The following is a 115,343-nucleotide window of genomic DNA, read 5'->3' as shown; positions in this document are numbered from 1 at the left end:
GCATTATAAATTAAATTATCATTATAAGCAGATTGCTTACGATCATTAATAGGTTGTCAAAGTTTACTTTTTTTAACATCTTCAACTGTTATAAATAATAAATTATTTAAATTACTTTCCATATAATACACCCCTTAATTGATTACGATATTTATTTCTTAAATTAGATAGTTTATAACTATTAACTTTTCTTTGTACTTTTTTAATTTTTCAAATAGTTTGATTAGTTTTATAAAACATACTTTTAACTGGTGTTTTATATAAATTCTTAATATTTTTAACATCACTTTTTCGCTCTCGATATCATTTTTTGTTATTAATTTCACCAGCAAAATTAAAATTAAAATGCCCAATCTTTAAATTATTAATAAACGTTTTAATTTGTTGTAATTTTTGAATATGTGGTAATGTTAATTTAATATTTCCTTTTGGGTATTTTTCTTTTAATTCTTTTGGTAATCGTTTTTTAATATAATCTCTTAAATGACTAGGTAATCATTTTCTTAATCAATAACGCCAAAATAAAGTTCCAGCATTAGATACAGCATTACTTAATAATTTTCAAATTTCAAATGGAACACTAGGATAAACATATGGACCATAAAAATTCGGGTGTTTTGCTGTTTTTGTATATATTAAAATAGTTAAATTACCTGTTAAAGTTAACTTATTTGTTATATTAAACATACCACTATTAAGCCAACCACTATTTAAAGGTTGTCAATTAGTGTTTAGATAATTTTCTTTTTTAAATTGCTCTCTATTTTTAATATTGTTATCTTTTTCTAATTTATTTAATATTTGCTGTATTTCTTTTTTATGACCTTTTTTAATTAAATTTAAATAAGTATAAGGATTTAATCACTGATAAATATCTTCAACTTTATTTGTAATCTTTTGAAAAGGATTAGCATAATATGAAGCAAACTTATTAACCTTATTAATTAAATTAACAAACTTATTTATTAAAGGTTTATTTCCTAAATTTTCTGTTAATAAAGTTAAAATTCGTAATATTAATAAATTCATTGTTTATTAAGAATTTTTAATTACTACTTCAATTGACTTTGTTTGACCAGTAGCGTTGTTTTTACCTTCAATTTGTACAAAAACCTTTGTATCATTTGTAATATTTATTGGTCAATCAACACCTTTACTTTCAATAAAGTAATTAAAGTCACTTTCAGTTAAATAAATATTTACGGCTTTAACTGCTTTTAAAATAGCATCTTTAAATTGTGGTTTTAATTGTTCGACTGTTGTTTGTGTTGGGTCCTCTATATGAATAGTAGGTGTATCTAATTTATTAATTTTACTAATATCCATTTTAGCAACATCTGGTGTTGAAATTGCATTAGATTTTGTTGTATTTATTGGTGTATAAATTTCATAATCAACCGGCACTCTAAATGTTTTATTTAAATTACTTTTAGCAGTATCAATTTCTTCTTGTGTTGGTTGTTTTTCTAAAATAATTTTACATGTTTTTGGATATAAAATAGTTGGTGTTGCATATTGTACTTTACCAATTCATTTAGAGTTAGCAGTATCATTATCTAAAACTTGTTGAATAGTATCCATATTAATTGGATATGCTCATACTTGTTTATTAATAAGTAAACCATTTATATTAGTAAAATTATAACCTTTATCTCGGTTAACTTGTCCTTTTGTATATGTTTTTTCTAAATGAAAACTTTTTGATACCGGAATACCCATTGCGGTATTTTCATATAATTCACCGTTAACCATTGCTTTTAATTGAGCTTGTGAACCAATTACTTTTAAATAAGCAGGTGTTAATCCTAAATAGGATCTTCGTCCTAAAACCATAAACATTTTATCGGTTGGTAAATCAAAATATAAATTACTAATTTGATTTGTTAATTCAATCAAAGTTTCATTTAATGTAAAGAATGCTTTATTTGCATCATCAGCATTATCTGCTGTATAACCACGAAATGGAATTACTTCATATTGACCATCTGCTAAACAATAATCATAAATCCCCTGAATTAATTCACATTCTAAATTAACAAATTTATTCTGTACAACACTAGCAATAGCATCAGCAATAATACCATTTTTAATATTTTGTTCTATCATTGCTAAATCAAATGCTTCATTCATTAATTTTAAATTAAATCTTTTATTAATAGGCACCGGAATTCTTGTTAATCCCATAGTTTGAGTTGCCCCACCATTTGGTAATGCATAATCATCTTGTCATACCACACGATGAGTTAAATTATATAACGCTTGTCCTGCATTAGGTAATCAAGCAACTTGTTCTGCTGTTGCAGTTGCATATTGCATAATACTTGCATGCTCATTCATTAATGGTCCTCTTAGCATAGCGTTAACCATATCAACATAGGCTTTTTGACCTGTTGTATTACCTTGTAATGTAAAATGTACTTGCGGCAAATTAATTGTTGCCATAATATTCACTCCCTTATTATCTAAGGTTTTTAAGTGTATAATCAGTTAATTTCTTAATTTCTTCTGGAGTATATGCTCCTTTTTATTTAATAGTTTCAATTTCATCATTTTTATTTTCAACCGAATTTTCAATCATATCTTTAATAAAATTAGTTGGTGAAACTGATGGTTGTTCTTGCACAAACAAATCAGGTTTTAATTCTTTTAAAGTTTGCATTTTTTAAGATAAAGAATTGCCACTAACTTTTTCTAAATTAGTTTTAATATCTTCAATTTTAGTAGATGGAACATCTTTAAAGGCTTTTAATTCATCTAATTCATTAGATAATTTAATAAAGTCTTCTTTTGATATAACATCTTCGCGTTTTTGCACACTTTCTCTAATTTGTTTTTCTTCATTATTAAACTGATTTAAGATATTTTCTGCAATTTCTTCACTTAAACCTTGTTCGATTAATTGTTCTTTTATAAGTGCCATTTTTATAAACTCCTCTTTTTTTATCCTTGTCCGATTAACAAGTCAGCGTAACTCTTTTTTACGGAAAAAGATTAAACCTATGCCTTCATTATATACTATTATTTTACTAATACAACACTTTATGTAAAAATAAATAAATTTAATATATTTCATTGCTAATTTACCCCTTAAAACGTGTATTAATAGCTTTTTAACAAGATAAAAGTTTTTAAAATAATTACTAATTTTGCTTGTATATATATACTGGGAATAGATCTTGATAAAAAGTTTCAAGATTAAGAAGCGGAGAAAAACAAGTATGAAAAAGTTACTTAGTTTATTAAGTATATTAACTATTAGTGGAAGCGCTATGCCAACAATAATTGCTGCCAGTCCTTATAAAGAAGAAGAAATTAAATTAGAAAATAATGGTATTATTTATTCACAAACAAATAATTTAGAAAATTTAAAAAGAGATAAAAGACAATATGAAAATAGTAATTTAAATAATTTTAATTATAATGATGTTTTTTTAACTCCGCTAAGAAATACATGAAGATATTTTGCTGTTTCTATAAGAAATGCCGCAGCTAATATAATCGGAAACATAAGAATGTCTGATAATGCTGCTTTAGCTGCTTCAACACTTTCAGCAGCAATTATTGGTGCAATTGCTGCTGCCCCAGATTATGAAAATATGGGTCGTAATGCTTTAAATAATGCTTTAACAACTATTGCTGGAATTGTTATTGTAAGACTAACGGCCGGTAATGCAACTAACCTTACTCAACGAATAAGAGAGGCGAATGTAAATCAAAATGGTGTCTCAATTGGGGTTCAAGTTGATGGAGAATTTAATTCTGTTGAAATTAGAAGAAATCCAAATAATGTTACGATAGTTGAAATCGGAGATATAAATGATATTCCAAGCAATCAATGATTAAGTTCCATAGAAGCTAGAGAAGTCTAGAAATAATAGACACAGAACACTTGATGAATGTTATCAAGTTGTTGTTAATCCTAATTGTTAATTAATATTGTTATTAAATCTATATAAAAATAATGGAAGTAAAATCAATAATTTATTTCCATTTTTAATTAAATAACAAACTTTATAAAAAATAGAAAGGATATTATATGAAAAAAATACTAAATATTTTATGATCAATCACTTTAATTGGAACAAGTACAACAAGTTTATTTGCTTGTAATACACCACAATATAGCGAAGATGAATTAGCAAAGTTAAAAGAAGAAAATAAAATAGATACAAAAGATGAAAATATTAAAAACAATTTAGAATGAATAACACCAAAAGAAAAACCATTTAATATAGTTGATAATAAATATTATTATGTAGTATGGCGTGGCGATAAAAATGATAGTTGGTATTTAACTAAATTTAATAATAATACATACGATACAATAATTATTAGAGGTTATAAAGATGATTATAGTTTAATGTATAGAGTTAATGGTTATTTTGGAATACATAGTAAAAAAATAATTTTTAAGGAAAAGAGTCTTATTTTCACTATTGAAAAAATAAAAATGATAATTATTTTAAATCAGTTTATCGTTGAAATTTAGATACGACAGAGCCTAATTTAATTTTAAATGAAAATGGTAATGTAAAAGTTAATTAATAACTTTAATTTTGTCGAAAACTCTTGATATTTTAACAAAACCCTGATTTTATTAGGTTTTTTATAAAATGTATTTCTTGCAAATATCTATATTTTATAAGGGTTTTTAACTTTATCAAGATTTTTCGACAAAATTAAAGATTAATAACAAAAAAGAGATATAAATATCTTTTTTCTATTTTTATCTTGGTTTAATTGTAATTTTAACTGGGTTAATACTTTTATTTTTAATTCCCAAGAAATTTGGGTTAGAAATATATATTGTTATATCTTTGATATTTCCCCAATATTTTGGTTTTGCATAAAAATCAACATAAAAACTTTGTAAAATAGGTAATAGTACTTTTGTAAATCTAATTTTTAATTTTACATTATTAGTATAATATGCTTGTAAATATGTTTCTTTAATTTTATCTTTATCAGTAAAAACTAATTTTGTTATTTGTAAAAAAATCTTACACCGAAAATATTATCCAATGTATTATATACATTAAGATAATTTTCACTTGGTGTTCCATTAGCAAGACCAGTAGCATATTTTGTTTCAGTATGATTTATTTTTATATTTTTAGTATATAAAGTTATTGTATTATCAAAATTAACTTTATCTGTTTGTGATAAACCCTCTTGTTGTAAGGTTATATTTGCTAATGAAAATAAATTATTGCTACAATCATTGGCACCACCAAATATATTAACATTTCTATTAGGAATAAAATTTTCGATATCAGGTGACCCACATTCAACTTGTAAATTATTAAGATTAGTTATTTCAATGGTTTTATAAACATCTTGGAATTTACTAATACTTTGAATTGTTGGGTCAATTTGTTTTAAATCAATTTCAGTTTCATAATAACCATAATTAAATTCATCAGAAAATAAATTAACTAAACGACTGCCTGTTTTTTTGCATTGTGGTGGTGCTGTAATTTTAGTTTTTAATGGTTTTGCTGTATTAGCATCTCAGATATCTTTTGTATATTCTGAATAATTATATGGCACTGGTGGTAATACATATTGTGGATAATTAAAGGTTGGTATTTCATAATCATGTGGTAATAAGAAACTGGTTTTATAATTAGTTGTCATATCTCGTAAATAATTATTTAATGTACTTTTTGTTTTTCCACGAAAACTCCATACTGATAATCTTAAATAATCTTCTTCATTATTGGTATATGGGTTATCAGCATAAAAGATAATTTCAAAATTACCTTTATATAATGCTTGTATTGAAAACATATCAATTATATAACTACAATTTGTCCCATCTGGTGTTTGTAAGAATTCACAATCATTATCTTCTTCACCGTCACTAACTGGTGTTTGAGCATCTACTGCTGTTGTAAGTTCATTAATTAAATAAATTCGGTTAGTTTTTTGATTTAATTGTTTTAGATTATATGTTGAATAAACTATATTATTTGTTGGTTTACCATCCTTAGTTAAAACAGTACTTACTAATTTATCAGTTAATAAATTAGTAAACCCGAAACTAGTAGCATTTCCTCCAAAAATAGCACCAACTTTATCATTGCCTTGTTCTCTAAATATTTCAAAAGGTAAATGTTATTTACCTTTTGAGTTTTCAGAACAAAAAGCATCATTATAAAAACTATAAATATTAGCACTCATAAATCCATTTAATCATTGAAAATTAGGTCAAGTTTTTTCATCTTGATTAATAACTCATCCTCAAGGAATACCAAACGAAATAAAGTTTAAGAATTTACCAACTCCGCCTGGTATCGTAAAAGGATTAAAAACTAACTTTTGATTATAGTTTAAAGGTAAGACAGTAATTTGGCGATTAATAAAATTATTCATATTTAAAATATCTCAAACATTACATGAACCCATTTTATTGTATTCAATTTTAACACTACCAACAGTATTACCAAATTCATCTTTTCTTCTAAAATATGATGATGCTTGGGTACTAATAATATTATTAACGTCACCACTATTTACTTTTATTTGACTTGGTGGCGTTATTTTTCAATTTTTAGACCAATAAAATTTAGAGTCATTATTTTCTTCTTTAATTGTTTTTCCAACAGTAGGATTGGTAGCTGTCGAACTTTCTTGGTCAGTTATAACAATACCCTCACTATTTTTTTGCTTTCAAAAATCATATCTACTTTCCATATCTTTTTTTCAGTTTTCATAACCAGTTATCATTGTTGGTTGAATCCCTTGAATGTTATATCAACTTACTTCAGGTGAAGCAAAAGTATTAACTTTGTCAGGCGGACACGGATACATGTTATACATTAATAAATCTCGTGAATTCATTACTTTTGGATTAAATTGACCTTTAATAATTGGCCGGCCAATAACGGGCATATCAAAAAATATCGGATTACCATAAAATTTAACTGCCATTGCTCTAACACTGGGGTCTTTTAATAACATATCATCTAATTCAATAGTTGATGTATTTGTTTTCTCATTATAAGTTATTTTAGGAAAACAATAACCTTCCCCAGGTGCTGATGTTTGAATAAATTGTCGTACTGATAAACCACTATTACTAATTTTGTCATTAATACTTGAAAAGGTAATTTCTTGTCATAAAAAACTACCATCTCATGGTGAATAATAATTAATAACATTTGATGGATATAATTATTGTCTATCTTGGGGAGCAATATTTATATTACCTCCACCAATATTTAATCCATGGTCATTAAAAACCGTATAAAAGTTATAATAATCATTAATATTTAATTTATCTGCATCTTCATCTAAAATTAATAAAGTATATTGTCTTTCAGTTGATTGCTGAGTAAATACTTGTTCAAATTTAGCTTCACCAAATTGAATCGAACTTCTATCATCAATCATATAAGCATCTCAATGTTTACCAACTTTAACTTCTTTTGTATAAAAATTATCAGCTTTATTATCATTATTAATAAAATAACTTATTTTATATTGCTTTAAGTATTCTAACATTCTATTAATATCATAAATATTTTCCCCATCAATTAATTTTCAATAAACATTATTATTTTCATCTTTTAATTTTATCGCGAACGGTGTTTCATTATTGGCTCATATAGTTGAATTAATTGATTGTTTACTAAAATCATCAATTGTTAAGATATTAATTTCTTCATCTTTATGTTTTTGAACTATTTTTAAACTATCTTGTCATTGAGCAATCATACTTTCCATATTATCAAATATTCTTGAATAACTACCATAATCACTAGGCTTTGCGTTATTAGGTTTTCAACCTGTTTCAGTATCAGGAATATATGAACTATAAACATTAAAAGGAAATACCATTCAATGTCTATTATCTTTTATATTTTCTCTTATATCTATTAAAGTATCGTGGGCTTGTCTTCTTAGTTCTTCGATAACTCCTGGGTTAATTCTACTCATTTTTTAATTCTCCTTTATTTCCGTTCTACCTTGTAAGGCATTTTGATTATTACCAGTTTCATCATATTCTAGTAATTTATTATTATGTTCGATTTCTTTGGCTTGCATTTTATCTTGTCATTCTTCTATTTTTTCATAATATTTTGTTGCTTCTAATTCATCAATATTATCATATTCAGTTATAGCTCTTATTGGTTCCATTGTGCTATTATCTAATCTAGCAGTAATTAATTCATTTTGGCGCATTTGGTCAACTAAACTAGCGCTAATAAAATCAAAACCATAAGGTCGTTCACTACTACCATTTCATAAACCATAATATTTTAAAACAGTATCAAACATTTTATTATAATATTGCTTACGATATGCTTGTAAATATGCTTGTTTTTCTAAGTCTTTTGTTTTAGTTAATAATGACTGTGTTTTATTCTGGTCATTATCTGATTTGTCCCCAAATGGGCTAGAAAAATGACAGGCTAAATATACTTGCTCAATAATTGATTTTTGGTCTTCGGTATATGTTTCTAAGGTTGGCGCACCTTGTACTACTTGTAAAGATTGAGATGCTGTCCCATCTGCTGCCGTTTGACCTGATTGAATAAAAATATCATCAAATACATCTTGTAATGCTTTTTTATTTCCCATATTGTAAGCATTCATTAAACCATCATCTAATACCCCATATCAGTGCGTACGATTAGCTCATAGTTCTTTTGATTTAATGCCAAATTGTAAAGTTAAGTGCAACTAAATTATTTTTCTAACCAAATATTCGATTGGCGAAAGATAATTTAGTTGCACTTAACTTTACAATTTGGCAAATATAATTAAAAATAAAAAATATAAATTAGGCGGGTATAAAACTATGAAAAATGATAACTTTAAATTTCTTAATGATAAAGAATTATTGCGATTAACAGGAATAAAACAAAATACTTTTAATAAAATGTTAAATATTAGACTTCTTGCAATGATTATCATAGTATCGCAAGAAGTCTAATTAACTCTTCACGAAAAATTTATGTTTCTGATTTTTTAATATCAATTGGTACTCTATTATGCACATTATATTTTCCTAAATTATTAAATGAAATCGTATTATAACTTTGATCAGAACCATAGTTTTGTGCTTTAAGGGTTGGCTTAATTGGTGTTAAATATAATAAAATATCACCACTATTAATAACTTTATTTTCATAGACAAAAATATTTTGTACTTCACCAGTAATTGGCGCTTTCATTTCATAGACTTTATTTTGGATAATAATATTAGCAATTTTATCCCCTTTTTGTAAAATTTGTTTATTTATAACAAAAATTTTATCAACATTTCCTTTGCGATTATCATCCGCTTCAAATATAATTTTTGCCATACCAAATCCCCCTATTTTCTAAATATATATTAGCATAAGTTTTATACATTTAAATAATTAGTTTCCAACTCTTGGTACATTGCCGTCATCTTTGCCGCTGCTTGTTCACTTGTTTTATCGACACAAACAAAATAAAATTTTATTTTCGGCTCTGTTCCACTGGCACGAACGGCAAATCAACTACCATCTTCAAAATAAAATTTCAGTAAATCTTGTCCTGGCATTTCATATAATCCTGCCAAATAATCTTCTTTCTTTGTACATTTAATTTGAAATAAACTAGTAATTGTTTCTTGACGTAGTTTCTTTAACATATTATTAATGATTTTTTTACCATCAATTCCATCACGAACTAAGTTAACTGTTTTACAATAAAAATAATTAAACTTATTATATTGTTCAACTAAGACATCATATAATGTTTTTCCTTGTTGATGATAATATCAGCAAGCCTCTGCTAATACTAATGATGATTGAATCCCATCTTTATCACGGGTAATGTCTTTTAAAACATAACCATATGCTTCTTCAAAGCCAAATAAAAATTGTAACCCTTTCGCTGGTGCTTTGCTCATTTGGTCACCAATTCATTTAAAACCAGTTAATGTTTTAACTACTTGAACGCCATAACTTTCTGCAACTTTATCTGATAAATTACCAGTAACAAAAGTATTATACATAACACCATTTGGAGCTAATGTTTTTTGCTTTTGATAATGCGAAAACAAATATTCAATTAAAACTGGGGCTGTTTCATTTCCAGTCATTAAATAATATTTATCATCCTTAATCTTAACGCCAATCCCTAAGCGATCAGCATCAGGGTCATTCAAAATAATAACATCAGCCTTTACTTTTTTGGCATATTTTAATGCTAAATCATAGCATTCTGTTAATTCTGGATTTGGATTTGGAGCAAAGGTAAAATTCGGATCATTAGCAAATTGTTCCTTCACAATAATAACTTCATAACCACACTCTTCTAAAATTCGTGGAGTCCACTCTTTACTTGTCCCATGCAAATTAGAAAAAACAATTTTAATATTGCGTTTTTGTTCCGGATAAAACTGCATCGCTTTAACATCAGTAACATAATTTTCCTCAATTGCTTTGTCAACATAAGTAATTAAACTTGCATCAGGATGTAAAACCAAAGTAAAAACTTCTTCCTTAATTTTCAAATAATTTTCGCCAATAACATCTGTTGCCATTGGTAAAAATTGCGACCCATTATGATCATAAATTTTATAACCATTATATTCCCGTGAATTATGGCTTGCTGTAATAATAACTCCTGCGACGGCTTTTATTTTTCGAATTGTATATGAAACAAAAGGAGTTGGCCGAAGTTCATTATTGACAAATAAAATTGCTTTAATATTATTACTTGCAAAAATATCGGCAACTTCTTGGGCAAATTCATTTGAAAAATGCCGATTATCATGACCAATTACAACTCCTTTTGTTTTTAAATCATTTGCAGCATAAATTGTTTTTAAATAAGACATAAAGGCTAATGTTGCTCTTCGAATTGTATATAAATTCATTTTCCCGGTTCCTGGTCCAAGTAATCCCCGTAAACCTGCTGTTCCAAATTCTAAATCATCTGAAAAAGCAGCAAGTAATTCTGATTCTGACATTTGCTGAAATTCAGTTACTAAAATTGGGTCTAAATTTTTAGCATTTTTTCATAAATTTAAATTATCTAAATATGACATTTTTACTCTCCTTTAAAATAACCTTTTAATAATTTTATTTTATAATATTTTACTAATAAATTAATAGTAAATCCTAATTATTTTACATAATCTTGCATTAAAAATGATCTTCTTAATGAAGACCATATTAGATTGGTAATTCAAAATCATAGATTTTTCCTTCAATAATATAAATTAATGTTTCGGCAATATTAATAATATGCGTCCCTGCTCGTTCAATTGAGCGTAACTGCTGCATTGTTAAAGTAATAACTTTAATTTCTTCTTTTGTTTTTGCTTCCCGAATTTTTTCAATTAATGCATCATTCTCAACTCGATAAATTTTATCTAATTCCGCATCATATTTTAAAATATTATAGGCCGACTTAATTCGTTCCTCTTCAAAAATATTTGATACTTCGGTTAACATTTCAATAACTTTGGCAACTAATTTTTTTAAAAAACTAATTAACTTGTTTGAAGGTTTATATTTAATATAATAACGACAAATGCTTTTTGCATAATCTGCAATTCGTTCAACTTCTTTAACAATAAAAATAAAACCAACTATTCGACGTAAGTCCCTTGCTACCATTTGTTGTTTTGCAATTTTTCATAATGAAACTTCAATGAAAGCTTCTTGCATTTTGTTAATTGTTTCATCATCTGAAATAACACTTTTACCAAGTTCAATGTCATTTGTTTCTAAACATTTAACCATATCATCATATTGATTTTTTGTCATTGCAATCATATCAATAATCATTTGCTTTGTTTGTGCTAAATCATTTTCAATTTTAACGCTCATATTTTGTCTCCTTCCGCTCATTATTATTCAAATCGACCAGTAATATAATCTTCTGTTTTTTTATTAGCCGGACGAGAAAAAATAATTTTAGTTTTATTATATTCAATTAACTTTCCTTTTGCAAAAAAAGCAGTATAATCAGCAACCCGTGCTGCTTGTTGCATATGATGGGTCACTAAAATAATCGTAAAATCTTTTTTTAAATGCGTAATTAATTCTTCAATCTTTGATGTTGAAATAGGATCTAAAGCACTGGTTGGCTCATCCATTAATAAAATTTTTGGTTTCATCGCAATTGCTCGGGCAATACATAATCGTTGTTGTTGTCCCCCGGACAAGGCAAACGCTGAATCACGTAAATTATCTTTTACTTCATCTCATAATGCTGCGCGCTTTAAACTTTCTACAACAAGGCTATTAACTAATTTACGGTCACGAATTCCTTGGTTACGAGGACCATAGGCAACATTGTCATAAATTGACATTGGAAATGGCGACGGTTTCTGAAACACCATTCCAATATCAGTTCGTAATTTAACAACATCTGTTTCAGGACTATAAATATTTTTTTCATTAATTAAAATTTCACCTCTAATAACAGACTTTGGTTCAACATCGTTCATTCGATTAAATAATCGTAACACTGTTGATTTCCCTGATCCTGATGAACCAATAAAAGCCGTCACCGTATGTTCTTTAATTTTCATTGAGATATTAAAAAGGGCTTGTTTGTTTCCTTTGTAAAAAAAGTCAACATGTTTTACTTTAATTAAATCAGGATTATTATCTGATGAGTCAAATGTCGGATTTTTAATAATTATTTTTGGATCCATTATTTTTCTCCCTTCTTATCTACTTTGTTTTTCGGATGACGTTGCTTTTTCTTTGGTACAAATTTCTTTCAAAAATTATGTCAATGCTGCTTTTTATGCAAGAAGTTTTCTTTTCAAAAGAAAAATTTTAAATTATTGATTCGAATTTTTCACTTTTGCTTAAATTCTATTGTAACATAATTTGGCGCAAATTTCTTGCCAATAATATAAGCTAACGTATTTGATAATCAAATTAAAACCATAATTGCAAATGCTAATTCAAACATAATTCGCATTGCCCCGGCTGTCGCTCCTTCTTTTGACAACATTAAAATTTGTGTTGTCATACTTGCTCCTGGTGACATAAAGCCAGCAATTGGTAAACGAACCGCTGTTCCTAAGGTTAAATAAACTGGGGCTGACTCACCAATAACCCGACCAATTGCTAAAATAATAGCGGTAATAATGCCTGGCATTGCATTTGGTAACACAACTTTAATTGTTGTTGATGTTTTATTAGCTCCTAGGGCTAATGAAGCATTCCGAAGCGAATCTTCCACGCCGGTTAAAGCATCTTCAATACTACGAATCATAATTGGTAAAATAACAATCGTTAATGTTAAACCAGAACTTAGGATGGATAATGGTAAATGACAAACACCGATAAAGAAGGCTAATCCAAATGTTCCATAAATAATACTTGGTGTTGATGATAAAACATCAATTGCAAAACGTACTATTCTAGCAAAAAAACTACTTGGTCGCGCATATTCATTTAAATAAATTGAAACCATTAAGGATAATGGAATTGCAAAGATCATCGCACAAATTACTAACAATAAAGTAACTATAAAAGCAGCAAGAATTCCAGCCCCGTCATCAAATGTTGAAGTGGAAATTAAATCACTTCATATCATGCCAAATAATCCTTTTCAAATAATTGTGGCCAAAATAACTAATGTAAAGGATACCACAATTATCGTTGAAGAAATTAAAAAAAACATTCCAATTCCATCCTTAAACTTTTTAATTCCTCTTGTTTTTTCAATTCGTTGATAAAATAATTTATTAATTTTATTGGCATTATATGATTTACTTAATCGTAAATCTTTTGTTGTCTTACGAGTATGATAATTTCGTTTTCGATTATGAAATGCTTGCGAAGAAATAATAAAAATATTAATGACACAAACAATAATAAATAATACTAACCCAATTGCATACAAAGCTGATTCATGCATTGGTCCATAATTTTCTAACATTTCTAATCCAATTGTTGATGCTAATGTTGCAATTGAAGAAAAAATAAAATTAATAAAACCATTGCCAAGTTTTAACCCATCTGGCGCATTTCCGGCAATCATCATAACAGCCATTGTTTCCCCTATAATACGCGCGACCCCCATCATAATCGCAGTAATAATTTTAAATCAAGCTGAGCGTAAAACAATTCAATAAGTAGTGTGTGTTTTACTTAATCCTAAGGCTAATGAACCAAATCGATAAGAAGCCGGGACATTTTCTAACGCATTAATTGATAATGAAATCATAATTGGTAACGCCATAAAAACTAACGTAATTGAGGTTACCAATAAGTTTGAGGTCGCTGGTGCTCCCATTCACATAAATAATGGCCCTAAAATTGCTAAGGCAAATAACCCAAAAGCAACCGAAGGAATCCCCGCTAATAATTGAATAATCGCAATAACCTTACGTTTAATGTTTGGTCTTAAATATTCTGAAATATATAATGAAGAAAAAATTGTTAAAGAAATTGCAAATAATAAAGCAATTAACAGCACAAAAAATGTTGCAATAACAATCCGTCAAATCCCAAATTGACTATTATTAGCATTTCAAGTTTGTCCAGATAAAAATCCTCAAAAACCGCCTGGATAGTTTTGGAAAAAATAAACTGATTTATAAATAATAAAGCCAACTAAGGTTAATAAAATTAAGATTGTTAAAATGGCAAAACAATAAATCACAATTTTTGAAATAAAATCAATAATTTGTTTTCGTCCCCCAAAATTATTGGTAAAACGAACTTTACACATTTGTAATTTTTTTGAAAGAGGTTGTTTATCCTTTTTCATGACTTCTTTCTTCTCCATTATTAATTCTCCATTTCATTATATTAATATCCACGATATAACTGATATTTTTCAGAAAATCTTTCGACAATAATATCTCAAAGACTTTTATAATCTGGATTAAAATTTCAAGGCACTTTTTCATCATCATTTTTTTGTCCACTTTTGGCAAAAGTTGTATTATTATTGTACTTTCGGAATAAAATATCATCAAATGTTAATGGTTCTCCCCCTTCTTTTATATATCAATATGCGGCATCATGTTCCGTTAATTTAAATGTTGGAACATAGTATGGATTATCATCACCATTCCGTAATTTTGGTTTTGTTTTTGAATACGGCAATGGATCTAACATTCAAGCAATAAAAGCTAAGACTCTACCAAATTGCTTGCCTTGATAATTAATAATTCCAGTAAAAGGTCTTGTTAACGAATAAGCAGGATTAAATTCATAATTATTATCAATAATTTTATACGGTAGTTCTGGTTTTGTTGTTTTATTACCAATAACACTAGCAAATGCTTTTTTTCCTAAATTTTCATTATTAATGATTTCACGAATATATGAAAAAGAAATATAACCAATTGAACCTGGGACTGTTGCAATTGCTTGGTACATTGAACCGTTTGATGATGCAACTTGGTTTGTCTCGTGGTTTTTGCTTTGAATTACTTTTGATTCAAAGAAATCTCTTGTTCCACTACCAGATTCACGAGTTAAAGTATAGAATTTATTTTCATTACCAGTAGAACAAACTAATTGCTCGCCAAAAGCATCTTGTCAAGTAAAATTGCGGTTAGTATAAATTTGACGAATCAATTTTGTTCCTTCTCCACCATCAAAACTTTTAAACTGTAGTGATTCTTGTTCTGGTTTAATTTCACAATCAACTGGTAAATGATAAATCAAAACAATATAATCACGAGCAATAACGAACCGTTCAATCCGTTCATCTTCTCATAATTGTCGAGCATTACCCCGATTATCGCCTGGTTGTGGGGTTGAAGGAATATCTTTTGATAAAAAACCAAAAGCATAACTACGATTTGTAACACCAACCCGCGCAGCAGCACTCCCTAATGAATTATATAAGACATCTTCTTTATGATCACGTTTATATTGTTCCCTAACATTTGCCATTATTTGGGCTACTGATGTACTTCCACCAGCAACAATTACATTATTCACAGCCGCAATTGATCAAATAATAATTGATATTACTAAGACTAAAACTAAACAAATTAAAGTAATCATTTTATGGTGACTAATCTCTCCTACTAAACGCTTAAAAAAATTATTCTTTTCACCAACAACTTTAGTAGATTCGTTTGGCTTCATTAGTTAATTTTCCTCCTGCTGTAATATATGTTTTTACCCTATTCAACTTTGTTTACATTAATTGTATCAAAAAAAATAAAAAAGCATAAGATAGAATAGGAACTAGACTGCACCCAAAAAAGTAAGTAAAGAAAAAAAGTCTTTGCTAAATAGTAGACTGCACCCTGTTTAGTAAGTATTAATAAAAAGGTTTACAAACTTTCATTTATTATATCTTTTTCTTTTTGGTTTGAATATCATTTATTTCATTTTTTAACATCATTAATATATTCATTATGAGATTTATAATTTTTATTATGGATTGTTCCTTTTTTAAGTAATGAATGAAAACTTTCAATAATAATGTTGTCTGCACAATGATAATTTTTACCCATTGAAATTATAATTTTGTTATCTAAACATTTACTATTATAATCTTTAGATGTATATTGATATCCGTGATCTGAATGAATTATTGTTTTATTTAGATCTTTTTTTATTTTTTTAATTTTATTAATTGCAGCATTTAAATTATCAATTACAAGTTTGTTATTATTAAATTTTGATCATTTTACATCAATAATTTCTTTAGTATATCCATCAATTATTGTTGATTGATAATGTTTTTTACCATTTCAAATTAAATAAGTTACATCAGTAAATAAAATTGAAAATCTTTCTTTAATATCATTAAAATTACGATTTACTAAATAAGGATATTTAATTATATTTTTATTTCTATTTTGTTTTATTAATATTTTTCTACGCATACGCTTTACATATTCAGCTTGAATATTATTTTCTTTCATAATTCGTAATACTTTCTTAGCATTATAAACAATGCCATAATCTTCTTTTAAATATTTGGTAATTCGACGATAACCAAATTGTTTTAAATTTTCTTCATAGACTTTTACAATATTCTTTAATGGTTCACTATCCTTACCAGTACTTGAATAATTTTTATATTTATCTCAATAACTACGCTTTAAATCTGTTATATCAAGTAATAAATTTAGTGGATATTTATTAATGTTTTCTTTGATAAAAAATACAATTTTTCTTTTATTTAATTGTAAAAGTCATGAAGCTTTTTTAGTAATTCATACCTAACTTTGTAATAGTTTAAATCTCTTTTTTCAAATGATTCTTTTGGACCTTTATTGGTGTTTAAAATCCCTTTCTTAAAATTTTCATACCATGAAGCAACTATTTTTTTATTAGCCAAATTGTAAAGTTAAGTGCAACTAAATTATCTTTCGCCAATCGAATATTTGGTTAGAAAAATAATTTAGTTGCACTTAACTTTACAATTTGGCTAATAAAAAAAATTACAAATAAAAAAATTAAATTAAACTTTAAAATAATCATTTTTAAAAATTTTAATTGCTTTTTAAGCATAAATAATAAGGTATTGCAAGAAGTCTATTTTATAGAAATATTCTTAATAAGAAAAACCGGTATCGCAAGAATCCTATTGATATAACAATATTCGAATTCACGGTAGTTTAAATTATTTAACACCTGTTGAATTTAGAAAACAACAGTCCATATAAAAAGTGTCCTAAAAAGGGTTGCCAATCCAAGGTAAAAATAAAAAAACAATCTCACAAGAACTGTTTTTTGTCGGTTCATGGTACACAACGCCTAATGATAAACTTTGGCTCATATTCTTTCTGAAAAAATAATAATATAATTAAGATGAAATAACAAAAAAAGGATGTGATAATAAAAATGACAAATACATTACGAAATTGAAAAATAATAATGATCATTCAAGGGATTTTAATGGGAGCATTATTTTCATTTATTCCATTTCAAATTTTTGACAAATTTGGTGCAACAAAAATTTGATTATTCTTATTAATTCCAATTGCAATGTTCTTTTTTACCCCGTTATGAGCAAAAGTTAAAAAGAAAAAAAGTAATACTTTTATTCTTCAAATTAATAGTTTTTTTCTATTTATTTTTCTATCATTATTAATGACTACTAATTTTTTTGATAATAATTTAATTATTTATTTTTATCCCCTGTTGCTTTTTTGCACAGGAATGTTTGTTGCTGGAATGGTTCCCTTCTCAATGGAAATTATCCGGAGTTATGCTCGTGAACATCATTTAAAAACAAACCCTAGTCTTTATTTTATTATGGGGAGTGTTGTAACAATTATAATTCCATTTTTATTACAATACTTTTTAAAAGACTTAGCAGCTAAAATTACCTTACAAGCATATTTTAGTTTGTTTACATTAATTAATTTTAGTTTAATTTTTTTTAACCATAATTTACAAACAGAAAAAATTACCTTTAAAATTAATCCGGCTAGTTGAAAAATGTTGCGAAAAAATAAACAATTTTGAAGTTATTTATATTCATCAAGTTTTTTATATAGTATTAATGAACTTTTGGGTTATATTTTACCAATTTTAGTTTTTAATAAAAATAATATGCCAATGATAATCATCATAATTGGTAGTTTATATGTTATTCGTAAGTTAAGTTATCTATTTGGATATTTAATTAAAACAAATCAAAATATTAAACAACAAATTATTTGTAACACTACGATTGCTATCATCGCAATTGGCTTACTATTAGGATTAACAATTGCCTATTTTCCGTTCCAAACTCAGTTATCATATACTTTATACTTAACAATTGGAGGGGGTAGTCAATTTTTAATTGGGTGTTGTTTAGGACATTTAAGTCGAATTCAAAAAAATAATATTATTAATTTAGTTGGTTCTGAACATTTAACATTAGGATTAATGATTGAACATGTCTTTAGCCATGCTATCTTTAATTTATTATTAAGTATCATTATTATGCCAATTATGATCAATTTTTATGCAAATATATTAACTTATATTATTATTTACAGTATTATCATTGGAATGTTACTTTTTAATTTTAGTTTTCTTTTCCTGAATTGTAAATATATTTGGATGGATAGGTTACAATAAGTTGGACCATATTTATGTGGACTTTCAAATATTTAGAAACCACATACATTTTGTACTTTTGGTATTTACATTTTTAAAAAATTGATTTTATTAATATTTTAAAAATGTAAATACCAAAAGTACAAAATGTATGTGGTTTCTAAATATATTAGACTTCTTGCGATACTAACAAAAATAAAAAAAATTACAAATAAAAAAAATTAAATTAAACTTAAAAATAAGCATTTTTAAAAATTTTAATTGCTTTTTAAGCATAAATAATCAGGTATCGAAAGAAGTCTATTATTTATCCTCACTTTCTTGGTTTTACGACATTCCAAGTAGGAGAGTTTTATTCGGTTGGTTTTGCTGTTATTTTCTTAAACTAAGCAAGATTAACGACAATTTTAACCTAATTAAAAAAGACAGAATTTTATTTCTGTCTTTTTCTTAGTTTTTGGAAAATTCCCACCAACCGAATATTTTATGCGCTCGGTATTACTTTTACTGTAAAGGTAAATTTACCAGTAATATTTGCTGAACTTTCTTTTGTTTTAACAGTTACATTAATGTTTTTTGCTGCTGTATAGTCGCCTTCGGTACCATCATTAGTAATTGTATATTCGTCATCAGTTACACCGGTAACTTTTTTTTTCAATGCATTTAAAATTGCTTTTACAAGTGTTTCATTAGTATTAACTGCGTCGTCTAATTCTGGTTTTGTAACACTATCAGGTTTTTTAAATTTAATTTTTACTTCTTGCACAGCAACTGTTACATCTTTAATATCTGCTTTTGTTACTTGTACCATCTCTTTTGGTAAAATTACTTTAATATATCCTGATTTACCAATTACAACTGTTTTATCTTTAGCTGAAGTAATTTGAACAAAAACAGGTTGTGCTGTAGTTTTTAAATTAACTGGTTCATATTTTGTCCCTTTGTTATCTTTGTAAACATCAAAAACAAAATTAGTACTTGTTGTAGTTTTAACAACACCTTGAACAGCTTTTAAAACATTGTCCTTTAATGCTGCTTTAACTTCTTCAACTGTAACTTGCTTTTTATTTGATGCTGTTACACTTGCAGGTGCTGCAATTGTTTTAATTCTTGATAAGTTGTTACTTTCAATTTTATTACATGCTACTAAAGGTGTTGTTGCAAATGATGACATTCCAAAAGCTCCTAAGAATGCTAAAAGTTTCTTCATTTCTTATATTTCCTTTCTGGTAAGTAGTGTTTTGATAAAGCAAATGTAATTAAAAATTACATTAATATATAAGAGAAAAGTAACATTAATAATTATTTGCTTCTAATCCTACTTTTATATAATTTATATTTTTAAATTTTCTTTCTCTTATAGAAACAAGTGTACAATATTTTTTTCCAAAAAACAATAATATTTCTCAAAAAAAATATTTTCCAAGCGAAATTCTATAGACTGCACCCAAAAAAGTAAGTAAAGAAAAAAAGTCTTTGCTAAACTTTAAAGGAGGTGCATTTTTATATGGCAAGAAAAGGACAAAAATTTAATAAATATACAGCAGATTTTCGAAAAAGGATAGGACAAGAGGTTAAAAATAATAGTATAAGTTTTATTGCAAAAAAATATGCAATTAATAAAAAAACTGTTGCTTCATGGTATGAAAATTTTAAGAAAGGAATTTTAAACACCAATAAAGGTCCAAAAGAACCATTTAAAAAAAGAGATTTAAACTATTACAAAGTTAGGTATGAATTACTAAAAAAGCTTCATGACTTTTACAATTAAATAAAAGAAAAATTGTATTTTTTATCAAAGAAAACATTAATAAATATCCACTAAATTTATTACTTGATGTAACAAATTTAAAGCGTAGTTATTGAGATAAATATAAAAATTATTCAAGTAATGGTAAGGATAGCGAATCATTAAAGAATATTGTAAAAGTCTATGAAGAAAATTTAAAACAATTTGGTTATCGTCGAATTACCAAATATTTAAAAGAAGATTATGGCATTGTTTATAATGCTAAGAAAGTATTACGAATTATGAAAGAAAATAATATTCAAGCTGAATATGTAAAGCGTATGCGTAGAAAAATATTAATAAAACAAAATAGAAATAAAAATATAATTAAATATCCTGATTTAGTAAATCGTAATTTTAATGATATTAAAGAAAGATTTTCAATTTTATTTACTGATGTAACTTATTTAATTTGAAATGGTAAAAAACATTATCAATCAACAATAATTGATGGATATACTAAAGAAATTATTGATGTAAAATGATCAAAATTTAATAATAACAAACTTGTAATTGATAATTTAAATGCTGCAATTAATAAAATTAAAAAAATAAAAAAAGATCTAAATAAAACAATAATTCATTCAGATCACGGATATCAATATACATCTAAAGATTATAATAGTAAATGTTTAGATAACAAAATTATAATTTCAATGGGTAAAAATTATCATTGTGCAGACAACATTATTATTGAAAGTTTTCATTCATTACTTAAAAAAGGAACAATCCATAATAAAAATTATAAATCTCATAATGAATATATTAATGATGTTAAAAAATGAAATAAATGATATTCAAACCAAAAAGAAAAAGATATAATAAATGAAAGTTTGTAAACCTTTTTATTAATACTTACTAAACAGGGTGCAGTCTATTGAATTTTAGGATTTTTATTTATATATTTATTATTTTTAATGATTTTTTTATTTTATCAAGAGTTTTCTACAAAATTAAAGCAAAATTAAAGAAGAAAACTATTTATTAAAAATAATTAAAATAAATAATAAATTGCCATTAATAATAATTAAAGTAAATAATTTTACAAATTAAAAAACCGATCTTTAAGCGGTTTTAAAAATTAACTAAAAGTTATGTTAACTTCACCAGTATAATAATCTGATTTAGCATATGTCGTAATTCTTCCCCCTTTTTGGTCGGGATTAATATCTAAATATAAATCATTTAACAAAGCACTTAACCGATCTAACTGACTAACAAAGTTAACACTAATGAACATCATCATTACTTGTAAAATTGTCACTTTTGGTAATTTTCCTAAACTTGTTTTTAATTCCATTTTCCCTAAATCTTCTTTTACTGCTGGGGGTGGCGGAGTTACAACTGAAAAATGAACATTAACTGAACCATAATAATCTGTTGCTGGATTATCATCTTTGGACCAAGTATCTTTGCCTGTCTTTAAAGTTACCCCCGTTTGATCAGCATTAACTTCAATGTTAGCGATTGTTTCAATCTGTTCATTTCAAATCTCTGGCACTTGTTCTCCAATAAAAAAATCACCAAACTTATTTAATTCTGAAATAAGTTGCATATTGTTAAAAATAATGGCAATTAAAATTGTTTTGGGACGAGAATCAGTAATTTTCCCTAAATCAGTACTTTTTACTTTATCAGTAAGATGATTTGAACTCATTACTGTTTTATTAATTTTAATAGTATTGGCACTTGTTCCATAATTAAAATTTAATTCATATTGCCCATTACGATATAAATCAATTTGTGCAACTGGTTTTGTTTGATTATTAAATTTATAATTTTTTGTTAATTGTTCAAATTTTCATTGTGTTCCTATAAACAATTGTGCTAACTGATCTAATAGGTCTGGGGTTGTTTGTTTATTATTCTGCGGATTAATTGTTTTAAAATTAATTCCTGCAAAACCAATTACTTCAACAGGTAATATCGGCGGATCAACTGGAATACTATTTCAATTATCATTTTTATTACAACTAACTAATGTCATTGTTAATCCAAATGTTACGAGACCAACTCCCATCACTGCTAATAATTTCTTCATTTTATTCCCTCCTTAATCCGCATTCATAATTGCAATTAATGGATTAATCCGGTTCATATTAAACCAGCTAATTAAATATGCAATAAAGTATAGTAATAACCCACTACCAATTGCAATAATTGGAATAATAATATTGATAAATAGTGGTAAAACAATGCCAATCCGAATTAAAATCATGTTTGAAATAATTAAGAATAACCATCCAAAACCAAATCCGATAATGGTCATTATTACAATAATCGGAATATACATTCCAATAACTAGTTTTGTAATATACCGGTTACGATACCCTAATACTTTCATTGTTGCAATAATTGTCTGATTCTCTGCAATAACAATATTACTTGTTAAAATAATAATCATAAAACTTAGGACAAAAGAAATTCCAATAATAAAGAAGACAATACCATTAATGGCTTTTGAAATATTACCTAAAATTGCTTGAGCCTGTGTAATTGGCATTAAGCTACTAAAAGGACTATTTGCTGCGTATGGTGGATAAGCAATGTCGTTTCTAATACCCCCATTTAATCCATAAAAACTATAGTCACCAAATAATTGACTTGTTCCTAATCCGGTCTCAATATCATCAATTTTAGCACTATTCGAAATTTTATAATTAAAAATTGGATATGTATTTTCAAACACTGCAATTCAATCAACTGCGCTTTGTTGTGTTGTTCAATAAGCAACAAAGTTTTTTCATAAATCATTTTCATCTGGTTTAGTAACAGGATGAGCTCTAATAAAATCCTCTAATAAGGCTAAACTTTTTTTATTTTCCTCAGATAAATTATTCTTGATAAAAGAATCTGTTCATTCATTTAAAAATAAGTGTAATAAATAGTTTCGTGTTTTATCATATTCTAATAATTCTTGCGCGCGATTTTCATTAATTCAAGCCCATGGTGAACCATATTGATTAGTAATTCCAACAATCGTAAATGATTGATTATAATTTTGATTACTTACCCGATAATTACCGTTAACAATTTTATAGTTTAAAATTGTTGGTTGGGTAAAATTAGGATCAAGCGCATCAAGATTACTTTCTAAGACATTTTCACTATCTGCATTTTTTAAAACCTTATTTTTATATTTATTATCACCACTAAACATTAATTTCCCAACACGTCCTTGTGCTTTCGCATCATAGCCATTAACATTACTAGCACCTCAACTTTGTAAAATTTGATCTGTGGTAACTTTCTGGTCCGCCGCAACTAAGACTTTCTGAATCAGATTAGGATAAATTTGATCGCCAACTGTAACATTTAACCGCTTCGCTAAAGTTTCATTTAAAATAATATTGTCACTTGGAGCAAATAATTTTTCGTTTAAAAGTTCTTGATCTTTATTAATTAATGCTTGATTTTTAAAGGTTTGATTAATTCCATAAATTTCAAATTTAATCCCATTTGTTTCGGCATGAATCATTGTTCCCCGATCATCTGTTAAGGGATTAAATGGAACAACGCCAAAGCCTAAATTGAAATTACTGTTCTGTTGATTAAAGGCTTCTTGAATTTTTATGCGAACTGTTTGTGGTGAACGTGAATACACTCCTTGAATAAAACATTGATTAACATTTTCAACAAAATAAGCATAAATTCAATTGTACAAATCATACATTGGTTTTTTTAACCGCGTATTAAACTCTTTTCCAGTTGCTGAATCTAAGACATCATAAAAAGATTTTGACAATGGTTGCTCTAATGCGGGACGAAAATGATTATTTGCTAAGATAATTGATGGTCCTCCTTGACCAAAATCGCGTTGATAATCACTTTGCGTAAAAATATTATCTTTTAACTGCGCGTTTTTATCGTCTAAATTTAAATTACCCCTTGCATCAAAATACGGTTCTCGTTTAATATTTAGACTAACTGTTTCGCGATATTTTCAATAAAATAAACGATATTTTTCTAAATCATTAATATGCTCACGAGCAGTTTCTGTTGTTCGCAAATATTCTTCAATTGTTGATTTTGTTAAAAGATTTAAAACAAAATCATTATAATCACTTCATGTTGTCGTACAAATTGCTTTTGCTAAACCAGGATGACTTGAAGTTAATTTATTACTTTGCAAAAATTCTTTTGAAATATTACGATATAATAACGAACGTATATCTTCTGCTTGATATGTTGGGGCAAAATTTTCTGGGTTAATTTGCCCTGTTAATAAATCAAGCAAATATTGGTTACTATCTTTGGTCATATTTGTATTAGCTAGCAAACTATTATTACTATCTCATGGTTTTTGCGTTGGATCATATGTCTTTAAAAAAGTTGTTGGTAAATTATAAACTGGACTATTGTATTTAACCAATGTTTGATAATTATCACCTTCATATGAATAACGAATATTATTCTGTAAAATAATTGGAATTGATGTCGACATCGTAATCATTATGGTACTAATAATCATTGTTAATGATACTCCAACCATTTTTCCGATTGAATTAGATAATTGAACTGCTTGAAAAAAAGCATCAAATGTTTTTCGAATTGCAAACATTTTATAAACAACTTTTTTAAAACGGCCATTTAACACTGTTTTTTCTTTTTGAATCAATTGTAATGGTGTTCGTGAAACCATCATAATTGTGCCACTAATCATCGTTACACAAGTTAACAAGGCAAAAATAAATAAGACACAAGTTACTAATGCTAACGGAGCAAACACAAAATTACCATATGGTAGATTAAAATAAGAACCAAATAAATATTTAACAGTAAATTGACCACTAATTCCGGTTCCATAGCCAACGATTCCACCAATCAAAGCAATCATTAATGGATAGGAAATATAACTAAGGGTTAAAACACGACGACTATATCCCAATGCTCGTAATAAACCATTTTGGGATCCGGTTGCATCAATTTGCCGACGAACAACTAAAATTAAGACAAAAAATGAAATAATTAATAAAATGATAATTAAAATATACGAAGCACTAATAAAAGCATTTAATGTTGAAGTAAAGTATGTGATTCGTTTCGCAAACTCATAACTATTATCAGTTCGAAAAGTAACAACGGGAATTCCCGTTGATAATGTTTTCACATAATAACCTTGTAAACCAATATACTCACCTTGATCACTATTTAAATAATTATTTATTGTTTTACTATAGACACTGCGAGTTTGATCAACTTTTGTTTGTTGGAATTTACCAACATAATAAACTTCTCGTTCTAATTGACTTTCCAGAATTAAAACTTGTTTTGTTAAATCTAACTTTGTTACCAGATACTGGTTACCATCTGTGTCTTCCACCGTTTCTTCAACTAAACCAAATAACCGTGGATCTAAATAAGCAATCTCTTCGTCTCGCATATTTGGAAATGGATGCGATGCATCAATAATTGGGGTAACATAATCCGCTGATTGGCCAAAACCGACTACGCGAAATCAATTTTCTTTTTTATAAAGGGAATGTGGCAATCATTTATTAATATCTTCTTTTTGATATGAACTTAAATCAACATTTTCCAATTCACTATCGACAACTTTAATGGTAGTTCCATATCGATCCGATTGTAATCGCACAATATCATTAATCTTAATCTTATTTTTTCGCGCAAACTCGGGAGTTAAATAAATTCAATGCATTGTTTCTTGCCTAATTGATGATAAATATTCCATATAAAAATTCAATGGCATTCCATTCGCTACAATAAACTTATCAATTTCTTGAGAAAAATTTAATGTTACTGCTTTAATAATTTTATTATTCCCTAAGGTAAATGTTCGTGCCTCAATACGATTATAGTTAAAGTTTTCTTTTTGATTACTTAATTTTTGTTTAATAAATTCCAACATTGCATTTTGACGTAAGGCATTATCGGTAATTTTTTCAAACTGGTTAGGTTTTACATTTGGATTTTTAACATAAGTAGTTTCATTAAAACTAACAACAAAATCATGTTGATTACTTTGTTGCTCAGAAATAAAACTATTGTAGTTATTATCTACTCGTTGTTTTGAAACTTCAATAATTGTAAAAATAAAACTAGTTAAAAATACTAAGACAACTAAGCCAATAAATTGAATTTTATTTTTAACCGTGTTTTTGAAATTGTTTTTAAATAATAACTTAAAACCTGGCATTTTGCCACCCTCTTTCTTTTTTTTATTATTATTATTTGAATTTAGTTAAAAATAAAATTGGGTGGGGTTGTTTGTTTCTTAAATTGTGTTAACAATTCTATTTTACGAAGATTATCAATAATACTAATTATTTCAATAAATCATTGGTTTAATTTAAAATTTCGACAAATTATGGCTAAAATTGAGATTGTTAACTGATGGTGTTGTCAAAACACAATATTAGTTAAAGTACTTTTACTAAACATATAATAGCTAGAAGGAATGACATCATTAATCTTTTTTAAATAACCAATATATAAACAAAATAATATTAACATGGTGATAAAACCAATTGTAAAAATTGCATAATTAAAAACATAACATAAAATAACTAAAAAATAAGATATTGCTTTATATACAATTATATTTTGCAATTGATAAATTATTGAAGTATTACTAAAAAATAAGATATATGAAATTAAGAGAATATTACAAAGTCATAAAATAATAGTTTGTCAATTAGAAAATAAAATTAATTTTCAGGATAAGATTGTTGTTTTTTTCATTTGCTTAAAATTAACTAAAATTCCCATACAAAAAAGAAAAATAAAACTAGTTCAAACAAGATAAAATAAATTTAATGTAATATTTACAAAACTATAATTATCAGCAATATTAATAATTGAAAAAAATGACTTAAATAAAATATAACCAATAAAAATAATAAAGAAAATATTAATAAATTTTTGATATTTTTTCAAAACAGATATTTTCATTACCATCACCTTAATATCTTTCATTATATTTTGCTCATATCATTATAACATTATTTCTAAATTAATGTAAATGCTTCTTTAATTTTTTAGAAAAATGATTGCGTTGCCAAAGTTGGGGAAAATAAAAAAGAAAGTTTTCAGTATAATTAAGTTTGAAAAAAATTAGAAAGAAAACTATCCTATGAATATTATAACTAGAATCCAAGAGTTTTTAAACGAAAATAATAACTCTTTTATTAATTTAATTAATTAAATTAGCCCCAATATCCCTATTACAGCACTATTATCCTATTTAAACAATGAAATTAGTTCTGTAGACTGCACACCCAAAAAAGTAAGTAAAGAAAAAAAGTCTTTGCTAAACTTTTAAAGGAGGTGCATTTTTATATGGCAAGAAAAGGACAAAAATTTAATAAATATACAGCAGATTTTCGAAAAATGATAGGACAAGAGGTTAAAAATAATAGTATAAGTTTTATTGCAAAAAAATATGCAATTAATAAAAAAACTGTTGCTTCATGGTATGAAAATTTTAAGAAAAGAATTTTAAACATCAATAAAGGTCCAAAAGAATCATTTGAAAAAAGAGATTTAAACTATTACAAAGTTAGGTATGAATTATTAAAAAAGCTTCATGACTTTTACAATTAAATAAGAGAAAAATTGTATTTTTTATCAAAGAAAACATTAATAAATATCCACTAAATTTATTACTTGATGTAACAAATTTAAAGCGTAGTTATTGAGATAAATATAAAAATTATTCAAGTAATGGTAAGGATAGTGAACCATTAAAGAATATTGTAAAAGTCTATGAAGAAAATTTAAAACAATTTGGTTATCGTCGAATTACCAAATATTTAAAAGAAGATTATGGCATTGTTTATAATGCTAAGAAAGTATTACGAATTATGAAAGAAAATAATATTCAAGCTGAATATGTAAAGCGTATGCGTAGAAAAATATTAATAAAACAAAATAGAAATAAAAATATAATTAAATATCCTGATTTAGTAAATCGTAATTTTAATGATATTAAAGAAAGATTTTCAATTTTATTTACTGATGTAACTTATTTAATTTGAAATGGTAAAAAACATTATCAATCAACAATAATTGATGGATATACTAAAGAAATTATTGATGTAAAATGATCAAAATTTAATAATAACAAACTTGTAATTGATAATTTAAATGCTGCAATTAAAAAAATAAAAAAAGATCTAAATAAAACAATAATTCATTAAGATCACGGATATCAATATACATCTAAAGATTATAATAGTAAATGTTTAGATAACAAAATTATAATTTCAATGGGTAAAAATTATCATTGTGCAGACAACATTATTATTGAAAGTTTTCATTCATTACTTAAAAAAGGAACAATCCATAATAAAAATTATAAATCTCATAATGAATATATTAATGATGTTAAAAAATGAAATAAATGATATTCAAACCAAAAAGAAAAAGATATAATAAATGAAAGTTTGTAAACCTTTTTATTAATAATTACTAAACAGGGAGCAGTCTACTGAAGCTTGAATACTATTTAAAAATATTTTTGAATATATTGATAACTATATTTTTAATAAGGACTGACGCAAAGCACGTTATATTCCAAAAGGATTTTATCAACGAACTTTGGTTTTTCGTAATGATGAAGTTACTTTTAAACGACGAAAATATATCTTAAAACAATAATTTCAAGTGGCAAAAAAACCAAAAACGGTCTTTTTACTTGATATTCAATTAGGGATTGAAAGTTATCAGCGACTTGATTATGATTTTTCGTTAGAAATAATCAGCAAATTAGGCATAAATTTTAGTTATCAAGATATTTGTAATATGTATCGGAATGCTAACATAACAAAAAAAACAATTTTTAACCTTATTAAACGGTTTGATATTAAACATTTGTTAGAACTAATGCTAGATAAACCAGATACAAAACTAAAACATGATGGGGTTATTTATATTGAAACCGATGAAGCATATCGCAATGCCATTAGTTATCAAATCAAAAAACGATTAAAAATTAAGAAAAGAATCCGTTTAACCGTCTTTCATACTGGTTATAAAGATCCTAAAACAATACGAAAAACAATGCATAATGTCAAATTTCTAGTAACAATGACTAATGAAGTTAAAAAAATTAACTCTAAAAAATACTGACAAGGAATTAAAGAATTTATTAACTTAAATTATTAATCACCCGAGACAGCTAAAATTATTGTGCTTGGTGATGGTGCACAATATATTTCAACGGTTGAAAAACACATCAATGTTGAATTTATCATTGATCGTTTCCATGTTATTAAAAAAATTAAAAATTGTCTCCGTGGTCCACGATATTATAAACGTTATTTATTTAATAAAATTAGAAAAGCAATTCTAAAATTAAACTGAAACAAGGTTACAAAATACCTTGAATGAGCTTATCAGCTTGTTAAAACCGAAGAAGCGAAAGGAAAGTTACAAGAAATATCTAATTATTTAAGAACATACTATGGAGCAATTCAAAAATGAGAATATCAAGAAAATATTGGTTGTCGCATTGAAAGTTATATTGCTCGAATTATTAAAGTAATGTTTCGTTCAAAACCAAAAATATTTAATGAAAAAACGATTTACAAAGTAATGTTATTAAAACAATTGACAGCTAATGGGATTAATCCCTTTCAAGAACTAACAGAAATTAAAAATCTTCAAGTAAAAAATGAACAAATTACTTGAAGATGAATATTTAAAAAGATGAATAATCCAGAAGTTAAACAATATAACTTACCAATATTCACCGCTTCTACATTATCAAATACTAAAACTCTTTTAAAGAAAATAGTTTATAATTATTATTAGAACTTAATGCTGAAAACTTTTCCCCAACATTTTACACGCTACCGACAAAATTAAAAGTAAACTGTAATATTAAATTCCTTAAATTTTGATATAATATAGTATGTCCAAATATAAGAATTATTTGAAAATTAATAAAAAAAACTATTCTTAATGTTGTTCATTCTAGATTTAATTGTGATGAACAAGGCAATGTTTGCTTAAAATTAATTCTTGAATAGGAATTTTAATTGTAAAGGTTAATAATTATAACATAGTTAGAAAAGGATATATGATGAAATTTATTGATGTTGCAACAATTAAGTTATTTGCGGGAAAAGGTGGCGATGGGGCCGTCGCTTTTCATCGTGAATTGTATGTCCCAAAAGGTGGTCCTTCTGGTGGTGATGGCGGTGATGGAGGCAGCATTATTTTCGTTGGTGATGAAGGAATGAATACCTTATTAGATTTAAAATATCAACGTGAAATTAAAGCTGCTGATGGTGAAAATGGAACAATTAAAAATATGCATGGTAAAAATGCTTCTAATAAATATATTAGAGTCCCATTGGGTACTTTAATATATAATAATCAAACAAATGAAATTATTGCTGATACTACAACTAATCAACAAGAACATGTCTTAGCGAAAGGTGGTCAAGGAGGGCGGGGAAATGCTCGATTTGCAAATGCAAAAAATAAAGCGTCAACAATCTTTGAAGCAGGTGATTTAGGTGAAACAGTGGAGATTCGTTGTGAATTAAAAGTTTTAGCTGATGTTGGTTTAGTTGGTTTACCAAATGTAGGGAAATCAACTTTATTAGCAAAAATTTCCAAAGCAAAACCACAAATTGATGATTATCCATTTACAACATTAACCCCACAGTTAGGAGCTGTTCGGGACCAAAACCAAAATACTTTTGTTGTGGCTGATTTACCAGGTTTAATTGCTGGAGCTGCCGCGGGGAAGGGGTTAGGGCATGATTTTTTACGCCATATTGAACGTTGTAAATTAATTGTCCATGTGTTAGATATGTCCGGAAATTATGGAATCGAAGATGTTTATCAAAATTATTTAAGTGTTAAAACTGAATTAAAAAATTATAATTATAAATTAGAATTACGACCAGAGATTATTGTGGCAAATAAAATGGATCTTGAAATAGCAACCGAAAATTTAGTTAAGTTTAAAGCTCAAATGCCAGATGCCAAAATTATTGGAGTTAGTGGTTTAATGCAACAAAATTTATCGTTGTTAGTAAACGAAATTGGCACAATGCTGACAAAAATTAAAGATAATAAAGCATTATGACAATTAGATGAACTATTAGTTGAAGCAGAGGATTATAAAGTATATACTTATAACAATCTACTTGAAACAGAAGTTGAAGTTGTTAATCTTGGAAATGAGATTTGAAAAGTATCAGGGGATGCTGTTTATAAGGCCTATCATAAAACGCCAATTACAACTTATGATAACTTATTATTATTTAATAAAAAATTACAAGATTTAAAAGTTTTTGAAATATTACGGGCAAAAGGGGCCAAAGCAGGAGATACTGTTCGGATTTTTGATTACGAATTAGAGTGGGATGGATAATGATGCAAGATTTAAAGCAATATTTAAGTTATTTAGTAAAATGAATTAAAACAGAAGTAACAATAACCCAATGTGAGGGGGTTATTGTTGGCTTATCAGGAGGGATTGATTCTGCTGTTGTTAGTTTATTAGCGCAGCAAGCTTTTCCTGACCATCATTTAACAGTTATGATTCCTTGTCATTCTGACCAATTTGATCAAGAATGTGCCCAACTATTAATTAATCATCACCAATTAAATAGTCATATTGTTGATTTAACATCGACTTATGATAATTTAGTGGCATCTTTAGGTTTTAAAAGCCATCAGTTGGCATTAAGCAATATTAAACCACGATTGCGAATGACAACATTATATGCATTAGCGCAAAGTCATAATTATATGGTGTTGGGAACCGATAATGCCGATGAATGATTTGTAGGATATTTTACGAAATATGGGGATGGTGCGGCTGACTTAGTTCCGATTATTCATTTGTTAAAATCAGAAGTGCAACAAGCAGCGCAATTATTGGGAGTGCCATCTCAAATTATTACCCGTCCACCAACAGCCGGATTGTGAGATAATCAAATCGATGAAAAAGAAATGGGAGTTACATACCAACAATTAGACCATTTTTTACAAGGAAAAGCCGTTCCGGGACCTATTGGTCAAAGAATTAAACAATTACATCAAAGATCTGAACACAAACGCCATTTGCCAAAAGCACCGCCATCTGTTTTTAGTTCGTTAATATCTGGTATCAAAGATTAAAATGGTTTTACAATATTAATTGTAAGAGGGAATAAATTATTCGGTTGGTGATATCTTATTCTAATAAATATTTATCTATTAAAACAAAAATAATCAAGAAAAAAACAAATTTATCTTTTCTAATTAATTAGATCATATCATAAAATTAAAAAATTACAAACCAACTTTAATTTTGTAGAAAAATCTTGATATTTATAAAATATATCTAAAATTAGGTATATTTTTAATATAAAGAGAAGTAAATAATTGATGGAAAAAATACTTGCAGAATTAATAAATAGTTTAACAGATGATCAATTTTTAGAATTTTATGAAAAAGTTAAAAAAGAAGCATAATTAATCAAAAAACAAAAACGCTTAAATGAAATTGATCAAAAATTTAGAGATAAAGGTATTAAATGTCCTAATTGCAAATCTTATCATTGTGTTAAAAATGGCCATAATCCCGAAGGAAAACAAAAATATTTATGCAAAAAATGTCGGGATAGTTTTGATGCTTTTCGTCATCATTTTACTTATTGAAGTCATTTAAATTATGAACAATGAAATTTATTAATTCAAATTTCATTGTTAGGACAATCTAGTAAAGTAATTTCCCGTTTTATTAAAACAACACCCAAAACAGCTTGATATAATCGTCAAAAATTAATGCAATCAAAACAATTAGAAAATACTCAATTAAAATTTAAAAAATTAAATGGCCAAATACAAATCGATGAAACATTTATTAAAGAAATCAATAAAGGTAATTTTAAAAATAAATTTGATAAACGAAAAACTCATCTTGATCCATTTTCCACTAACACTAAATGTTGTATTCAAATGGCGGTTGATACTAATAATAATATTTTTGTTCAATCCACTAACACCAAACGATTACAAAAACAGTGAATTATTAAAAATATGAATACAAAATTAATTAACAAAAATTCCATTATTATTTCTGATATGCAACCATTATATTTATTAGTAGCAAAACAAAAAAGTTCTACTTTATATGCCACTAAAACTAGGACAAATCCTGATGCCAGTTATCGAAAATTAAATAAAATTAGTAAATTACAAGCAAGTCTTAAAGAATCTTTAATTCATTATCATGATTTAGGGTTCACTAACATTCAAAATTATTTAAATCTCTGAAAATGAAAATACCAACACAAAGGTTTAACACCAAACCAACAAGCAACGGTATTATATTTTAACATCTAAAAAAGTTAAAGAACAATAATAATCTTCCACCAAATTCGTTTTCAAATTGTCATATTGATGATTTTTTTTACTTTATCAAGAGTTTTCGACAAAATTAAAGAAATATTTTAAAAAAGGAGGAAAAACGATATAATAATCTTAATTTTGTAAAAGAAAATAATGGGGGCCTTTATATGAATAATATTAGTTTCAAAAAAGTTGATTCCAAAATTATTGAAGCAATTAATACTGCTTATCAAGCTTATACTATCAACAATACCGATCTTAATAAAGTTAATGTTTTTAACAAAAACGGTATTACAATTACAATTTATAAAACCAATAGTGTTTTATTCCAGGGTTATCATGCCGAAAAAGAAGCCCAGCGGTTTTTTCCAACATTAACAAGTTCTTTGCCAAAGAAAAAGAAAGAAAATGTTATCTCAATAAATTATTTTCAAAAAGATGTGATTGGTAATGATGAAGTTGGTGTTGGCGACATTTTTGGTCCGTTTGTTGTCACCGCTTCTTATCTACCTTTGGCCACTTTTGACCAGTTAGCAACCTTGCCAATTAAGGATAGTAAAAAAATGACAAATCAACAAATTTTAACCTTAGCACCAACAATTAAAAAATTAGTTAAAAGCGCTACGATTATTATTAATAATGAACTTTATAATAAATGATATGATAAATACCAAAATGCCCATGTTATTAAAGCTTTAGGTCATAATCAAGCTTTGGTACAATTATTAGCAAAATATAACCTAACTAATAAAACAATATTTATTGATCAATTTGTTAATCAAACAAAATACTTTGAATATTTGCAACACACAAAGCCAGTGATTAAAGATAATCTTGTTTTCATTACCAAAGGAGAGGAAAAATCATTAGTCATTGCTTGTAGTGCCATTTTAAGTCGTGCAACCTTTCTAATCAAAATACAAGAACTAGAATCGAAACACCACCTTTCCTTCCCATTAGGAGCTAGTGAAACAGTTAAGACGGTGGCCCGAAACTACAAAGCAACAATGCCTGCCATTACGTATAATCAGTTTTTAAAAGAGCATTTTAATTTAACAAAAAAATAATCCTTGGAAAGGATTATTTTTCATTTTCATCAAAAGTAATGCTGTCATTAGAGATTATTTTAGCTTTGTATTTAAGGGGCTGTTTATGTTTCGCTAAATAAGCGGCTAAGTCGGTTTTGGAATATTTATGATTATTTAAACATAATGTTGCGGTGGCAATATCAAACACCGGCACAAGAATTAAAATTAAATTAAAGCACACTAAGGCAATTGAACAAAAACCGACGACAATTCGTGATCAATAAAAGTATTTTAATCCTAAAATTACAAAAACTAAGTTAATAATATTAAAAATAGTAATAATAATGTTAAAAGACAAAAAAATTCTTTTTGATAAGGATAATTTAAGATTTTTGATCAAACATCGCGATAAAGATAATATAACGCTTAAAAAATAATATTAAAAATCGCGATTACAATTGTTAAAATCATCGCGATCTTCCCTTTACGATCTAACTGACGATGCTGTTTAATATTTGCCAAATTGTAAAGTTAAGTGCAACTAAATTATCTTTCGCCAATCGAATATTTGGTTAGAAAGATAATTTAGTTGCACTTAACTTTACAATTTGGCAAATAAATAAAAAACAAAGTAAACAAAAACTAAATAATTTGTTTACGTTGTAAAATAAGAATAATAATGACTTAACCGTTGCCCATAAGTTGGCAACTGGCCATAAATGCCACTTTTGGTCTTTAATGCTAAAATAAAATCAGACACTAAAAAAGCAAAAATTAAAATAATCCCAATAATCCGATAAATTAATAATTTCCGATCTGTAAATAAATGTTTAATTAGGCTTCTTGATTTTCCACTTCTAATTGTTTATAAATTTCTTTAATTTTGTCGAAAACTCTTGATATTTTAATAAAACCTTGATTTTATTTGGTTTTTGATAAAATAATCATAAAAAACCACTAAATATAATTAATAAACTAAGGAAAAAACCAATTATAATAGACTGCACCATTTTTAATTTTAAATGGTTGCGAAATTTTTGCTAGATAACTATTACGAAATTATCACAAGATAAGGACATTCCATATTATAATAACTATACTAACTATTCCTTTTTATGATAGAATAAATGTGAATGCTGATAATAATTATGTAGAATAGAGGAGAAAGTTTAATGGCAGTTAGTGATCGTAAAATTGTAAAAAAACATGGAAAAATAGCAGATAAAATTATGGTCTTAGATGCAACAATGCAAGCGTTGTCAGATGATGCATTACAATCAAAGACGGACGAATTTAAAGCTAAATTAGTCGATGGGGCAACATTGGATTATATTTTAATTGAAGCATTTGCAGTGGTTCGTGAAGCAGCGCGCCGAATTATTGGTTTATATGCTTATCGTGTCCAACTAATTGGGGGAATTGTGCTTCATCAAGGTGATGTTGCGGAAATGAAAACCGGAGAAGGAAAAACTTTAACTGCATTAATGCCAACATATTTGAATGCTTTAACTGGCGATGGGGTTCATGTTGTTACAGTTAACGAATATTTATCAAGACGGGACTCAGAAATTAATGGGCAAGTTTTTAATTTTTTAGGTTTAACTGTTGGTTTAAACGCCCGTGATATTACAAAAGATGCCAAAAGAGCAGCTTATAGTTGTGATATTACTTATACCACTAATGCTGAATTAGGATTTGATTATTTACGTGATAATATGGTAAAAATTTATAGCGAGAAAGTCCAACGAGGATTAAAATATGCAATTATTGATGAGGCCGACTCAATTTTAATTGATGAATCAAGAACCCCCTTAATTATTTCGGGAGGACAACAAAATCGGACACCGCAATATCAAGCAACTGATCATTTTGCAAAATCATTATCACGTAACACTGACTTAGAAATTGATTTAGAGACAAAACAAGTTTATTTAACACCAGAAGGAATTGCCAAGGCAGAAAATATTTTTTCAATTAAGTCTTTATTTGATATTAAAAACACAGAATTATATCATTTAATCTTGAATGCTTTAAAAGCTAATTTTGTTTTTAAAAATGGTGTTGAATATGTTGTTCAAAACCATGAAATTGTTTTAGTTGACCAGTTTACGGGTCGTTTAATTCCCGGGCGTGCTTATAGTGATGGTTTGCAACAATCATTACAAGCTAAAGAACGTGTTGATATTGAACAAGAAACAGTGACAATGGCGACAATTACTTACCAAAATTTTTTTAGATTATATAATAAACTAAGTGGGATGACCGGAACGGCAAAAACAGAAGAAGAGGAATTTATTAAGATTTATAATATGCGAGTAATTCAAGTTCCAACTAATCGTCCGTTAATTCGCCGAGACGAAGCGGACTATATGTTTGCCAATCGTGATGCAAAAATGCAGGCAATGATGAAGGAAATTATTACTTTGCATGAAAAAGGTCAACCAATCTTAATTGGGACAACTTCAGTTGATTCATCAGAAATTGTTTCGCATTATTTACAAAAGGCTAATTTAAAATTTGAAATGTTAAATGCCAAAAACCACGAACGTGAAGCGGATATTATTGCGAAGGCTGGTGAACAGGGAGCTATTACTTTAGCAACAAATATGGCTGGACGGGGAACCGATATTAAATTAGGTGAGGGTGTCCAAGAAATTGGTGGTTTAGCAGTTTTTGGTGTTGAACGAAATGAAGCTCGTCGGATTGATAATCAGTTACGCGGACGGGCAGGACGCCAAGGTGATCCTGGATTTTCGCGTTTCTATATCGCAATGGATGATGAACTAATGATGCGCTTTGGTGGTGATCGTTTACGTCGTATGTTTGGTCGCTTAGGGTCAGATTTTATTCAATCACGAATGTTGACAAGAGCAATTTCTAATGCTCAGAAAAAAGTGGAAGGAATGAACTTTGACCAACGAAAAAATATTTTAGATTATGATAATGTTTTAGCGCAACACCGGGAAGCGATGTATGTGCGCCGTGATCAAATTTTAACAGCGAATGATTTAAAACCAATCATTAGAAAAATGCAATATTCAGCTGCTTATGATTTAACAAAAATGTTTGGAAACCAATCACATGGGGAATGATTTATTCATTATGATGAATTAATCAAAGGGGTTAGTGATAAAGTTGTGGCGGCAAATGTATTAAATAAAGCCGCAATGGAAAAAATGACCCGCGACGAAGTGGCGAAGTATGTGTCAACAAAGATGAATGATTTTTATTTAGCTCGAACAGAAGATGTGCCACCGAATGTGATGAACCAAATTGAACGAAATGCCATTATTAGTTCGTTTGATAAATATTGAACAAAACACATTGATCAAGCAAGTAAGTTACGAAGTGGGATTTATTTACGAAGTTATGCCCAAACAAATCCACTACATGCTTATGTTGAAGAAGCAGCCAAATTATTTGAACATATGCAATTATCAATTGCACACGAAGTTGTTATTAAGTTAGCAAATGTTGTTATTCGAAAAGTTGATGGGGATGTGCAAGTTGATCCGATGCATGATACCGAACAAGAAGTTCATGAGTTTAAACAAAAAGGTTAATTATTAAATATAGACTACGCACAAAAAAGTAAGTAAAGAAAAAAAGTCTTTGCTAAACTTAGACTGCACCCCGTTTAGTAAGTATTAATAAAAAGGTTTACAAACTTTCATTTATTATATATTTTTCTTTTTGGTTTGAATATCATTTATTTCATTTTTTAACATCATTAATATATTCATTATGAGATTTATAATTTTTATTATGGATTGTTCCTTTTTTAAGTAATGAATGAAAAATTTCAATAATAATGTTGTCTGCACAATGATAATTTTTACCCATTGAAATTATAATTTTGTTATCTAAACTAGACTGCACCCAAAAAAGTAAGTAAAGAAAAAAAGTCTTTGCTAAAATTTTAAAGGAGGTGCATTTTTATATGGCAAGAAAAGGACAAAAATTTAATAAATATACAGCAGATTTTCGAAAAATGATAGGACAAGAGGTTAAAAATAATAGTATAAGTTTTATTGCAAAAAAATATGCAATTAATAAAAAAACTGTTGCTTCATGGTATGAAAATTTTAAGAAAGGAATTTTAAACACCAATAAAGGTCCAAAAGAATCATTTGAAAAAAGAGATTTAAACTATTACAAAGTTAGGTATGAATTACTAAAAAAGCTTCATGACTTTTACAATTAAATAAAAGAAAAATTGTATTTTTTATCAAAGAAAACCTTAATAAATATCCACTAAATTTATTACTTGATATAACAGATTTAAAGCGTAGTTATTGAGATAAATATAAAAATTATTCAAGTAATGGTAAGGATAGTGAACCATTAAAGAATATTGTAAAAGTCTATGAAGAAAATTTGAAACAATTTGGTTATCGTCGAATTACCAAATATTTAAAAGAAGATTATGGCATTGTTTATAATGCTAAGAAAGTATTACGAATTATGAAAGAAAATAATATTCAAGCTGAATATGTAAAGCGTATGCGTAGAAAAATATTAATAAAACAAAATAGAAATAAAAATATAATTAAATATCCTGATTTAGTAAATCGTAATTTTAATGATATTAAAGAAAGATTTTCAATTTTATTTACTGATGTAACTTATTTAATTTGAAATGGTAAAAAACATTATCAATCAACAATAATTGATGGATAATGTTTTTTACCATTTCAAATTAAATAAGTTACATCAGTAAATAAAATTGAAAATCTTTCTTTAATATTGTATTATGTAAATTCAAGCAGCAAATTCTGTCTCTTGTTAGTATGATAATAACATCATTTAAAATAAATGCAACTATTTTTTTAAAAAAAATAAAATATTTGTAATTTTAGTCTATTTTAAGCATATTTAAGCACACTGAAAAATAATTTATTAAATTTTTAAAATAAAATTATCTAAAATTATTTAAAAATACTTCTTTAGATGTTCTTCAATTCAAACAAGGCCTTAATTTTTCATTCATAACATTAACTACTCAATCTATTTCTTGTTGAGTAACATTATTAAAATCCGTTCCCTTAATATACCGTTTTCTAAATTCACGGTTCATTCTTTCAATTAATGGTTTTTGTTTTGGTGAACCCGGATCACAAAAATAAATATTAGAACCAGTAATATTTTCTATTTCTTCAAACTTACTAAATTCTTTTCCTCTATCAGTTATTATTCCTTTAATTTTTCCAACCAAACCATTAATTTTAACTAATTCTTCAAGTTTTTCTAAAACCTCATTAGCAGTATGTTCTCCTAATTTAATTGCAAAATAATTTTTACTATTTTGTTCAACTAATACCAAACAACTAGATTGATGGTCTTTTCCAACTACGGTATCCATTTCAAAAAAACCAACATTAGATTTTTTATTTTCAATATCTCATATTGATTTGAATTTATCATCTAATTTTCCGCGATTATCAGGTCTTTTCTTTGTTATATTTCTTCTGCCACCATTTAATAAATTTTTCTTTAACAAACCCAAAAGACCTAAATAAATTCATTTATAAAAAGTTTTAAGACAGGAAGGAAATTTGACACCAAACTTTATTAAAAATCGATGAATAATTTCCGCTGGCGAATCACCAAAAATATTAAATCGTAAATTTAAAAATTCTTGCTGCTCTTCTGTAAATGTAGGTAGTTTTTTAATAGACCTTTTTCGCTTTTGTTTATAATCTTTTTGTGCTTCAACTGGCATATAATCTTCTACCTTTTTAAATCGCTTTATTTCTCTTTTAACAGTATTAATTCCACGATTCATTTGCCGTGCTATTTCTGATAAATTAATTGAATCATTTTTCTTTTTACAAATATCAGAAAATAATAAATCTTTAAATAAATTTCGTTCATCAAATTTTACATGTGTATATTTTTGCATTTTTCTGTCTCCAATTCTTTTTAAAATATTTATAACATTAAATTAAAAATTATTGACAATTATTTTTATAAGTATATAATCTAAGTGATAAACAGTAAGTAAATTCTGTCTCTTAAAGCTGTTTATAAAAAATAAAGTAATTAAGTTTACTGCAATGTTTCTTTTAACTGAGATATATAAATAAAAATTTTTCTAGATTATTATTAATATATAAAATTAGGAGAAACATTGCGGTAATTAAGTTTACTTTTTTTTATTTTGATGTAAAATATAAATGATAAAAAAAGAACCGCGATGGTTCTTTGTTATATTTTCAGATATAGTTTACTCTTTTATTTAATCATATTCATTAAATAATAGCAATTTTAGTATGCAAAAAGGAGTAAAAATGAAAGAATTTAATCCAAAAACAGTAAGTTTACGAACATTTTATCGTAAAATAGAGCAGTTTTGACGTGATAAATCACCTAATATCCCCTATACTTTAAATGATTTAACCAATAAATTAAATCTTTCTCGCAAGTGAAGATATGATAGTTACGCGAGCGAGAAGATAGTTCCTTTACTTGAAAAACAAGTTGATAAAATAGAAAGTGAACTTATTAAACAAATGGTTAAAACGCCAGAAGGTACTAGGTTATATTGACAGCGTGCATTTAATTATAAATATTCACTACAAGAAAAAGAACTTGAAAAAGAATTAAACTTAAATAATCAACAACCAATAATTGTTAATTTACAAACGGATATTAGAGATATTAAAAAAGAAACTGAAAATAATGCTTAATCATTTTACTTATTTATTAGAAACTCCTTATTGGTTATTACAAAATAGTAATATTGGTAATAAATATCCATTTGTTAAGAAATATGAATTAGTTAATGAAATTAATCAAATTGGAACACGATATAGTGGTAAGACTATATCAAATATTAAAATGTTTGGTGAATTATTAAAAATTAGTTTATTAATTAAAGAACCAATTTGTATAATTGCTAGTATGTATTGGAGTAAAGATTTAAAAGATAGTGTATTTCAAAATATATGAAATATGTTAGATGAAAATAATATACCTTATAGTATTAATTTATCAAATTTTACTTTTACTTTATCAAATGGTAGCAAAATATATTGTAAAGGTTTACATTCACCAAGTCGAAAAGAAAAATTAAAAGCCTTTGCTGATTTGAATAAGTATAAATTAGTAATTGATTGAAGAGAAGAATGTGACCAATTTCAACAAAAAGATTTAAGTGATTTAGAGTTTGCTATTCGTGGTTATCAAAATAAAATAACAATTAATACGTGTAATCCTGAAAGTTTAAAAAGATATATTGTTGGTTATTGTAATGAATTATTATCTTTTAATGAAGAAATAATGCGTAGTAAATATGAACAAATTAAATATATTGAAAAATGAAATATGAAAATTATTATTCATTATTCTAGTTGAAGACTTAATTATAAATTACCACAAGATAAAGTTAATGAACAATTAAGATTAGAACAATTAGATATTGAAAGAGCAAGAGTATGGAGTTGAGGATTGCCCGGTAATACTAGTGGTTCAATTTTTGCAAGATATATTGATATTATGCAAGCAACAGATATTATTCAACCAACGAAATTATTAGGTGGTGTTGATATTGCTAACGCGACCAGTCCTAAGGGACATACTACTGCCGCTAGTTTTTGACTATATAATTCATTTGATAAAAAAGCTTATAAAGCTTCTGAGTATACGCATTCAAATGCTACACAGCAATTTAAAACAGAATTAGAACAAGTAAAAGATATTTTAGAGTTTTATAACAATCAATTAAATCAATATTTTAATTTAATACAGCAGGGTATTAGTATAAATGTTGATGATAGTGCTTATTCAACATTACAAAGTTTAAATAGAGAAAAATATAATTATACTTTTGGGCAATATATGACATTTAAACCAGCACAAAAACAGAAATTTAAAATAAGACATCGGATTGAAGCATTTACAATGTTAATAAATACAAATCAATTAAAATGATTATGAGAAAAATGTCCTGTAAGTAAAACCCAATATGAATTAATTCAATGAGAAGATAAACCAGATGCCAGAGAAGAACGAATGTTAGACTTATATGATGATACATTTGATAGTGATTTTTATGCTTTACATTTTGAATTAATACCAATGGTTAAACATAATAATTCAGCAGATTATAAATTATGACAACAAAGGGAGTGAATAACTTAATGAAAAAAGATATTTATGTAATCCATGATGAACGTGTAATAAATGCAAAAAGACCTTATATGTCTGTTTGTGGACAAGTTAAAAAAAGACTTTGTCAAGAATTAAAAAAAGATAATATCGCAATATGTAAATTAAATTTATATAACGAATATATTAAAAAATATCAAAAAGTTAAAGTATGTGTTCAAGTTTTAGCAAATGAGCCAAATTTATTAACAGTAAATATTATTAATTATGCACTTATCTTAAAATTAAAGGATCAAAATAACCATGAATAATACTTTCCCTAGTTTACCAAACTTAAGTGATATTAATAGTGTTTTAAAATTTTATAATTATGATTGAACAATTAATTTAGCAAATATTATTGCTCGTCATCAAATGCGATTAATAAATGGTAAAGATATTTTATTTAAGTCTCATCGTAAAGATATTTTAGAAAAATTAAATTGATGATATGAAAATTATAAAATAAAAGAAAAGTTAGATAAAAACGAATTAACAGCAAGTTTAATGGGTAAAACTATTTTTGGTTTATTAGAAACTAGTGATGGCAATATTGATTTATGAATTAACCCTTTTAACTTTACATCTCGTGTAAGTAAAATAAATGAAATTGAACAAGGGGCTGATATTTGATTAAATTATCATCAATCAGACAGTGGATTTATTTTAAATTTAATTTGTACCAAAGATAAAATAGTTATTAAAGGTTGACCAAAAAATAACGAGGTAGTTGTTGGACAAAGTAAAACACAAATTAAAGATGATGTTAGACCTTTTTTGGTGCAAGAATTTAAAAATAAATTAGGAATAGTACCTTTTTGAGAAATGATAAATGAACCTAATCCGTTGTTCTTATCAACTTCAACTACATTAAATCCATGACCTACAATGGCAAATTGTTATAAATTACAATTTGATTTAGAAGATAGTTTTAATATTAAATCAAAAGAACGATGAGCTAATCGTACGCACTGATATGGGGTATTAGATGATGGTTTAATGAATGCTTACAATATGGGAAATAAAAAAGCATTACAAGATGTATTTGATGATATTTTTATTCAATCAGGTCAAACGGGCAGCAGATGGGACATCATCACAATCTTTACAAGTAGTACAAGGTGCACCAACATTAGAAACATATACCGAAGATCAAAAATCAATTATTGAACAAGTATATTTAGCATGTCATTTTTCTAGTCCTTTTGGTGATAAATCATATAATGACCAGAATAAAACACAGTCATTATTAACTAAAACAAAAGACTTAGAAAAACAAGCATATTTACAAGCATATCGTAAGCAATATTATACTAAAATGTTTGATACTGTTTTAAAATATTATGGTTTATGAGATGGTATTGGTGAACGGCCTTATGGTTTTGATTTTATTAGTGCTAGTTTAGTTGACCAAATGCGACAAAATGAATTAATTACTGCTAGATTAGATAATGGCACAATGGAACCAGTAAGAGCCATAACTGAATATGATAATATTGATGAATTAGAAGCAACAAAATATTTTAAAAAAGTAGAAGCATGACAAGATAAAATGCAAACCAAAGAAATAGAACATAATAATAAATTACTAGAATATGATGAAACTGGTAATAATCAAAATGCCCTACAAGGTAGAACAGAAATAAAGGAGAATTAAAAAATGAGTAGAATTAACCCCGGGGTTATCGAAGAACTAAGAAGACAAGCCCACGATACTTTAATAGATATCAGAGAAAATATAAAAGATAATAGACATTGAATGGTATTTCCTTTTAATGTTTATAGTTCATATATTCCTGATACTTAGACAGGTTGAAAACCCAATAACGCAAAGACTAGTGATTATGGTAGTTATTCACGAATATTTGATAATATGGAAAGTACGATTGCTCAATGACAAGATAGTTTAAAAATAGTTCAAAAATATAAAGGTGAAGAAATCAATATCTTAACAATTGATGATTTTAAAAATCAGCCAGTTAACTCAACTATATGAGCAAATAATGAAACACTTTTCGCGATAAAATTAAAAGATGAAAATAATAATGTTTATTGAAAATTAATTGATGGTGAAAACATTTATGATATTAATAGAATGTTAGCATACTTAAAGCAATATAAATTAAGTTATTTTATTAATAATGATAATAAAGCTGATAATTTTTATACAGCTGAATTATACTTGTAAGTGCAAGTAAATAAAATTGCAAAAAATCTCATATAAAAGTTTTATGATGCTAAGTTTATTTTAGAAAAAATAAAGCAAGGAGTTTTTATATGGGATATAAACATCTTGGCATAGATGAAAGAATTTATATTGAGAATCAATTGAAGTTTAAAATAAAAATTAGTGAAATAGCTAAAAATATTAATCGAAGTATTAGTACTATTATTCGAGAAGTTAATAGAAATAAAGATAATAATCATTATTTTTCATTAATTGCACAAAATAAAGCAGAAAATAGAAAACAATCACATATTTATTTTCATAAGTTTAAAAATAGAGAATTAGTAAAATATGTACAACAAAAATTATTATTAGGTTGATCACCCGAACAAATTTATGGCAGAATTAAAAATTTTCATAAAGAATGAATTATTAGTTTTAAAACAATTTACAATTGAATTTATTCTGGATTACTTGAAAAAGTTACTAATAAAAATTTAAGAAGAAAAGGTAAGAAACGAAAATATCAAGAAAATCGGGGTAAATTTAATGGTAAATCAATTAAAGAACGAAATGCTAATGTTAATAATCGCGTAACTCTTGGTCATTGAGAAGGTGATACCGTAGTATCATCACGAGGTAAAAGTAAATCATGTTTAATAACTTTAGTTGAAAGAACATCAAGATTTACTTTAGCAATATTAGTTGAAAATAGAACTACTAAAGTTATTAACGAAAATATTAGCCATTATTTATCAATTCTGCCAAATAATCTTGTTAAGACTATAACATTTGATCGTGGTAAAGAATTTGCTAATTGACAACAACTTGAAAAAAATTTAAATGTGAAAATTTATTTTGCTAATGCATATTCACCCTGACAAAGAGGTACTAATGAAAATACTAATGGTTTAATTAGAGAAAAATTTCCTAAAAAATTTAATTTTTCAAATACTACTAAAAATGCAGTTCATAAATTTATATTGTCTTTAAACCAAAGACCAAGAAAAATACTAAATTATCTTTCGCCAATCGAATATTTGGTTAGAAAAATAATTTAGTTGCACTTAACTTTACAATTTGGCACAAAAGAAGTTAAGGTTGGTAAATATTGAGATGCTTATATGATTGATGATAGAAGTTCAATTCAATTTGGAGAAGCTAAATTTGAACAAGTATTTACCCAACAATCAACTGAAAGACAATATACTTTATTAATTTTAGATGAAGATGCAAGTAAATTAAATATTAATGATTATTATAATTTTTATACGGTTTTTAATGACCATGGATTAAATATTGGTGGAGGTAATATAAATATTGCTCCCCAAGATAGACAATGATTATATCCATCAAATGTTATTAATTATTATTCACCATATGATGGTAGTTTTTTATGACAAGAAATCACCTTTTCAAGTATTAATGACAAAATTAGTAATAGTGGTTTATCAGTACGACAATTTATTCAAACATCAGCACCTGGGGAAGGTTATTGTTTTCCTAAAATAACTTATAATGAGAAAACAAATAAAGGAATTATTGAATTAGATGAGATTTTATTAAAAGATCCTGGTGTTAGAGCAATGGCAGTTAAATTTTATGGTAATCCGATCTTTTTTGATATGCCCGTTATTGGCCGGCCAATTATTAAAGGTCAATTTAATCCAAAAGTAATGAATTAACGAGATTTATTAATGTATAACATGTATCCGTGTCCGCCTGACAAAGTTAATACTTATGCTTCACCTGAAGTAAGTTGATATAACATTCAAGGGATTCAACCAACAATGATAACTGGTTATGAAAACTGAAAAAAAGATATGGAAAGTAGATATGATTTTTGAAAGCAAAAAAATAGTGAGGGTATTGTTATAACTGACCAAGAAAGTTCGACAGCTACCAATCCGGCTGTTGGAAAAACAATTAAAGAAGAAAATAATGACTCTAAATTTTATTGGTCTAAAAATTGAAAAATAACGCCACCAAGTCAAATAAAAGTAAATAGTGGTGACGTTAATAATATTATTAGTACCCAAGCTTCATCTTATTTTAGAAGAAAAGATGAATTTGGCAATACTGTTGGTAGTGTTCAAATTGAATACAATAAAATGGGTTCATGTAATGTTTGAGATATTTTAAATATGAATAATTTTATTAATCGCCAAATTACTGTCTTACCTTTAAATTATACTCAAAAGTTAGTTTTTAATCCTTTTACGATACCAGGCGGAGTTGGTAAATTCTTAAACTTTATTTCGTTTGGTATTCCTTGAGGCTGAGTTATTAATCAAGATGAAAAAACTTGACCTAATTTTCAATGATTAAATGGATTTATGAGTGCTAATATTTATAGTTTTTATAATGATGCTTTTTGGTCTGAAAACTCAAAAGGTAAATGTTATTTACCTTTTGAAATATTTAGAGAACAAGGCAATGATAAAGTTGGTGCTATTTTTGGAGCAAATGCCACTAGTTTCGGGTTTACTACTTTATTAACTGATAAATTAGTAAGTACTGTTTTAACTAAGGATGGTAAACCAACAAATAATATAGTTTATTCAACATATAATCTAAAACAATTAAATCAAAAAACTAACCGAATTTATTTAATTAATGAACTTACAACAGCAGTAGATGCTCAAACACCAGTTAGTGACGGTGAAGAAGATAATGATTGTGAATTCTTACAAACACCAGATGGGACAAATTGTAGTTATATTATTGATATGTTTTCAATACAAGCATTATATAAAGGTAATTTTGAAATTATCTTTTATGCTGATAACCCATATACCAATAATGAAGAAGATTATTTAAGATTATCAGTATGGAGTTTTCGTGGAAAAACAAAAAGTACATTAAATAATTATTTACGAGATATGACAACTAATTATAAAACCAGTTTCTTATTACCACATGATTATGAAATACCAACCTTTAATTATCCACAATATGTATTACCACCAGTGCCATATAATTATTCAGAATATACAAAAGATATCTGAGATGCTAATACAGTGCAACCATTAATAACTAAAATTACAGCATCAGCACAATGTAAAAATATAATTGAATATCCAGCAACTTTATTTTCTAATGAATTTAATGAGGGTTATAATGAAGGTTATTATGAGATAGAAATTGACTTAAAACAAATTGACCCAACTATTCAAAGTATTAGTAAATTTCAAGATGCTTATAAAACGATTGAAATAAGTAATTTAGGTAAGTTACAAGTTGAATGTGGGCCATGTGATATAGAATATTTTATTCCTAATAGAAATATTGATTTATTAGAGGGTCAAAAATGTGACCATAATATTGGTTTATTAAATAATATGACTTTACAAGAAAGCGGTCGTTCACAAACTGATAAGGTTAATTTTTATAATACAGTAACTTTATATACTGATAATATAACTAATGATATTAAAACATTCGCTACTTCTTTTACTAATGGTTTACCAAATTATGATGATTATCAAAATATTTATAAAATTAATAATAAAGAAGCATATATTATATTTTTATTACAAATAACATCTCTGTCAAATGAAGTTGATAATAAAATTAAAGAAACATATTTACAAGCATATTATACTAATTATGTAAAATTAAAAATTAGATTTTCAAAAAAAATTATTGCAATATTATCAGGTAAAGATTTAAAACCTTCAAAATGAACATATCTTGGTAATGATAAAAGTATTACAATAGATGTTTCTAACTCAAATGTATTGGGTATTAGAAATAAAAGTAATAACCCTATAAAAATAACTATTAAACCAAGATAAAACAAAAAGAGATATTAAATCTCTTTTCCCATTCTTAATTAACTTTTACATTACCATTTTCATCGGCAATTAAGTTAGGTAATTTTTGTTATTCACCATTTCAACGATAAACTGATTTAATATAGTCTTCATAATGTTTTCCTTTACCCCATATATATTCTGTTGAAGAATCTAATAAATTACCAGTTGCTAATAAAATGTCATTATTTATAGTAAAAATAAAACCAACAGGTCTTTCACCTCAATCTGTTTTTAAACCGCTACCTTTTTCACCATCATTTTTTAATTTAAATACTTTTCATACATTATTTAAACTATTTCTACCAACAATATAAAAATACTTATTGTTTACTTCTTCAAATGGTTTCTCTTGTGGTGCTATTCATTCTAAATTGTTTTTAATATTTTCATCTTTTGTATCTATTTTATTTTCTTCTTTTAACTTTGCTAATTCATCTTCGCTATATTGTTGTGTATTACAAGCAAATAAACTTGTTGTACTTGTTCCAATTAAAGTTATTGATCATAAAATATTTAGTATTTTTTTCATTTTAAAATATTTCTATATTCTTATATAATTTTGTTTGTTAATTTAATTAAAAATGAAAATAACTTAGGTTATTTTCATTTAAAAATATTTTAAAAACTATTTATATCAATTTAATTATACTGATGATTTTATAAATTTTCCTAATTCAATCAATGAAAAACCAAAAGCTTTTGTAGATTTATAACCTTGTTCTATTATTAAAGAAACATTTTTTATTTCTTCACCTAAATCTTCAATATTTTGTCCTAAATCTTCAATATTTTGATTAGATATTTGATTATTATATTTTTGAATATTGATTACTTTATCTCCTATTTTTTTTAATTTATTACCTAAAACATATCCGTTTAATTCATTTGTTAATCATGGTTTTACAATCATTCTATAATCTTTTAATCCCAGTAATATGTCTGGATAATATTTAAGTTTCTCATCTATTGTTAATTTTATACCTATAGTATTAATGTTTTGACCAATAATATTAATATTTTCATTTATTTTAGATATATTAACACTATCAGTAGTTAAATTTTCATTTTGATATAAATAAATAATTTCACCTAATTTTTCTAAAATTTCTCCTTGAGAAATAGAACCATTACCTAAATCTTCTACATTTATTAAACTTTTAATTAAACCATTAGTTATTTGTTTTACTAATTCTCCAACTGCTTTCATTTTTATTCCAAAAGTTTTTACATTTTGTCCTAAATTTTGAATACTTTGTTTTATATTATTTTTATTTATAGTAATATTTTTAATATTTTTTGATAAATCTTCTTTAAGATAATTTCCTAATTCTTGTAATTTTAGCGTTAAATCACGTTCAAGTAATATCATTAATTGACATTCTTCAATAACTTTTTCACCCATATCTTTTACTTTTTCAGATAGGTTATTTTTGATATCTATTAAATTATTTAATTTTTGTGAATTAATACCTCTTTTTATAATATTTAATTTATTGTCCCCTTTTTGATAAGGATTAGCGGCAATTATTGTTGGCATAGCGCTTCCACTAATAGTTAACATACTTAATAAACTAAGTAACTTTTTCACACTTGTTTTTCTCCGTTTCTTAATCTTGAAACTTTTTTATCAAGATCTATCCTCATTATATATATATATATATATATATAAGCAAAATTGGTAATTATTTTAAAACTTTTATCTTTTAAAATAACTTTTATTACACGTTTTAAGGGGTAAATTAGCAATCAAAGATATTAAATTTAGTATTTTATATTATTTACATAAAGTATTGTATTTAATAAAATATTAGTATATAATTAAATTATAGGTTTAATCTTTTTCCGTAAAAAAGAGTTACGCTGACTTGTTAATCGGACAAGGATAAAAAAAGAGGAGTTTATAAAAATGGCACTTACAAAAGAACAATTAATCGAACAAGGTTTAAGTGAAGAGATTGCAGAAAATATCTTAAATCAGTTTAATAATGAAGCAAAACAAATTAGAGAAAGTGTGCAAAAACGCGAAGATGTTATATCAAAAGAAGACTTTATTAAATTATATAATGAATTAGATGAATTAAAAGCCTTTAAAGATGTTCCATCTACTAAAATTGAAGATATTAAAACTAATTTAGAAAAAGTTAGTGGCAATTCTTTATCTGAAAAAATGCAAACTTTAAAAGAATTAAAACCTGATTTGTTTGTGCAAGAACAACCATCAGTTTCACCAACTAATTTTATTAAAGATATGATTGAAAATTCGGTTGAAAATAAAAATGATGAAATTGAAACTATTAAAGAAAAAGGAGCATATACTCCAGAAGAAATTAAGAAATTAACTGATTATACACTTAAAAACCTTAGATAATAAGGGAGTGAATATTATGGCAACAATTAATTTGCCGCAAGTACATTTTACATTACAAGGTAATACAACAGGTCAAAAAGCCTATGTTGATATGGTTAACGCTATGCTAAGAGGACCATTAATGAATGAGCATGCAAGTATTATGCAATATGCAACTGCAACAGCAGAACAAGTTGCTTGATTACCTAATGCAGGACAAGCGTTATATAATTTAACTCATCGTGTGGTATGACAAGATGATTATGCGTTACCAAATGGTGGGGCAACTCAAACTATGGGATTAACAAGAATTCCGGTGCCTATTAATAAAAGATTTAATTTAAAATTAATGAATGAAGCATTTGATTTAGCAATGATAGAACAAAATATTAAAAATGGTATTATTGCTGATGCTATTGCTAGTGTTGTACAGAATAAATTTGTTAATTTAGAATGTGAATTAATTCAGGGGATTTATGATTATTGTTTAGCAGATGGTCAATATGAAGTAATTCCATTTCGTGGTTATACAGCAGATAATGCTGATGATGCAAATAAAGCATTCTTTACATTAAATGAAACTTTGATTGAATTAACAAATCAAATTAGTAATTTATATTTTGGTTTACCAACCGATAAAATGTTTATGGTTTTAGGACGAAGATCCTATTTAGGATTAACACCTGCTTATTTAAAAGTAATTGGTTCACAAGCTCAATTAAAAGCAATGGTTAACGGTGAATTATATGAAAATACCGCAATGGGTATTCCGGTATCAAAAAGTTTTCATTTAGAAAAAACATATACAAAAGGACAAGTTAACCGAGATAAAGGTTATAATTTTACTAATATAAATGGTTTACTTATTAATAAACAAGTATGAGCATATCCAATTAATATGGATACTATTCAACAAGTTTTAGATAATGATACTGCTAACCCTAAATGAATTGGTAAAGTACAATATGCAACACCAACAATTTTATATCCAAAAACATGTAAGATTATTTTAGAAAAAGAACCAACACAAGAAGAAATAAATACTGCTAAAAGTAATTTAAATAAAACATTTAGAGTGCCGGTTGATTATGAAATTTCTACACCAATAAATACAACAAAATCTAATGTAATTTTAACACCAGATGTTGCTAAAATAGATATTAGTAAAATAAATAAATTAGATAAACCAATCATTAATTTACCAGATCCCAAAGATGTTAGTGATGGATGATTAAAACCACAATTTAAAGACGTTGTTTTAAAAGCAGTTAAAACTGTAGATAGTTCTTTAACTGAAAATGATTTTGATTATTCTATTAATCCTAAAGGTGAAGACTGACCAATTGATATTACAAATGATAAAATTGTTGAAGTTTTAATTGAAGGTAAAAACAAAGCAACTGGTAAAACAAAGTCAATTGAAGTAGTAATTAAAAATTCTTAATAAACAATGAATTTATTAATATTACGAATTTTAACTTTATTAACAGAAAATTTAGGAAATAAACCTTTAATAAATAAGTTTGTTAATTTAATTAATAAGGTTAATAAGTTTGCTTCATATTATGCTAATCCTTTTCAAAAGATTACAAATAAAATTGAAGATATTTATCAATGATTAAATCCATTTACTTATTTAAATTTAATTAAAAAAGGTCATAAAAAAGAAATTCAACAAATATTAAGTAAATTAGAAAAAGATAACAATATTAAAAATAGAGAACAATTTAAAAAATAAAATTATCTAAACACTAATTGACAACCTTTAAATAGTAGTTGGCTTAATAGTGGTATGTTTAATATAACAAATAAGTTAACTTTAACAGGTAATTTAACTATTTTAATATATACAAAAACAGCAAAACACCCGAAGTTTTATGGTCCATATGTTTATCCTAGTGTTCCATTTGAAATTTGAAAATTATTAAGTAATGCTGTATCTAATGCTGGAATTTTATTTTGGCGTTATTGATTAAGAAAATGATTACCTAGTCATTTAAGAGATTATATTAAAAAACGATTACCAAAAGAATTAAAAGAAAAATACCCAAAAGGAAATATTAAATTAACATTACCACATATTCAAAAATTACAACAAATTAAAACGTTTATTAATAATTTAAAGATTGGTCATTTTAATTTTAATTTTGCTGGTGAAATTAATAACAAAAAATGATATCGAGAGCGAAAAAGTGATGTTAAAAATATTAATAATTTATATAAAACACCAGTTAAAAGTATGTTTTATAAAACTAATCAAACTATTAAAACAATTAATAAAACACAAAGAAATGTTAATAGTTATAAACCATCTAATTTAAGAAATAAATATCGTAATCAATTAAGGGGTGTATTATATGGAAAGTAATTTAAATAATTTATTATTTATAACAGTTGAAGATGTTAAAGAAAGTAAACTTTGACAACCTATTAATGACCGTAAGCAATCTGCTTATAATGATAATTTAATTTATAATGCTATTTTAAAAACTAGTTTATGAATGGATAGATTATCAGGTGGGACAATTTCAGATAAAATAAATAAAAAAGATTTATTTCCATGAGTTAAAAAAGATAATACTGGTTTAATTGAATATGATAAATGATTAAGTTATATTCAATCTGCTTGTTTATTAGCAGTTATGAATTGATATTTACCAAAAGGAGTTAATGATTTAACTGGTAGTGCTTCATTTTCACAAGGTGGTGTGGCATATTCACAAACAAATGACCCCGAAGCAAATGAAAATATTACTCGTGATGTTAAAAATGCTTTAAAATTAGCTGGTGAAATAATTGATATTATATCTAGTAAAACGGTTGATAGACCATATAATTATCATTTAGGGAATTATGCTCATCCTTGAGAAGAAGAATATAAATATATTACGAAAAAAACATTTTATGACAGTTTATTATTTTATTTAAAAGAACGCGTTCAAACTGATAACACTATTAATATTACTCATCCAACAATTATCGATTATAGTAAAATTGATTATAATGAATATATTAAACTTGTTGTTCCGTTTGATAATGATACGATTTATTATGATAATGGGGTTTGAAAAACAAATATTTCAGATTGAGAAATTGTTGACACTAGTGATTTAGATAATACAAGGTTTGATTATGAAATACAAAATTGAGATAAAGAAAATTATAAATACAATATTTGAATTAAAACAAGTAATCAAAATCATTATTATTTATCAACATACAAAAATTTTAAGGGAAAAATAACTGTTGGATCATTTGATTTAGAAAATAAATTTTCTCATCGTGTAGAATTAGAAGATGATGGAATTATTGCTATACGTACTGGTGGGACAGATGGAACAATTACTGATTTACACATTGAAAAAAAAGTAAGTTAGAAAGGGGTTTAATTAATGAAGCAAGATAAAACAACTTGATTAAAGGGTGCATTACCTTGAAATTGATTTAAAAAAGACCCTATTCCAACTTATAATTGAACCCATAAAGATATTAGAGAATGAGAAAGAAAATATAAAATTAGGAGTTGAGTAGTTAGTTTTTATACTTTAATGTTTTTAGCATTAAATTTTTGATTGGAATACGGGATGATTAATAGTATTAAGGATCAAATTAATTGATACAATTATGGTCAATATTGAGGCAATGGTATTGCCATTTTATTAACACCTTTATTTACACATGGAATTCAGGGTATATTTGTTGCTAGTAGTAAACCAAAAGTAGATATGAAAATTGATATTCCACGATTAAAAGTTTCTAAAATGGGATTAGTATTTACAATTTTACCTTTAATTACTTTAATAATTTCTTTAATTATTATTTTAATTGATAAATTAAAATGAAAAAAAGACCATTTAAGACATTGTTTAGATTGTCGGATTAATTCTCGTGTTATTCAACCAAGAATAGCAAAACAATGAAATAATTTAGATGGTATAACAGAAGAAATATTTAAAAATATACAAAACGAAAATATTAAAAAACAAAAACAAGAAGAAAATAACAAAAAATTAAATATAAATAATAATTATGAAACTAATAATTAAATTTTATTAAAATAGACTATATATAGGGGTGGTAGATATTTTGGGTGGTTATATAGCTTAATTTATAAATTATTTTGTTCTGAAAGAATGGATGGCTACTGTTTGAGTAAGGATAAGAAAGGAAACAAAAACATGAATGAAACATTAATGATTGCTTTACTTGTGTTAGCTGGTGCTGGTGGAATGGGTAGTCTTGGTATTCTTGGATTATCTGCTAAAAAAATTAAAAAATATAAAGCAGAACTTAGAGAATTAAGAACGGCTGTTATTGCCCACGAAAAACATTTACGAGGACCTGATTATGCAACAGAATTAGCCCTTAAAACAGGTCAAATTAAAAATGTTAAAAAACAAGTTAAAGTAAACGACAAAAAACAAGCACAAAAAGATGCTATTAGAAAACTAACAAATAGTATTTAAAAAAATAACCAATTAAGGTTATTTTTTATTTTTCTTTGTTGTGACTTATATAAAAATTAATAAGATATTCTATTCGTTGTGAATAAGTATCAAAGTTAGATAATTTATTTCAAACTTTTTCTTCATTTTCATTTAAGTAAATATTAACATTTCGAATTTTACAAGAATAATATTTTCCTTTTTTTTGATTATATGATTTTTTCATAATATTAAACCTCATAATTAGCAATAATAATGGAATCTCGTAAATGATTACTTATTTTATCATTATTATATTTTCAACCTTTACCATATTGATAAATTAAATTACTATCTTTATCAAATTCTCATATACAACTATCATTATATTTACTTAAATTTTCCATATTTTTAACAATTGATTTAGTATGTTTTGGTGATACTCAATTAATATTGTGTACTTTTTTTGTATTGTATTTAACTGTTCCAATTACTTTTAATAAATCATCCCTATCTTTACTTGCATTAGCAGATGTATATAAACAATCTTCAATATTAATAATTGCATATGGTCTTAATACATCTAAAATAATATCGGGTTGTGTAATTCAATCATAATGTGTATATTCGGATTTATCAATTAATTTATTATCTTTAAAAGTAACGATAGCAGTAGTACCAGTCCCTGATGGGTCAATACCTATTTTTATCAAGTTGCTCATTCTTCATCATTATTATTAACTGTTGGTACTACATTAGAAATATCTTCTTCTTTAACTACATTATTGTTTGTATCCGCTATTTCTATATAAGATGAGGTATTTTATATTGTTTGATAAGGGTTCATCGCTCATCTGCCCCTTATTTTTGGCGACAGTAATATCATTAAAAGGTATATAATCAAAATTACCATCTTCTTTAATTTCTTTTTCATCTAAATCAATGTCAGTAATATCTACACCTAATTCTTGGGCTAATTTACGATATAATTTTGCTTCAACCATTTCTTTTGGTCATTTATTTCAAGGCGAATATTCACTATTTCCACTTGGACTACTATTTTTTAAACGGTCAATATCGGCTTTTCTTAATAAAATTCCTTTTGTTTCACCAGTTAAACGATTAATTCCAAAAGCATAAGCACCAATAATATTTTCATATTGACTGGTATTTGTCATAAAATCTATTTCATGTAATTTGGGTTTTTGTAAATCAGTATCTCATACAAATTTTTCACTTTTATAAATAATTCCTCGTTTTAAAATTCAATTTTCTTGTTCCATTCTTTTTTGAAACACACTACTATCAATAATAGTTGTTAATTTATTTTTGAATGGAATAATATTAAAATCTTTTCCGAATATTAAACCTTTATTACTTAAATTAATAATTCCTAAGGCTGTAATTTTTCCATTATCAGCATTACCCACTAAATTCATATAACTTTGATTATTTTTTAATTTTAGTTCTTGTAAAGCAATTAAATTTTCTTGTAAATATTTAGCATTAACATTTAATTCATATGCTTTAATTGCTGTTGCTACTAATTCTTTTATTCCCATTTGATTATTCATAATTATTTCTCTCCTTTATTTATTTTTAATTTAATTCCATTAACACCAATAGTATTAATGTTTTTATTACTATCTCATTGTTTTTTAATTTCGTTTTTAACAATTTGTTCATCAACAATTAAATAATTTTTAATTAAATTAATAAGTTCTAATTTATCAGCATTTTGTAAAAAATCATCATTAACACCCAAAATATCAATATCTTTAATTAATATTTTTTCTTTCCGAAATTTACTAGTAGTTTTTTCTAAATCTTGTTCTATTTTTGCTACATCTTCCATAACACGAACTTGTTCATCTTCAATTTGGTCCATGTCTAACCCCATATCAGGCGTTAAGTTATTAGCATATTCAACCCTATTTTCTTGTTCTTGTTTTTTGGTTTGAATAAACTGTTGTTGTTTTAAGTATTGAACTTGTATTAGGCTATTTTTAATTTCAATTTTATTATTTTGAAGTACTTTTTCTAAATTAATAATATTAACTCTAATTCGATTTACTTCATCTTTAAAATCTTTTATTAATTCTAATGGTTCTCTAAAAACAAAATCAATTTTACTAATAGCACTGGGTATATCTTTTAAATGTATATCTTGATAACCATTTAATGCATAATGATTAAGATGACGATAGATAAACTCTGCTAATTCTTTACCGTGATTATCAATTCAATTTTTAATCGGTAATGCTTTTAAACTTAATTCTTTAAAATCATTACCTTTTAAATAAAATGGATAGGTAATATTTTTAATTTGATTATTTAACTTTAAATCTGCCATAATTAAATTTCCTCCAAATTCATATCCATAATTAAATTATCAATATATTCGTAAGCAGTCTCTTCTGAACAACATTCTTCTAATGCGATATTAAATAAATCTTCTTCGCTATAAACATAACCACTTTCATCTTTTCACATATTATTCATAATTTATCACTTCGTAGTCTGCTTCTTCATCTTCTAAATAATCATCTATTAAACTTTTAACCTCATCAATTTCATATCATTTTAAATTTAAATCAAAATCTTTTGGCAATGAAATATTACCTACATGTCGCTCTTCATTACCAAATTTAAGATATAAATTTAATTCTCAACTCATATCATAGTCACTATCAATTTGTGCATAAATAATATCTTTATTACTAATTTTTAATGCGTTATTATTAATTCATTTTTCATTTAAGTAATCACTAATACAATATGACATTTTCTTATTCCTCCTAATTATTTTTATTGTTTAATGCTCAATGTTCATCAGTCATATCTTCAAATGAAACTGGATAACTTTTAAGCATTAATTCATTCAATTTATTTTCTTTATTGCATTCTTTATGAAAACAATAACCTCAATATCTTTGTTTAAGACAAATTTTATTTAACTTTTTCATATAAACCTTCTAAATTATTTGTTTTATTTTTTTCTCAATTTGTAATATTTTTCAACCATCTGATGCTAAATCTAAAATATCGTTAATTTTGTAATGTTGCATATAAGAAGCAATAACATCTCATTTATCTTCAAATAAATTTAAGTACATTTTTGCTCATTCTAAACACTGTAAATCATAATGATTTTTATGATGAGAAATACGACAATTAACAGGTTGACAATTCACTCAATCAAATGATGTTGTTATTTCACTTCAAGTTTTATTAATATACAAACTTTTATATTCCATTATATTTCCTCCTATTTTTAATTCGCTGGCACTCACTCCCAAGTGAAAGTGCCAAAGCGAGAATTAGTTATATAAGTATTTATCTATTTATTTACTACGCCATCCGCTTCACTGGGGGTGAGCGGTGGCGATAATATATTTAATATTTGTTTATTATTAGATAATAGACAGTTGTTTTTATGAGGTAAAGCCAGAGAATTCTCTCTCTTCATCCGCACTATTTCAAGTCAAAACGTTCAGTTTTTAAAATAAATTCACTTGCACCTTGAAGAGCCAAGTGCTGGCGTTGTGGTTTGTAGAACCGCTGCCATCCTCGATGGGACAATGTCTATCGCAAATTTATTTATAAAGTGTCCATCTCTATTTTTATTGTCGTTCGATGTTGACCTTGCACTTATCACGACTATCGCTTAGTTTAAATATAACCAGCGCCGATTTACATTTTTCCTCATACACTATTTCAGTACTTGCCTCGGCTGGCTGTGGGAATGAGCTTAAACTCATGTTCTTATGGAAGCACTTAGTTATTTAAAATAACCGTCCCACACTGCATTAAGTTGTTTTATAAAATCAAAGTTTAAAAGAACCAGTTTCTCAATCAAAGATAATTTTTGAATTTTCTAATTTTTTATAAAACCGCGTTTGTTTTTTATCTTTTGTACGATTTAATAAATCTTTATGTTTTTTACAAGTTCATAAAACTTTATTTGATAAAAATTCTTCGGTAATTAATGATATTGCTTTATAGCAATTATCAACATCACAGATTGTTTGTTGCGTATTAATTTCCATTACTTACTCCTTCCTTTAATATTAAGTTTTTTTATTTATTAGCCAAATTAATTAACTAAAACAGAGAAAGGACAACACCTTAAAATTGGAGAAAAAAAGGTACACTTTGTAAAAATTTCTAAGATATTTAATAAATGTGTAATACAACTTTTTCGTTAACTTAAAGTTGCGATAAAAAGTTTCTATTTTAAGAATTTAAGATGCTGCCCTTTCTCTGAATTAATTAATAATTATGGGTTTACAAATAAAAAAACAACCCTTTTTATTTAACAAGAGTTGTTTTTTGCCGCTTCATCGTACATGATACATATCATTAAAATTACGATTTACTAAATCAGGATATTTAATTATATTTTTATTTCTATTTTGTTTTATTAATATTTTTCTACGCATACGCTTTACATATTCAGCTTGAATATTATTTTCTTTCATAATTCGTAATACTTTCTTAGCATTATAAACAATGCCATAATCTTCTTTTAAATATTTGGTAATTCGACGATAACCAAATTGTTTTAAATTTTCTTCATAGACTTTTACAATATTCTTTAATGGTTCACTATCCTTACCATTACTTGAATAATTTTTATATTTATCTCAATAACTACGCTTTAAATTTGTTACATCAAGTAATAAATTTAGTGGATATTTATTAATGTTTTCTTTGATAAAAAATACAATTTTTCTCTTATTTAATTGTAAAAGTCATGAAGCTTTTTTAATAATTCATACCTAACTTTGTAATAGTTTAAATCTCTTTTTTCAAATGATTCTTTTGGACCTTTATTGGTGTTTAAAATTCCTTTCTTAAAATTTTCATACCATGAAGCAATAGTTTTTTTATTAATTGCATATTTTTTTGCAATAAAACTTATACTATTATTTTTAACCTCTTGTCCTATCATTTTTCGAAAATCTGCTGTATATTTATTAAATTTTTGTCCTTTTCTTGCCATATAAAAATGCACCTCCTTTAAAAGTTTAGCAAAGACTTTTTTTCTTTACTTACTTTTTTGGGTGCAGTCTAGTTATTATTAAATTTTGATCATTTTACATCAATAATTTCTTTAGTATATCCATCAATTATTGTTGATTGATAATGTTTTTTACCATTTCAAATTAAATAAGTTACATCAGTAAATAAAATTGAAAATCTTTCTTTAATATCATTAAAATTACGATTTACTAAATCAGGATATTTAATGATATTTTTATTTCTATTTTGTTTTATTAATATTTTTCTACGCATACGCTTTACATATTCAGCTTGAATATTATTTTCTTTCATAATTCGTAATACTTTCTTAGCATTATAAACAATGCCATAATCTTCTTTTAAATATTTGGTAATTCGACGATAACCAAATTGTTTTAAATTTTCTTCATAGACTTTTACAATATTTTTTAATGATTCGCTATCCTTACCATTACTTGAATAATTTTTATATTTATCTCAATAACTACGCTTTAAATTTGTTACATCAAGTAATAAATTTAGTGGATATTTATTAATGTTTTCTTTGATAAAAAATACAATTTTTCTTTTATTTAATTGTAAAAGTCATGAAGCTTTTTTAGTAATTCATACCTAACTTTGTAATAGTTTAAATCTCTTTTTTCAAATGATTCTTTTGGACCTTTATTGGTGTTTAAAATTCCTTTCTTAAAATTTTCATACCATGAAGCAACAGTTTTTTTATTAATTGCATATTTTTTTGCAATAAAACTTATACTATTATTTTTAACTTCTTGTCCTATCCTTTTTCGAAAATCTGCTGTATATTTATTAAATTTTTGTCCTTTTCTTGCCATATAAAAATGCACCTCCTTTAAAAGTTTAGCAAAGACTTTTTTTCTTTACTTACTTTTTTGGGTGCAGTCTAAAATTATTACTTGATATAACAGATTTAAAGCGTAGTTATTGAGATAAATATAAAAATTATTCAAGTACTGGTAAGGGTAGTGAATCATTAAAAAATATTGTAAAAGTCTATGAAGAAAATTTAAAACAATTTGGTTATCGTCGAATTACCAAATATTTAAAAGAAGATTATGGCATTGTTTATAATGCTAAGAAAGTATTACGAATTATGAAAGAAAATAATATTCAAGCTGAATATGTAAAGCGTATGCGTAGAAAAATATTAATAAAACAAAATAGAAATAAAAATATAATTAAATATCCTGATTTAGTAAATCGTAATTTTAATGATATTAAAGAAAGATTTTCAATTTTATTTACTGATGTAACTTATTTAATTTGAAATGGTAAAAAACATTATCAATCAACAATAATTGATGGATATACTAAAGAAATTATTGATGTAAAATGATCAAAATTTAATAATAACAAACTTGTAATTGATAATTTAAATGCTGCAATTAATAAAATTAAAAAAATAAAAAAAGAGCTAAATAAAACAATAATTCATTCAGATCACGGATATCAATATACATCTAAAGATTATAATAGCCAAATTGTAAAGTTAAGTGCAACTAAATTATTTTTCTAACCAAATATTCGATTGGCGAAAGATAATTTAGTATTTTTCTTGGTCTTTGGTTTAAAGACAATATAAATTTATGAACTGCATTTTTAGTAGTATTTGAAAAATTAAATTTTTTAGGAAATTTTTCTCTAATTAAACCATTAGTATTTTCATTAGTACCTCTTTGTCAGGGTGAATATGCATTAGCAAAATAAATTTTCACATTTAAATTTTTTTCAAGTTGTTGTCAATTAGCAAATTCTTTACCACGATCAAATGTTATAGTCTTAACAAGATTATTTGGAAGAATTGATAAATAATGGCTAATATTTTCGTTAATAACTTTAGTAGTTCTATTTTCAACTAATATTGCTAAAGTAAATCTTGATGTTCTTTCAACTAAAGTTATTAAACATGATTTACTTTTACCTCGTGATGATACTACGGTATCACCTTCTCAATGATCAAGAGTTACGCGATTATTAACATTAGCATTTCGTTCTTTAATTGATTTACCATTAAATTTACCCCGATTTTCTTGATATTTTCGTTTCTTACCTTTTCTTCTTAAATTTTTATTAGTAACTTTTTCAAGTAATCCAGAATAAATTCAATTGTAAATTGTTTTAAAACTAATAATTCATTCTTTATGAAAATTTTTAATTCTGCCATAAATTTGTTCGGGTGATCAACCTAATAATAATTTTTGTTGTACATATTTTACTAATTCTCTATTTTTAAACTTATGAAAATAAAAATGTGATTGTTTTCTATTTTATGCTTTATTTTGTGCAATTAATGAAAAATAATGATTATTATCTTTATTTCTATTAACTTATCGAATAATAGTACTAATACTTCGATTAAGATTTTTAGCTATTTCACTAATTTTTATTTTAAACTTCAATTGATTCTCAATATAAATTCTTTCATCTATGCCAAGATGTTTATATCCCATATAAAAACTCCTTGCTTTATTTTTTCTAAAATAAACTTAGCATCATAAAATTTTTATATGAGATTTTTTGCAATTTTATTTACTTGCACTTACAAGTATAATTCAGCAATAGTAAATGTTTAGATAACAAAATTATAATTTCAATGGGTAAAAATTATCATTGTGCAGACAACATTATTATTGAAAGTTTTCATTCATTACTTAAAAAAGGAACAATCCATAATAAAAATTATAAATCTCATAATGAATATATTAATGATGTTAAAAAATGAAATAAATGATATTCAAACCAAAAAGAAAAATATATAATAAATGAAAGTTTGTAAACCTTTTTATTAATACTTACTAAACAGGGTGCAGTCTAAACCCCACTATGCCAAAATAGTGGGGTTTCTGTATTATTAAAGGAGAAAGGGGAATGAAGATGAGTTTTGCAATGGAAGTAAAAGAAGAAATCGTTAAAAAAGAATTTGACCAAATGTGTCAGAAAGCTTTTTTAGCGGGGTTTGTTAAATATAATATGATATTAAGAATTAGTAACCATTTTTTTAATTTTGAAGTTTCTTCAATTAGTAATGCTATCATTCGTACTATTTATACTTTTTTAAAAAATTTATATCAAGTTAATATTGATATTATTATTGTGCAAAGTACAAAGTTAAAAAAGAACAAAACATTTATTTTACGAATTAAGGAACCAGCAACCGAAATTTTAAAAGACTTGCATATTTTTGATGCTGACCTTAATCAGAAAATTATTTTCATCCCTCCGGGATGAAATGAACGCCAACAACGCGCATATATTGCGGGAATTTTTGTTGCTTGTGGGAGTGTTAATTCACCCGAAACAAGTAATTATCATTTGGAGGTTCAATTTAATGATGAAGCTTCGGCGCAGTATTTTCGAAAATTATTGCATAAATTTCATTTTCCTTTTAAGATTATTATTCGACATGACCGTTATGTTTGTTATTTAAAACGTTCAATTTTAGTTTCGGATTTCTTAAAATTAATTGATGCAATTAATAGTGTTTTAGAATTTGAAAATACGCGTATTTCTCGGGATATGGTTAACAGCATTAATCGTTTAAATAATATTGAAATTTCAAATCAACAAAGAGCACTCAAAGCGGGGGAAAAACAAGTCATTATGATTAATTATTTAATTGATCATAATTTGTTTGATGAATTAAATGAAAATACCAAAAAGGTTGCTTTATTACGAATCACTAATCCGGATGCTTCATTACAATATTTATCAACACTATTAGAAAATGAAATTGGTTTAGAGATTTCAAAGTCAGGGGTTAACCATTTATTTCGGGAAATTAAGAAAAAATATCTAAAATATTACTTTAATTTTGTCTAAAACTCTTTATAAAGTCAAAAAAATCATCAATATGACAATTTGAAAACGAATTTGATGGAAGATTATTATTGTTCTTTAACTTTTTTAGATGTTAAAATATAATACCGTTGCTTGTTGGTTTGGTGTTAAACCTTTGTGTTGGTATTTTCATTTTCAGAGATTTAAATAATTTTGAATGTTAGTGAACCCTAAATCATGATAATGAATTAAGGCTTCTTTAAGACTTGCTTGTAATTTACTAATTTTATTTAATTTTCGATAACTGGCATCAGGATTTGTCCTAGTTTTAGTGGCATATAAAGTAGAACTTGTTTGTTTTGCTACTAATAAATATAGTGGTTGCATATCAGAAATAATAATGGAATTTTTGTTAATTAATTTTGTATTCATATTTTCAATAATTCACTGTTTTTGTAATCGTTTGGTATTAGTGGATTGAAAAAAATATTATTATTAGTATCAACCGCCATTTGAATACAACATTTAGTGTTAGTGGAAAATGGATCAAGATGAGTTTTTCGTTTATCAAATTTATCTTTAAAATTACCTTTATGGATTTCTTTAATAAATGTTTCATCGATTTGTATTTGGCCATTTAATTTTTTAAATTTTAATTGAGTATTTTCTAATTGTTTTGATTGCATTAATTTTTGACGATTATATCAAGCTGTTTTGGGTGTTGTTTAAAGGTTTTTGCTTTGTTTTTTTATGCGGAATCAAAACATTCCGATGCACTTTTTGCAAGCCTTGATACCCCCTTGTATCAACTATTACTTTGCTAGCTTTTAAAAGCGGTATTTTTGATTCTTTAAATAAACGAAAATCATCGGTTTTACCACAAGCAAAATTTGTTGCAATAATAGTTTTGCTTTCTTTTTCGATGATTATTTGTGTTTTGATAGTATGTTTTTTCTCTTTTTTTTGGAATAGTATTTTTTTGTCTTTTTTTTGGGCGTTGGATGGCTGTTTCGGTTGCATCAATAATAATTGTTTTATCATTAAAATATTTATTTATTAATGTTTTTTGCCCAGCAAGTTGTTGAAAGTCAGGGTGTTTAATTAAAGTGTTTTCAATTCATTTGATATTACGATAACAATTACTCTCACTAATGCCAAAACTTTTGCCAATATGAAAATAAGTGCGGTATTCTCTTCAATATGATAAAGTCATTAATAAACGATTTTCTAATGATAATTTATTAGCTTTTCCGCCTTTTTTAATTTTTTTAACTCGGCCTCTTTTAAAATATCTAACATTTTATTAAAAGTATTTTTTTTATTCCTGTTAATCGTAATAATTCTTTATCATTAAGAAATTTAAAGTTATCCTTTTTCATAGTTTTATACCCTCCTAATTTATATTTTTTATTTTTAATTATATTTTATAGAAATATTCTTAATAAGAAAACCCGGTATCGCAAGAAGCATAATGATAAGATTTGCAATTAGGGCATTTAATACCTTTATCTCTAAATTTTTGATCAATTTCATTTAAGCGTTTTTGTTTTTTGATTAATTCTGCTTCTTTTTTAACTTTTTCATAAAATTCTAAAAATTGATCATTTGTTAAACTATTTATTAATTCTGCAATTATTTTTTCCATAAATTATTTACCTCTCTTGATATTTATAAAATATATCTAAAATTAGGTATATTTTATAAATATCAATATTTTTCTACAAAATTAAAGAAAATTGTTAAAAAGTTGAAAAAACTGCTAAACCGACACTATAATCACGTTCATGGCTAAGTGAAACATGTACAATTTCATTTTGAGCTAAAGATAATCCTTCAACCAATAAATTATTATCATCCTTTAAATAAATCGTCACTTCGTTTAAAATTACCCTAATATCAAGGGCTTTAACTAACGCCTCTTTGACCACTCAACGTCCAGCTAAAAATTGGCGTCGGGCACTTTTATCAAAAAAAGTTTTATATTGCTTTAATTCAACTGGACTTAATAATTTTTTAACGAATGCGGTTGATAACTTGATTCGTTTATTTTGAACAATATCAATCCCAACATTTTTAATCATAATTTTTTCCTCCGTTTTATATCTTATTAATATTTTAACAAAAAAAGGAGGAAAAACGATATAATAATTTCCTTTAATTTTTTAGAGATTGCGTTGCCAAAGTTGGGGAAAATAAAAAAGAAAGTTTTCAGTATAATTAAGTTTGAAAAAAATTAGAAAGAAAACTATCCTATGAATATTATAACTAGAATCCAAGAGTTTTTAAACGAAAATAATAACTCTTTTATTGATTTAATTAATGAAATTAGCCCCAATATCCCTATTACAGCACTATTATCCTATTTAAACAATGAAATTAGTTCTGAAGCTTGAATACTATTTAAAAATATTTTTGAATATATTGATAACTATATTTTTAATAAGGACTGACGCAAAGCACGTTATATTCCAAAAGGATTTTATCAACGAACTTTGGTTTTTCGTAATGGTGAAGTTACTTTTAAACGACGAAAATATATCTTAAAACCAGAATTTCAAGTGGCAAAAAAACCAAAAACGGTCTTTTTACTTGATATTCAATTAGGGATTGAAAGTTATCAGCGACTTGATTATGATTTTTCGTTAGAAATAATCAGCAAATTAGGCATAAATTTTAGTTATCAAGATATTTGTAATATGTATCGGAATTCTAACATAACAAAAAAACAATTTTTAACCTTATTAAACGGTTTGATATTAAACATTTGTTAGAACTAATGCTAGATGAACCAGATACAAAACTAAAACATGATGGGGTTATTTATATTGAAACCGATGAAGCATATCGCAATGCCATTAGTTATCAAATCAAAAAACGATTAAAAATTAAGAAAAGAATCCGTTTAACCGTCTTTCATACTGGTTATAAAGATCCTAAAACAATACGAAAAACAATGCATAATGTCAAATTTCTAGTAACAATGACTAATGAAGTTAAAAAAATTAACTCTAAAAAATACTGACAAGGAATTAAAGAATTTATTAACTTAAATTATGAATCACCCGAGACAGATAAAATTATTGTGCTTGGTGATGGTGCACAATATATTTCAACGGTTGAAAAACACATCAATGTTGAATTTATCATTGATCGTTTCCATGTTATTAAAAAAATTAAAGATTGTCTCCGTGGTCCACGATATTATAAACGTTATTTATTTAATAAAATTAGAAAAGCAATTCTAAAATTAAACTGAAACAAGGTTACAAAATACCTTGAATGAGCTTATCAGCTTGTTAAAACCGAAGAAGCGAAAGGAAAGTTACAAGAAATATCTAATTATTTAAGAACATACTATGGAGCAATTCAAAAATGAGAATATCAAGAAAATATTGGTTGTCGCATTGAAAGTTATATTGCTCGAATTATTAAATTAATGTTTCGTTCAAAACCAAAAATATTTAATGAAAAAACGATTTACAAAGTAATGTTATTAAAACAATTGACAGCTAATGGGATTAATACCTTTCAAGAACTAACAGAAATTAAAAATCTTCAAGTAAAAAATGAACAAATTACTTGAAGATGAATATTTAAAAAGATGAATAATCCAGAAGTTAAACAATATAACTTACCAATATTCACCGCTTCTACATTATCAAATACTAAAACTCTTTTAAAGAAAATAGTTTATAATTATTATTAGAACTTAATGCTGAAAACTTTTCCCCAACATTTTACACGCTACCGTCTATTTAATACCTTTATCTCTAAATTTTTGATCAATTTCATTTAAGCGTTTTTGTTTTTTTATTAATTCTGCTTCTTTTTTAACTTTTTCATAAAATTCCTTTAATTTTGTCGAAAAATCTTGATAAAGTCAAAAACCCTTATAAAATATAGAAATTTGTAAAAAGTCCATTTTAACAAAACCCAATAAAATCAAGGTTTTATTAAAATATCAAGAGTTTTCTACAAAATTAAAGGAAAAATCACTAATTTTATGATTTTTATAGTACTATTATTAGGAACATAAATTATTTTAGAGAGGGGTGTTTTAATGAACCTATCAAGTATGATGTTTTTAGCAGTTGAACCAAAAGTAGTTAATACAATTATTTACGTTTTTGAAATGATTGTCTTAGTTGTTTCAATTATTATGATTATTATTGGTTTATTGCAAAACAAAAAAGCACATACAGGATTAAGTGCTTTAAATGGTGGTAATGATGAACTATTTGCTAATAGTAAAGAACGTGGGTTAGATCGAACATTATCAATTTTTATGTTAGGATTTGGTTCAACATTATTAATTGTTACATTATTGATAAGTTTATTAACGAAAATTTTATTGTAATAATTAAGTTTTTAAAAATACCATTAATTTAAAAGAGATTTAAAAATGTCTCTTTTTTCATTTAGGAGGAAAGGTATATGCACGATCGTATTGTAGATATTTTAAAAAAACAAGCAAAACCAATTGACACGATGCAATTAGCACAGTTATTAGCAATTAATAAAATTGATGATAATAAGATGATGTTAAAAGTTTTGGTTGAATTAGAGAATGATAATATTATTGGTGTAACGCAACAACATAGTTTTTATTATTTTGATCCAAAAATTTATTTACGAGGCGTTATTAGTGTTAATAAAAAAGGTTTTGGTTTTATTAAAATTAGTGAGGGTCAAGAGGAATATTATGTTAAACAAGAGGATTTAAATAATGCTTTAGATCAAGACCAAGTTTTATTTATTTTAAAGAAGCAAAAGCAAATAACTAGTCTTAAAAAAACAGAGTCTCAAGTAATTAAAATTTTAAAACGAAATAATAAGTATGTAGTGGGGGTTATTAAAAAAAATCGTTATCAACAAAAATATTTAGAAATCTTAAATAATAAATTAACCCAATATCGGGCTGAAATTATTAATTCATCTGAGGCAATTGAAAATACCATTGTTAAAGGGATTATTAACAGTATTAATAGTAAAACCAATTTAATGCAAGTTAAAATTATCGAGATTATTGGGAATGTTAATCAAGTTGGTGTTGATGTTTTAGCTATTTTGCATGAGTTTAATTTGCCTACTAAATTTGATGAAAAAACATTGGATGAAGCGAATCAAATTAAACAAGATGTTGATGTTCCAACGATGTTAGTCGACCAATCACGGCGTGATTTACAAGAAGAAATGTTTGTTACAAGTGATGGTAATGATTCAAAAGATTTTGATGATGCTATTTTAGTTAAAAAAAATAAAAATGGTAATTATGTCTTAATGGTTGCCATCGCGGATGTGGCGCATTATGTTCCAGCTAATAGTTATCTTGATAAAGAAGCGATTGAACGAGGATGCTCTGTTTATTTAATTGACAGAGTTGTGCCAATGTTACCAGAAAAATTAAGCAACGGAATTTGTTCCTTAAATCCGAATGAACCACGCTTAACATTAACTTGTGAAATGGAAATTAATAACCAAGGGCATGTTGTTAATTCCAGCATTTATGAAGCAGTTATTATTTCTAAAGCTCGTTTAACTTATGATGAAGTTAACAAATTATTTCGTCAAGAAAAGAATCAAATTTCATCAACAATTACCCCAATGCTTTTCCTAGCGCAGCAATTATATCAAGTTCTAGTTCGCAAAAAAGAGCAAGATGGTGTTATTGATTTTGATTTAGATGAACCAAGGTTTATTGTTGATAAAAATGGGAAAATTAAAGATATTGTTGCGAGTGAACGGGCAGACGCTGAAAAATTAATTGAAAGTTTTATGATTCGGGCTAATGAAACAGTCGCCGAGACAATTTATTGAATGGATTTACCATTTATTTATCGGGTACATGATAAACCAAAACCAAAGAAATTATTTGATTTGTATACGCAATTATCTTATTTAGGATTAAATATTAAAGGTAAATTAGAAAATATTCATTCAAAAGACTTACAACAAATTTTAAATAAATTAAAAGATAAGGAAAATTTTAAAGTTATTTCTGCTCTTGTTTTACGAAGTATGGAAAAGGCTAAATATAGTGCGATTAATGATGGCCATTTTGGATTGACATCATGGTGTTATACACATTTTACTTCGCCAATTCGTCGGTATCCGGATTTAGTTGTGCACCGGTTATTAAAAGCGTATTTATTTCAGGGCAAAGTTCAAGTTCCTGATTTAGAACAAACTCGTTCTTTTGTTAGTTATGCTAGTCAGCAGTCATCGTTAGCGGAATTACGCGCAATGGAATGTGAACGCGAAGTTGATAAAATGAAAGAAGCCGAATATATGGAAGATAAAGTCGGTTGTGAATATTATGGAATTATTGCGGGGGTTACTTCGTTTGGTATTTTTGTTGAATTACCAAATACCATTGAAGGATTAGTTCATATTACTGATTTTAAAAATGATTATTATGTTTTTGATGAAAAAAGTTTAAAATTAATTGGAGAACGAAAACGAAAAGAATTTTTCTTGGGGAAAAAAGTTCGAATTAGAGTTAAGAAAGCAAGCAAAAAATTACGCCAAATTGATTTTGAGTTAGTTGAGTAAGGGGTTGATATTAATGTTGACAATTACAGTTAATAAAAAAGCACGGTACAATTATGAAATTATTGAAACATATGAAGCCGGAGTTGTTTTAACGGGCAGTGAGATTAAATCAGTTCGTAATAAGGATGTCTCAATTAATGAAGCGTTTATTATTATTCGTAAGAATGAAGCGTTTATTATTAATATGATAATTGCTCAATATAAATTTTCTACGGCATATGTCCCTCCCACTGATCGAACTCGAAAATTGCTTTTACATAAGAAACAAATTAAGAAAATTCTTCAACGAATTAAATTAGAACGTTTAACATTAATTCCTTTAAAACTGTACCTTAAAAATAACTATGCCAAATTAGAAATTGCTTTAGGCCGCGGGAAAAAGAATTATGATAAACGCGAAGCAATTAAACAACGCGATAATGAACGATTACGCCAAAAATACTAATGACTAAGTTGCATCATAAATTTTGTTTGCTTGTTACTTAATGTCTTTATCACCTTTATTTTAAGGGTTTTTTATGTTATAATTAATTAATATAGTAAGGGGTAAGTAAATATGAAATGAGATCCTCAACAAACGATTGAAATATTAAAAGAATATGTTTATAGTAAAAATCGACTTGATGAATATCGTAATCGTGTGGCGTTATCAAATTTACAATTACCACCTTTTTATTTAAAAGAGGATAAAAATTAACTTTAATTTTTTCGAAAAATCTTGATAAAGTCAAAAACCCTTATAAAATATAGAGATTTGCAAGAAATACATTTTATCAAAAACCAAATGAAATCCTGATTTTATTAAAATATCAAGATTTTTCTACAAAATTAAAGAAAATTAATCAGTTTCATCGATTGTTGTTCGTTTTATTAATGAGAAAGAAATTAAAAAAACATATGATAAAGAAACTTATGACTGAATTATTAATAGTTTAGAGGAAACCATTTTAAGTTCATTACAAATGGGGGAAGGTATTGTTGGCATTCATCGTCATGAAGATATTTATTTAGTTTTATATGAAGATGCTGGCGATTTAAATTATTTAATTGAAATTGCAAATTATATTAATATCACTGTTAAAATTATTAATTATACGTTATATGAAAAATATCAAACAGTTCGGGAATTTAGAATTGGGATTGAGATTGTCAATGATCCGTCAATTGAAAAAATTAATGATTTAGATGATAGTTTCATTGTTCCTTTTGATGAAGAAGTGAAAGATAGTGTTCAGTTAGCTGAGACATATGCGGCCGAAGTTATTATGTTTAATAATTTGCCGGTTTGTACTGATGCATGGGTTTTTATTAATTTAACTGATGAAAATCAAGAATTAATTCGGAAAAACTATCGACAATATTTTAATTTAAGAATGCCCCATCAACGATTATTTACGAATTTAGTTGACCCTAATGTGGTTTTAGAAATTGAACAGGGAATATTACAAATTGAAGAATAAGATAAAAATAAGCTTTAATTTTGTCGAAAACTATTGATATTTATAAAATATATCTAAAATTAGGTATATTTTTAATATAAAGAGAGGTAAATAATTGATGGAAAAAATACTTGCAGAATTAATAAATAGTTTAACAGATGATCAATTTTTAGAATTTTATGAAAAAGTTAAAAAATAAGCAGAATTAATCAAAAAACAAAAACGCTTAAATGAAATTGATCAAAAATTTAGAGATAAAGGTATTAAATGCCCTAATTGCAAATCTTATCATTGTAACCTATCCAGCGTTTTAAAAGTTATTTTGTCTTGTTCTTTTTTTTCTTTAACATCAATTATTATTTCGGTATAATCATAGGTAGAAAGTGAAGTGGAATAAACTGTAAGCATTAATTTTTGAAGGAGAAAAGAAAATTGAATGAACTGAAACTAACGAGCCAATGATTCAAGACGCAACCGATATTATTGTGAAAATTGAAGAATTTACTTTTTCACATGATGATTATCGTCCTTATTTAGGGAAAAACACTAGTGTCGCTCCTAACACGATTATGGGCCATGAAGGAGTTGACATTATTACCGCAATTGGTGAGAATGTTATCAAGCTTAAAGTTGGTGACCGGGTTGACATTGGTTGTATTATCCATTGTAATATTTGTGAATGATGTGAACAAAAATCCTTTGCTAATTGTATTAAAGGTGGCTTTACCCTAGGGACTAAAATCAACGGAACTCATGCGGAATATGTCCGTGTTCCTCATGGCGAGAATAGCGTTGTTAAAATTCCCAAAACAATGAGTTTAGCTTATTCATTAATGATAAATGATGCCTTACCAACAGGATATGAAAATGTTATTAAAAAAATTGATTTAAAACAAATTAAAAATATTGCTATTATTGGTGATGGGCCAATTGGATTGGGGCTCTTGTTATTATTAAAAAAATATAATAAAAAAATTGATATTTATGATCATCATAGTCAAAAATTAAATTATTTTAAAAAATGGGGGCACATAAAATTTATGATAGCACCTTAACTACATTAGATATTAAATATGATTTAGTCGTTGAATGTGTTGACAATGACCGTGGTACTTTTGAACAAGCACAACAAATGATTAATTTTAATGGTACAATTATTACAATTGATTTTTTAAAAACACCAGTCGTCTTTAATTTGCAACAATTATTAAGTCAAAATATTACTGTTCATACGGGGATTTTAAATGCCTATATTTTAAAAGAATTAGTAGCAAAAATTGAAAATAAAGAAATTGTTCCGCGACAGTTAGTCTCAAAGATTTTTAATAAAAATGAAGTATTAAAAGCATATGAAAATTTTATGGATAAAGATAGTTTCAAAATTGTTGTGAAATTATAATCAGCAATAGAAGTGGGTGAAGAAAAGAAATGGGGTTTTTTCAAAAATTAAAAGCAAAGCGTGAAGAGAAAAAACAAATTAAATTAGAAAAGGCGTTACAAAAAACACGCTTAACTTTTTCTAATGATATTAAAAAATTAGCACATAAGTATAAAGAATATGATGATCAATACTTAGCAGAATTAGAAGAAATTTTAATTGCCAGTGATATGGGAATGAATATGGTCTTGCGAATTACGAACCAAATTCGCAAGAAAGTTCAAAAAGGGTGAAGTATTGAAGACACTAATGATTATTTAGTCGAAGTAATAATGGATTTATATAATGACCCCAAAAGTAAACAAAATAAGTTAAATATTAATAATCATCGTGTCAATGTTATCTTAATGGTTGGTGTTAATGGAGCTGGAAAAACAACAACAATTTCTAAATTAACAAAACAATTTCTTGACCAAAAACAAAAGGTTTTATTAGTTGCTGGTGATACTTTCCGAGCGGGGGCTGTTGAACAGTTAAACCAATGAGCAGAACGCTTACAAGTTGCCATTGTTAAACCATTAAAAAAGGGCCAAGATCCTGCTAGTGTTATTTATGATGGCCTAGTTAAAGGAAAACAAGACCGTGTTGATGTTATTATTATTGATACCGCCGGGCGTTTGCAAAATAAAGTTAATTTAATGAACGAATTAAATAAAATTAATCGTATTATTAAACGAGAAATTCCGAATGCTCCGCATGAAACATTATTGGTAATTGATGGGGTTACTGGTCAAAATGGAATTTCCCAAGCAAAGAATTTTTCTGAAGTAACAGATGTCAGTGGAATTGTTTTAACCAAAATGGATGGAACGGCTAAGGGTGGCATTGTATTGGCTATTAAAGACCAACTAAATATTCCGGTTAAATTAATTGGTTTAGGTGAACAACCAACTGATTTACAAGAATTTGATATTGAACAATATATTTATAATTTAACAAAGGATTTATTTAATCAGAATGAAATGGAAACAGAATAATGAAAGATTTAGAAAAATCAAATGAGTTAATTATTTTATATGAGTTGTATAGTAAATTATTAACAACAAAGCAAAAAGAATATTTTGAATTATATTTTTTTGATGATTACTCGTTAAATGAAATTGCGGGTTTAAAAAGTGTTTCTCGAAACGCTGTATATGATTCATTGGTAAAAATTACAAGTGCTTTGCAAAAATTTGAAAATAACTTACAATTAGGATTTAAACAGCATCAGCGGGATATTATTTATCAAGAATTTGAAAACATTAAAGAATGTGTTCGATTAATCAAAAAATTAAAAAAAATTGATAGTGATTAAGGAGAAACTAAAATGAATATTTTAATAATTGGTGATATTTATGCGCAAGCTGGTCGGACAGCTGTCAAAAAATACTTACCACAACTAATAAAAAAATATAATATTAATTTAATTATTGCCAACGGTGAAAATACAACCCACGGTAAGTCAATAGCGAAGCATCATTATAATGAGTTAAAAGAAGCGGGTATTAATATTATTACTTCGGGTAATCATATTTTTCGGAATCCCGAAGTTTTAAAATATATTGAAGAAGTAAATGATTTATTAAAACCAGCCAATATGAACTCGTTTACCCCCGGGCAAGGGACTGTTGTTATTAATGTTAATAATAAAAAAGTTCGCATTACTAATTTAATGGGCCGCAGTTTTATGGATCCTGTTGATAATCCTTATACCATTTTTGAAGAAATTATTGCAAATGATGATAGTGATTATCATTTTGTTGATTTTCATGCCGAAGCTAGTGCTGAGAAATTAGCTTTTGCTTGAAACTATGATGGGATTATTACTGGTTTTTTTGGAACCCATACCCATGTTCAAACTGCTGATAATCGAATCTTGCCAAAAGGAACCGGATATATTACTGATGTTGGGATGTGTGGTAGTTATGATTCAATTATTGGGGCTAATCCAGATGAAATTATTATTAAAGAAAAAACAGGATTACCAGTGCGGTTTGAACCAGCAACTGAAAATGATCGATTGATTTTTTCAGCAGCATTATTACAAGTGGATGATAAAACAAATAAAGCAATTAAAATTGATCGGATTTTAATTCGTCCTGAAAATGAAACTAATTTTTTGCATAATAAAGGAGAATATTAGACTTCTTGCGATACTAACAAAAATAAAAAAATTACAAATAAAAAAATTAAATTAAACTTTAAAATAAGAATTTTTAAAAATTTTAATTGCTTTTTAAGCATAAATAATCAGGTATCGGAAGAAGTCTATTAAATGACTAGTTTAATTAAAACGAATGTAATTATTATTAATGTTTGTGTTATCCTAGGTATTTTTTTATGTTATTATCTTTTTTACCGTTTGTTAAAGACAAAAACAAAACGAGGAGAAGTTCAATTACCAGAGTATATTGAAAATAAACATTTTATTACTGCTGATCAATATCAATTAACAACATTAGAAACAATTGATAAGACCGGGGAATATATTATTTTAGCAGTTCATGATTTATACGGGCAAAAATAAAACTTTCGGGGTTTAATTAATAATGTCATTTGAGATAAAAATAAAGTTTCGGTAATTGCTTTTAATCAGCGTAATATTATTTAATGGTTCACTATCCTTACCATTACTTGAATAATTTTTATATTTATCTCAATAACTACGCTTTAAATCTGTTATATCAAGTAATAAATTTAGTGGATATTTATTAATGTTTTCTTTGATAAAAAATACAATTTTTCTTTTATTTAATTGTAAAAGTCATGAAGCTTTTTTAGTAATTCATACCTAACTTTGTAATAGTTTAAATCTCTTTTTTCAAATGATTCTTTTGGACCTTTATTGGTGTTTAAAATTCCTTTCTTAAAATTTTCATACCATGAAGCAACAGTTTTTTTATTAATTGCATATTTTTTTGCAATAAAACTTATACTATTATTTTTAACTTCTTGTCCTATCCTTTTTCGAAAATCTGCTGTATATTTATTAAATTTTTGTCCTTTTCTTGCCATATAAAAATGCACCTCCTTTAAAAGTTTAGCAAAGACTTTTTTTCTTTACTTACTTTTTTGGGTGCAGTCTAGTCTAGTGCAGTCTTTTTTTAATCTTCTTTTTTAATAATGAATGATCCAATTGCATCATATAAGGTTTGTAAATAAACATTCTCGGGATTATTAGCAAAGGCAAGGGAATATAATCTTTTTTTTGCTGCTGTTTGTAAGTTTTGTTGTTGAGCAAAAGTATATTCAATTCATTTTAGGATTTGTCCCTTTGTATTTTTGACAATGTCACTAGGAGCTCCTTTATCATTATAAAGTGGGCTTCCTGTTTCATCGTGGGTTCCTAAGTAACCTTTTTCTTTGTATAATCATGATAATGAACGTTTAGCACCACCTTGTTGTGCTAATCAAGCTTGGTCTAAATCAGTTGGTGCTCCGCCTGAACCATATCAAGTTAATGATAATTCTTTGTTATTTTTATCATCAGCTTTATAGTTGATGTTCATGTTTTTCATTAAATCAACGGCATAGATTGGTAAAACTAACACAACTGAACCATATCTTTTATTAGCATCTAAGAATTGGTAACTTGAAGGATTTGTCCCTTCGCCAGATTTAATAATTCCTGGAGTTGCTGTATCAATAATTTTTTGTTTATATGAATCAGCATTGCTTAGGGTTGTAAAAATATCATTTTTGCTTTTGTTAATTCCTACGAATCCTTTAAATCCACTAATACCAAAGATTGGATCAATCCCATCTTTAATCATGTTATCAAATACATTATTTTGTTTATTATTAAACATTTTTGTTAGGATATCTGTTAAGACATTTTTATAATTAGTTAAATTATAATTTAATTCTTCAACTTTTGCTAATGGGCCGCTTCCTGCAAATAATTTATCTAAACTTTCTTTATCTAATTTTAATTCTCAAACCATTTTAAGATATGATTTTCATCGTGCACCACTAACAGTATCTCATGATTGAGCGGCATTAAATAAAGCACTATTTCGATTTAAATAAATTACACTATTATCAACGCTTCCATAACGTTTAATTTCGTTTTGGTGTAAATATGTCGCTGTAATAATTTTATCGATAACTGCTGGTACTTCGACATGAATATAATAATCTTTAAAACGCATTTTTAATGCTGCTTTTTTCTCATTTTCTGACATTGCATTAAAGTCATCATAATTATTACCAGCACTTTTAATTTGAATTTTAAAGTTATTTTCCCCTTGTTTTTTTTGTGATTTTTTATAATCTACGTTAGATGTACCTGTTCAGAAGTGTGATTGAGTACCACCAACATATCATTTTTCAGTTTGATAGTCAGGAGCGTATCCTTGTCCAGCAATTGTTGTCTCTAATGGAGTTGAATTAGAGATTCCAGTAAAGTATTTTGTACTTAAATTATCAAGGGCTACTTGTTCAACAAAATTGATAAATTGTTTAATTAATAATGAGTCAGGTTGACTAATATCAATTGATACTCCTGTATAACGAGCTCTTGTTGCTTCTTCGGAAGCGTAGAAATATTTTGAAATATTAGTATCTAATAATCTTATTGCCATTTTTTTTAATGCTGCTTTAGTAAAAATATCATTGAAAGAATATTTAACAACACCTGATGCATCTTCTACATTAATTTGGGCAATAATTCAACGCTTAACTTGGTCAGCAATCGCAGGCTCAGTAAATCTTTCAAAAGATTTTTTTGCACAAGCAACAAGAGTTGATGTACTAACAGACGAAGTAAAGGCTATTGCCCCTAAAAGGTTTAGTAATTTTTTCATTATTGTCTACCTCCTTTATAGTAAATTGTTGGATTTGTCGTTGGACTTATCATTGCTGGAGCACTTGTTTGTGTTAAAAGCAATGCTGTTTCTGCTGCATTGTTGTTTACCACGACGTAATTGGCATTAATTTCTTCATTTCATACTTTTGCGTTGCTAATTTTATGAACAATATCTTTTGTTTTAATTTTAGCCGCTGGCCCACCAATTTTATAACCTTCAATTGTTTTGTTTTTTGCTTCAAAACTACTGTATAAACGTTGAACAGTTCCGCCAGCTAAATTAGATGACATCGCATTAATAATTGAAATAAATCAATCGGCATTATTTTGGCCTTCGCCATCATTATTAAAAGTAATAAATTTTTTTAATCACTCTTGTGGAGTTATATTTTTTGTTAAAATTTTATTATTAAAGTTATTAAAAAAGTCAAAAATTCATCATCATCATGTTTTATCATCCGCTGAACCAGAACTTGAACTTAAAGTAGCATATTTTTTAACTTCATCTAAAACTTTAAATTTAAGTTTACTATTGCTACTATTATTAACTAAGCTACGGTTTACTAGATACCATAAGTATTGATCATTACTAAATTGAGTATTCATCATTTGTTTTACTTTATCAGTTGTCATAATTTCTGATTTATCATTCATTGCACTATAAGTATTACTTGAGTAATTTAAACTTTTGAATTGTCAATCAATATTATAGTCTTTATATGACGATGCAGTTGCATCTTGTAAATATTCACGACCATCAATATGAACTAAATTTAAACCATTTGTATCAAAGAAACTAACAACCATATCACCGCTGCCACTTCCAATTGTTCAGTTAGCACTAATTGCGTCACCTTGATTTTTACGACTGATCTTAGTTATTACAGCATCTATATCGGCAGGTGCAGCTTCTCCCGTCGCATTAATACTTTCATAAACACTTGATTTTAAAATATTTGATTTAACAGCATCAGCTTGTGTACTTAATGTTAATAAGTCACTTGATGAGGTAACAGTTCCTTCACTGTTAGTAATAAAGTCCTCTCAGCTTTTAGATGATGTTAAATTTTTTAGATCATTATTAATTTGTTTTTTTGTTGCTTCATCAAAACTATCTGCTGTAAAGCCAGTATCAGTTGGTGTTGCACCTGATTTAAAACCATAAGTTATTTTTGAAATTGCTAATGGTTTTTCATTTTGAAATCATTTTTCAGTCATATATTTTTGAAATAATGAAAGTTGTCCAACATCATATGTTTCACTTAATATTGGTGTTCCAATAGATGTTGCTGTTGAATTTTGAAAAACAGGTGTTGAAAATGGTGGATGATTATCGTTCATATATTCTAAATGGTTATAATTATGTGTTTTTAAATCATTTGCAATTTTGTCAAGACAACTATCAATCTCATTAATTGTTAATTTACTAAAATCTTCACCAAAAGAATTTTTACTTTTATCTCAAGTAAAGGCTAAGGCTAATTGAATTCGTAAATTTTGATTATTACTATTTCATTCTTTTGTTGATTTTTTATCTTTAAGGAAAGCAGCAAAATCTTTTAAGAATTCAACTGAACTGTTAGTAGTATTTTGTTTATATACACGCATATTATTATTTAACAAAATGCTAGTTAACATTTGCGTTGCACTAATACCACCATCAACTCCTGTTGTCATAATAGCTGCCTTATAATTTTGTTCTTCAATTTCATATTTTTTGTTACCACTAGCACCGCTAATATCTTTATAGTTTGAATCTAAGAAATCATGATATTTTTTTTCTCATTTTTTTTTGTCGCTATCTTTAAAACTTTGTTTCTTTTTCTCAACAGCTTTATTTGTACTTGTAACCAATAATTCTCAGTGTTTCTTTAAAATGTTTACTAAGTCTTTATAATCTGCGATATCAATATTCTTTTCTTTATTATCTACAAAGAACTTGTTAGAGTTGGCCAAAATTGCAACACTTAAAATTAATGATAATTGTACTGACATTTTAATTCTAGTAGGTCCATCTCATTGGGTTGGATCATTTGTTCATTTTCCATTTCCTGCATTTACAAATGGATTTTCTAGAACACTTCAAATATCAGGTGAAGTAATTTTTTTTCCCCCAAAAATTTCTGGAATTCATGCTCAAATACTATCCCCATTTTCATTTTTGTGTTGATTATTTTTCTCTTTATCTTTAGTACTACAACTCGTTGTGACTACGGTTGTGGACACTATTATCATGCTGCTCAGTAATGATAAAAGTTTTCTCATTTTAGTTCATCCTTCCTTTTGACTTTTTTATTTTTGTACTTTTTGATAAAAAATACTAAATACATTTTATTAAAAAAATATAATAAAGTCTACTTTTATTGTACAATAAAAGTAGACTTTATTAAAAAAATAAAGATAATTTCACTTCTGGATTGGCATAAAAATATTCCAAAGGAGGGATTAAAGTGAAAAAAATTGAAATAAAAGATCTATTTGTTTCGGCGGATAATGAGATTATTTTAAATGGTTTAAATTTAACTGTTAATATTAATGAAATTCATGCTTTAATGGGGCCTAATGGAAATGGAAAATCAACTTTATTGTCAACAATTATGGGACATCCTAGTTATACCGTTGAAAGCGGGAATATTTTAATTGATGGCGAAAGCATTTTAGAAAAAAAAGTAGATGAACGAAGCAAAATGGGGATTTTTTTCGCAATGCAATCACCAGTTGAAATTTCGGGAGTTTTAAATTTAGATTTTTTAAAAGCAATTATTAATGCACATCGTGATTTGCCAATTAAATTACCCGAGTTATATCAGGATATTAATCATAATATTAAGAATTTAAAAATTGATGATAGTATGATTCGCCGTTATTTAAATACTGGTTTTTCTGGGGGCGAAAAGAAAAAAAATGAAATTTTACAATTAAATTTATTAAAGCCATCATTAGCTTTAATTGATGAAATTGATTCGGGCTTAGATGTTGATGCTTTAAATGTTGTTAGTACCGAATTAAAAAAAATGCGAAATAAAAATTTTGCGGCAATTGTTGTTTCACATTATGATCGTTTTTTTAATTTAGTGAAACCGACACATGCGCATGTTATTGTGAGAGGGAAAATTGTGAAAAGTGGCGATTATAGTTTAGTTAAAAAAATTAACGAAGAAGGTTACGAATGATTATTACAAGAGTTAAATTTAACTGCGGGAAATAAAAAAAGTGGGGTCAAACCTTTAGCAGGAATTGGCTGTTCTGCGCAAAAAGGAAAATAAAAATGCGTGTTTTATTCAATAAACAAGAACTTGTTAGTGATAAATTTAATGTTGATGCAACAACACCGGAATTAACCCTTGAGAATAACCAACCTGGGGAAGTTATTGATATTAATTTTGTTCCTAATCTTGTTAATGAAACTTTTTTGTTTTTTTTAAATTTAACATCAGAAGTAACAATTAACTATAATATTCCTGCGAATAGTCAAATTAATATTATTAATATTTATAAAAATCGTGAATGTGAACAAACAGCCAATATTTTTTATAATTTATTAGAAAAAGCCCAAGTTAATACTTATCACTTAAATGTTGTTAATAGTAGTATTACGGAAAATGTTATTTTTAATTTGCAAGGGAAACGTAGTATTTTGAAATATTATTTGGCAAGTTTGTCAACACATGATTATTATAAAAAAGCAATTATTTATGCCCATCACTTAGCGCCGGAAACGGAAAGTGAAATTAAGACATATTCAATTGCCAAAGATAATTCATTACAAACTGTTAAATGTACTAGTCATATTGAAAAAACAATGAGTAAATCAGAAGCACATCAAGAATTAAGATTATTAGTTTTTGATAAAACTTCAAAAGCCATTTCTGATCCAATTTTATTAATTGATGAAAATAATATTAAGGCGAGTCATGCTAATGCGGTCGGAATGCTTGACCCAGAACAATTTTTTTATTTACGAACAAGAGGATTAACAATAACGCAGGCCCGAAAATTAATTTGTATGGGTTATTTTAAAAATGTAATTGATGCAATTGAAAACGAAGAATTACAAAAAAATATTATTAATGAAATTGATAAAGAGATTGGAGAATAACGATGATTGATTATAAAAAAATTAAAAGGCAATTTCCTTTTTTTAAAAATAATGCTGAACAAATTTATCTTGATAATGCCGCAACTAGTTTAAAACCCCAAGTCGTTATTGATGCGATTGGTGAGTACTATGCAAATTATGGAACTAATCCCCATAATATTGATAGTATTTTAGGCTATAAAACAAATGTTCAATATGATATTGTTCGTAATAAAATTCAACAGTTTATTAATGCTAAAAAAGTAACCGAAGTTATTTTTACACCCGGAGCAACATATGGTTTAAATCAAATTGCTTATGGTTTAAGTTCAAAGATTATGAAGGATGATGAAATTTTAATTACCAAACAAGAACATGGGGCTAATATTTTACCGTGATATCGTTTAGCGCAAGAAAAAAAAGCAGTTGTTAAATTTTTACCAGAAACAAATTTTAGAATTAATTTAAAACAATTAGCAACAATGATTACTGCTAAAACAAAAATTGTTGCTTTTGCTAATGTACCAAATATTTTAGGATATGAAAATGACCCGACAGCCATTATTGCAATGATTAGAAAGATTAATCCAGCGGTAATTGTTATTATTGATTGTGCTCAAGGAGTTATTCATATGCCAACTGATGTGCAAAAATGAGATGCTGATTTTATTACTTTTTCGGCACATAAAATTTTTGGACCCACGGGAATTGGGATTTTATGAGGAAAAGAAAAATTATTATTAGAATTAAAACCTTTAATTGTTGGTGGAGGGATGAATGCCCGAGTTGATAGTGATGGTTTAAATTATAGTGTAAAAAAATTACCAGAACGGTTAGAAGCAGGAACAGCTAATATTGCTGATATTTTTGGCTTTGGAGCAGCAATTGATTTTATTAATGCAGTTACTTTGCAAGAAATTATTACATATACCCACCAATTGAAGCAATATGCGATTAAACAGTTTAATGAAAAGTTAAAAGATAAAGCAATAATTTATAATGCCGATGCTAAAGCAGCAACCTTAGTTTTTAATATTAAAAATGTTTTTTGCCAAGATGTTGCAATGCATTTAGGAAGTCGGAATAATATTACAGTGCGAAGTGGCGATCATTGTGCCCGTTTAATTGGTGAAGTTATTCCTGAAAAAAATACCGTTAGAGTTAGTTTTTCAATTTATAATAGTTATGAAGATATTGATTTATTAGTATCAACCCTTGTTGATGAGCAAGATTTTTTAGGAAAGTTGGTTTAAATGGAATTTAATAAAAATGACCCAATGTTTTTACGACAAATTATTATGGACCATTATTCAGAGCCACAACATAAAGGTTTGACCAAAAAACCAGCGGTTTATTTGATTCATCAAGTTTCAGAGTCTTGCATTGATGACATTTATTTAGAATTAATGATTAAAAAAGATAAGATTATTAGTGCTAGTTTTGATGGTGTGGGTTGTGCCATTTCAACAGCGTCAACGGATATTATGGCACAAGAATTAGAAGGAAAAACAATTACGGGAAGTTTAGAAATTATTGATAATTATTTAGCAATGATTTTTGAACAATCATATGATGAAAAAAAAATAGATGATTTAATTGCTTTTATTAATATTCCAAAACAACCAAATCGAATTAAATGCGCCACAATTGGTGTTGCTGGTTTTCAAACATTATTATTAGACTTATTAAAAGCAAATGATAATTAACAAGTAAAGGAGGTCTTATTAATACCAAAATTAAAACAAGAAAAAGAAATTAAAAAAATTTCTAGTTATAAATATGGTTTTAATGACGGAGACATTTCCTACTATAATACGGGGAAAGGTCTTAATGAAGCAATTATTAATGAAATTTCAGATCATAAAAATGAACCAACATGAATGCGAGAAAATCGGTTACAGTCATATCATAATTTTTTGAAAATGAAAAATCCAAGTTGAGGTCCAAATCTCCAATTTATGGATTTTAATGAGTATATTTATTATATTAAGCCAACAGAACATATTGTGACAAAATGAGAAGAAGTTCCTGAAAAAATTAAAGAAACCTTTGATCGATTAGGCTTACCAGAGGCAGAACGGGAATATTTAGCTGGAATTAAAGCCCAATATGATAGTGAACCTGTTTATGGTAGTATGCTGAAAGAAGTTGAAGAAAAGGGGATTATTTTCTTGGATTGTGACACGGCATTACGAGAACATCCGGAATTATTTAAAAAATATTTTGGAACACTAGTTCCTAATACGGATAATAAATATGCAGCGTTAAATGGGGCAGTTTGATCGGGGGGATCATTTATTTATGTTCCGAAAGGCGTTAAATTAGAAAAACCATTACAAGCTTATTTTCGAATTAATTATCAGAATAGTGGACAGTTTGAACGAACATTAATTATTGTTGACGATGATGCTGAATTACATTATATTGAAGGTTGTACAGCGCCAGTTTATTCGTGTGATTCTTTGCATGCAGCGATTGTCGAAATTTTTGTTGGGAAAAATGCTAAAATGCGTTATACCACAGTTCAAAATTGAAGTGATAATGTTTTAAATTTAGTTACAAAACGGAGTATTGTTGAGGAAAATGGTCAAATGGAATGAATTGATGGTAACGTTGGTTCAAAAATTAATATGAAATATCCTAGTGTTATTTTAAAAGGGAATAATAGTAAAGGACAATGTATTTCAATTGCTGTTGCTAAAGAAAATGTGATTCAAGATGCCGGTTCAAAAATGATTCATTTAGGGAAAAATACCTCTTCGAAAATTATTTCTAAATCAATGACTTTTAATGGGGGAACAACCAATTATCGTGGCTTAGTTCATATTGGTCCTAAAGCACAATATTCAAAAGCACGGGTTAAATGTGATACCTTAATTTTAGATGGAAAATCACACTCTGATACAATTCCCCAAAACAAGGTTTATAATAATGAATCACAAATTGAACATGAAGCAACAGTAAGTAAAATTTCCGAAGAACAACTGTTTTATTTACAAAGCCGTGGTTTATCTGAACAAGAAGCTTTAGAAATGATTATTATGGGATTTTTAGAACCTTTTACGAGAGAATTACCAATGGAGTATGCCGTTGAATTAAATCAATTAATTAAAATGGATATGGAAGGTAATGTTGGTTAATGGCAGTTCTTGGTAAGCAAAAAATTCTGCGAGAAAAGTTAATAGTCCGAAATAAGCTTTCATCGGCTTTACGTCAACAAAAAGAAACAGAAGTTTTTAATTGCTTTTTAAGCATAAATAATAATAGACTTCTTGCGATACTATGATAATCATCGCAAATTAATTCATAAAGAAAAAATACAAATAGGAATTTATACTGCAATGTTTCTTTTAACTGAGATATATAAATAAAAATTTTTCTAGATTATTATTAATATATAAAGTTAGGAGAAACATTTTTATATGGCTAAAGGTAAAATAAAAGGGTCTAAAGATCATTCTTTTGAATTTAAAGAAAAAATTGTTAATGAATACTCAATTAACAATAAATCTTATAGTGAAATAGCAAAAGAATATCATATTAGTTTAGCAACTATTTCAAAATGAGTAAATCAATTTCAACAAAATAAAGAAATTCTAAAAGAACAAAAAAAGCGAAAAGATTTTGAATTAAATAAGTTTAAAAAACCCTTAGAACGTGAAAACTATTTATTAAAAAGCTGAATTATACTTGTAAGTGCAAGTAAATAAAATTGCAAAAAATCCCATATAAAAATTTTATGATGCTAAGTTTATTTTAGAAAAAATAAAGCAAGGAGTTTTTATATGGGATATAAACATCTTGGCATAGATGAAAGAATTTATATTGAGAATCAATTGAAGTTTAAAATAAAAATTAGTGAAATAGCTAAAAATCTTAATCGAAGTATTAGTACTATTATTCGAGAAGTTAATAGAAATAAAAATAATAATCATTATTTTTCATTAATTGCACAAAATAAAGCAGAAAATAGAAAACAATCACATATTTATTTTCATAAGTTTAAAAATAGAGAATTAGTAAAATATGTACAACAAAAATTATTATTAGGTTGATCACCCGAACAAATTTATGGCAGAATTAAAAATTTTCATAAAGAATAAATTATTAGTTTTAAAACAATTTACAATTGAATTTATTCTGGATTACTTGAAAAAGTTACTAATAAAAATTTAAGAAGAAAAGGTAAGAAACGAAAATATCAAGAAAATCGGGGTAAATTTAATGGTAAATCAATTAAAGAACGAAATGCTAATGTTAATAATCGCGTAACTCTTGGTCATTGAGAAGGTGATACCGTAGTATCATCACGAGGTAAAAGTAAATCATGTTTAATAACTTTAGTTGAAAGAACATCAAGATTTACTTTAGCAATATTAGTTGAAAATAGAACTACTAAAGTTATTAACGAAAATATTAGCCATTATTTATCAATTCTTCCAAATAATCTTGTTAAGACTATAACATTTGATCGTGGTAAAGAATTTGCTAATTGACAACAACTTGAAAAAAATTTAAATGTGAAAATTTATTTTGCTAATGCATATTCACCCTGACAAAGAGGTACTAATGAAAATACTAATGGTTTAATTAGAGAAAAATTTCCTAAAAAATTTAATTTTTCAAATACTACTAAAAATGCAGTTCATAAATTTATATTGTCTTTAAACCAAAGACCAAGAAAAATACTAAATTATCTTTCGCCAATCGAATATTTGGTTAGAAAAATAATTTAGTTGCACTTAACTTTACAATTTGGCAAAAAAGAAAATGAAAGAATAAAAGCTGAGAATGAGGTTTTAAAAAAGCTTGAAGCTCTTCCAAAGATAAAAACAAAAACAAACATTAGAAAACAAATTGCTTTTATTAAATCAGAATTGCAAGTTTCAAAAATTACTTTATCATGATATTTAAAAGAATTAAGAATTTCATATGATACTTGAAATAAATATTCAAAAAATTGTGATGAATATCAACCAAATATTGATTATTAAATATATGAAATAATTAAAGCAATTCATAGAGAAAATAGTATTAAAGGACACAGACAAATTAAATTATCTTTGGAAGAGCAAAAAATTAATGTGTCGAATTCAACAGTTTATCGTTATATGAAATTAGCTAATAGAATTTATAGTGTAAGAATTAAAACAAGAAAAAAAATTAATCATTTCTTAAAAATGACAAATGAACATATTCGACATAAATATCTATTAAAACGTAATTTTAAAGCTGAAAAAACTAATCAAAAGTGATCAATTTATATTACGTATGTTAAAACAATCACAGAATGAGTATATTTATTTGCAATCAAGTATTTATTTAGTAATTTAATAGTAAATTATTCTTTAACAACAACTCCAACAGTAAATTGAGTAAATAATTGTATCAAAGAAGCAATTATTAAAAGAAAAATAATCAAAGGTGAATTAACTATTAATTCTGATCAAGGTATTCATTTCACCTCAAAAGCTTATGAAAAATTATTAAAAAAACACGGTATAAATATAAGTATGTCAAGAAGAGGCAATTGTTTAGATAACTCACCGATTGAAAATTGATTTTCAATTCTTAAAACCGAGAACTCAGAATTATCACACTGTAAAAATATTTTAGAAGTAAAAAATATTGTAGATAATTATATAATTCATTATAATGAAAAAAGAAAAATTTTAAATTTAAAAATGCCACCACTTCAATATGAAATGAAAGCATTTTTTAATTAAAATTCTCAGTTATCTGAAACTGTGCAAATAGGAATTTATACCTCTTATTAATTTAATTCTTATAGTCTTTATAAGCGATGCGTTATTTTGGCACAACAAAAAATGATTTTATTATTTAAAGTTAATTTTCATTCAACTTCTTGTTTTATTTATAATAACAATTGAAAATTATAGATTGAAGCAATTAAATTAAATCTTAAAGCAAAGCTTTTTCTACGATTGCGAAATTTTTCAGTAATAATTTTAAATTTTTTAAGGATAGCAAAAACATTTTCAATAACGATTCTCATTTGTTAAATTAGTTTATTATGCTGTTTTTGTTCGTTATTTAAAGGTTTTTGCTTTGTTTTTTTATGCGGAATCAAAACATTCCGATGCACTTTTTGCAAGCCTTGATAACCTGTATCAACTATTACTTTGCTAGCTTTTAAAAGCGGTATTTTGATTCTTTAAATAAACGAAAATCATCGGTTTTACCACAAGCAAAATTTGTTGCAATAATAGTTTTGCTTTCTTTTTCGAGGATTATTTGTGTTTTGATAGTATGTTTTTTCTCTTTTTTTGGAATAGTATTTTTTTGTCTTTTTTTGGGCGTTGGATTGCTGTTTCGATTGCATCAATAATAATTGTTTTATCATTAAAATATTTATTTATTAATGTTTTTTGCCCAGCAAGTTGTTGAAAGTCAGGGTGTTTAATTAAAGTGTTTTTAATTCATTTGATATTACGATAACAATTAATCTCACTAATGCCAAAAGTTTTGCCAAGATGAAAATAAGTTCGGTATTCTCTTCAATATGATAAAGTCATTAATAAACGATTTTCTAATGATAATTTATTATCTTTTCCGCCTTTTTTAAATTTTTTTAACTCGGCTTCTTTTAAAATATCTAACATTTTATTAAAAGTATTTTGTTTTATTCCTGTTAATCGTAATAATTCTTTATCATTAAGAAATTTAAAGTTATCATTTTTCATAGTTTTATACCCTCCTAATTTATATTTTTTATTTTTAATTATATTCTATAGAAATATTATTAATAAGAAAAGCCGGTATCGCAAGAAGCATAATGAAATTAGACCACAAAGAAAATTAAAAGGATGGATATAGACTAGACTGCACCCAAAAAAGTAAGTAAAGAAAAAAAGTCTTTGCTAAACTTTTAAAGGAGGTGCATTTTTATATGGCAAGAAAAGGACAAAAATTTAATAAATATACAGCAGATTTTCGAAAAAGGATAGGACAAGAGGTTAAAAATAATAGTATAAGTTTTATTGCAAAAAAATATGCAATTAATAAAAAAACTATTGCTTCATGGTATGAAAATTTTAAGAAAGGAATTTTAAACACCAATAAAGGTCCAAAAGAATCATTTGAAAAAAGAGATTTAAACTATTACAAAGTTAGGTATGAATTACTAAAAAAGCTTCATGACTTTTACAATTAAATAAAAGAAAAATTGTATTTTTTATCAAAGAAAACCTTAATAAATATCCACTAAATTTATTACTTGATATAACAGATTTAAAGCGTAGTTATTGAGATAAATATAAAAATTATTCAAGTAATGGTAAGGATAGTGAATCATTAAAAAATATTGTAAAAGTCTATGAAGAAAATTTAAAACAATTTGGTTATCGTCGAATTACCAAATATTTAAAAGAAGATTATGGCATTATTTATAATACTAAGAAAGTATTACGAATTATGAAAGAAAATAATATTCAAGCTGAATATGTAAAGCGTATGCGTAGAAAAATATTAATAAAACAAAATAGAAATAAAAATATAATTAAATATCCTGATTCAGTAAATCGTAATTTTAATGATATTAAAGAAAGATTTTCAATTTTATTTACTGATGTAACTTATTTAATTTGAAATGGTAAAAAACATTATCAATCAACAATAATTGATGGATATACTAAAGAAATTATTGATGTAAAATGATCAAAATTTAATAATAACAAACTTGTAATTGATAATTTAAATGCTGCAATTAATAAAAGGCATCGTGTACGATGAACCTACAAAAAACAACTCTTGTTAAATAAAAAGGGTTGTTTTTTTATTTGTAAACCCATAATTATTAATTAATTCAGAGAAAGGGCAGCATCTTAAATTCTTAAAATAGAAACTTTTTATCGCAACTTTTTCATTAACTTAAAGTTGTTTACACATTTATTAAATATCTTATAAATCTTTACAAAGTGTACCTTTTTTTCTCCAATTTTAAGGTGTTGTCCTTTCTCTGTTTTAGTTAATTAATTTGGCTAATAAATAAAAAAACTTAATATCAAAGAAAGGAGTAAGTAATGGAAATTAATACGCAACAAACAATATGTGATGTTGATAATTGCTATAAATCAATATCATTCATTACCGAAGAATTTTTATCAAATAAAGTTTTATGAACTTGTGAAAAACATAAAGACTTATTAAATCGTACAAAAGATAAAAAACAAACGCGGTTTTATAAAAAATTAGAAAATTCAAAAATTATCTTTGATTGAGAAACTGGTTCTTTTAAAATTTGATTTTATAAAACAACTTAATACAGAGTGGGACGGTTATTTTAAATAACTAAGTGCTTCCATAAGAACATGAGTTTAAGCTCATTCCCACATACAGCCGAGGCAAGTACTGAAATAGTGTATGAGGAAATATGTAAATCGGCGCTGGTTTATTAGAACTAAGCGATAGTCGTGATAAGTGCAAGGTCAACATCGAACGACAATAAAAATAGAGATGGCCACTTTATAAATAAATTTGCGATAGACATTGTCCCATCGAGGATGGCAGTGGTTCTACAAACCACAAAGCCAGCACCAGGCTCTTCAAGGTGCAAGTGAATTTATTTTAAAAACTGAACGTTTTGAATTGAAATAGTTCGGATGAAGAGAGAGAATTCTCTGGCTTTACCTCATAAAAACAACTGTCTATTATCTAATAATAAACAAATATTAAATATATTATCGCCACCGCTCATCCCCAGTGAAGCGGATGGCGTAGTAAATAAATAGATAAATACTTATATAACTAATTCTCGCTTTGGCACTTTCACTTGGGAGTGAGTGCCAGCGAATTAAAAATAGGAGGAAATATAATGGAATATAAAAGTTTGTATATTAATAAAACTTGAAGTGAAATAACAACATTATTTGATTGAGTGAATTGTCAACCTGTTAATTGTCGTATTTCTCATCATAAAAATCATTATGATTTGCAATGTTTAGAATGGGCAAAAATGTATTTAAATTTATTTGAAGATAAATGAGACGTTATTGCTTCTTATATGCAACATTACAAAATTAACGATATTTTAGATTTAGCATCAGATGGTTGAAAAATATTACAAATTGAGAAAAAAATCAATCAAATAATTTAGGAGGTTTATATGAAAAAGTTAAATAAAATTTGTCTTAAACAAAGATATTGAGGTTATTGTTTTCATAAAGAATGCAATAAAGAAAATAAATTGAATGAATTAATGCTTAAAAGTTATTCAGTATCGCAAGAAGATATTACTGATGAACATTGAGCATTAAACAATAAAAATAATTAGGAGGAATAAGAAAATGTCATATTGTATTAGTGATTACTTAAATGAAAAATGAATTAATAATAACGCATTAAAAATTAGTAATAAAGATATTATTTATGCACAAATTGATAGTGACTATGATATGAGTTGAGAATTAAATTTATATCTTAAATTTGGTAATGAAGAGCGACATGTAGGTAATATTTCATTGCCAAAAGATTTTGATTTAAATTTAAAATGATATGAAATTGATGAGGTTAAAAGTTTAATAGATGATTATTTAGAAGATGAAGAAGCAGACTACGAAGTGATAAATTATGAATAATATGTGAAAAGATGAAAGTGGTTATGTTTATAGCGAAGAAGATTTATTTAATATCGCATTAGAAGAATGTTGTTCAGAAGAGACTGCTTACGAATATATTGATAATTTAATTATGGATATGAATTTGGAGGAAATTTAATTATGGCAGATTTAAAGTTAAATAATCAAATTAAAAATATTACCTATCCATTTTATTTAAAAGGTAATGATTTTAAAGAATTAAGTTTAAAAGCATTACCGATTAAAAATTGAATTGATAATCACGGTAAAGAATTAGCAGAGTTTATCTATCGTCATCTTAATCATTATGCATTAAATGGTTATCAAGATATACATTTAAAAGATATACCCAGTGCTATTAGTAAAATTGATTTTGTTTTTAGAGAACCATTAGAATTAATAAAAGATTTTAAAGATGAAGTAAATCGAATTAGAGTTAATATTATTAATTTAGAAAAAGTACTTCAAAATAATAAAATTGAAATTAAAAATAGCCTAATACAAGTTCAATACTTAAAACAACAACAGTTTATTCAAACCAAAAAACAAGAACAAGAAAATAGGGTTGAATATGCTAATAACTTAACGCCTGATATGGGGTTAGACATGGACCAAATTGAAGATGAACAAGTTCGTGTTATGGAAGATGTAGCAAAAATAGAACAAGATTTAGAAAAAACTACTAGTAAATTTCGGAAAGAAAAAATATTAATTAAAGATATTGATATTTTGGGTGTTAATGATGATTTTTTACAAAATGCTGATAAATTAGAACTTATTAATTTAATTAAAAATTATTTAATTGTTGATGAACAAATTGTTAAAAACGAAATTAAAAAACAATGAGATAGTAATAAAAACATTAATACTATTGGTGTTAATGGAATTAAATTAAAAATAAATAAAGGAGAGAAATAATTATGAATAATCAAATGGGAATAAAAGAATTAGTAGCAACAGCAATTAAAGCATATGAATTAAATGTTAATGCTAAATATTTACAAGAAAATTTAATTGCTTTACAAGAACTAAAATTAAAAAATAATCAAAGTTATATGAATTTAGTGGGTAATGCTGATAATGGAAAAATTACAGCCTTAGGAATTATTAATTTAAGTAATAAAGGTTTAATATTCGGAAAAGATTTTAATATTATTCCATTCAAAAATAAATTAACAACTATTATTGATAGTAGTGTGTTTCAAAAAAGAATGGAACAAGAAAATTGAATTTTAAAACGAGGAATTATTTATAAAAGTGAAAAATTTGTATGAGATACTGATTTACAAAAACCCAAATTACATGAAATAGATTTTATGACAAATACCAGTCAATATGAAAATATTATTGGTGCTTATGCTTTTGGAATTAATCGTTTAACTGGTGAAACAAAAGGAATTTTATTAAGAAAAGCCGATATTGACCGTTTAAAAAATAGTAGTCCAAGTGGAAATAGTGAATATTCGCCTTGAAATAAATGACCAAAAGAAATGGTTGAAGCAAAATTATATCGTAAATTAGCCCAAGAATTAGGTGTAGATATTACTGACATTGATTTAGATGAAAAAGAAATTAAAGAAGATGGTAATTTTGATTATATACCTTTTAATGATATTACTGTCGCCAAAAATAAGGGGCAGATGAGCGATGAACCCTTATCAAACAATATAAAATACCTCATCTTATATAGAAATAGCGGATACAAACAATAATGTAGTTAAAGAAGAAGATATTTCTAATGTAGTACCAACAGTTAATAATAATGATGAAGAATGAGCAACTTGATAAAAATAGGTATTGACCCATCAGGGACTGGTACTACTGCTATCGTTACTTTTAAAGATAATAAATTAATTGATAAATCCGAATATACACATTATGATTGAATTACACAACCCGATATTATTTTAGATGTATTAAGACCAGATGCAATTATTAATATTGAAGATTGTTTATATACATCTGCTAATGCAAGTAAAGATAGGGATGATTTATTAAAAGTAATTGGAACAGTTAAATACAATACAAAAAAAGTACACAATATTAATTGAGTATCACCAAAACATACTAAATCAATTGTTAAAAATATGGAAAATTTAAGTAAATATAATGATAGTTGTATATGAGAATTTGATAAAGATAGTAATTTAATTTATCAATATGGTAAAGGTTGAAAATATAATAATGATAAAATAAGTAATCATTTACGAGATGCCATTATTATTGCTAATTATGAGGTTTAATATTATGAAAAAATCATATAATCAAAAAAAAGGAAAATATTATTCTTGTAAAATTCGAAATGTTAATATTTACTTAAATGAAAATGAAGAAAAAGTTTGAAATAAATTATCTAACTTTGATACTTATTCACAACGAATAGAATATCTTATTAATTTTTATATAAGTCACAACAAAGAAAAATAAAAAATAACCTTAATTGGTTATTTTTTTAAATACTATTTGTTAGTTTTCTAATAGCATCTTTTTGTGCTTGTTTTTTGTCGTTTACTTTAACTTGTTTTTTAACATTTTTAATTTGACCTGTTTTAAGGGCTAATTCTGTTGCATAATCAGGTCCTCGTAAATGTTTTTCGTGGGCAATAACAGCCGTTCTTAATTCTCTAAGTTCTGCTTTATATTTTTTAATTTTTTTAGCAGATAATCCAAGAATACCAAGACTACCCATTCCACCAGCACCAGCTAACACAAGTAAAGCAATCATTAATGTTTCATTCATGTTTTTGTTTCCTTTCTTATCCTTACTCAAACAGTAGCCATCCATTCTTTCAGAACAAAATAATTTATAAATTAAGCTATATAACCACCCAAAATATCTACCACCCCTATATATAGTCTATTTTAATAAAATTTAATTATTAGTTTCATAATTATTATTTATATTTAATTTTTTGTTATTTTCTTCTTGTTTTTGTTTTTTAATATTTTCGTTTTGTATATTTTTAAATATTTCTTCTGTTATACCATCTAAATTATTTCATTGTTTTGCTATTCTTGGTTGAATAACACGAGAATTAATCCGACAATCTAAACAATGTCTTAAATGGTCTTTTTTTCATTTTAATTTATCAATTAAAATAATAATTAAAGAAATTATTAAAGTAATTAAAGGTAAAATTGTAAATACTAATCCCATTTTAGAAACTTTTAATCGTGGAATATCAATTTTCATATCTACTTTTGGTTTACTACTAGCAACAAATATACCCTGAATTCCATGTGTAAATAAAGGTGTTAATAAAATGGCAATACCATTGCCTCAATATTGACCATAATTGTATCAATTAATTTGATCCTTAATACTATTAATCATCCCGTATTCCAATCAAAAATTTAATGCTAAAAACATTAAAGTATAAAAACTAACTACTCAACTCCTAATTTTATATTTTCTTTCTCATTCTCTAATATCTTTATGGGTTCAATTATAAGTTGGAATAGGGTCTTTTTTAAATCAATTTCAAGGTAATGCACCCTTTAATCAAGTTGTTTTATCTTGCTTCATTAATTAAACCCCTTTCTAACTTACTTTTTTTTCAATGTGTAAATCAGTAATTGTTCCATCTGTCCCACCAGTACGTATAGCAATAATTCCATCATCTTCTAATTCTACACGATGAGAAAATTTATTTTCTAAATCAAATGATCCAACAGTTATTTTTCCCTTAAAATTTTTGTATGTTGATAAATAATAATGATTTTGATTACTTGTTTTAATTCAAATATTGTATTTATAATTTTCTTTATCTCAATTTTGTATTTCATAATCAAACCTTGTATTATCTAAATCACTAGTGTCAACAATTTCTCAATCTGAAATATTTGTTTTTCAAACCCCATTATCATAATAAATCGTATCATTATCAAACGGAACAACAAGTTTAATATATTCATTATAATCAATTTTACTATAATCGATAATTGTTGGATGAGTAATATTAATAGTGTTATCAGTTTGAACGCGTTCTTTTAAATAAAATAATAAACTGTCATAAAATGTTTTTTTCGTAATATATTTATATTCTTCTTCTCAAGGATGAGCATAATTCCCTAAATGATAATTATATGGTCTATCAACCGTTTTACTAGATATAATATCAATTATTTCACCAGCTAATTTTAAAGCATTTTTAACATCACGAGTAATATTTTCATTTGCTTCGGGGTCATTTGTTTGTGAATATGCCACACCACCTTGTGAAAATGAAGCACTACCAGTTAAATCATTAACTCCTTTTGGTAAATATCAATTCATAACTGCTAATAAACAAGCAGATTGAATATAACTTAATCATTTATCATATTCAATTAAACCAGTATTATCTTTTTTAACTCATGGAAATAAATCTTTTTTATTTATTTTATCTGAAATTGTCCCACCTGATAATCTATCCATTCATAAACTAGTTTTTAAAATAGCATTATAAATTAAATTATCATTATAAGCAGATTGCTTACGGTCATTAATAGGTTGTCAAAGTTTACTTTCTTTAACATCTTCAACTGTTATAAATAATAAATTATTTAAATTACTTTCCATATAATACACCCCTTAATTGATTACGATATTTATTTCTTAAATTAGATGGTTTATAACTATTAACATTTCTTTGTGTTTTATTAATTGTTTTAATAGTTTTATTAGTTTTATAAAACATACTTTTAACTGGTGTTTTATATAAATTATTAATATTTTTAACATCACTTTTTCGCTCTCGATATCATTTTTTGTTATTAATTTCACCAGCAAAATTAAAATTAAAATGACCAATCTTTAAATTATTAATAAACGTTTTAATTTGTTGTAATTTTTGAATATGTGGTAATGTTAATTTAATATTTCCTTTTGGGTATTTTTCTTTTAATTCTTTTGGTAATCGTTTTTTAATATAATCTCTTAAATGACTAGGTAATCATTTTCTTAATCAATAACGCCAAAATAAAATTCCAGCATTAGATACAGCATTACTTAATAATTTTCAAATTTCAAATGGAACACTAGGATAAACATATGGACCATAAAACTTCGGGTGTTTTGCTGTTTTTGTATATATTAAAATAGTTAAATTACCTGTTAAAGTTAACTTATTTGTTATATTAAACATACCACTATTAAGCCAACTACTATTTAAAGGTTGTCAATTAGTGTTTAGATAATTTTCTTTTTTAAATTGTTCTCTATTTTTAATATTGTTATCTTTTTCTAATTTAATTAATATTTGTTGAATTTCTTTTTTATGACCTTTTTTAATTAAATTTAAATAAGTATAAGGATTTAATCACTGATAAATATCTTCAATTTTATTTGTAATCTTTTGAAAAGGATTAGCATAATATGACGCAAATTTATTAACTTTATTAATTAAATTAACAAACTTACTTATTATGTGTTCATTACCTAATTTTTCTGCTAATAAAGTTAAAACTCGTAATATTAGTAAATTCATAATTACATATTACTTATTTTGAATAAGTTAAATTAACGGTTTCACTATATTTATTAGGGTTAGCGGTTGCTAATGCACCAGTAGCTGTAATAGAACTAAATGTTGCATTTCCATTTACATATTTATTATTTTTTGCTTTAATTGCTGTTTCTAATTCAGTAGTATTTGGTTCTGTTCCAGCCATAGTAATTGCTCCTAAATTGGGTGTAGTAATAATTGTTGATAAAGCAGGTTTTCCAATAACATAATCAACAGGAACACGGAATGATTTATTTAAATTAGCAGTTGCTTGATCAATTTCTTGTTGAGTTGGTGCAACTTCTAAAATAATCTTACATGTTTTTGGATATAAAATAGTTGGTGTTGCATATTGCACTTTACCAATTCATTTAGGGTTAGCAGTATCATTATCTAAAACTTGTTGAATAGTATCCATATTAATTGGATATGCTCATACTTGTTTATTAATAAGTAAACCATTTACATTAGTAAAATTATAACCCTTATCTCGGTTAACTTGTCCTTTTGTATATGTTTTTTCTAAATGAAAACTTTTTGATACCGGAATACCCATTGCGGTATTTTCATATAATTCACCGTTAACCATTGCTTTTAATTGAGCTTGTGAACCAATTACTTTTAAATAAGCCGGTGTTAATCCTAAATAGGATCTTCGTCCTAAAACCATAAACATTTTATCGGTTGGCAATCCAAAATATAAACTACTAATTTGATTTGTTAATTCAATCAAAGTTTCATTTAATGTAAAGAATGCTTTATTTGCTTCATCGGCACTATCGGCTGTATAACTACGAAATGGAATTACTTCATATTGACCATCTGCTAAACAATAATCATAAATAGCCTGAATTAATTCACATTCTAAATTAACAAATTTATTCTGTACAACACTAGCAATAGCATCAGCAATAACACCATTTTTAATATTTTGTTCTATCATTGCTAAGTCAAATGCTTCATTCATTAATTTTAAATTAAATCTTTTATTAATAGGCACCGGAATTCTTGTTAATCCCATTGTTTGAGTTGCCCCACCATTTGGTAATGAATAATCATCTTGTAATACCACACGATGAGTTAAATTATATAATGCTTGTCCTGCATTAGGTAATCAAGCAACTTGTTCAGCAGTTGCAGTTGCATATTGCATAATACTTGCATGCTCATTCATTAATGGTCCTCTTAGCATAGCGTTAACCATATCAACATAGGCTTTTTGACCTGTTGTATTACCTTGTAATGTAAAATGTACTTGCGGCAAATTAATTGTTGCCATAATATTCACTCCCTTATTATCTAAGGTTTTTAAGTGTATAATCAGTTAATTTCTTAATTTCTTCTGGAGTATATGCTCCTTTTTCTTTAATAGTTTCAATTTCATCATTTTTATTTTCAACCGAATTTTCAATCATATCTTTAATTAAATTAGTTGGTGAAACTGATGGTTGTTCTTCGACAAACAAATCAGGTTTTAATTCTTTTAAAGTTTGCATTTTTTCAAATAAAGAACTACCACTAACTTTTTCTAAATTAGTTTTAATATCTTCAATTTTAGTAGATGGAACATCTTTAAAGGCTTTTAATTCATCTAATTCATTAGATAATTTAATAAAGTCTTCTTTTGATATAACATCTTCGCGTTTTTGCACACTTTCTCTAATTTGCTTTGCTTCATTATTAAACTGATTTAAGATATTTTCTGCAATTTCTTCACTTAAACCTTGTTCGATTAATTGTTCTTTTATAAGTGCCATTTTATAAACTCCTCTTTTTTTATCCTTGTCCGATTAACAAGTCAGCGTAACTCTTTTTTACGGAAAAAGATTAAACCTATGCCTTCATTATATACTATTATTTTACTAATACAACACTTTATGTAAAAATAAATAAACTTAATATATTTCATTGCTAATTTACCCCTTAAAACGTGTATTAATAGCTTTTTAACAAGATAAAAGTTTTTAAAATAATTACTAATTTTGCTTGTATATATATATATATATATATATACTGGGAATAGATCTTGATAAAAAGTTTCAAGATTAAGAAACGGAGAAAAACAAGTATGAAAAAATTACTTAGTTTATTAAGTGTATTAACTATTGTTGGAACTGCTGTACCAACAACAATTGCCGCTAGCCCTTATCAAAAAAAAGAGAAATTAAATATAATTAAGAGAGAAATTAAAACAGATATTTATTTTAGTTGTTCTGGAGACAAATTTTTTACAAAAGGAAGAATAACTGGAATTTTTAATCCAAACTCTTGAGAAAGAATTATTCACAACTATCAAAAAAATAACCCATATCAATATGATTATATTTTTAAAAGTTTAATTGAAAAACATAAAAATCGCGGAGTTCAAAGCGAATATGTAGGAGAAATTAATGATGGAAATTGTGATGACTTACCAGAAGTTTTAATTGCTCGACCTATTTTTAATTCTTGAAATCAAATTAATGATGTTTGACAGAAAAGCAACAGACAAAAAAGAATAAAAATTACAGTTGCTTGTAATGTATTTAGTAATTCTTATTATTTAGAATCTGTTAATATTATAGATGATGGTGCTATATATGAAAATAATTATATTAATAATTTTAATGATGATTTTAATAATTCAAGACAAAAAAGATCAACAAATAATAGCAATAATATTATTAACTTAGAATTAATTGAAGACAATAATAACGTTAGTATTTTAAATAAAATTAAATATTTATATCCTAAATTAGATATTTCTCAATTTGAAATTATTAATAAAAGTGAATATTCGGGTTTTACTGAAAGTTTTTCAGCTGAATTAGTTGTAAAAAATAACAGTAATGTTTATTCTGCAGGACTTAGTAAAAAACTAATTTTTAATACTAAAACTAAAATTAATGAAATTAAAAATAAAATAATTAATGACCCATTATTTAAACAATGAAAATCCCATATAGACAATTGAAAAAATAATTTGAATTCATCAAGTGAATGAAAAGAAACAGCCAAAGGATATATTCGAGATTTATCTATTATTTTAAGAATAATAAACAATACATCTAAGATAGAAGAATTAAATAAAACTGTTAAAGGAATAAAAGAAAGTATTGATACTTTAACAAATATGATTAATAAATTAGATAATAAAATACAAAATTTAGAAAATTCTAACTCTGATTCTAGTCTTGATTGATGTCAAAATGTTGGTTGAGGGGTTTCGGTAGCCGCTGGCGCTTCAGCATTTACAGGAATAGGTGAAATAATTTCAATTATTGCAGGATCAGTTGCGGTTTTGTGCGGAGTAATTGATACATTATCATCTTAAAAATTAAATTTTATTATTGTTTATAATTTATATTTAATGGAAATAATTATTTAAAATGAAAAAAATATTAAGTCTTTTAGGAGTAATCACTTTAATCGGAACAAGTACATTAGGAATAGTAAGTTGCGGTCAAGAACCAAAATGTGAAAATAAAATTATTGGTAATTTAAAAGAAATATGTTCTTCAAATAAACCTTTTCACAAAGATGATAATAAGTGATATTTTGTTATTGCAAGAGGAGAAAATATTAAGTGAAATATTATTAAATTCCAAAACAACAATAAAAGTAAAGACATTTATACATCTAATAATTATTATATTAATTTAAGTACTGGTAGCAGATACTATTCTGGTCTTGTTTTATGAATAAAAAAAGATGATAAAAAATTCTCCCATACATGAGGACAAGATAAAGGTGAGTATTTCAAAAATGTTTATCAATGATTGGGTGAAAATGAATCTATAAATAATGACATACCTAAAATAGATGAAAACGGAAATATTATTGTTTAAATTATTATAAAAAATAGGGTTTTACCCTATTTTTGTTTTAAATTAATATAAACAACAGGAATAGTTTCTATTAAAAAATGAGCATTATATTTGGTATTAAAAGGAAATTCTAATTTTCCTTTTAAATACAATTCATAATTAATTTTCATTTTTAACTTAACACCTTCATTATAAAAAATAATTTTAGTTTTAAAATGGTAACCATCATCATTTTTACTAAATGGATATTTATATTCTTCTAAATTATTAAAAATAGAATATCCACTTTCATTAATATTTTCTATTTTAATATTAATATTTGTTTCTAATTTTTTATTTCAATTAAACTGTGGATCAATACTGTTTACATTAAAGGTTATATTACCATTATTATAAAAATTAAAACTATCATAATTATTTTGTACTTGTTTTCATTCTGTTGCTCCAAATGTTCCAAAATCAAATAATAAAACATCTTGATTATATTGTGTTTCATCTTTTGTACCACCTCGACCATTACCTTCAGCATAAACATCTAATTTACTATCATCTTTGTCTAATATAATTTGTACCGGGTGAAAATCAATGCTTGGTGGTAATACATATTGTGGGTAATTAAATGTTGGGATTTCATAGTCATGTGGTAATAAGAAACTAGTTTTATAATTAGTTGTCATATCTCGTAAATAATTATTTAATACACTTTTTGTTTTTCCACGAAAACTCCATACTGATAATCTTAAATAATCTTCTTCATTATTGGTATAAGGATTATCAGCATAAAAGATAATTTAAAAATTACCTTTATATAATGCTTGTATTGAAAACATATAAATAATATAACCACAATTTGTTCCATCTGGTGTTTGTAAGAATTCACAATCATTATCTTCTTCACTATAACTAACTGATGTTTGAGCATCTACTACTGTTGTAAGTTCATTAATTAAATAAACTCGGTTAGTTTTTTCGTTTAATTGTTTTAGATTATATGTTGAATAAACTATATTATTTGTTGGTTTACCATCCTTAGTTAAAACAGTACCTACTAATTTATCAGTTAATAAAGTAGTAAACCCGAAACTAGTGGCATTTGCTCCAAAAATAGCACCAACTTTATCATTACCTTGTTCTCTAAATATTTCAAAAGGTAAATAACATTTACCTTTTGAGTTTTCAGACCAAAAAGCATCATTATAAAAACTATAAATATTAGCACTCATAAAGCCATTAAGTCATTGAAAATTAGGTCAAGTTTTTTCATCTTGATTAATAACTCAGCCCCAAGGAATACCAAACGAAATAAAGTTTAATAATTTACCAACTCCGCCTGGTATCGTAAAAGGATTAAAAACTAACTTTTGAGTATAGTTTAAAGGTAATATTGTTATTTGACGGTTAATAAAATTATTCATATTTAAAATATCTCAAACATTACATGAACCCATTTTATTGTATTCAATTTGAACACTACCAACAGTATTACCAAATTCATCTTTTCTTCTAAAATAAGATGATGCTTGAGTACTAATAATATTATCAACCTTACCACCTTTTACCTCTATTTGACTTGGTGGTGTTATTTTTCAATCTTTTGATCAATAAAATTTAGAGTCCTTATTTTCTTCATTAATAGTTGTTCCAACAACGGGATTAGTTGCTGTTGAACTTGCATTATCTGTTATAACAATACCTTCACTATTTTTTTGTTTTCAAAAGTCATATCTACTTTCCATATCTTTTTTTCAATTTTCATAACCAGTTATCATTGTTGGTTGAATCCCTTGAATGTTATATCAACTTACCTCAGGTGATGCATAAGTATTAACTTTGTCAGGCGGACAACGGATACATGTTATACATTAATAAATCTCGTGAATTCATTACTTTTTTATTAAATTGACCTTTAATAATTGGTCTCCCAATTACAGGCATATCAAAAAAGATCGGATTACCATAAAATTTAACTGTCATTGCTCTAACACCAGGATCTTTTAATAACATATCATCTAATTCAACAATACCTTTATTTGTTTTCTCATCATAAGTTATTTTAGGAAAACAACAACCCTCGCCCGGGGCACTTGTTTGAATAAATTGTCGTACTGATAAACCACTATTACTAATTTTGTCATTAATACTTGAAAAGGTAATTTCTTGTCATAAAAAACTACCATCATATGGTGAATAATAATTAATAACATTTGATGGATATAATCATTGTCTATCTTGGGGAGCAATATTTATATTACCTCCACCAATATTTAATCCATGGTCATTAAAAACCGTATAAAAATTATAATAATCATTAATATTTAATTTACTTGCATCTTCATCTAAAATTAATAAAGTATATTGTCTTTCAGTTGATTGTTGGGTAAATACTTGTTCAAATTTAGCTTCTCCAAATTGAATTGAACTTCTATCATCAATCATATAAGCATCTCAATATTTACCAACCTTAACATCTTTTGTATAAAAATTATCGGCTTTATTATCATTATTAATAAAATAACTTAATTTATATTGCTTTAAGTATGCTAACATTCTATTAATATCATAAATATTTTCCCCATCAATTAATTTTCAATAAACATTATTATTTTCATCTTTTAATTTTATCGCGAAAAGTGTTTCATTATTTGCTCATATAGTTGAGTTAACTGGCTGATTTTTAAAATCATCAATTGTTAAGATATTGATTTCTTCACCTTTATATTTTTGTACTATTTTTAAACTATCTTGTCATTGTGCAATAGTACTTTCCATATTATCAAATATTCTTGAATAACTACCATAATCACTAGGTTTTGCGTTATTGGGTTTTCAACCTGTCTCAGTATCAGGAATATATGAACTATAAACATTAAAAGGAAATACCATTCAATGTCGATTATCTTTTATATTTTCTCTGATATCTATTAAAGTATCGTGGGCTTGTCTTCTTAATTCTTCGATAACCCCGGAGTTAATTCTACTCATTTTTTAATTCTCCTTTATTTCTGTTATACCTTGTAAGGCGTTTTGATTATTACCAGTTTCATCATATTCTAGTAATTTATTATTATGTTCTATTTCTTTGGTTTGCATTTTATCTTGTCATTTTTCTACTTTTTCAAAATATTTTGTTGCTTCTAATTCATCAATATTATCATATTCAATTATGGCTCTTACTGGTTCCATTGTGCCATTATCTAATCTAGCAGTAATTAATTCATTTTGTCGCATTTGGTCAACTAAACTAGCACTAATAAAATCAAAGACATAAGGGCGTTCACCACTACCATTTCATAAACCATAATATTTTAAAACTGTATCAAACATTTTAGTATAATATTGCTTACGATATGCTTGTAAATATGCTTGTTTTTCTAAGTCTTTTGTTTTAGTTAATAATGACTGTGTTTTATTTTGGTCATTATCTGATTTATCCCCAAATGGGCTAGAAAAATGACAGGCTAAATATACTTGCTCAATAATAGATTTTTGATCTTCAGTATATGTTTCTAAGGTTGGTGTACCTTGTACTACTTGTAAAGATTGCGATGATGTCCCATCTGCTGCCGTTTGACCTGATTGAATGAAAATATCATCAAATACATCTTGTAATGCTTTTTTATTTCCCATATTGTAAGCATTCATTAAACCATCATCTAATACCCCATATCAGTGCGTACGATTAGCTCATCGTTATTTTGATTTAATATTAAAACTATCTTCTAAATCAAATTGTAATTTATAACAATTTGCCATTGTAGGTCATGGATTTAATGTAGTTGAAGTTGATAAGAACAACGGATTAGGTTCATTTATCATTTCTCAAAAAGGTACTATTCCTAATTTATTTTTAAATTCTTGAACTAAAAAAGGTCTAACATCATCTTTAATTTGTGTTTTACTTTGTCCAACAACTACCTCATTATTTTTTGGTCAACCTTTAATAACTATTTTATCTTTGGTACAAATTAAATTTAAAATAAAACCACTATCTGATTGATGATAATTTAATCAAATGTCGGCCCCTTGTTCAATTTCATTTATTTTACTTACACGTGATGTAAAGTTAAAAGGATTAATTCATAAATCAATATTGCCATCACTAGTCTCTAATAAACCGAAAATAGTTTTACCCATTAAACTTGCTGTTAATTCATTTTTATCTAATTTTTCTTTTGTTTTATAAGTTTCATATCATCAATTTAATTTTTCTAAAATGTCTTTACGATGAGATATACTGCACCCAAAAAAGTAAGTAAAGAAAAAAAGTCTTTGCTAAACTTTAAAGGAGGTGCATTTTTATATGGCAAGAAAAGGACAAAAATTTAATAAATATACAGCAGATTTTCGAAAAAGGATAGGACAAGAGGTTAAAAATAATAGTATAAGTTTTATTGCAAAAAAATATGCAATTAATAAAAAAACTGTTGCTTAATGGTATGAAAATTTTAAGAAAGGAATTTTAAACACCAATAAAGGTCCAAAAGAAAAAAGAGGAAAAAGAGATTTAAACTATTACAAAGTTAGGTATGAATTACTAAAAAAGCTTCATGATTTTTACAATTAAATAAAAGAAAAATTGTATTTTTTATCAAAGAAAACATTAATAAATATCCACTAAATTTATTACTTGATGTAACAAATTTAAAGCGTAGTTATTGAGATAAATATAAAAATTATTCAAGTAATGGTAAGGATAGTGAACCATTAAAAAATATTGTAAAAGTCTATGAAGAAAATTTAAAACAATTTGGTTATCGTCGAATTACCAAATATTTAAAAGAAGATTATGGCATTGTTTATAATGCTAAGAAAGTATTACGAATTATGAAAGAAAATAATATTCAAGCTGAATATGTAAAGCGTATGCGTAGAAAAATATTAATAAAACAAAATAGAAATAAAAAATGCCAAATTGTAAAGTTAAGTGCAACTAAATTATTTTTCTAACCAAATATTCGATTGGCGAAAGATAATTTAGTATTTTTCTTGGTCTTTGGTTTAAAGACAATATAAATTTATGAACTGCATTTTTAGTAGTATTTGAAAAATTAAATTTTTTAGGAAATTTTTCTCTAATTAAACCATTAGTATTTTCATTAGTACCTCTTTGTCAGGGTGAATATGCATTAGCAAAATAAATTTTCACATTTAAATTTTTTTCAAGTTGTTGTCAATTAGCAAATTCTTTACCACGATCAAATGTTATAGTCTTAACAAGATTATTTGGAAGAATTGATAAATAATGGCTAATATTTTCGTTAATAACTTTAGTAGTTCTATTTTCAACTAATATTGCTAAAGTAAATCTTGATGTTCTTTCAACTAAAGTTATTAAACATGATTTACTTTTACCTCGTGATGATACTACGGTATCACCTTCTCAATGACCAAGAGTTACGCGATTATTAACATTATCATTTCGTTCTTTAATTGATTTACCATTAAATTTACCCCGATTTTATTGATATTTTCGTTTCTTACCTTTTCTTCTTAAATTTTTATTAGTAACTTTTTCAAGTAATCCAGAATAAATTCAATTGTAAATTGTTTTAAAACTAATAATTCATTCTTTATGAAAATTTTTAATTCTGCCATAAATTTGTTCGGGTGATCAACCTAATAATAATTTTTGTTGTACATATTTTACTAATTCTCTATTTTTAAACTTATGAAAATAAATATGTGATTGTTTTCTATTTTCTGCTTTATTTTGTGCAATTAATGAAAAATAATGATTATTATCTTTATTTCTATTAACTTCTCGAATAATAGTACTAATACTTCGATTAAGATTTTTAGCTATTTCACTAATTTTTATTTTAAACTTCAATTGATTCTCAATATAAATTCTTTCATCTATGCCAAGATGTTTATATCCCATATAAAAACCCCTTGCTTTATTTTTTCTAAAATAAACTTAGCATCATAAAATTTTTATATGGGATTTTTTGCAATTTTATTTACTTGCACTTACAAGTATAATTCAGCCAAATAAAAAAATTAAATTAAACTTTAAAATAATCATTTTTAAAAATTTTAATTGCTTTTTAAGCATAAATAATAAGGTATCGCAAGAAGTCTATTTTATGCTTAATTATCATAATTAGCAACTTAACTTAATTGATATCGAATAGTTTCCCTAATTTTGTAATAAAAAACTACTTTTTACAAAGTAGTTTTGTTAATTTTTTAACGCTTGTTTTGATTTTTCCACTAGCATTTTAAATTCACTTGGGTTATGAATTGCTAATTCTGATAACATCTTACGGTTTATTTCGATGTTTGTTTTATTTAAACCATTCATAAATTGTGAATATGACATATCATGTTCGCGCACTGCCGCATTAATTCTTTGAATTCATAATGAACGAAAATCCCTTTTACGTTGTTTACGATCACGGAAGGCATATGCTCATGATTTCATCACTTGTTCCTTTGCTTTTTTATAGTGAGTTGATTTTGTGCCAAAATATCCTTTTGCTTCTTTAATAATTTTTTTACGACGTTTTCTTGTTGTTGGTCCGCCTTTTACTCTTGCCATTTGTTAATACTCCCTTCTTTTCTTTTTCTTACCCCTGTAATAAATTTTTTAAGCGGCTTTGATCAGTGTGATCCATTAAGCCAGCTTTTCGTAAATGACGTTTTTGTTTTGTTGACTTATTTTGCGCTAAATGCGAAGTATACGCATGCGCAATTTTTCATTTCCCTGTCCCAGTTATTTTTACTCTTTTTGCTAAAGATTTTTTTGTTTTCATTTTTGGCATAAATTTCCCTCCTTATCTTTCCTTTTAAAAGTTAATTTAATTAATTATTTTTTTGGTACGACATACATATCTAAAAACAAGCCGTTTAATTGTGGTTCTTTTTCAATCTTTGCTAAATCCTCAATATAACTAAAAAACTTATCTAATGTTTCTTTTCCATATTCTGGTCTAGTAACTTCTCGCCCTCGAAACTTTAATGAAATTTTAACCCGATTCCCAACAAGCAAGAATTCACGCACTTTTTTTGCTTTAAATTCTAAATCATGATCACCAATTCCGGTTCGCAAACGCATTTCTTTATTTTCAGTTACATGTTGATTTTTCTTGTTTTCTTTATCTTTTTTCTTTTGTTCGTATTTATATTTTCCATAATCAACCAATTTTGCTACCGGTGGATTTGAAGTCGCTGATACTAACAATAAATCTAAACCTTTTTCTTCTGCAATCCGAATTGCTTCATTTCGCCCTAAAGGACCAATTTTTCTACCATCATCTAAAATAATTAAAACTTCACGCATTCTAATATCATAATTTACTTGCTCGATATTCTTATTGTTTTTAGTGGGTTGATTCATCCAATACCTCCATTTTAATTAATTAAAAAAACGCTCAAAAGTAGCACTTTAATTAACAAGAATTATTTTCTTAAATGATTAATTTAATCATTAAAAAATTTAATTTTATCTTGTAAAACCTATTAACCACACTTAAGGGCATAGGTGAACATTAGCTACTTTAACATTTTCCAAGATTAATTATATGATTTTTTTAAATTTAGTCAATAAAATTATTAATTTATTTTTGGAAAAACATTAGACTTCTTGTGATACTATGATAATCATTGCAAATTAATTCATAAAGAAAAAAATACAAATAGGAATTTATACCTCTTATTAATTTAATTCTTATAGTCTTTATAAGCGATGCGTTATTTTGGCACAACAAAAAATGATTTTATTATTTAAAGTTAATTTTCATTCAACTTCTTGTCTTATTTATAATAACAATTGAAAATTATAGATTGAAGCAATTAAATTAAATCTTAAAGCAAATCTTTTTCTACGATTGCGATATTTTTCAGTAATAATTTTAAATTTTTTAAGGATAGCAAAAACATTTTCAATAACGATTCTCATTTGTGAAATTAGTTTATTATGCTGTTTTTGTTCGTTATTTAAAGGTTTTTGCTTTGTTTTTTTATGCGGAATCAAAACATTCCGATGCATTTTTTGCAAGCCTTGATAACCTGTATCAACTATTACTTTGGTATCTTTTAAAAGCGGTATTTTTGATTCTTTAAATAAACGAAAATCATCGGTTTTACCACAAGCAAAATTTGTTGCAATAATAGTTTTGCTTTCTTTTTCGAGGATTATTTGTGTTTTGATAGTATGTTTTTTCTTTTTTTCGGAATAGTATTTTTTTTGTCTTTTTTTGGGCGTTGGATTGGATAGGTTACAATAAGTTGGACCATATTTATGTGGACTTTCAAATAAAATATAATTATGAAGAAAGGAGGAATATAAAAATGGGAAGAAATTCATATACTGATGAATTTAAAAAACAAATTGTTTTACTTTATCAAAATGGTAAAACCATTCTTGAAATTTTTAAGGAATATGGGATGTCAAAATCAGCCGTATATCAGTGAATTGAAAAATTAAATAATTCTGGATCTTTTAAAGCAAAAGATAACCGCACTGTTAAAGAAAATGAAATGATTGCCTTGCGGAAAGAATTAATCCAATTACGAATGGAAAACGACATTTTAAAGCAAGCGGCACTGATAATCGGCAAAAAATAGAAATTATTAACAATAATAAAGAAAAATATTCCGTGCGAAAAATGGGTCAAATATTAAAGATAGCAAAATCAACATATTACTATCAAATTAATAAATACGCTACGGTTGATGTTAATAATTATGAACAAGAAGTTATCAGTGCATTTAATGATAGTCGCAAAATTTATGGAGCTCGTAAAATTAAAACTATTTTAACCAGAAAAGATATTATCTTATCGCGAAGAAAAATTCGCCAAATTATGATTAAAAATCAGTTAGTATCTAAATACACCAAATTAAAATATCGTAATCATAAGTCAGTGGTTAATAACGACGAAATTAGCAACGTTTTAAACCGTGAATTTAATAATAAACAACCAAATGAAGTTGTTGTTAGTGATTTAACATATGTTCAAGTTGGTGCTAAATGACATTATATTTGTTTATTAATTGACTTGTTTAATCGTGAAATAATTGGCTATAGTGCCGGGACAAACAAAACAGCCCAACTAGGACAAGAAGCCTTTTATTCAATTACAAGACCATTAAATCAAATTACGTTATTTCATACTGACCGGGGTAATGAATTTAAAAATAAAATCATTGATAATATCTTAAATACTTTTAACATCAAACGATCATTAAGCAATAAAGGCTGTCCATACGATAATGCTGTGGCTGAAACAACTTACAAAAGTTTTAAAACAGAATTTATCAAGGGGCAAAAATTTATAAATTTAACCCAATTAAAATACAAATTATTTGACTTTGTGGATTGATATAACAATATTCGAATTCACGGTAGTTTAAATTATTTAACACCTGTTGAATTTATAAAACAACAGTCCATATAAAAAGTGTCCTAAAAAGGGTTGCCAATCCAACATTTTATTAAAAGTATTTTGTTTTATTCCTGTTAATCGTAATAATTCTTTATCATTAAGAAGTTTAAAGTTATCATTTTTCATAGTTTTATACCCGCCTAATTTATATTTTTTATTTTTAATTATATTTTATAGAAATATTCTTAATAAGAAAAGCCGGTATAGCAAGAAGTCTATTGTTAGGACAATCTAGTAAAGTAATTTCCCGTTTTATTAAAACAACACCCAAAACAGCTTGATATAATCGTCAAAAATTAATGCAATCAAAACAATTATAAAATACTCAATTAAAATTTAAAAAATTAAATGGCCAAATACAAATCGATGAAACATTTATTAAAGAAATCCATGAAGGTAATTTTAAAGATAAATTTGATAAACGAAAAACTCATCTTGATCCATTTTCCACTAACACTAAATGTTGTATTCAAATGGCGGTTGATTAGACTGCACCCTGTTTAGTAAGTATTAATAAAAAGGTTTACAAACTTTCATTTATTATATCTTTTTCTTTTTGGTTTGAATATCATTTATTTCATTTTTTAACATCATTAATATATTCATTATGAGATTTATAATTTTTATTATGGATTGTTCCTTTTTTAAGTAATGAATGAAAACTTTCAATAATAATGTTGTCTGCACAATGATAATTTTTACCCATTGAAATTATAATTTTGTTATCTAAACATTTACTATTATAATCTTTAGATGTATATTGATATCCGTGATCTGAATGAATTATTGTTTTATTTAGATCTTTTTTTATTTTTTTAATTTTATTAATTGCAGCATTTAAATTATCAATTACAAGTTTGTTATTATTAAATTTTGATCATTTTACATCAATAATTTCTTTAGTATATCCATCAATTATTGTTGATTGATAATGTTTTTTACCATTTCAAATTAAATAAGTTACATCAGTAAATAAAATTGAAAATCTTTCTTTAATATCATTAAAATTACGATTTACTAAATAAGGATATTTAATTATATTTTTATTTCTATTTTGTTTTATTAATATTTTTCTACGCATACGCTTTACATATTCAGCTTGAATATTATTTTCTTTCATAATTCGTAATACTTTCTTAGCATTATAAACAATGCCATAATCTTCTTTTAAATATTTGGTAATTCGACGATAACCAAATTGTTTTAAATTTTCTTCATAGACTTTTACAATATTTTTTAATGGTTCACTATCCTTACCATTACTTGAATAATTTTTATATTTATCTCAATAACTACGCTTTAAATCTGTTATATCAAGTAATAAATTTAGTGGATATAGACTGCACCCAAAAAAGTAAGTAAAGAAAAAAAAGTCTTTGCTAAACTTTTAAAGGAGGTGCATTTTTATATGGCAAGAAAAGGACAAAAATTTAATAAATATACAGCAGATTTTCGAAAAAGGATAGGACAAGAGGTTAAAAATAATAGTATAAGTTTTATTGCAAAAAAATATGCAATTAATAAAAAAACTGTTGCTTCATGGTATGAAAATTTTAAGAAAGGGATTTTAAACACCAATAAAGGTCCAAAAGAATCATTTAAAAAAAGAGATTTAAACTATTACAAAGTTAGGTATGAATTACTAAAAAAGCTTCATGACTTTTACAATTAAATAAAAGAAAAATTGTATTTTTTATAAAAGAAAACCTTAATAAATATCCACTAAATTTATTACTTGATGTAACAGATTTAAAGCGTAGTTATTGAGATAAATATAAAAATTATTCAAGTACTGGTAAGGATAGCGAATCATTAAAGAATATTGTAAAAGTCTATGAAGAAAATTTAAAACAATTTGGTTATCGTCGAATTACCAAATATTTAAAAGAAGATTATGGCATTGTTTATAATGCTAAGAAAGTATTACGAATTATGAAAGAAAATAATATTCAAGCTGAATATGTAAAGCGTATGCGTAGAAAAATATTAATAAAACAAAATAGAAATAAAAATATAATTAAATATCCTGATTTAGTAAATCGTAATTTTAATGATATTAAAGAAAGATTTTCAATTTTATTTACTGATGTAACTTATTTAATTTGAAATGGTAAAAAACATTATCAATCAACAATAATTGATGGATATACTAAAGAAATTATTGATGTAAAATGATCAAAATTTAATAATAACAAACTTGTAATTGATAATTTAAATGCTGCAATTAATAAAATTAAAAAAATAAAAAAAGATCTAAATAAAACAATAATTCATTCAGATCACGGATATCAATATACATCTAAAGATTATAATAGTAAATGTTTAGATAACAAAATTATAATTTCAATGGGTAAAAATTATCATTGTGCAGACAACATTATTATTGAAAGTTTTCATTCATTACTTAAAAAAGGAACAATCCATAATAAAAATTATAAATCTCATAATGAATATATTAATGATGTTAAAAAATGAAATAAATGATATTCAAACCAAAAAGAAAAAGATATAATAAATAAAAGTTTGTAAACCTTTTTATTAATACTTACTAAACGGGGTGCAGTCTAATATTTATTAATGTTTTCTTTGATAAAAAATACAATTTTTCTTTTATTTAATTGTAAAAGTCATGAAGCTTTTTTAATAATTCATACCTAACTTTGTAATAGTTTAAATCTCTTTTTTCAAATGATTCTTTTGGACCTTTATTGGTGTTTAAAATCCCTTTCTTAAAATTTTCATACCATGAAGCAACAGTTTTTTTATTAATTGCATATTTTTTTGCAATAAAACTTATACTATTATTTTTAACCTCTTGTCCTATCCTTTTTCGAAAATCTGCTGTATATTTATTAAATTTTTGTCCTTTTCTTGCCATATAAAAATGCACCTCCTTTAAAGTTTAGCAAAGACTTTTTTCTTTACTTACTTTTTTGGGTGCAGTCTAGATACTAATAATAATATTTTTGTTCAATCCACTAACACCAAACGATTACAAAAACAGTGAATTATTGAAAATATGAATACAAAATTAATTAACAAAAATTCCATTATTATTTTTGATATGCAACCATTATATTTATTAGTAGCAAAACAAACAAGTTCTACTTTATATGCCACTAAAACTAGGACAAATCCTGATGCCAGTTATCGAAAATTAAATAAAATTAGTAAATTACAAGCAAGTCTTAAAGAAGCCTTAATTCATTATCATGGTTTAGGTTTTACTAACATTCAAAATTATTTAAATCTCTGAAAATGAAAATACCAACACAAAGGTTTAACACCAAACCAACAAGCAACGGTATTATATTTTAATATCTAAAAAAGTTAAAGAACAATAATAATCTTCCATCAAATTCGTTTTCAAATTGTCATATTGATGATTTTTTTTATTTTATCAAGATTTTTATACAAAATTAAAGAATTAAAGAAGGTAGCGTGTAAAATGTTGGGGAAAAGTTTTCAGCATTAAGTTCTAATAATAATTATAAACTATTTTCTTTAAAAGAGTTTTAGTATTTGATAATGTAGAAGCGGTGAATATTGGTAAGTTATATTGTTTAACTTCTGGATTATTCATCTTTTTAAATATTCATCTTCAAGTAATTTGTTCATTTTTTACTTGAAGATTTTTAATTTCTGTTAGTTCTTGAAAGGGATTAATCCCATTAGCTGTAAATTGTTTTAATAACATTACTTTGTAAATCGTTTTTTCATTAAATATTTTTGGTTTTGAACGAAACATTACTTTAATAATTCGAGCAATATAACTTTCAATGCGACAACCAATATTTTCTTGATATTCTCATTTTTGAATTGCTCCATAGTATGTTCTTAAATAATTAGATATTTCTTGTAACTTTCCTTTCGCTTCTTCGGTTTTAACAAGCTGATAAGCTCATTCAAGGTATTTTGTAACC

The 115,343-nt window shown here is 25.9% G+C and carries 152 protein-coding genes and 9 pseudogenes (2 of these 161 running past the window's edge); 87 read left to right on the top strand and 74 right to left on the bottom strand.

Translation table 4 applies throughout. The features are described from left to right. From ACQH23_RS05990 to ACQH23_RS05970, 5 genes are all read right to left on the bottom strand, one after another. A protein-coding gene (locus ACQH23_RS05990; protein WP_425377630.1) for a hypothetical protein crosses the window boundary here: on the bottom strand, positions 1-122 show its 5' end (the start). It extends 733 nt beyond the left edge of the window; only the first 122 of its 855 coding nucleotides appear in the window; the start codon lies at positions 120-122; its stop codon lies beyond the left edge, outside the window. Further along, positions 112-1,029 (bottom strand): hypothetical protein, encoded by a 918-nt coding sequence (locus ACQH23_RS05985; RefSeq protein ID WP_425377629.1) that lies wholly within the window; start codon positions 1,027-1,029, stop codon positions 112-114. The genes ACQH23_RS05990 and ACQH23_RS05985 overlap by 11 nt, the downstream gene beginning before the upstream one ends. A gap of 6 nt (positions 1,030-1,035) precedes the next feature. Beyond that, complete coding sequence (locus tag ACQH23_RS05980) at positions 1,036-2,442, bottom strand: hypothetical protein (protein ID WP_425377628.1); 1,407 nt, start codon at positions 2,440-2,442, stop codon at positions 1,036-1,038. 82 nt (positions 2,443-2,524) lie between these two features. Continuing rightward, positions 2,525-2,659, bottom strand: a complete 135-nt coding sequence (locus ACQH23_RS05975; protein ID WP_425377627.1) for a hypothetical protein — start codon at positions 2,657-2,659, stop codon at positions 2,525-2,527. 3 nt (positions 2,660-2,662) lie between these two features. Then, positions 2,663-2,920 (bottom strand): hypothetical protein, encoded by a 258-nt coding sequence (locus ACQH23_RS05970; RefSeq protein WP_425377626.1) that lies wholly within the window; start codon positions 2,918-2,920, stop codon positions 2,663-2,665. A gap of 298 nt (positions 2,921-3,218) precedes the next feature. Here ACQH23_RS05970 and ACQH23_RS05965 point away from each other — a divergent pair, with 298 nt between their 5' ends. Together ACQH23_RS05965 and ACQH23_RS05960 are read left to right on the top strand one after the other, a co-directional pair. Then, the gene (locus tag ACQH23_RS05965) at positions 3,219-3,869 is read left to right on the top strand and encodes a hypothetical protein (RefSeq protein ID WP_425377625.1); all 651 of its coding nucleotides are present in this window, start codon (positions 3,219-3,221) and stop codon (positions 3,867-3,869) included. A gap of 167 nt (positions 3,870-4,036) precedes the next feature. Next, positions 4,037-4,489: a lipoprotein gene (locus ACQH23_RS05960; RefSeq protein ID WP_425377624.1), complete on the top strand. Its 453-nt coding sequence runs from the start codon at positions 4,037-4,039 to the stop codon at positions 4,487-4,489. A 494-nt stretch (positions 4,490-4,983) separates the two neighbouring features. On the opposite strand, the gene ACQH23_RS05955 is transcribed toward ACQH23_RS05960, so the two are convergent. From ACQH23_RS05955 to ACQH23_RS05940, 4 genes are all read right to left on the bottom strand, one after another. Next, the gene (locus ACQH23_RS05955) at positions 4,984-5,790 is read right to left on the bottom strand and encodes a hypothetical protein (RefSeq protein ID WP_425377623.1); all 807 of its coding nucleotides are present in this window, start codon (positions 5,788-5,790) and stop codon (positions 4,984-4,986) included. Between the two features lie 327 nt (positions 5,791-6,117). Next, complete coding sequence (locus tag ACQH23_RS05950) at positions 6,118-6,963, bottom strand: hypothetical protein (RefSeq protein WP_425377622.1); 846 nt, start codon at positions 6,961-6,963, stop codon at positions 6,118-6,120. Between the two features lie 213 nt (positions 6,964-7,176). After that, positions 7,177-7,941: a hypothetical protein gene (locus ACQH23_RS05945; RefSeq protein ID WP_425377621.1), complete on the bottom strand. Its 765-nt coding sequence runs from the start codon at positions 7,939-7,941 to the stop codon at positions 7,177-7,179. 3 nt (positions 7,942-7,944) lie between these two features. After that, positions 7,945-8,688: a hypothetical protein gene (locus ACQH23_RS05940; protein WP_425377620.1), complete on the bottom strand. Its 744-nt coding sequence runs from the start codon at positions 8,686-8,688 to the stop codon at positions 7,945-7,947. Positions 8,689-8,806: 118 nt separating this feature from the next. Between ACQH23_RS05940 and ACQH23_RS05935 the strand changes: the two genes are divergently transcribed. Next, positions 8,807-8,941, top strand: a complete 135-nt coding sequence (locus ACQH23_RS05935) for a hypothetical protein (protein ID WP_425377619.1) — start codon at positions 8,807-8,809, stop codon at positions 8,939-8,941. A gap of 19 nt (positions 8,942-8,960) precedes the next feature. Here the strand turns inward: ACQH23_RS05935 and ACQH23_RS05930 are convergent, their stop codons facing one another. The 8 genes from ACQH23_RS05930 to ACQH23_RS05895 form a co-directional block, all read right to left on the bottom strand. Beyond that, positions 8,961-9,314 carry a hypothetical protein gene (locus tag ACQH23_RS05930; protein WP_425377618.1) on the bottom strand — a complete coding sequence of 118 codons (354 nt, stop codon included), beginning with the start codon at positions 9,312-9,314 and terminating at the stop codon, positions 8,961-8,963. A 41-nt stretch (positions 9,315-9,355) separates the two neighbouring features. Next, positions 9,356-11,032 (bottom strand): phospho-sugar mutase, encoded by a 1,677-nt coding sequence (locus tag ACQH23_RS05925; protein WP_425377617.1) that lies wholly within the window; start codon positions 11,030-11,032, stop codon positions 9,356-9,358. Positions 11,033-11,159: 127 nt separating this feature from the next. Further along, positions 11,160-11,819 (bottom strand): phosphate signaling complex protein PhoU, encoded by a 660-nt coding sequence (gene phoU / locus ACQH23_RS05920; RefSeq protein WP_425377616.1) that lies wholly within the window; start codon positions 11,817-11,819, stop codon positions 11,160-11,162. A gap of 23 nt (positions 11,820-11,842) precedes the next feature. Continuing rightward, positions 11,843-12,652: a phosphate ABC transporter ATP-binding protein PstB gene (gene pstB / locus ACQH23_RS05915; RefSeq protein ID WP_425377615.1), complete on the bottom strand. Its 810-nt coding sequence runs from the start codon at positions 12,650-12,652 to the stop codon at positions 11,843-11,845. Next, positions 12,652-14,727, bottom strand: coding sequence for a phosphate ABC transporter permease PstA (gene pstA / locus ACQH23_RS05910; protein ID WP_425377614.1), 2,076 nt, complete (start codon positions 14,725-14,727; stop codon positions 12,652-12,654). Before pstA ends, pstB begins: the two co-directional genes overlap by 1 nt. A gap of 41 nt (positions 14,728-14,768) precedes the next feature. Further along, positions 14,769-16,064: a phosphate ABC transporter substrate-binding protein gene (ptsS, locus tag ACQH23_RS05905; protein WP_425377613.1), complete on the bottom strand. Its 1,296-nt coding sequence runs from the start codon at positions 16,062-16,064 to the stop codon at positions 14,769-14,771. A gap of 191 nt (positions 16,065-16,255) precedes the next feature. Further along, complete coding sequence (locus ACQH23_RS05900; protein ID WP_425377612.1) at positions 16,256-16,852, bottom strand: DDE-type integrase/transposase/recombinase; 597 nt, start codon at positions 16,850-16,852, stop codon at positions 16,256-16,258. A gap of 260 nt (positions 16,853-17,112) precedes the next feature. Next, the gene (locus ACQH23_RS05895; RefSeq protein WP_425377611.1) at positions 17,113-17,271 is read right to left on the bottom strand and encodes a hypothetical protein; all 159 of its coding nucleotides are present in this window, start codon (positions 17,269-17,271) and stop codon (positions 17,113-17,115) included. A gap of 262 nt (positions 17,272-17,533) precedes the next feature. Here ACQH23_RS05895 and ACQH23_RS05890 point away from each other — a divergent pair, with 262 nt between their 5' ends. Together ACQH23_RS05890 and ACQH23_RS05885 are read left to right on the top strand one after the other, a co-directional pair. Beyond that, on the top strand, positions 17,534-17,599 hold the full coding sequence (locus ACQH23_RS05890; protein WP_425379293.1) for a hypothetical protein: 66 nt from the start codon (positions 17,534-17,536) through the stop codon (positions 17,597-17,599). Positions 17,600-17,777: 178 nt separating this feature from the next. Continuing rightward, entirely contained in the window at positions 17,778-19,007 is a 1,230-nt protein-coding gene (locus ACQH23_RS05885) for a hypothetical protein (protein ID WP_425377610.1), read from the top strand. A gap of 463 nt (positions 19,008-19,470) precedes the next feature. Here ACQH23_RS05885 and ACQH23_RS05880 read toward each other — a convergent pair whose 3' ends face one another. Together ACQH23_RS05880 and ACQH23_RS05875 are read right to left on the bottom strand one after the other, a co-directional pair. Beyond that, complete coding sequence (locus ACQH23_RS05880) at positions 19,471-20,196, bottom strand: spiralin lipoprotein (RefSeq protein WP_425377609.1); 726 nt, start codon at positions 20,194-20,196, stop codon at positions 19,471-19,473. Between the two features lie 85 nt (positions 20,197-20,281). Further along, on the bottom strand, positions 20,282-20,437 hold the full coding sequence (locus ACQH23_RS05875) for a hypothetical protein (protein ID WP_425377608.1): 156 nt from the start codon (positions 20,435-20,437) through the stop codon (positions 20,282-20,284). Positions 20,438-20,493: 56 nt separating this feature from the next. On the opposite strand from ACQH23_RS05875, the gene ACQH23_RS05870 reads away from it, so the two are divergent. The 3 genes and pseudogenes from ACQH23_RS05870 (at position 20,494) to ACQH23_RS05860 (ending at position 21,614) form a co-directional block, all read left to right on the top strand. After that, positions 20,494-20,757: a hypothetical protein gene (locus tag ACQH23_RS05870; RefSeq protein WP_425377607.1), complete on the top strand. Its 264-nt coding sequence runs from the start codon at positions 20,494-20,496 to the stop codon at positions 20,755-20,757. After that, positions 20,724-20,996: pseudogene (locus ACQH23_RS05865) on the top strand (hypothetical protein); the annotation flags it as partial. The gene ACQH23_RS05870 and the pseudogene ACQH23_RS05865, both read left to right, overlap by 34 nt. A 21-nt stretch (positions 20,997-21,017) precedes the next feature. After that, positions 21,018-21,614: a DDE-type integrase/transposase/recombinase gene (locus tag ACQH23_RS05860; RefSeq protein ID WP_425377606.1), complete on the top strand. Its 597-nt coding sequence runs from the start codon at positions 21,018-21,020 to the stop codon at positions 21,612-21,614. 242 nt (positions 21,615-21,856) lie between these two features. Here the strand turns inward: ACQH23_RS05860 and ACQH23_RS05855 are convergent, their stop codons facing one another. The 3 genes from ACQH23_RS05855 to ACQH23_RS05845 are packed head-to-tail and all read right to left on the bottom strand — an operon-like array spanning position 21,857 to position 27,711. After that, complete coding sequence (locus ACQH23_RS05855; RefSeq protein WP_425377605.1) at positions 21,857-22,816, bottom strand: hypothetical protein; 960 nt, start codon at positions 22,814-22,816, stop codon at positions 21,857-21,859. Positions 22,817-22,828: 12 nt separating this feature from the next. Continuing rightward, positions 22,829-26,932, bottom strand: coding sequence for an ABC transporter permease (locus tag ACQH23_RS05850; protein WP_425379267.1), 4,104 nt, complete (start codon positions 26,930-26,932; stop codon positions 22,829-22,831). A gap of 41 nt (positions 26,933-26,973) precedes the next feature. Beyond that, positions 26,974-27,711, bottom strand: coding sequence for a hypothetical protein (locus ACQH23_RS05845; RefSeq protein ID WP_425379266.1), 738 nt, complete (start codon positions 27,709-27,711; stop codon positions 26,974-26,976). A 363-nt stretch (positions 27,712-28,074) separates the two neighbouring features. Between ACQH23_RS05845 and ACQH23_RS05840 the strand changes: the two genes are divergently transcribed. From ACQH23_RS05840 to rnhC, 11 genes and pseudogenes are all read left to right on the top strand, one after another. Then, positions 28,075-28,338: a hypothetical protein gene (locus ACQH23_RS05840; RefSeq protein WP_425379265.1), complete on the top strand. Its 264-nt coding sequence runs from the start codon at positions 28,075-28,077 to the stop codon at positions 28,336-28,338. Beyond that, positions 28,305-28,577, top strand: a pseudogene (locus ACQH23_RS05835) (hypothetical protein); the annotation flags it as partial. The gene ACQH23_RS05840 and the pseudogene ACQH23_RS05835, both read left to right, overlap by 34 nt. Positions 28,578-28,598: 21 nt before the next feature. After that, complete coding sequence (locus tag ACQH23_RS05830; protein ID WP_425379264.1) at positions 28,599-28,934, top strand: hypothetical protein; 336 nt, start codon at positions 28,599-28,601, stop codon at positions 28,932-28,934. 69 nt (positions 28,935-29,003) lie between these two features. After that, a complete protein-coding gene (locus tag ACQH23_RS05825) occupies positions 29,004-29,186 on the top strand; it encodes a hypothetical protein (RefSeq protein WP_425377776.1) in 183 nt (60 codons plus the stop codon). Positions 29,187-29,400: 214 nt separating this feature from the next. Beyond that, the gene (locus tag ACQH23_RS05820; protein WP_425379263.1) at positions 29,401-29,901 is read left to right on the top strand and encodes a hypothetical protein; all 501 of its coding nucleotides are present in this window, start codon (positions 29,401-29,403) and stop codon (positions 29,899-29,901) included. Between the two features lie 24 nt (positions 29,902-29,925). Continuing rightward, positions 29,926-30,549 carry a UPF0236 family transposase-like protein gene (locus ACQH23_RS05815; protein ID WP_425379262.1) on the top strand — a complete coding sequence of 208 codons (624 nt, stop codon included), beginning with the start codon at positions 29,926-29,928 and terminating at the stop codon, positions 30,547-30,549. Between the two features lie 271 nt (positions 30,550-30,820). Next, the gene (gene obgE / locus ACQH23_RS05810) at positions 30,821-32,125 is read left to right on the top strand and encodes a GTPase ObgE (RefSeq protein ID WP_425379319.1); all 1,305 of its coding nucleotides are present in this window, start codon (positions 30,821-30,823) and stop codon (positions 32,123-32,125) included. Beyond that, positions 32,125-32,877: an NAD(+) synthase gene (gene nadE, locus ACQH23_RS05805; RefSeq protein ID WP_425379261.1), complete on the top strand. Its 753-nt coding sequence runs from the start codon at positions 32,125-32,127 to the stop codon at positions 32,875-32,877. The genes obgE and nadE overlap by 1 nt, the downstream gene beginning before the upstream one ends. 336 nt (positions 32,878-33,213) lie before the next feature. Further along, positions 33,214-33,327, top strand: a pseudogene (locus ACQH23_RS05800) (hypothetical protein); the annotation flags it as partial. A 117-nt stretch (positions 33,328-33,444) separates the two neighbouring features. Next, positions 33,445-34,086, top strand: a complete 642-nt coding sequence (locus ACQH23_RS05795; RefSeq protein WP_425379260.1) for a transposase — start codon at positions 33,445-33,447, stop codon at positions 34,084-34,086. 173 nt (positions 34,087-34,259) lie between these two features. After that, positions 34,260-35,159, top strand: a complete 900-nt coding sequence (gene rnhC, locus ACQH23_RS05790) for a ribonuclease HIII (RefSeq protein ID WP_425379259.1) — start codon at positions 34,260-34,262, stop codon at positions 35,157-35,159. 13 nt (positions 35,160-35,172) lie between these two features. Here the strand turns inward: rnhC and ACQH23_RS05785 are convergent, their stop codons facing one another. Further along, on the bottom strand, positions 35,173-35,478 hold the full coding sequence (locus tag ACQH23_RS05785; protein ID WP_425379258.1) for a hypothetical protein: 306 nt from the start codon (positions 35,476-35,478) through the stop codon (positions 35,173-35,175). A gap of 814 nt (positions 35,479-36,292) precedes the next feature. On the opposite strand from ACQH23_RS05785, the gene secA reads away from it, so the two are divergent. After that, a complete protein-coding gene (gene secA / locus ACQH23_RS05780) occupies positions 36,293-38,683 on the top strand; it encodes a preprotein translocase subunit SecA (RefSeq protein ID WP_425379257.1) in 2,391 nt (796 codons plus the stop codon). 97 nt (positions 38,684-38,780) lie between these two features. Here secA and ACQH23_RS05775 read toward each other — a convergent pair whose 3' ends face one another. After that, positions 38,781-38,999 carry a hypothetical protein gene (locus tag ACQH23_RS05775; RefSeq protein ID WP_425379256.1) on the bottom strand — a complete coding sequence of 73 codons (219 nt, stop codon included), beginning with the start codon at positions 38,997-38,999 and terminating at the stop codon, positions 38,781-38,783. Positions 39,000-39,060: 61 nt separating this feature from the next. Here ACQH23_RS05775 and ACQH23_RS05770 point away from each other — a divergent pair, with 61 nt between their 5' ends. Together ACQH23_RS05770 and ACQH23_RS05765 are read left to right on the top strand one after the other, a co-directional pair. Then, entirely contained in the window at positions 39,061-39,324 is a 264-nt protein-coding gene (locus ACQH23_RS05770) for a transposase family protein (protein ID WP_425377767.1), read from the top strand. A gap of 173 nt (positions 39,325-39,497) precedes the next feature. After that, positions 39,498-39,800, top strand: coding sequence for an IS3 family transposase (locus tag ACQH23_RS05765; protein ID WP_425379255.1), 303 nt, complete (start codon positions 39,498-39,500; stop codon positions 39,798-39,800). A 238-nt stretch (positions 39,801-40,038) separates the two neighbouring features. Here the strand turns inward: ACQH23_RS05765 and ACQH23_RS05760 are convergent, their stop codons facing one another. Next, complete coding sequence (locus ACQH23_RS05760) at positions 40,039-41,022, bottom strand: IS30 family transposase (protein WP_425379254.1); 984 nt, start codon at positions 41,020-41,022, stop codon at positions 40,039-40,041. Between the two features lie 388 nt (positions 41,023-41,410). Between ACQH23_RS05760 and ACQH23_RS05755 the strand changes: the two genes are divergently transcribed. The 9 genes from ACQH23_RS05755 (at position 41,411) to ACQH23_RS05715 (ending at position 49,232) form a co-directional block, all read left to right on the top strand. Beyond that, positions 41,411-41,809 carry a hypothetical protein gene (locus ACQH23_RS05755; protein WP_425378309.1) on the top strand — a complete coding sequence of 133 codons (399 nt, stop codon included), beginning with the start codon at positions 41,411-41,413 and terminating at the stop codon, positions 41,807-41,809. Next, positions 41,802-43,262: a PBSX family phage terminase large subunit gene (locus tag ACQH23_RS05750; RefSeq protein ID WP_425378478.1), complete on the top strand. Its 1,461-nt coding sequence runs from the start codon at positions 41,802-41,804 to the stop codon at positions 43,260-43,262. Before ACQH23_RS05755 ends, ACQH23_RS05750 begins: the two co-directional genes overlap by 8 nt. Further along, positions 43,262-43,540, top strand: a complete 279-nt coding sequence (locus ACQH23_RS05745; RefSeq protein ID WP_425379253.1) for a hypothetical protein — start codon at positions 43,262-43,264, stop codon at positions 43,538-43,540. The genes ACQH23_RS05750 and ACQH23_RS05745 overlap by 1 nt, the downstream gene beginning before the upstream one ends. Beyond that, the gene (locus ACQH23_RS05740; protein ID WP_425379252.1) at positions 43,533-44,468 is read left to right on the top strand and encodes a hypothetical protein; all 936 of its coding nucleotides are present in this window, start codon (positions 43,533-43,535) and stop codon (positions 44,466-44,468) included. The genes ACQH23_RS05745 and ACQH23_RS05740 overlap by 8 nt, the downstream gene beginning before the upstream one ends. Before the next feature lie 460 nt (positions 44,469-44,928). Continuing rightward, positions 44,929-45,075 (top strand): hypothetical protein, encoded by a 147-nt coding sequence (locus tag ACQH23_RS05735; RefSeq protein ID WP_425379251.1) that lies wholly within the window; start codon positions 44,929-44,931, stop codon positions 45,073-45,075. Positions 45,076-45,141: 66 nt separating this feature from the next. Beyond that, on the top strand, positions 45,142-45,456 hold the full coding sequence (locus ACQH23_RS05730; RefSeq protein WP_425379250.1) for a hypothetical protein: 315 nt from the start codon (positions 45,142-45,144) through the stop codon (positions 45,454-45,456). An 89-nt stretch (positions 45,457-45,545) separates the two neighbouring features. Continuing rightward, on the top strand, positions 45,546-46,496 hold the full coding sequence (locus ACQH23_RS05725; RefSeq protein ID WP_425377913.1) for an IS30 family transposase: 951 nt from the start codon (positions 45,546-45,548) through the stop codon (positions 46,494-46,496). Then, a complete protein-coding gene (locus ACQH23_RS05720; protein ID WP_425379249.1) occupies positions 46,497-47,120 on the top strand; it encodes a hypothetical protein in 624 nt (207 codons plus the stop codon). Positions 47,121-47,132: 12 nt separating this feature from the next. Further along, complete coding sequence (locus tag ACQH23_RS05715; RefSeq protein WP_425379248.1) at positions 47,133-49,232, top strand: hypothetical protein; 2,100 nt, start codon at positions 47,133-47,135, stop codon at positions 49,230-49,232. An 88-nt stretch (positions 49,233-49,320) separates the two neighbouring features. Here ACQH23_RS05715 and ACQH23_RS05710 read toward each other — a convergent pair whose 3' ends face one another. Both ACQH23_RS05710 and ACQH23_RS05705 read right to left on the bottom strand, forming a co-directional pair. After that, the gene (locus ACQH23_RS05710) at positions 49,321-49,782 is read right to left on the bottom strand and encodes a lipoprotein (protein WP_425379247.1); all 462 of its coding nucleotides are present in this window, start codon (positions 49,780-49,782) and stop codon (positions 49,321-49,323) included. A gap of 114 nt (positions 49,783-49,896) precedes the next feature. After that, positions 49,897-50,841: a hypothetical protein gene (locus ACQH23_RS05705; RefSeq protein WP_425378565.1), complete on the bottom strand. Its 945-nt coding sequence runs from the start codon at positions 50,839-50,841 to the stop codon at positions 49,897-49,899. A gap of 318 nt (positions 50,842-51,159) precedes the next feature. Here ACQH23_RS05705 and ACQH23_RS05700 point away from each other — a divergent pair, with 318 nt between their 5' ends. From ACQH23_RS05700 to ACQH23_RS05670, 7 genes are all read left to right on the top strand, one after another. Beyond that, positions 51,160-51,621, top strand: a complete 462-nt coding sequence (locus ACQH23_RS05700; RefSeq protein ID WP_425377678.1) for a hypothetical protein — start codon at positions 51,160-51,162, stop codon at positions 51,619-51,621. Positions 51,622-51,637: 16 nt separating this feature from the next. After that, positions 51,638-53,044, top strand: a complete 1,407-nt coding sequence (locus ACQH23_RS05695) for a hypothetical protein (RefSeq protein WP_425379246.1) — start codon at positions 51,638-51,640, stop codon at positions 53,042-53,044. A gap of 6 nt (positions 53,045-53,050) precedes the next feature. Beyond that, the gene (locus ACQH23_RS05690; RefSeq protein ID WP_425379245.1) at positions 53,051-53,338 is read left to right on the top strand and encodes a hypothetical protein; all 288 of its coding nucleotides are present in this window, start codon (positions 53,051-53,053) and stop codon (positions 53,336-53,338) included. Between the two features lie 54 nt (positions 53,339-53,392). Beyond that, the gene (locus tag ACQH23_RS05685) at positions 53,393-53,968 is read left to right on the top strand and encodes a hypothetical protein (RefSeq protein WP_425379244.1); all 576 of its coding nucleotides are present in this window, start codon (positions 53,393-53,395) and stop codon (positions 53,966-53,968) included. Further along, a complete protein-coding gene (locus ACQH23_RS05680; protein WP_425377885.1) occupies positions 53,958-54,977 on the top strand; it encodes a hypothetical protein in 1,020 nt (339 codons plus the stop codon). The genes ACQH23_RS05685 and ACQH23_RS05680 overlap by 11 nt, the downstream gene beginning before the upstream one ends. A gap of 15 nt (positions 54,978-54,992) precedes the next feature. Then, the gene (locus tag ACQH23_RS05675; RefSeq protein WP_425379202.1) at positions 54,993-55,646 is read left to right on the top strand and encodes a hypothetical protein; all 654 of its coding nucleotides are present in this window, start codon (positions 54,993-54,995) and stop codon (positions 55,644-55,646) included. Positions 55,647-55,733: 87 nt separating this feature from the next. Beyond that, positions 55,734-56,066, top strand: coding sequence for a hypothetical protein (locus ACQH23_RS05670; RefSeq protein WP_425379203.1), 333 nt, complete (start codon positions 55,734-55,736; stop codon positions 56,064-56,066). A 25-nt stretch (positions 56,067-56,091) separates the two neighbouring features. On the opposite strand, the gene ACQH23_RS05665 is transcribed toward ACQH23_RS05670, so the two are convergent. The 14 genes and pseudogenes from ACQH23_RS05665 to ACQH23_RS05600 form a co-directional block, all read right to left on the bottom strand. Then, a complete protein-coding gene (locus ACQH23_RS05665; RefSeq protein WP_425379204.1) occupies positions 56,092-56,271 on the bottom strand; it encodes a hypothetical protein in 180 nt (59 codons plus the stop codon). Positions 56,272-56,275: 4 nt separating this feature from the next. Next, a complete protein-coding gene (locus ACQH23_RS05660; RefSeq protein ID WP_425379243.1) occupies positions 56,276-56,746 on the bottom strand; it encodes a hypothetical protein in 471 nt (156 codons plus the stop codon). A gap of 60 nt (positions 56,747-56,806) precedes the next feature. Beyond that, the gene (locus ACQH23_RS05655; protein WP_425379205.1) at positions 56,807-57,598 is read right to left on the bottom strand and encodes a recombinase RecT; all 792 of its coding nucleotides are present in this window, start codon (positions 57,596-57,598) and stop codon (positions 56,807-56,809) included. Between the two features lie 2 nt (positions 57,599-57,600). Further along, positions 57,601-58,377, bottom strand: a complete 777-nt coding sequence (locus tag ACQH23_RS05650) for a hypothetical protein (protein ID WP_425379206.1) — start codon at positions 58,375-58,377, stop codon at positions 57,601-57,603. Between the two features lie 2 nt (positions 58,378-58,379). Continuing rightward, positions 58,380-58,526, bottom strand: coding sequence for a hypothetical protein (locus ACQH23_RS05645; RefSeq protein ID WP_425377635.1), 147 nt, complete (start codon positions 58,524-58,526; stop codon positions 58,380-58,382). Continuing rightward, positions 58,519-58,809, bottom strand: coding sequence for a hypothetical protein (locus ACQH23_RS05640; protein WP_425377994.1), 291 nt, complete (start codon positions 58,807-58,809; stop codon positions 58,519-58,521). Before ACQH23_RS05640 ends, ACQH23_RS05645 begins: the two co-directional genes overlap by 8 nt. 13 nt (positions 58,810-58,822) lie before the next feature. Beyond that, positions 58,823-58,990 carry a hypothetical protein gene (locus ACQH23_RS05635; RefSeq protein WP_425378226.1) on the bottom strand — a complete coding sequence of 56 codons (168 nt, stop codon included), beginning with the start codon at positions 58,988-58,990 and terminating at the stop codon, positions 58,823-58,825. Positions 58,991-58,999: 9 nt separating this feature from the next. Further along, positions 59,000-59,317, bottom strand: a complete 318-nt coding sequence (locus ACQH23_RS05630; RefSeq protein ID WP_425378225.1) for a hypothetical protein — start codon at positions 59,315-59,317, stop codon at positions 59,000-59,002. 516 nt (positions 59,318-59,833) lie between these two features. After that, complete coding sequence (locus ACQH23_RS05625) at positions 59,834-60,073, bottom strand: hypothetical protein (protein ID WP_425378319.1); 240 nt, start codon at positions 60,071-60,073, stop codon at positions 59,834-59,836. Positions 60,074-60,292: 219 nt separating this feature from the next. Continuing rightward, complete coding sequence (locus tag ACQH23_RS05620; protein ID WP_425379242.1) at positions 60,293-60,505, bottom strand: hypothetical protein; 213 nt, start codon at positions 60,503-60,505, stop codon at positions 60,293-60,295. Between the two features lie 260 nt (positions 60,506-60,765). After that, positions 60,766-61,029, bottom strand: coding sequence for a transposase family protein (locus ACQH23_RS05615; protein ID WP_425378330.1), 264 nt, complete (start codon positions 61,027-61,029; stop codon positions 60,766-60,768). Positions 61,030-61,097: 68 nt separating this feature from the next. Beyond that, the gene (locus ACQH23_RS05610) at positions 61,098-61,361 is read right to left on the bottom strand and encodes a hypothetical protein (RefSeq protein WP_425379241.1); all 264 of its coding nucleotides are present in this window, start codon (positions 61,359-61,361) and stop codon (positions 61,098-61,100) included. A 21-nt stretch (positions 61,362-61,382) separates the two neighbouring features. Next, positions 61,383-61,448: pseudogene (locus tag ACQH23_RS05605) on the bottom strand (hypothetical protein); the annotation flags it as partial. Between the two features lie 173 nt (positions 61,449-61,621). Next, positions 61,622-61,885: a hypothetical protein gene (locus tag ACQH23_RS05600; protein WP_425377654.1), complete on the bottom strand. Its 264-nt coding sequence runs from the start codon at positions 61,883-61,885 to the stop codon at positions 61,622-61,624. Between the two features lie 74 nt (positions 61,886-61,959). Between ACQH23_RS05600 and ACQH23_RS05595 the strand changes: the two are divergent. Both ACQH23_RS05595 and ACQH23_RS05590 read left to right on the top strand, forming a co-directional pair. Continuing rightward, positions 61,960-62,142, top strand: a pseudogene (locus ACQH23_RS05595) (hypothetical protein); the annotation flags it as partial. 21 nt (positions 62,143-62,163) lie between these two features. After that, positions 62,164-62,586: a DDE-type integrase/transposase/recombinase gene (locus tag ACQH23_RS05590; RefSeq protein ID WP_425379240.1), complete on the top strand. Its 423-nt coding sequence runs from the start codon at positions 62,164-62,166 to the stop codon at positions 62,584-62,586. Here the strand turns inward: ACQH23_RS05590 and ACQH23_RS05585 are convergent. Together ACQH23_RS05585 and ACQH23_RS05580 are read right to left on the bottom strand one after the other, a co-directional pair. Beyond that, positions 62,570-63,199 carry an IS30 family transposase gene (locus ACQH23_RS05585; RefSeq protein ID WP_425379318.1) on the bottom strand — a complete coding sequence of 210 codons (630 nt, stop codon included), beginning with the start codon at positions 63,197-63,199 and terminating at the stop codon, positions 62,570-62,572. The two genes, ACQH23_RS05590 and ACQH23_RS05585, sit on opposite strands and share 17 nt — an antisense overlap. 198 nt (positions 63,200-63,397) lie before the next feature. Next, on the bottom strand, positions 63,398-63,520 hold the full coding sequence (locus ACQH23_RS05580; RefSeq protein WP_425377840.1) for a helix-turn-helix domain-containing protein: 123 nt from the start codon (positions 63,518-63,520) through the stop codon (positions 63,398-63,400). Between the two features lie 143 nt (positions 63,521-63,663). On the opposite strand from ACQH23_RS05580, the gene ACQH23_RS05575 reads away from it, so the two are divergent. Continuing rightward, on the top strand, positions 63,664-63,846 hold the full coding sequence (locus tag ACQH23_RS05575) for a hypothetical protein (protein WP_338955504.1): 183 nt from the start codon (positions 63,664-63,666) through the stop codon (positions 63,844-63,846). 98 nt (positions 63,847-63,944) lie between these two features. After that, positions 63,945-64,889 carry a DNA-binding protein WhiA gene (whiA, locus tag ACQH23_RS05570; protein ID WP_425379239.1) on the top strand — a complete coding sequence of 315 codons (945 nt, stop codon included), beginning with the start codon at positions 63,945-63,947 and terminating at the stop codon, positions 64,887-64,889. 84 nt (positions 64,890-64,973) lie between these two features. On the opposite strand, the gene ACQH23_RS05565 is transcribed toward whiA, so the two are convergent. The 6 genes from ACQH23_RS05565 to ACQH23_RS05540 form a co-directional block, all read right to left on the bottom strand. Then, complete coding sequence (locus ACQH23_RS05565) at positions 64,974-65,279, bottom strand: hypothetical protein (protein ID WP_425379238.1); 306 nt, start codon at positions 65,277-65,279, stop codon at positions 64,974-64,976. Continuing rightward, complete coding sequence (locus tag ACQH23_RS05560; RefSeq protein WP_425379237.1) at positions 65,264-65,533, bottom strand: hypothetical protein; 270 nt, start codon at positions 65,531-65,533, stop codon at positions 65,264-65,266. The genes ACQH23_RS05565 and ACQH23_RS05560 overlap by 16 nt, the downstream gene beginning before the upstream one ends. A 13-nt stretch (positions 65,534-65,546) precedes the next feature. Then, positions 65,547-65,822: a transposase family protein gene (locus ACQH23_RS05555; RefSeq protein ID WP_425379317.1), complete on the bottom strand. Its 276-nt coding sequence runs from the start codon at positions 65,820-65,822 to the stop codon at positions 65,547-65,549. Continuing rightward, positions 65,722-66,060 carry a helix-turn-helix domain-containing protein gene (locus tag ACQH23_RS05550; RefSeq protein WP_425379236.1) on the bottom strand — a complete coding sequence of 113 codons (339 nt, stop codon included), beginning with the start codon at positions 66,058-66,060 and terminating at the stop codon, positions 65,722-65,724. Before ACQH23_RS05550 ends, ACQH23_RS05555 begins: the two co-directional genes overlap by 101 nt. A gap of 225 nt (positions 66,061-66,285) precedes the next feature. Continuing rightward, positions 66,286-66,492, bottom strand: coding sequence for a hypothetical protein (locus ACQH23_RS05545; protein ID WP_425379235.1), 207 nt, complete (start codon positions 66,490-66,492; stop codon positions 66,286-66,288). Between the two features lie 94 nt (positions 66,493-66,586). Continuing rightward, the gene (locus tag ACQH23_RS05540; protein WP_425379234.1) at positions 66,587-66,928 is read right to left on the bottom strand and encodes a holo-ACP synthase; all 342 of its coding nucleotides are present in this window, start codon (positions 66,926-66,928) and stop codon (positions 66,587-66,589) included. 171 nt (positions 66,929-67,099) lie between these two features. Between ACQH23_RS05540 and ACQH23_RS05535 the strand changes: the two genes are divergently transcribed. Together ACQH23_RS05535 and ACQH23_RS05530 are read left to right on the top strand one after the other, a co-directional pair. Beyond that, the gene (locus tag ACQH23_RS05535) at positions 67,100-67,618 is read left to right on the top strand and encodes a UPF0236 family transposase-like protein (RefSeq protein ID WP_425379233.1); all 519 of its coding nucleotides are present in this window, start codon (positions 67,100-67,102) and stop codon (positions 67,616-67,618) included. A gap of 5 nt (positions 67,619-67,623) precedes the next feature. Further along, positions 67,624-68,553, top strand: a complete 930-nt coding sequence (locus ACQH23_RS05530) for a UPF0236 family transposase-like protein (RefSeq protein ID WP_425379232.1) — start codon at positions 67,624-67,626, stop codon at positions 68,551-68,553. 45 nt (positions 68,554-68,598) lie between these two features. Here the strand turns inward: ACQH23_RS05530 and ACQH23_RS05525 are convergent, their stop codons facing one another. Beyond that, complete coding sequence (locus ACQH23_RS05525) at positions 68,599-68,769, bottom strand: hypothetical protein (RefSeq protein WP_425379231.1); 171 nt, start codon at positions 68,767-68,769, stop codon at positions 68,599-68,601. A gap of 138 nt (positions 68,770-68,907) precedes the next feature. Here ACQH23_RS05525 and secG point away from each other — a divergent pair, with 138 nt between their 5' ends. The 11 genes from secG (at position 68,908) to ACQH23_RS05470 (ending at position 76,785) form a co-directional block, all read left to right on the top strand. Next, positions 68,908-69,204 carry a preprotein translocase subunit SecG gene (gene secG, locus ACQH23_RS05520; protein ID WP_425379230.1) on the top strand — a complete coding sequence of 99 codons (297 nt, stop codon included), beginning with the start codon at positions 68,908-68,910 and terminating at the stop codon, positions 69,202-69,204. Positions 69,205-69,281: 77 nt separating this feature from the next. Further along, positions 69,282-71,399, top strand: coding sequence for a ribonuclease R (rnr, locus tag ACQH23_RS05515; protein ID WP_425379229.1), 2,118 nt, complete (start codon positions 69,282-69,284; stop codon positions 71,397-71,399). Positions 71,400-71,412: 13 nt separating this feature from the next. Further along, the gene (gene smpB, locus ACQH23_RS05510; RefSeq protein WP_425379228.1) at positions 71,413-71,844 is read left to right on the top strand and encodes an SsrA-binding protein SmpB; all 432 of its coding nucleotides are present in this window, start codon (positions 71,413-71,415) and stop codon (positions 71,842-71,844) included. Between the two features lie 111 nt (positions 71,845-71,955). Then, a complete protein-coding gene (locus ACQH23_RS05505) occupies positions 71,956-72,096 on the top strand; it encodes a hypothetical protein (protein ID WP_425379227.1) in 141 nt (46 codons plus the stop codon). 265 nt (positions 72,097-72,361) lie between these two features. Beyond that, positions 72,362-72,859, top strand: a complete 498-nt coding sequence (locus tag ACQH23_RS05500; RefSeq protein ID WP_425379226.1) for a hypothetical protein — start codon at positions 72,362-72,364, stop codon at positions 72,857-72,859. A gap of 437 nt (positions 72,860-73,296) precedes the next feature. Further along, entirely contained in the window at positions 73,297-73,893 is a 597-nt protein-coding gene (locus tag ACQH23_RS05495) for an alcohol dehydrogenase catalytic domain-containing protein (RefSeq protein ID WP_425379225.1), read from the top strand. Next, a complete protein-coding gene (locus tag ACQH23_RS05490) occupies positions 73,860-74,237 on the top strand; it encodes a hypothetical protein (protein WP_425379224.1) in 378 nt (125 codons plus the stop codon). Before ACQH23_RS05495 ends, ACQH23_RS05490 begins: the two co-directional genes overlap by 34 nt. A 29-nt stretch (positions 74,238-74,266) precedes the next feature. Further along, the gene (ftsY, locus tag ACQH23_RS05485; protein WP_425379223.1) at positions 74,267-75,253 is read left to right on the top strand and encodes a signal recognition particle-docking protein FtsY; all 987 of its coding nucleotides are present in this window, start codon (positions 74,267-74,269) and stop codon (positions 75,251-75,253) included. Continuing rightward, positions 75,253-75,573 (top strand): YlxM family DNA-binding protein, encoded by a 321-nt coding sequence (gene ylxM, locus ACQH23_RS05480; RefSeq protein ID WP_425379222.1) that lies wholly within the window; start codon positions 75,253-75,255, stop codon positions 75,571-75,573. The genes ftsY and ylxM overlap by 1 nt, the downstream gene beginning before the upstream one ends. A gap of 12 nt (positions 75,574-75,585) precedes the next feature. Next, positions 75,586-76,401 carry a TIGR00282 family metallophosphoesterase gene (locus tag ACQH23_RS05475; RefSeq protein ID WP_425379221.1) on the top strand — a complete coding sequence of 272 codons (816 nt, stop codon included), beginning with the start codon at positions 75,586-75,588 and terminating at the stop codon, positions 76,399-76,401. A gap of 132 nt (positions 76,402-76,533) precedes the next feature. Next, the gene (locus ACQH23_RS05470) at positions 76,534-76,785 is read left to right on the top strand and encodes a hypothetical protein (RefSeq protein ID WP_425379220.1); all 252 of its coding nucleotides are present in this window, start codon (positions 76,534-76,536) and stop codon (positions 76,783-76,785) included. 224 nt (positions 76,786-77,009) lie between these two features. On the opposite strand, the gene ACQH23_RS05465 is transcribed toward ACQH23_RS05470, so the two are convergent. The 3 genes from ACQH23_RS05465 to ACQH23_RS05455 all read right to left on the bottom strand — a co-directional run bounded on the left by ACQH23_RS05465 (position 77,010) and on the right by ACQH23_RS05455 (position 81,300). Further along, on the bottom strand, positions 77,010-77,273 hold the full coding sequence (locus tag ACQH23_RS05465) for a hypothetical protein (RefSeq protein ID WP_425377654.1): 264 nt from the start codon (positions 77,271-77,273) through the stop codon (positions 77,010-77,012). Between the two features lie 89 nt (positions 77,274-77,362). Beyond that, positions 77,363-79,063 (bottom strand): lipoprotein, encoded by a 1,701-nt coding sequence (locus ACQH23_RS05460; protein ID WP_425379219.1) that lies wholly within the window; start codon positions 79,061-79,063, stop codon positions 77,363-77,365. Beyond that, positions 79,063-81,300 (bottom strand): hypothetical protein, encoded by a 2,238-nt coding sequence (locus tag ACQH23_RS05455; RefSeq protein ID WP_425379218.1) that lies wholly within the window; start codon positions 81,298-81,300, stop codon positions 79,063-79,065. Before ACQH23_RS05455 ends, ACQH23_RS05460 begins: the two co-directional genes overlap by 1 nt. Before the next feature lie 215 nt (positions 81,301-81,515). Between ACQH23_RS05455 and sufC the strand changes: the two genes are divergently transcribed. From sufC to ACQH23_RS05405, 10 genes are all read left to right on the top strand, one after another. Beyond that, on the top strand, positions 81,516-82,331 hold the full coding sequence (gene sufC, locus ACQH23_RS05450; protein WP_425379217.1) for a Fe-S cluster assembly ATPase SufC: 816 nt from the start codon (positions 81,516-81,518) through the stop codon (positions 82,329-82,331). A 2-nt stretch (positions 82,332-82,333) separates the two neighbouring features. Beyond that, on the top strand, positions 82,334-83,164 hold the full coding sequence (locus ACQH23_RS05445; protein WP_425379216.1) for a SufB/SufD family protein: 831 nt from the start codon (positions 82,334-82,336) through the stop codon (positions 83,162-83,164). 2 nt (positions 83,165-83,166) lie between these two features. After that, positions 83,167-84,396: an aminotransferase class V-fold PLP-dependent enzyme gene (locus ACQH23_RS05440; RefSeq protein WP_425379215.1), complete on the top strand. Its 1,230-nt coding sequence runs from the start codon at positions 83,167-83,169 to the stop codon at positions 84,394-84,396. Then, positions 84,397-84,849, top strand: a complete 453-nt coding sequence (gene sufU / locus ACQH23_RS05435) for a Fe-S cluster assembly sulfur transfer protein SufU (protein WP_425379214.1) — start codon at positions 84,397-84,399, stop codon at positions 84,847-84,849. 21 nt (positions 84,850-84,870) lie between these two features. Continuing rightward, positions 84,871-86,283, top strand: a complete 1,413-nt coding sequence (gene sufB / locus ACQH23_RS05430) for a Fe-S cluster assembly protein SufB (protein ID WP_425379316.1) — start codon at positions 84,871-84,873, stop codon at positions 86,281-86,283. A 282-nt stretch (positions 86,284-86,565) separates the two neighbouring features. Then, positions 86,566-86,853, top strand: a complete 288-nt coding sequence (locus ACQH23_RS05425; RefSeq protein ID WP_425379213.1) for a transposase — start codon at positions 86,566-86,568, stop codon at positions 86,851-86,853. 75 nt (positions 86,854-86,928) lie between these two features. After that, positions 86,929-87,246, top strand: a complete 318-nt coding sequence (locus tag ACQH23_RS05420) for a transposase (RefSeq protein WP_425379212.1) — start codon at positions 86,929-86,931, stop codon at positions 87,244-87,246. Then, positions 87,247-87,879: an IS30 family transposase gene (locus ACQH23_RS05415; protein ID WP_425379285.1), complete on the top strand. Its 633-nt coding sequence runs from the start codon at positions 87,247-87,249 to the stop codon at positions 87,877-87,879. Next, positions 87,880-88,137 carry a hypothetical protein gene (locus ACQH23_RS05410; RefSeq protein ID WP_425379211.1) on the top strand — a complete coding sequence of 86 codons (258 nt, stop codon included), beginning with the start codon at positions 87,880-87,882 and terminating at the stop codon, positions 88,135-88,137. A 69-nt stretch (positions 88,138-88,206) separates the two neighbouring features. After that, complete coding sequence (locus ACQH23_RS05405) at positions 88,207-88,869, top strand: IS3 family transposase (RefSeq protein ID WP_425379210.1); 663 nt, start codon at positions 88,207-88,209, stop codon at positions 88,867-88,869. A 149-nt stretch (positions 88,870-89,018) separates the two neighbouring features. Here the strand turns inward: ACQH23_RS05405 and ACQH23_RS05400 are convergent. Next, positions 89,019-89,847 (bottom strand): annotated as a pseudogene (locus ACQH23_RS05400) (IS5 family transposase). A gap of 206 nt (positions 89,848-90,053) precedes the next feature. Between ACQH23_RS05400 and ACQH23_RS05395 the strand changes: the two are divergent. The 12 genes and pseudogenes from ACQH23_RS05395 to ACQH23_RS05340 all read left to right on the top strand — a co-directional run bounded on the left by ACQH23_RS05395 (position 90,054) and on the right by ACQH23_RS05340 (position 95,166). After that, positions 90,054-90,317 carry a hypothetical protein gene (locus ACQH23_RS05395; protein WP_425377728.1) on the top strand — a complete coding sequence of 88 codons (264 nt, stop codon included), beginning with the start codon at positions 90,054-90,056 and terminating at the stop codon, positions 90,315-90,317. Next, a pseudogene (locus ACQH23_RS05390) lies at positions 90,284-90,556 on the top strand (hypothetical protein); the annotation flags it as partial. The gene ACQH23_RS05395 and the pseudogene ACQH23_RS05390, both read left to right, overlap by 34 nt. 21 nt (positions 90,557-90,577) lie before the next feature. Then, positions 90,578-90,967, top strand: coding sequence for a hypothetical protein (locus ACQH23_RS05385; RefSeq protein ID WP_425379209.1), 390 nt, complete (start codon positions 90,578-90,580; stop codon positions 90,965-90,967). Positions 90,968-91,185: 218 nt separating this feature from the next. Further along, on the top strand, positions 91,186-91,425 hold the full coding sequence (locus tag ACQH23_RS05380; protein ID WP_425379208.1) for a hypothetical protein: 240 nt from the start codon (positions 91,186-91,188) through the stop codon (positions 91,423-91,425). 515 nt (positions 91,426-91,940) lie between these two features. Continuing rightward, positions 91,941-92,258, top strand: coding sequence for a hypothetical protein (locus ACQH23_RS05375; protein ID WP_425379207.1), 318 nt, complete (start codon positions 91,941-91,943; stop codon positions 92,256-92,258). 9 nt (positions 92,259-92,267) lie between these two features. Further along, positions 92,268-92,435, top strand: coding sequence for a hypothetical protein (locus ACQH23_RS05370; RefSeq protein WP_425377995.1), 168 nt, complete (start codon positions 92,268-92,270; stop codon positions 92,433-92,435). 13 nt (positions 92,436-92,448) lie between these two features. Continuing rightward, positions 92,449-92,739 (top strand): hypothetical protein, encoded by a 291-nt coding sequence (locus ACQH23_RS05365; protein WP_425377994.1) that lies wholly within the window; start codon positions 92,449-92,451, stop codon positions 92,737-92,739. Then, positions 92,732-92,878, top strand: a complete 147-nt coding sequence (locus ACQH23_RS05360) for a hypothetical protein (RefSeq protein ID WP_425377635.1) — start codon at positions 92,732-92,734, stop codon at positions 92,876-92,878. Before ACQH23_RS05365 ends, ACQH23_RS05360 begins: the two co-directional genes overlap by 8 nt. Before the next feature lie 2 nt (positions 92,879-92,880). After that, a complete protein-coding gene (locus tag ACQH23_RS05355) occupies positions 92,881-93,657 on the top strand; it encodes a hypothetical protein (protein ID WP_425379206.1) in 777 nt (258 codons plus the stop codon). 2 nt (positions 93,658-93,659) lie between these two features. After that, positions 93,660-94,451 (top strand): recombinase RecT, encoded by a 792-nt coding sequence (locus tag ACQH23_RS05350; protein WP_425379205.1) that lies wholly within the window; start codon positions 93,660-93,662, stop codon positions 94,449-94,451. Positions 94,452-94,511: 60 nt separating this feature from the next. Continuing rightward, positions 94,512-94,982, top strand: coding sequence for a hypothetical protein (locus tag ACQH23_RS05345; RefSeq protein ID WP_425377638.1), 471 nt, complete (start codon positions 94,512-94,514; stop codon positions 94,980-94,982). A 4-nt stretch (positions 94,983-94,986) separates the two neighbouring features. Beyond that, positions 94,987-95,166 carry a hypothetical protein gene (locus ACQH23_RS05340; protein ID WP_425379204.1) on the top strand — a complete coding sequence of 60 codons (180 nt, stop codon included), beginning with the start codon at positions 94,987-94,989 and terminating at the stop codon, positions 95,164-95,166. 25 nt (positions 95,167-95,191) lie between these two features. Here the strand turns inward: ACQH23_RS05340 and ACQH23_RS05335 are convergent, their stop codons facing one another. The 6 genes from ACQH23_RS05335 to ACQH23_RS05310 form a co-directional block, all read right to left on the bottom strand. Beyond that, positions 95,192-95,524, bottom strand: a complete 333-nt coding sequence (locus tag ACQH23_RS05335) for a hypothetical protein (RefSeq protein ID WP_425379203.1) — start codon at positions 95,522-95,524, stop codon at positions 95,192-95,194. An 87-nt stretch (positions 95,525-95,611) separates the two neighbouring features. Beyond that, positions 95,612-96,265, bottom strand: a complete 654-nt coding sequence (locus ACQH23_RS05330; RefSeq protein ID WP_425379202.1) for a hypothetical protein — start codon at positions 96,263-96,265, stop codon at positions 95,612-95,614. A gap of 15 nt (positions 96,266-96,280) precedes the next feature. Continuing rightward, positions 96,281-97,300 carry a hypothetical protein gene (locus ACQH23_RS05325; protein ID WP_425377885.1) on the bottom strand — a complete coding sequence of 340 codons (1,020 nt, stop codon included), beginning with the start codon at positions 97,298-97,300 and terminating at the stop codon, positions 96,281-96,283. Then, positions 97,290-98,207: a hypothetical protein gene (locus ACQH23_RS05320; RefSeq protein WP_425379201.1), complete on the bottom strand. Its 918-nt coding sequence runs from the start codon at positions 98,205-98,207 to the stop codon at positions 97,290-97,292. The genes ACQH23_RS05325 and ACQH23_RS05320 overlap by 11 nt, the downstream gene beginning before the upstream one ends. Positions 98,208-98,220: 13 nt before the next feature. Next, positions 98,221-99,504 carry a hypothetical protein gene (locus ACQH23_RS05315; RefSeq protein WP_425379200.1) on the bottom strand — a complete coding sequence of 428 codons (1,284 nt, stop codon included), beginning with the start codon at positions 99,502-99,504 and terminating at the stop codon, positions 98,221-98,223. A gap of 16 nt (positions 99,505-99,520) precedes the next feature. Beyond that, the gene (locus ACQH23_RS05310; protein ID WP_425377645.1) at positions 99,521-99,982 is read right to left on the bottom strand and encodes a hypothetical protein; all 462 of its coding nucleotides are present in this window, start codon (positions 99,980-99,982) and stop codon (positions 99,521-99,523) included. A 311-nt stretch (positions 99,983-100,293) separates the two neighbouring features. Here ACQH23_RS05310 and ACQH23_RS05305 point away from each other — a divergent pair, with 311 nt between their 5' ends. Further along, the gene (locus tag ACQH23_RS05305; RefSeq protein ID WP_425379199.1) at positions 100,294-101,538 is read left to right on the top strand and encodes a hypothetical protein; all 1,245 of its coding nucleotides are present in this window, start codon (positions 100,294-100,296) and stop codon (positions 101,536-101,538) included. 55 nt (positions 101,539-101,593) lie between these two features. Beyond that, positions 101,594-102,052: a lipoprotein gene (locus tag ACQH23_RS05300; RefSeq protein ID WP_425379198.1), complete on the top strand. Its 459-nt coding sequence runs from the start codon at positions 101,594-101,596 to the stop codon at positions 102,050-102,052. 26 nt (positions 102,053-102,078) lie between these two features. Here the strand turns inward: ACQH23_RS05300 and ACQH23_RS05295 are convergent, their stop codons facing one another. From ACQH23_RS05295 to ACQH23_RS05275, 5 genes are all read right to left on the bottom strand, one after another. Then, positions 102,079-102,708 (bottom strand): hypothetical protein, encoded by a 630-nt coding sequence (locus ACQH23_RS05295; RefSeq protein WP_425379197.1) that lies wholly within the window; start codon positions 102,706-102,708, stop codon positions 102,079-102,081. 114 nt (positions 102,709-102,822) lie between these two features. Further along, positions 102,823-103,800: a hypothetical protein gene (locus tag ACQH23_RS05290; RefSeq protein ID WP_425379196.1), complete on the bottom strand. Its 978-nt coding sequence runs from the start codon at positions 103,798-103,800 to the stop codon at positions 102,823-102,825. A gap of 55 nt (positions 103,801-103,855) precedes the next feature. Further along, positions 103,856-105,013, bottom strand: a complete 1,158-nt coding sequence (locus ACQH23_RS05285) for a hypothetical protein (protein ID WP_425379195.1) — start codon at positions 105,011-105,013, stop codon at positions 103,856-103,858. Between the two features lie 3 nt (positions 105,014-105,016). Beyond that, on the bottom strand, positions 105,017-105,673 hold the full coding sequence (locus ACQH23_RS05280) for a hypothetical protein (protein WP_425379194.1): 657 nt from the start codon (positions 105,671-105,673) through the stop codon (positions 105,017-105,019). 48 nt (positions 105,674-105,721) lie between these two features. Beyond that, positions 105,722-106,165 carry a hypothetical protein gene (locus tag ACQH23_RS05275; RefSeq protein ID WP_425379193.1) on the bottom strand — a complete coding sequence of 148 codons (444 nt, stop codon included), beginning with the start codon at positions 106,163-106,165 and terminating at the stop codon, positions 105,722-105,724. Positions 106,166-106,331: 166 nt separating this feature from the next. On the opposite strand from ACQH23_RS05275, the gene ACQH23_RS05270 reads away from it, so the two are divergent. The 3 genes and pseudogenes from ACQH23_RS05270 to ACQH23_RS05260 all read left to right on the top strand — a co-directional run bounded on the left by ACQH23_RS05270 (position 106,332) and on the right by ACQH23_RS05260 (position 106,978). After that, a complete protein-coding gene (locus ACQH23_RS05270; RefSeq protein ID WP_425377661.1) occupies positions 106,332-106,463 on the top strand; it encodes a hypothetical protein in 132 nt (43 codons plus the stop codon). 98 nt (positions 106,464-106,561) lie between these two features. Next, positions 106,562-106,834, top strand: a pseudogene (locus tag ACQH23_RS05265) (hypothetical protein); the annotation flags it as partial. Between the two features lie 21 nt (positions 106,835-106,855). Beyond that, positions 106,856-106,978 carry a hypothetical protein gene (locus ACQH23_RS05260; RefSeq protein WP_425379170.1) on the top strand — a complete coding sequence of 41 codons (123 nt, stop codon included), beginning with the start codon at positions 106,856-106,858 and terminating at the stop codon, positions 106,976-106,978. Here the strand turns inward: ACQH23_RS05260 and ACQH23_RS05255 are convergent. The 6 genes from ACQH23_RS05255 to ACQH23_RS05230 all read right to left on the bottom strand — a co-directional run bounded on the left by ACQH23_RS05255 (position 106,962) and on the right by ACQH23_RS05230 (position 110,339). Continuing rightward, positions 106,962-107,462 carry an IS30 family transposase gene (locus ACQH23_RS05255; RefSeq protein WP_425379315.1) on the bottom strand — a complete coding sequence of 167 codons (501 nt, stop codon included), beginning with the start codon at positions 107,460-107,462 and terminating at the stop codon, positions 106,962-106,964. The two genes, ACQH23_RS05260 and ACQH23_RS05255, sit on opposite strands and share 17 nt — an antisense overlap. 27 nt (positions 107,463-107,489) lie before the next feature. Beyond that, positions 107,490-107,912 (bottom strand): transposase, encoded by a 423-nt coding sequence (locus tag ACQH23_RS05250; protein WP_425377766.1) that lies wholly within the window; start codon positions 107,910-107,912, stop codon positions 107,490-107,492. A 300-nt stretch (positions 107,913-108,212) separates the two neighbouring features. Then, positions 108,213-108,572, bottom strand: coding sequence for a 50S ribosomal protein L20 (rplT, locus tag ACQH23_RS05245; RefSeq protein ID WP_425379192.1), 360 nt, complete (start codon positions 108,570-108,572; stop codon positions 108,213-108,215). A gap of 28 nt (positions 108,573-108,600) precedes the next feature. Continuing rightward, entirely contained in the window at positions 108,601-108,795 is a 195-nt protein-coding gene (gene rpmI, locus ACQH23_RS05240) for a 50S ribosomal protein L35 (RefSeq protein ID WP_425379191.1), read from the bottom strand. 44 nt (positions 108,796-108,839) lie between these two features. Beyond that, on the bottom strand, positions 108,840-109,370 hold the full coding sequence (infC, locus tag ACQH23_RS05235) for a translation initiation factor IF-3 (protein WP_425379190.1): 531 nt from the start codon (positions 109,368-109,370) through the stop codon (positions 108,840-108,842). A gap of 420 nt (positions 109,371-109,790) precedes the next feature. Then, entirely contained in the window at positions 109,791-110,339 is a 549-nt protein-coding gene (locus ACQH23_RS05230; protein ID WP_425379189.1) for a transposase family protein, read from the bottom strand. On the opposite strand from ACQH23_RS05230, the gene ACQH23_RS05225 reads away from it, so the two are divergent. Continuing rightward, positions 110,324-111,432 (top strand): IS3 family transposase gene (locus ACQH23_RS05225; RefSeq protein WP_425379188.1). Its coding sequence is split into 2 segments (ribosomal slippage): positions 110,324-110,564 and positions 110,564-111,432, totalling 1,110 coding nucleotides; the frame shifts between segments, so codons are not numbered across the junction. The genes ACQH23_RS05230 and ACQH23_RS05225 overlap by 16 nt on opposite strands. 511 nt (positions 111,433-111,943) lie before the next feature. On the opposite strand, the gene ACQH23_RS05220 is transcribed toward ACQH23_RS05225, so the two are convergent. Next, on the bottom strand, positions 111,944-112,540 hold the full coding sequence (locus ACQH23_RS05220) for a DDE-type integrase/transposase/recombinase (protein WP_425377612.1): 597 nt from the start codon (positions 112,538-112,540) through the stop codon (positions 111,944-111,946). Between the two features lie 288 nt (positions 112,541-112,828). Between ACQH23_RS05220 and ACQH23_RS05215 the strand changes: the two genes are divergently transcribed. From ACQH23_RS05215 to ACQH23_RS05205, 3 genes and pseudogenes are all read left to right on the top strand, one after another. After that, a complete protein-coding gene (locus ACQH23_RS05215) occupies positions 112,829-113,092 on the top strand; it encodes a hypothetical protein (RefSeq protein ID WP_425377850.1) in 264 nt (87 codons plus the stop codon). Then, a pseudogene (locus tag ACQH23_RS05210) lies at positions 113,059-113,331 on the top strand (hypothetical protein); the annotation flags it as partial. The gene ACQH23_RS05215 and the pseudogene ACQH23_RS05210, both read left to right, overlap by 34 nt. A gap of 21 nt (positions 113,332-113,352) precedes the next feature. Continuing rightward, complete coding sequence (locus ACQH23_RS05205) at positions 113,353-113,949, top strand: DDE-type integrase/transposase/recombinase (protein WP_425377849.1); 597 nt, start codon at positions 113,353-113,355, stop codon at positions 113,947-113,949. An 85-nt stretch (positions 113,950-114,034) separates the two neighbouring features. On the opposite strand, the gene ACQH23_RS05200 is transcribed toward ACQH23_RS05205, so the two are convergent. Then, entirely contained in the window at positions 114,035-114,298 is a 264-nt protein-coding gene (locus tag ACQH23_RS05200; protein WP_425377654.1) for a hypothetical protein, read from the bottom strand. A 141-nt stretch (positions 114,299-114,439) separates the two neighbouring features. On the opposite strand from ACQH23_RS05200, the gene ACQH23_RS05195 reads away from it, so the two are divergent. After that, positions 114,440-114,745, top strand: a complete 306-nt coding sequence (locus ACQH23_RS05195; RefSeq protein ID WP_425379187.1) for a hypothetical protein — start codon at positions 114,440-114,442, stop codon at positions 114,743-114,745. 153 nt (positions 114,746-114,898) lie between these two features. Here ACQH23_RS05195 and ACQH23_RS05190 read toward each other — a convergent pair whose 3' ends face one another. After that, positions 114,899-115,343 carry the final stretch of an Mbov_0401 family ICE element transposase-like protein gene (locus tag ACQH23_RS05190; RefSeq protein ID WP_425379186.1) on the bottom strand. It continues 1,010 nt past the right edge of the window, so 445 of the gene's 1,455 nt are visible here — the last part of the coding sequence; the start codon falls outside the window, past its right edge; its stop codon occupies positions 114,899-114,901.

This window comes from Spiroplasma endosymbiont of Polydrusus pterygomalis, assembly GCF_964030635.1.
In the GTDB taxonomy this organism is placed as follows: domain Bacteria; phylum Bacillota_I; class Bacilli_A; order Mycoplasmatales; family Mycoplasmataceae; genus Spiroplasma.
The sequence above is the reverse complement of the archived record's forward strand: the minus strand, read 5'-3'. Positions and strand labels throughout refer to the sequence as shown.